The sequence below is a fragment of the Bartonella sp. AP40SXNS genome, from assembly GCF_042195825.1.
Lineage (GTDB): Bacteria > Pseudomonadota > Alphaproteobacteria > Rhizobiales > Rhizobiaceae > Bartonella.
In genome coordinates this window covers 1-115,343 of sequence record NZ_JBHIPB010000004.1, presented here as the reverse complement: position 1 = coordinate 115,343, position 115,343 = coordinate 1, and the positions used below count along the sequence as shown (strand labels likewise).

Below are 115,343 nucleotides of genomic sequence, written 5' to 3'. Positions count from 1 at the left end.
TGCAGAGATTAAATATTCTACAGTACAAAACTGGTATCCTGGCGATAAAGATGGAAAGGGCGGTATTTATAATTTTGTGACGAAGCGTGGAGATTGTCGAGGTGATAACTCTAAGATTTCATGGACACAAGTTGAGACCGGTTCTGCGATTACTTGGAAATATCCATCCTGCTTACTGCGCGGTGAGAACGCGCGTGGAGAATTTTATTCTATTGCTGTTGCAAACGGTCATCAACAAATTGATTCCGGTACAAAAATGATTCATTTAGGAAAAAATACATCCAGTCGTATTATTTCCAAAGGCATTTCTGCTGGTTTTTCAAATAACACGTATCGAGGACAAGTTACAGCGCATAGAAAAGCACAAAATGCGCGTAACTTTACGCAATGTGATAGTTTGTTAATCGGGAATGATTGTGGTGCGCATACAGTTCCTTATATTGAAGCAAAAAATGCAACAGCTCAGTTTGAACATGAAGCCACAACATCAAAAATTTCCGATGACCAACTTTTTTATGTTATGCAAAGAGGAATTCCTGAAGAAGAAGCTATCGCATTAATTGTAAATGGTTTTGTAAAAGAGGTCATTCAAAAACTTCCCATGGAATTTGCTGTCGAAGCGCAAAAGCTTATTGGTATTAGCCTTGAAGGTAGTGTTGGATAATTTTATTTAATGAGATAAATAGAAGACTTTATGTAACAAGGCTGTAACGGTAGCACATAATGCTAAAAATGACCTCTATGGTAATTACAAAAGTAGATGGATGCTAAGGTAAAATAATACGCATTGATATCTGAAAAACAGCCAAAACAGGATTAAATGATGTTAGAGATCAAAAATTTGCACGCCCGTATTGCTGAAACCGATACAGAAATTATTCGTGGTTTAAACTTGACAGTTCAAGACGGAGAAGTTGCCGCTATCATGGGACAAAATGGAGCCGGAAAATCAACTTTATCTTATTTGCTTGCTGGTCGTGATGATTATCAAATAACAGAAGGAGATATTCTCTATAATGGACAATCACTTTTAGAAATGGATCCAGCAGAACGTGCTGCATATGGTGTTTTTCTTGCATTTCAATATCCAATGGAAATACCAGGGGTAGCAACAATGGAATTTTTAAAAGTTGCGATGAATTCTCAACGCAAAGCGCGAGGTGACGAAGAACTTAAAATTCCTGAATTTATAAAATGTGTTAAAGAAGTTTCAGCCAAACTTGAAATAGATATGGATATGCTAAAGCGTCCATTAAATGTAGGTTTTTCAGGTGGAGAAAAAAAACGCGCTGAAATTTTACAAATGGCACTTCTTGAACCTACACTTTGCATTTTAGATGAAACGGATTCTGGTTTAGATATTGATGCACTAAAAATTGTTGCAGATGGTGTTAATAAACTTCGCGATTCAAAACGTTCATTTTTGGTGATTACCCATTATCAACGGCTGCTTAATTATATTATTCCTGATACGGTACATGTTCTTTATAAAGGACAAATTATCAAAAGCGGTGATAAATCCTTAGCACTTTATTTAGAGCAAAATGGGTATGCTGATCTTATTAGGGAAGCGGTTTGAGGTTATTAAATATGAATGCACAGCAAAACTTGTTAGCGGTTGAAGAAAATATACTCAGTAATTTTAATCAGTATGTAAACCACTTACCTGGTGATAAAGCTGTACAGGAAATCCGCAAGAAAACTATTGAGCAGTTTCAAACGACACGGCTTCCTTCCCGTAAAATCGAAAGTTGGCATTATACCAATCTGCGTACCTTACTGAAGTCTATTAGCAATTTTTCAAAAGTTCAAGACAATCAATTGGTTGATGCATTGCTTTCAGAAAGTGCTGTTTTCTCCATAAACAATGGAAAAACATCGATAGAGTCAAAGATAGACAATATTGCAGTAAAACGCCTTTCAGACGCATTAGAAGATAATTCTGTACAGATAAATCAAAACATTTCTGATGAAGATTTTATTGGACAGTTAAATACAGCTTTTGTTACAGATGGTTGGCTTTTTCACATCCCTGAAAATACAAAGTTAAATATCCCCATTGAGTTACAAAATATACAAATGGGGGGACAATCTCATATTTTTTCGGATATAAAAGTTGATAAAAATAGTCAAGTTATGTTTATTGAACATCAGGTTGGCAATGATAAAGATACCTTTGTCAGTTCAATATTTTCATTAAATGTTGCTGCTGATAGTGATGTTACGTGGATTCTCATTCGCAATCGTGATTTTAATTCTACACAATTTGGTCGATTTTGTGCTGTTCTTGATCAAAGAGCGAAGTTATCACTTTATGTCATTAATATAGGGAGTCAATTAAATCGCCAAGAAATCGATATTGAATTACAGGGAGAAGAATCTGACTTTCAATTACGCGTCATAAATTTATTATCAGGACAAACACATAGTGATCTTACAATGACTGTTCGTCACGTGGAAGAAAAATCAACATCAACCGAAATTATACGCAATGTGGTTACAGATAAGGCTGTTGGTGTTTTCCAAGGAATAATACGTGTTTCTCAAAAAGCGCAAAAAACAGATGCACGCATGGCTTGTAATAGCCTTATTCTTTCAGATGATGCAGAATTTAATGCAAAGCCTGAATTAGAGATTTTTGCTGATGATGTTGCATGCGGTCATGGTGCAACAGTTGCTAATATTAATCATGATTATCTTTTTTATCTCATGGCGCGCGGTATTCCATTTAAAACGGCTCGTGCACTTTTAATTAAAGGATTTATCTCTGAGCTTATTGATGACATCAAGCAAGATAATATTCAGATTATTTTGGAGAATATCATTGGTAAATGGCTTGAAAAAAATGTTTAAGGTGGAAAAAATGGAAAATAACGTACAAACATTTACTTATAATGTAGAAGAAATTCGGCGTGATTTTCCTCTTTTGCACCATCAAGTTTATGGAAAGCGATTAGCCTATCTTGATAGTGCTGCTTCTGCCCAAAAACCACAATCAGTACTCAGTGCAATGAATAATTATTATCACTATAGTTATGCTAATGTGCATAGGGGAATGTACTTTTTAGCCAATGCAGCAACGCAATCCTATGAAAATTCTCGTGAAACCGTTCGTGTTTTTCTAAATGCACAAAAAGCGGAGGAGATTGTTTTTACGAAAAATGCAACAGAAGCTATTAATACTGTTGCTTATGGTTGGGCTATGCCTAAACTCAAGGAAGGTGATGAGATTGTTCTAACGATTATGGAACATCATTCAAATATTATTCCTTGGCATTTTCTTCGGGAACAAAAAGGTGTTAAACTTATTTTTGTTCCTGTCGATGAAAATGGTGTTCTGCACATTGAAGATTTCCAAAAGTCTTTAAGCGAAAAAACGCGGCTTGTTGCTATAACGCATATGTCCAATATATTAGGAACTGTGCCTCCTGTTAAAGAGATTATTAAGCGAGCACATCAAAATTCTATTCCGGTTCTTGTTGATGGTTCTCAAGGGGCAGTACATTTAACCGTTGATGTGCAAGATCTCGATTGTGATTGGTATGTCTTTACAGGTCATAAGCTTTATGGACCTACTGGTATTGGTGTTCTGTATGGTAAAGAAGATAGATTAGAAGAAATGCGTCCTTTTCAAGGGGGAGGGGAAATGATCGAGGAGGTAACAACCGATAAGGTTTTTTATAATGCTCCTCCTTACCGTTTTGAAGCAGGCACTCCTCCTATCGTTGAATCTATTGGATTAGCAGCGGCTATTGATTATATACAAGAGAAAGGTTGTAGCACGATTCATGCCCATGAGAGGTCCCTTTTAGCTTATGCGCAGGAAAAACTTAAAATGGTTGAGTCATTGCGTATTTATGGTCATTCTCCCAATAAAGGAGCTATTATATCATTTACAATTGAAGGGATTCACGCCCATGATATCGCTATGTTTATTGATAGAAGAGGAGTTGCAATCCGCGCCGGAACTCATTGTGCTCAGCCTTTATTACAGCGCTTTGGTCTAGCATCTATTTGCCGCGTATCGTTAGCCATGTATAACACTCAAGAGGATATAGATCAATTAGTAGAAGCATTGCAAGAAACAAGGACATTTTTTAATGGCTGAATCAATTGAAGAGCGTCATTCTACAGAATCCGTTGAAACTGTAAGCGAAAATAAAAAATCTTACATATCAGCAATTCCAGCAGACGAAATTGATCGTATGACAAATGATATTATTGCTGCTCTCAAAACAGTTTATGACCCAGAGATTCCTGCTGATATTTATGAGCTAGGACTGATTTATCGTATTGATATTGAAGATGATCGTTCAGTAAAAATTGAAATGACTCTTACAGCACCGGGATGTCCTGTTGCAGGTGAAATGCCGGGGTGGGTAGAAAATGCAGTTAGTGCAGTTGAAGGGGTTTCATATGTTGAAGTCACTATGACTTTTGATCCACCATGGACACCTGATTGTATGTCAGAAGAAGCTCAAATTGCTGTCGGATGGTACTAAAAGTATTGTTAAGAGACTCTAATCTAGCCATTCATGAATAAGCTGTTTACTTTTCACAAGCGTTTAAATTTAAGGGCGATCGCATGAGTTATAATAAACAAAAATTAGAACTCACTTGGATTGGAAAAGAAAAACGCCCCAAACTGGAACCTCGTATTTTATTGGAAGATCTTGAAAAATCTTATCACGCTCCGCACCAAGTATCTACCCAAGATATTTTTGATAATAAACTCATTTTTGGTGATAATTTGTTCGCGCTCAAAGCGCTGGAACAAGAATATATGGGGAAGGTAAAGTGTATCTATATCGATCCGCCTTATAATACAGGCAATGTCTTTGAACATTATGAAGATGGTTTGGAGCATTCCCTATGGCTCAGTCTTATGAGAGACAGGCTAGAATTGTTACATCGTTTACTGGCGGAAGATGGAAGTATTTGGATTTCCATTGATGATGATGAACAAGCCTATCTAAAAGTGATGATGGATGAAATTTTTGGTCGCCAAAATTTCATCAACAATATTATTTGGCAAAAGAAATATGCCCCACAGAATGATACAAAGTGGCTTTCCGATAACCATGATTTTATAATGGTTTATGCCAAAGATAAAACGATTTGGCGCCCTCAATTGCTTCCTCGTTCAAACGATATGGATGCGCGCTATAAAAATCCTGATAATGATCCTCGTGGTCCTTGGAAATCGGGAGATTTATCCGTGAAAAGAGTAACACCTAAGGACATTTATGAAATCATCACACCTTCTGGACGCAAGGTGAATCCTCCTGCTGGAACGAGAGCTGGCGTTTTAGCAAGAAAAAATTCTCTGAATTATTGAAAGATAATCGTATTTGGTTTGGCCCCACAGGAAGCAATGTTCCTTCTTTGAAGCGTTTTTTATCAGAAGTAAAAAATGGTATGGTTTCAATGACCATTTGGCTTTATGAGGAAGTAGGGCATAACCAAGATGCCAAAAAAGAGGTTAAAGTTTTTAATTCTAAGAATGTCTTTACAACTCCCAAACCTGAGCGGTTAATGGAACGCATTATTCAACTTGCCACCAACTCTGGTGATCTTGTCTTGGATTCCTTTGCTGGTTCTGGTACGACCGGCGCTGTTGCTCATAAAATGGGCCGCAAGTGGATTATGATTGAACTCGGTGAACATTGTCATACGCACATTATTCCTCGTTTAAAACAAGTAATTGATGGAACTGATCAAGGGGGAATTTCTAAAAGTGTCAATTGGCAAGGTGGAGGTGGATTTCGTTATTATCGCCTTGCACCTTCTCTGTTGCAAAAAGACCCATGGGGACAATGGGTTATTAGTCGCGAATATAATGCTGCGATGCTTTCAGAAGCTATGTGCAAACATATGGGATTTACCTATGCGCCGGATGAAAATCATTATTGGATGCAGGGGTATTCAACGGAAACGGATTATATTTATGTCACAACGAGCGCTATGACCCATGAACAACTCCGTATCATGAGCGAAGAGGTGGGCTCTCATCGCACTCTGCTGATTTGTTGTACAGCCTTTGATATAAAAACAGCATCATTTGAGAATCTTACACTCACAAAAATCCCTCGTGCAGTATTGGAAAAATGCGAATGGGGAAGGGATGATTATAGTTTAAATGTAGCCAATCTTGAACCAACGCTTGTGGTAAAAGAAAGCGACAAAGATAAATATATTGCGCAACAAGAATTAGATCTATTTGGATAAATATCAACGAGGCAGGTTACGAATGAGCCGTAATAAACAAAAATTAGAACTTAACTGGATTGGAAAAGAAAAACGCCCCAAACTGGAACCTCGTATATTGTTAGAAGATCTTGAAAAATCTTATCATGCCGCGCATCAAATATCATCACAGGATATTTTTGATAATAAACTTATTTTTGGTGATAATTTACTCGCACTCAAGGCACTTGAGCAAGAATATACGGGGAAGGTAAAATGTGTCTACATAGATCCACCTTATAATACAGGCAATGCCTTTGAACATTATGAAGATGGTTTGGAGCATTCCCTATGGCTCAGCCTTATGAGAGACAGGCTAGAATTGTTACATCGTTTACTGGCGGAAGATGGAAGTATTTGGATTTCCATTGATGATGATGAACAAGCCTATCTAAAAGTGATGATGGATGAAATTTTTGGTCGCCAAAATTTCATCAACAATATTATTTGGCAAAAGAAATATGCCCCACAGAATGATACAAAGTGGCTTTCCGATAACCATGATTTTATAATGGTTTATGCCAAAGATAAAACGATTTGGCGCCCTCAATTGCTTCCTCGTTCAAACGATATGGATGCGCGCTATAAAAATCCTGATAATGATCCTCGTGGTCCTTGGAAATCGGGAGATTTATCCGTGAAAAGAGTAACACCTAAGGACATTTATGAAATCATCACACCTTCTGGACGCAAGGTGAATCCTCCTGCTGGAACGAGAGCTGGCGTTTTAGCAAGAAAAAATTCTCTGAATTATTGAAAGATAATCGTATTTGGTTTGGCCCCACAGGAAGCAATGTTCCTTCTTTGAAGCGTTTTTTATCAGAAGTAAAAAATGGTATGGTTTCAATGACCATTTGGCTTTATGAGGAAGTAGGGCATAACCAAGATGCCAAAAAAGAGGTTAAAGTTTTTAATTCTAAGAATGTCTTTACAACTCCCAAACCTGAGCGGTTAATGGAACGCATTATTCAACTTGCCACCAACTCTGGTGATCTTGTCTTGGATTCCTTTGCTGGTTCTGGTACGACCGGCGCTGTTGCTCATAAAATGGGCCGCAAGTGGATTATGATTGAACTCGGTGAACATTGTCATACGCACATTATTCCTCGTTTAAAACAAGTAATTGATGGAACTGATCAAGGGGGAATTTCTAAAAGTGTCAATTGGCAAGGTGGCGGTGGATTTCGCTATTATCGCCTTGCACCTTCTCTGTTGCAAAAAGACCCATGGGGACAATGGATTATTAGTCGCGAATATAATGCTGCGATGCTTTCAGAAGCCATGTGCAAACATATGGGATTTACCTATGCTCCGGATGAAAATCATTATTGGATGCAGGGATATTCAACGGAAACGGATTATATTTATGTCACAACGAGCGCCATGACCTATGAACAACTCCGTATCATGAGCGAAGAGGTTGGCTCTCATCGGACCCTGCTGATTTGTTGTACAGCCTTTGATACAAAATCATCATCCTTTGAGAATCTTACACTTACAAAAATCCCCCGTGCAGTATTGGAAAAATGCGAATGGGGAAGGGATGATTATAGTTTAAATGTAGCCAATCTTGAACCAATGATTGTGGTAAAAGAAAGCGACAAAGATAAAGATATTTCGCAACAAGAATTAGATCTATTTGAATAATATATAAAAAGCGGAGTTTTTTATGAACAGTGTTGAAAAAAGGATTTCAGCTCGCTTATCGTTGCGTGATCCTCAACGTGAATCATTAAATATTTTGGTGAAAATTTTAGAAAATATAGAGCTTTCTAAAAATGCTGATTTAGTTTCGAAATTAGAAATAATAAAAAGTCTCTATCCTTCTGTACAAGATTTTGAACGAAGCTTTCCCTCTTTTTGTTTTGCCTTAGCAACGGGAGTTGGAAAAACGCGACTTATGGGAGCTTTTATTAGCTATCTTTATTTAACAGGTCGTAGCCGACATTTTTTTGTTTTAGCGCCAAACTTGACTATTTATGAAAAATTAAAACAGGATTTTAGTCCTCAAAGTCCGAAGTATGTTTTCAGTGGAATAAGTGAATTCATTGCAAATAGACCCATTATTATTACAGGTGAAGATTATGAAAGTGGTAAAGGTATTCGCGCTGATGAACACCACTATTACGGACAAAAACGTTTGTTTGAAAATCGGGATACGGCCTTTATCAATATTTTTAATATTTCTAAAATTAATACAACGGATAATAAAAAAGGCGCACTAAAATCTAGTATTCCGCGAATTAAACGCTTACAAGAAACGATTGGTGAAAGTTATTTTGATTATCTCGTAAATCTTCCTGATTTAGTTTTGTTAATGGATGAAGCACATCGTTATCGAGCGTCTGCTGGTGCAGCAGCAATTAATGAGTTAAAACCTGTTTTAGGAATAGAACTTACAGCGACACCGAAAACAATAGGTGCAAAACCTGTAGATTTTAAAAATGTTGTTTACAGTTATTCACTTGCAGAGGCTATGAGAGATGGTTTTGTAAAAGAGCCTGCTGTTGCTACACGTAAAGACTTTCGTCCTCAAAATTATACATCTGAACAATTAGAACATATTAAATTACAAGATGCAATTCATGCCCATGAAAACGTGAAAGCAGATTTAATTGCCTATGCCAAAGATTATAACAAAAAGTTTGTTAAGCCTTTTATTTTAGTTGTCGCTCAAGATACAAATCATGCACAGAAATTGCGTGATTTATTGGAATCAGATGATTTTTTTGCAGGAGCTTATAAGGGAAAAGTTATAGAGATTCATACAAAACAGTCAAATGTAGAGGAAGATCAAAATATTCAAAAACTCATTGTGATTGAGAATCCTCATGAGCCAACAGAAATTGTTATTCACGTTAATAAATTAAAGGAGGGATGGGATGTTAGCAATCTTTATACTATCGTACCGTTGCGTGCATCGGCTTCAGAAATTTTAACAGAACAAACAATTGGGCGTGGATTGCGTTTGCCTTATGGGCATAGAACAGGCATAGAATCTATTGATCGTTTAACAATCATTGCGCATGATCGTTTTCAAGATATTATTGATCGTGCGAACGATCCGAATTCAATTATAAAAAAGCATATTGAGATTGGAACAGGGGGTGATATATCCTCTGAAAAATCGGATATAGTGACAGTTCCAAGTCAAGCAGAAGCTTTATTTATAAAAACGATAGTAACACGTCATTCCGATATAAATGGAACATCTGATTTACACGGTATCATGTTACGTAATACGGATTCACCCACATTAACCTCTGAAGAACAAGAAATTGCTGCTATCGCATGGGATATTATTAAAGAGAATGATAATTTACCAAGTTCTCAAATGCTTTGTTCTGCACCGATACAAGAAAAAATGAATAATAAAATTATGAGTATTATACCGCTAGCACAAAAGTCTCTTGTGTCAAAAGTGGTTACAATTCTGACAAAACAATTACCAGAACTGATCATAGATATTCCCAATATTGTACTCATACCTTCGCGTGAGGTTACTTATGGTTTTTCTGATTTTGATTTGGAAAATCTAGAAAGTTTAAATTTGCAACCTGTTAGTAAAGAACTTTTAATTCGAGAATTGCGTACCCATAAAAGCATTTTTCTCACTTCTAAGGATAAATATATTAAAGAACCTCATCTTGAAAATTACATCATTCGTGGTTTAATTGATAATGATTTTATCGATTATGATAGCCATACGCCATTATTACGAAAATTGGCTTGTCAGATGGTAGAGCATTTCCAATCTTATTTACCCAATGATATAGCCGTTGAGAACGTATTAATTCACTATCAGCATAAGATTAATACTTTTATTGTTGCGCAATTAAGAAAACATCAATGGGAAACACAAAAAGATTATGAGATTAAAGTTACACGAGGTTTTACAACTTTAACACCTATCCATTATGTTTTGCCGCAAGGAACATCTCCTATTGATTTTCGTAATATTCCTGCCATTAAAAGAGACATTAAGAAACTTATATTCAGCGGCTTTAGGAAATGTTGTTATCCTTTGCAAAAGTTTGACTCAGTAGAAGGGGAATTACGATTTGCTCAAATATTAGAAGACGATGCAAAAGTATTGAAATGGATGAAACCCGCTCGAGGTTTTTTCAAGATAGAATATGATAAAGGATCAGCCTATGAACCAGATTTTGTTGTAGAAACGAAGGATGCCAAATATCTTTGTGAACCTAAAAAAGCTTCTGAAATACAAAACGCTATTGTTTTAAAAAAGAAACAAGCTGCAGTTCAATGGTGTTGTCATGCAACGCATTATGCAGCTACTTACGGTGGTAAAAAATGGTATTATGTTCTTATTCCCCATGATGCTATTAAAGCAAATAGTAGTTTTGAAGGTTTGTGTGCAGAATTTACCATTTCAGAATCTATACTTGAGAGCACATAACTTTTTGCTTTAAAAAAACATAAGTTTTTTAACTGGTCGATGCGAGAAATAATCAAATGTTTGAATATTATTTTTAATTTTGTTCCCTGTTGCACCATTAATTTAAGAATATGAGCTAATTCTTAAATCATGAAATTATTATTTTTTTCTAACTAACTTAAAGTAAAAGGAAAAATTTATAGGGAAATTATACAATATTATGCTTTTTTATGGGGATTTTCAGCCCATTTATGATTTTTGATAAAATAGAAGCTTACTTTCTTTATATGAAACAAAACCTTGAATTTGTAGTCACAAATTCAGAAAAAATATTTTAATTTTATAGACAGCTTTTTTCAAAAAAAATAGACAGTTTGTTGTGTTCTCTTTTGAAATATCTGAATATAATGGAATATCCAGAAGATAAAAGTAGGCTACTTTACATATGACTTTGAATTTAACAAACACTGTTTTTAATTTTTTAAAGAAAAACCCGACAAAAAAATTTACAGCTCGAGAAATTGCTCAATGGATATTTGAGAATTATCCAGAAAAATGCCACCAAAAACAAAAGCGTTCAACCGCAATAATCACTCCCCTTAACAGTGATGCAGCTCTTATTCAGCAAATTGTCGCTGAAATAGGGTCTCTGCGCTCTCAATTACAAAAGCGTTATCCAGAAATTAAAACCACTGAAGGACGACCACGGCAGTATTATTTTACTAAACAAACAGATAGCGCTGAAATTGATGCAGTAGAGGACAATGAAGAAAGTAGAGATTCTTCTGTTAAAGAGCGTGATCTTTATCCATTAGTATCTAAATTTTTATGGTCAGAGCTTGCAGTTTACAGCAAGCGCATTAATGAGAAATGTTCTCGTAATAAACATGGTGCAGGCGGCAATAAATGGCTTTATCCGGATCTCGTAGGGATACAAGATTTAAGCAGGGAATGGAATCGTGAAATCAAAGACTGTGTTTTGCAATATTTTGATAAAAAGACGAAGCTTTGGTCTTTTGAAGTTAAAATTCTCATTAATCGTTCAAATTTACGGAAAGCATTTTTTCAAACAGTTAGCAATTCTTCATGGGCTAATTTGAGCTATTTAGTTGCGAGTGAAATTGAAGGTATTGATACATTAAAAGAACTTCGGATGCTTTCAAGCTTGCATGGAATTGGATTTATAAGACTCGACAAGGAAAACGCCTCTGAGAGTGAGATCATAATTCCAGCGAAAGAACGTAGTGATATTGATTGGGATACTGCTAATAGATTAGTGGAAGAAAACAAGGACTTTTTTGATTATATTAAACTCATTCGTCAATTTTATCAAACTGGTGAAATGCGTCCATTGGATTGGGATTATATGGATCCATGAGGAGTATTAAAAAAGCTCTATTGTTTAAAGGCTCTTTTTGTAGAGTGATAAAAAATTACTTTCATGGTTTTATTTGATGATTATATTTAGGTAATACATTGATTTATAATGATAATTGGTATTTTTGACTTAAATGAGAAGTCTGAATATCATAGCATTCAATCATTTTAAACTATCTTATATTGGTGTTAATCAATCAAGGTTGTTTTCGTGCATCTCACGAGAGAGGCGATAGGGAAGGGGCGTGTGGAAATTCTGTTTGGAGTGTTCTATTTTGTGCAAGAGATGTGATCCCATTAGATACTAGATTTAATGATTATAATTCATTACATATTTTGTATTGTAGAAAGTAAAATTAAACTTTGTTGTTTCTGTTTAACATAACATCAAGCATTGAAAAAATTTCCTCCTCATACTGAAGTTTCTTACAGAAAATTTATTCTGCTCTTTCCTTGTTTCCGATTTCTGTTCGTTCTGATTATTATTAAGTTCTTTATTCTCTGCATTAAATATTTAAAAAGAAATATCAATTTTATAAAATATTCACATAGTTTATTTCATTTCTTGAAATGGATTTAAAAAATAAATTTCTATCATATCTTATGCTCAAGAGAGTGTGTGTAACACAATATTCTATTTATTTTTCAATAATACCGCACGCTAAACGTGCTCCACCTCCGCCAAGCGGTAATGGTTTATCTGATTGATTATCAGCCCCTAAATGAATGACTAAAGAGCGCCCTTTAATTTCAGAGATTGTTTTTAATCGTGGAGCAAGAACGCTCATTACGGCATTTCCTTGCTTATCAACATAAAGTGCCGGTAAATCACCAAGATGACCATTTACATTATAGGGTCCTAAGTGTTTCCCAGTATGCTCTGGATCATAATGTCCACCCGCGCTTCCACCTATTATGCCATCTTTTGTATCACATGAAGGATTTACATGTACATGAAAACCATGAATCCCTTCTGATAAAGTAGATAAATTAGGGATAAAAATCAAACCGTGTATGTTTTCTTCAATTTTAATGCTACCAATAGCCTTTTTGGAATTGTTATTTTCTAATTTATAAATATTTATTTGTTTTGATAGTGCTAATGCAGAATTTTTATGAATTAAAAATGCCATAAAAAACAATAATGATAATAATATTTTTTTCATAAAATACCTTTATACTTACCTTTAAATAGATTATTATCTATAAATAATAATCTATACTAATTATATCTTATATAAGTGTCTTAAATTGAACTTTAAGAAAAATAATTTACATAGAAATATTAGTTCTTATAAAGAGCAAATAAATTAAAATATGTTTATATATTTCTGAACATAATTTTTATTTTTTGATCTATAAAAAATACAGCTTTATGGATGAATAATTATATCTCACTTACATTTCTTCAAGAGATGCTTTTAAAAAATCTACTTTTTAAGATATAATAAGGAATTCTAGTAAGTTAGCTATTATTTCATTTATAATATGATGATCGTTTCATCAAAAAAAATAACATATAATTTGTTGATGATTTAATTGTTTTTCATAGAAAAAATGACGAGGAGTTTCTATTTATTATGAAATTTATAAGAGAAAGAATTATTATGATTCGTATAAATTTCCCATAAAATACAGCATATACCGACACTCCCTCCCATTCCTGATCCTATCAGTGCTCCTATTATTATTCCGGAAGAAAGTGCTACTCTTATACCCATTGCAATAATTGGACCAAATCCTGGAAGAGCAATATAACCATAAGTTGCAAGAGTTGCCGCGATAGCTCCTGATAGGCTACCATTTAAACCGCCAATAAAAGCAAATTCTTTAATAGAATGGCGGCACTTTTTTAATTTTTTTTTCTTACGGCTGTAAAAAGAAACGTTGCTGTAAATTTTAAAATCAATCATATTCTTTTCTCTCATTTTGAATGCTAACTGTTCCTGAATAGTCAACGGATACGAAAAAATGGGACTTTTTAAATTTTACCAAAGCACGCCAGATACCATTGTCATCTAAGCGTAATCGTTTAATATTCTCAAAACCATTTTGCATAAGACAATTTTTAACTTGTGAAGCAGTAAATGAGTTCTGACCTATTTTAGTGACCTTTTGAGTAGAGCTATAGGTAAAGGCTTGACAATAAGGAAGGTGGAAAACTTCACTTATTGAAGTCGTGACTATCAACGAGACACATGCAATCATTATAAAAAAAGTACTTAATTTCAAAAAATTATTTAGTGTCATCTTATTACCATTTGTTGAAACAACACTTCATTAACCTCTGTGTTACTAACAGGTTCCAAAGATGATTTTATTTTTAATATTATAATTAACAATAAAAAGTTTTGAAAATATATTGATTAAATAAAACTGTTTTTCATTTTCTTTATAGTTCTAAATTTAACAGCTATGATTTAGCAAGATATATTTATTATTTAATTTGTAGTATATAATTCAGTTTTATCTTATTTCATATCAATATACTAATATATATAATAATTATTTAATAAAAAATAAATGTATAGTTATATTAATTATACATATTATTATTACAAATAAATTAAATAAATATAATTAATTATTTTAATATAATTTGTTACTTCTTAGAAAGAACAAAAATATATTTTTACATCAGTAATAGATATGATTAAAAATGCAATTTATTATTTTTTATTTTACGTTATTATCCATTATTGCTTAGTAGAGTTGTTTAGATGATTTTGTTGGAAATATTTGCATAATTTCCTTGAATCCATAACCGGGATACATTCCTTCGCGCATAAATAAATTACGTAATGGCGGGAAACTATGTAACAAACCAAGCCCAATGCTTCGTATGATATGAACAGGCAACATATGAGAAAGTAGAGCAGAGTTCAGTGTATGAACAGCTCCACTTCGGATTAATATATCTGGTTTGCGGCATTTGTTATAATGTGCAACAATCATTTCAGTGTTAGAGTTGGATATTTTATTGGGTAAAATATCAATTAAAGTTTGGACATCACGCAATCCTAAATTCAATCCCTGTGCTCCAATAGGGGGGAAAACATGAGCGGCTTCACCGACTAAAATTGTTCGGTTAGCAGCAAAATGATGAGAAAGAAGTCCGAAAAGCGGCCATGCTTGAATTGATGTTTCTAAGCTTAGCTTTCCAAGCATTGATTGCATTTTGTTTTCGATCATTTTTGCAATTGTTTTTGGTTCTATATTCAATAATTCTTCAGCAAGGGAAGGATGAACAACCCATACAAGACTAGATCTTCGTCCTGGTAGTGGAACCTGTGTAAATGGACCGTGTTCTGTATGAAATTCAGTTGATGTATTTTGATGAGAAAACTCATGAGAAAAGTTGAGAACAAGTGCTTTTTGTGGATAATTCCACTGTTTGACACTTATCCCTGCTGCGGCACGTGTAAGAGAGTGACGCCCATCGGCTGCAACAACAAGTGGTGTTTGAATGACTCTACAATCAGCAAGAGTAATACATACATGGTTTTTTGTATGATGAACAGATTTGGCTGCAGAAACAAATCTTGTAATATTAGGCGTATGTGTAACAGCATCGACTAAAGCACTGTTTAATTTTACATTAGGTATATTATAGCCAAAAGCTTTTTCACCAATTTCAGCAGAAGAAAAATGTACCGTAGGAGCATGCACAATTCTAGAAGTTATATCTATAATTCTCATGGACGATAAAGCAGCTGCATGTTTTTGAAGATTATCCCAAATATTGAGTTTTTGAAGCATGCGTATTGCAGGCATCATAAGAGCAGTTGTTCGTAACTCATCTGTATGAGCAGGGGGCCCAACAAGAAAAACAGAAAGCCCCTCATGTGCAAGACTCAGCGCAGCTAACATTCCGACAGGACCTGCACCAATAACAGCAATATCTTTATGCTCGTTTTTTTCAAAGATCACAACTGTTTGAACCTTTCTCCATTGAGAAAATATTTTAACATTTCCAAATGATCACTCTCTTTTTATTATATGAAGCTCTTCTATTATTATAGTATGTAATAAATTATGCGATATAAAAAAGTAACCTTTTTATGATTTTTTAAAATGTTGAGTTATATCATCGGTAAAAAATGGCGTATTGATAGATGATTGAAGACTTTAAAAACGAGGATAAGAAAACCTTGAAACGTAAACTAACAAAGAAAATCAAAACAAATGCTAAATTATTACGCCATAAAAAAGTAACAATGCCACAAGCAAAGGCCTTTTCCGTTCATTTACTAACAGCTTCGGGATCATTTTTAGCGTTTCTTTCTCTTATATCAGCCTCTCAAAAAGAATGGACAGCTATGTTCTGTTGGCTTGGGCTTGCCCTTCTCGTTGATGGTATAGATGGACCAATTGCACGCAAACTTGATGTTAAATACGTTCTTCCAACATGGTCTGGAGAGCTGTTAGATAATATTATTGATTACGTGACTTATGTCTTAATTCCTGCCTTTGCACTCTATCAAAGTGGTTTTATGGGGGTAGGGTTATCATTTTCATTGAGTGCAATCATTGTTATTTCATCTGCTATTTATTATGCAGATACTAGTATGAAAACCAAAGAAAACTTTTTTAAAGGATTTCCTGTTGTTTGGAATATGATGATTTTTACGCTTTTTGTCGTCAGGCCAGGAGAGTGGATTACTTTTATCATTATTGTTTTATCGGCGATTATATCTTTTTTACCAATTTATTTTATTCATCCAGTAAGAGTCCTTCGTTTACGTAGAGTTAATTTTCCCATTTTTCTCTTATGGTGTGTTTTTGGTGTTTCTGCCTTCTTTTATCAACTAGAGGCTCCGTATTGGGTTAAAATAGGAATTTCGGTGACAGGAATTTATATATATTGTATTGGTGCAATCATGCAAATATTTCCTCAACTTGGGGGGGGGGAATATAAAAAAACAATGAAATAGTTGTTTTTAAAAGGGTGTAAGATGCAAATTGACTTTGGAGCAGGTGATGATATTTCTTTTACGAAAGAAGGATGTGCTGGTATTATAAAGCTCACGCGTCCTTCAGCATTAAACGCTCTTAATCAACGAATGGTTTCAGCTTTAAGAAAAGCTCTCAGAACATGGGAAACAGATGACAATGTTTCTTGTGTCTTAATTGAAGGGGAGGGTCGTGCTTTTTGTGCTGGTGGAGATGTTGTGGAAATCCATCATATGGGGAAAAGTGCCTCTGCTTGTCAATACTTTAGGGATGAATATAGCTTAAATGCTTATATCAAACATTTTTCAAAACCCTACATTTCTTTCTTAAACGGTATTTGGATGGGGGGAGGGGTAGGTATTTCTCTCTATGGTTCGCATCGAATTGTTACAGAAAATACAGTTTTTGCTATGCCAGAAGGTGCGATTGGGTTTTTCCCAGATGTAGGTGCAAGTTTTTTCTTACCATCTCTTCCCAATCATTTTGGCATCTATCTTGCATTAACGGGCGCACGCATAAAGTGGGGAGATTGCTTAAATTTAGGATTAGCAACACATGCCGTTTCTGAAATTGAATTCGATAGGGTTAGAAAAGCTGTTATTGAGCAAGGAGATCCCACTTTAGCTTTAAACCAGCGAGCAATTACAAAAGATTATGAAACGAGTCATGAGATACGTTGTATTATTAACAGTTGTTTTAGTGCCCACAGCTTAGAAGAATGTCTTGAGTTGCTACATAAAAAAAGCAATGAAGATGTTTTATTTGCTAAAGAATGTTATGATATTTTGCAGTCACGTTCTCCGACAAGTTTAAAAGTTATTTGGAAACAAATGAAACAAAATTCATCTCAAACGTTGGAAGACTGTATGAAAATTGAAAACCGCATAGCGCATCATATGATTCATTCACATGATTTTTATGAAGGTATACGTGCTATGTTAATCGATAAGGATAAAAGACCTAAATGGCAGCCAGATAAACTTTCAAATGTGACAGATGAAATGGTAGATTCTTACTTCCAACCTGTTGAACAAGAGTTATTATTGTGAAAAATAATTCACACAAACAGATTTCAAAAATCAATTTAATCTATAACTGTTACTTACGGTTTTTGGCACTTATTTGCTTAGTTCTAGGTGTTTTTTATTGGATACGCCTTGTGGGGGTCTTTCCAGGTGTTTTATGGCGTTTTGACCTTATGCCTTGGCAGTGGCAATTTGCATCAGCTATATTGGCTATTCTCTATCCTATTGCTTTAATTGGTCTTTGGATGTATTCACTATGGGGCATTATTTTATGGTGTGTTGCCGCATTGATTGAAACAATAGCAATATATTATTCCGATTTTATTTATCAGCCTTTTGTACCATTGTTTCATGGAATATTATTTTTAGCTTTTATTATCTTACAAATTATGATGATTTTTTTAAAAAGAGTAAAAAATAAAAAACCATTATGATTAAAATTTTCGAAAAAGATTTTTCAATCTTAAAAAGTCATCAAAAAGTTTTTTAAGTAATAAGTAAAAGATATTCACCTCAATTATCAAACTTCTATTCTTATATATTAAAATACGCCCTTTCTAAAAAGTTCCATAATATATATTATGCGATAACATGATACAGAAGATAAATCCTTTATCCCAAAAGAAAACCCTACTTTAAAACATCATCATATTTATATCATACAATTTACTTTTAAAATAAAATTTGGTCTTTAAAGTATATTCCTTAAAGACCAAAAATAGTGATAATAAAATTACATATAATAAATAAGAAAAATTACTGTACTATTTTACAACGTTTCATACGTGCAAGATCACTTAAAACAGCATTACGATTATTTAAAGCCGAAATTTCATTGCTTTCACTGGATTTAGGATCCATAAAAAACAGAGCAGGTAAAAATACAACACCTGCCGCTGCTAAAGCTACATTTTTATTTCTTGCTGTAGAACGCTCTCTAATTGTATCATTAATCTGTCGTTTATTAGCAAAAAACTCCCGTTGAATATCGGTGCAACTCATTGATCCATCATGTAATGTTGTCGTTGCAATATTTTTTTCTAAACGCCCCCCACATGCTGTTAAGGAAACTGCTAAAACGGCAATACATACACCCCGCTTAAAATTCTTATACATAAAAACCTCATTTTAAACATAAAAAAGTGACATTTATGTCAAAAATAAAACAAAATAAAGGATAATCTTCAAAAAATTTTATTTAACGTAAAATATTGTATGAATAAACTTATGCAGTTGTTTCGAAAGTAAGGCCCTGATACGCAGGTTTTACATAGGATGGAACGTAATTTACGACTGCATTATAATCCAGCGATCTATCCATATGTGTGAGTATTGCTTGTTTTGGCTTTAAATATTTTATCCATTGTAATGCTTGATCAACAGAAAAATGACTTGGGTGAGATTTAAATTGAAGGGCTTCAATGATGAGAACATCCAAACCCATTAATTTTGATAATGTTTTTTCAGGAAACTCACTAACATCTGTACAATAGGCAACATTTCCGATACGGAAACCTAAAGAATGAATATTTCCATGGTGTTGTAAATGCGTATTAACGCTTATTGCTCCACCCTCCCCTTGAATAATAAATTGGCTATCTTCATTGATAAGATGCTCTTTTAAAATAGGAGAATAAGATGAATCTTTTGGTGTTTGAAAACAATATCCGAAAGCATTTTTGAGATGTTCTAGTGTAAATCTGTCAGCATAGATATCTATTAAACATTTTTGTGCAAGTGCATAGCTGCGTAAATCATCAATACCGTGGATATGATCTGCATGAGAATGCGTGTAAAGAGCAGCATCAAGATGGTTCACATGCGCTTCAATCATTTGTGAGCGAAAATCCGGCCCCGTATCAATAACGATTGTTGTTTTTTTTCCTGATGGTTTAATGCGTTCAACTAATAAAGAACTTCTGTAGCGTTTATTTTTAGGATTGTTCGGATCACATGTTCCCCAATCACCATTAGGTCTTGGCACTCCTGGAGAAGGCCCACACCCTAATATTGTAAATCGGTATTGATCACACATAACTTTTGCCTTATTTCATTTTGCTAAATAAACGAAAAGCATTACGGGTTGTTATTTGAGCTGTTTCTTCAATGCTTAAACCAATTGTTTCAGCCAAAACAGCTGCTGTATAGCATACAAAAGATGGTTCATTTGTTTTTCCCCGATGAGGGGTAGGTGCTAAAAATGGTGCATCTGTTTCCACCAACAAATGTTCATGGGGCACAATTTTTGCTATTTCACGGATTTCAAGAGCGTTTTTAAAAGTAAGAATACCTGAAAAAGAAATATAACCACCAAGCTCAATTCCAGCACGAGCAAGTTGCATTCCAGATGAATAACAGTGAAGGATAAAGGGAAAAGCTCCTTCTTTTATCTGTTTGCGCAATATTTTTTCCATATCGATATCGGCATTGCGTGAATGGATAACAAGAGGAATCTGTGTTTCTCTAGAAGCGATGATATGTTCTTGAAAAACTTTCTTTTGTTCTTCTGGTGTAGAGTAATCATAATGATAATCAAGCCCCCCTTCCCCAAACGCAACAATTTTAGGATGATTCGAGAGCTGTATAAGCTCTTCCGCTGTAATATTTTGTTCTTCATGCGCATGATTGGGGTGTGTTCCAACGGAACAAAAGACTTGATCATAGCTTTGCGCAATAGCTAACAGCTTATCTAACTTATGAACATGGGTTGAAATTGTTATCATACGTTTAACGTTAGCATCTAAAGCCCGTTGGATAACATTATCCAAATCTTGTGAAAAATCTTCAAAATCAAGATGACAATGTGTATCAATCAACATGATGAGTATCTTCTTTCTTCAAGATATAACGAGGAAAAATTGGTTCTGGTGGTGGAAGATCAAGTCCTTCTTGAATTTTCGCATGGCTTATATGATACAACAACCGATCATCTTCAGCAATCGCAAGGATATTAAGAAGTTTTGCTGCTGATTGAGGTATGAAAGGCAAAAGCATTATTCCTATTCGCCGCAAGATTTCTACAGTTATATAAAGAACTGTAGAAAATCGATCTCGATCATTTTTACGTAAACTCCAAGGTTGTTCGTTGGCAAAATAGCGATTGGCATCTGCTACAATTGAAAAAATAGCTGAAAGGGCTAAATGCATACTATGAGAAGACATTGCTTGATGTACAGTTTCCAGCACCTGAAGAGATTGTTCTAAAAGCTGTTTATCTTGAACTAAGAATGAAGTTGGTTTTGGGACTTGTGCATTACAATTTTTGGCAATCATAGATAAAGAGCGCTGTGCCAAATTACCAAGATCATTAGCAAGATCAGCATTAATACGGTTCACTAAACTCTCATGGCTATAACTACCATCTTGTCCAAATGGCACTTCACGGAGAAGAAAATAACGGACCTGATCAAGACCGTAATGATCAACCATTTCAAAAGGATCAACGACATTTCCAATAGATTTTGACATTTTTGCACCACGATTAAGTAAAAAACCATGTGCAAAAATATTCTTAGGCAAATCAATTCCAGCAGACATTAAAAATGCTGGCCAATAGACTGCATGGAAACGAATAATATCCTTACCAATAATATGCGTATTTGCAGGCCAAAAATCACGTTTTGTTGAATTTTCATTGAAAAAACCAATTGCTGATAGATAATTTGTAAGTGCATCAACCCAAACATACATTACGTGCTTTGGATTATCAGGAACAGCAACGCCCCAATTAAAACTTGTGCGTGAAATAGAGATATCTTTTAAACCCGATTTGATAAAACTTATAATTTCATTTCGCCGCTCAAGTGGAGCAATAAAATCAGGATGTTTTTCATAATATTCAAGAAGAGCCTTTTCATAACGAGAAAGCCTAAAAAAATAACTTTCTTCTTCATTCCATTCAACTGGAGAGCCTAATTCCTTCTCGCGACGGATATTGTCTTGTCCAACTTCCGTATCTTTCTCTTCATAATAGGCTTCTTGGCGAACCGAATACCACCCCGTATAACGGCCGAGATAAATATCACCATTTGCTTCCATCTTTTTCCAAATTTCTTGACACGCTTGATAATGGCGTTCTTCTGTCGTACGGATAAAATCATCATTAGAACAATTTAATACTGCAAGCATTTTTTGAAATACCGCACTATTACGATCTGCAAGTTGCTGAGGTGTCATGCCTAATGCAGCTGCGGTTTGTTGCATCTTGAGACCATGCTCATCTGTACCAGAAAGAAAAAATACATTTTTCCCGTTTAACCGTTGAAAGCGGGCTAAAACATCGCTTGCAATGGCACTATAAGCATGTCCAATATGTGGAGCACCATTCGGATAAAAAATGGGAGTTGTTATGTAATATGTGTCACGCATGTCATACTCGTTGTAAAACGCTATAAATAGAAGATATTATGACATAGCGTTTGTTCATCGCATTGTCACGGAAAAACTAATTCTCATGAATGATCTTATGAACTTTAAAAAGTAAGTTAATAACAAACTGCTTTTTATCGAGATTAAACAGTTGTATTTCCTCTATTTCTTGATGAATCTCTTGCCATTTTCCCGCATATTTTTTTGAGAGAAATAAGTCTCCCTTTTCAACGAGCATAATAGCTTTTTTTTGAATTTTATTAAGAATTTCATCACAAAATTGTTGAAATTGGAATGTAGAAGAAACAGATGAAAATGTTTGTGCAAGAGTATGTACAATCGTTGCGTTACAAACAGGTTTCTCTAGGAGAGCATCAATTGTTTTAATAATTTCAAGACCGCCATGGCAAATAAGTAAAGCGGCTTTTCGAGGGCTTCCTTTAGATTTTTTAATAATCATTTCAATTGTTTTTTCATCAGGTAAATCCTGATCGGCGAAAATATGTATAATAACTTTTTTCATTTCATCGTTATTCAACGGACGAAAAGAAATTTTTTGACACCGTGAATGGATTGTTGGAAGCAATTTTCCTGAAGAATGTGCGATAATAACAAATAACGTTTTTGTAGGTGGTTCTTCAAGTATTTTGAGAATTGCATTTGCTGCATTTCTATTCATATCATCTGCAGAATCAATAATAACAATACGCCATCCATTATCTTGCGATGTTCGACTTAAAAAATGCATAATATCACGGATATCATCAACGAGTATTCCTGTTTTAAACTTTTGCGTTTTCACATCAAATCGACGTGAAATATACAAAAGACCAGGGTGACTTCCTTGTGTAATTTGGCGCCATGGGGTAGAATAAGGATCGGGTTTCAGGAAAGAACTCTGTTGAAAACTTAAAATATTCCAAGCAAGATGAAAGGCTAATGTAGCCTTTCCAATCCCATATTCTCCTTCAAATAATAATGCATGATGCAAACGCTCTTCTTTAAGCATTTGTGTCAAAAAATGACGAACATCCTCATGACCAAAGAGAACATTGTTCTGGGATGGTGATAAAATTGTATCAATATCATCATATTGGCGTAAGGTATTTACATTACTCATGAAAGCTGTTCCAACAATAGCTGATGACAAATATTTTTTATTTGATGAGCAATGGCTTCCACTGAGCCAGTGGCATCAATGACTCGAAATCTATGGGGTTCTTGTTTGGCCAATTGAAGAAAAGCCTGACGTCTTTGTTCTTGAATTTCCAACTGATCTTTTTCAAAATAATCAATTTCTTCTGTTTTTTTTCTTCGTAAATTTGCACGCTTCATACCACACATTGCTGGCATATCTAATAAAAATGTTAAATGAGGCAAAATACCATTGAGCGCAATACACTCTAAAACAGAAAGAAGAGAAGAACTGACTCTATTATTGAGTCCTTGATAAACGCGTGTAGAATCAATAAAGCGGTCACATAAAACGATTTTACCTTTTTGCAAAGAAGGTGCAATAACTTCATGAAAATGGTCAGCGCGTGCAGCTGTAAACAAAACAGCTTCAATCAACGGTCCATACTGTCGCGCCTGCCCCGACAACAAAATATGCCGGATTGCTTCTGCTCCTGGCGTTCCTCCTGGTTCTCGTGTTGTAACAACATCATAACCTTGGTGAGAGAGAGACTCAGCAAGTAAAGAAATCTGCACCGTTTTTCCTACCCCCTCCCCTCCTTCGAATGTAATAAAATAACCTGACACGTATGACCTTAACCTTATTAGCGCGTAACTACAAATATTTCCGTAACCATCCAATTGTTATTTCATAGAATGCATTTTTTACTTTTGCAAAGAAACTTCCTTCCTGAATATTCATTCCGGCAAAAACTGGTTTTTCCAGAAGAACCTTTTTATCTTCTAAAATTTGAATAACACCAACTGATTGCCCAGAAACGATGGGGGCTTTCAATGGACCATGATATTTAATTTTTGCTTTAACATTTACTTTTTTTTCATTCGAAAGCATAAAACTTATTGGTGTTTTAACAATGAGTGGAACAAAATTTTTCTTACCACCGTAAACAGAAGCACGACCAACCGTTTCTTCTTTTGTGAAAATTGTTTTGAGATCAAATGCCGTCATCCCCCATTGAAGAATGCGTTCTATTTCTTTTGTATATTTTTTACCATCTTGCAAACCATTGATTGCTAAAAAAAGACGTCGATGATTTTTAGAAATGGTGGCAACCATTGAAAAACCTTCTTTTTCACTGTAGCCAAAACCAAATCCTTCTACACCAATTTCCTTAGAAATAAGAGGGTTTTTATTACGTTGAAAAATATTATTCCATGTAAAATGAGGCTCACAATAAAGTGCATAATAATCCGGATATTCCTGAACAATATGACGTGCTAATATAATCATATCACGCACAGTTACAAATTGTCCCTCTTCGGGTAGCCCTGTAGCATTAACAAAATGACTCTGAGATAATCCAATTATTTTTGCGCGCTGATTCATCAGTTTTACAAAATGATCTTCATGTCCTGATATTCCTTCAGCAAGAATAATAGCAGCATCATTTCCATTCACAATAATTAAACCACGTAAAAGATCAGAAACACTGATTTCTGTCTTTATCTTTGCAAACATAGTGGTTGTACCGGAAGGTGCTCCACCTTTGCGCCAAGCATTTTCACTGACCTTGAATTTCTGCGTACTTTTTAATAATCCTTTTTTTAATTGATGAAATACAACTTCTGCTGTCATCAATTTTACTAATGAAGCAGGAAAAAAAGGAGTGTCACTTTGTTTTTCATAAAGTATTGTCTCTGTATCATCATCGAGTAATAACAGTTGTGATGCGGGAGTTTGAAAATCTTGTGCTCTCCCCCACGTATCAAATGCCAATACTCCCCATAATATCAATAAGATCCTTAATGCTGTATACATAGCTGCTCCTCCCATCCCAAAGATCAACATAAAGAATCTTATATAGGAAAAAACTTTTTGATTTCTGAAAATTGAGGAATTATTTACAACTCATAAAAAGATTTTATTTTCATTTAGCTTTAGAAAAAATAATATGACACGTTTTTTATCTTCCATGTAGGTTCAATTTAACATTTTAAATGTATGAGAGACAAAAGATTTTTTCCTATTTTTATTGATAGTATTTTGATTTGTTATGATAAATTATCATTTTAAAATTGAAGCTAACTCAAAATACTGTAAGATTCTTTCATCCCCTCTTCTCATATTGAATTCATTAAAAATCGCTTACTTACGGGTCATAAGTAGGGTTCGTATATGGATAAAAATTATTAAAAAAGAGAGTAAAAATACTTCTTATAAACCTCTCAAGTGTTAAGAATTATCGCACAAAACATCGGAGACTTGCAAAGTGTATGATGGTGTCGATTTATATCTTCATAAGAGTAAAGATGCTGATGTCTAAAGGCGTTAACAGTTATACCATTCACAGGCGCTGTCGCAAAATAGGCTTGTAGCGTGTTAAAGTATGTCTCTTTTAAATAAGTCCATGAATTGGCAATGTAAGTGTATTTTGTTTGAGACGCTCTGTTTTTCGTGAGGGAACTTACTCCATTAAAGAACATGATAAACAAAAGCATGAGATAATGCATAATCTTTTCATAAGATATTACCGTAGATACTTTAGAAAGATGCAAGGCCGAATCAAAAGAAAATATTTTTTTACTTGTTAAGCTTTTTATTCCTCTCAAATCGATTGTACAAGTTGTTTTAGAGATTACACAAACAGACTGACACAATAATTTACCTTCGTCTAGCAAAAGCTATTACAGCAAGAAAAGTACACGCTTTATTAAGCAAGCAATATCATAAAACGACGAATAGACCAGCAATGGAGTGGAAAGGCCGTACTGAATTTATAATAATAGAACCCAACCACGCTTTTTGAAAAGGACAAAGCGCTTTAAGATAAAAATCCTACACTAAATCCGTAATTTCTTACCTTTTTTACTAGAAAATTATATAGATAAAAAATCAATGCATTTTTTCTTAAAACAGTTGTAGCCAATTAACCTTTGTTTTTTTGTTTAGCTTATTTATAGAAGCAACTTGATCGAATGGTATCGGCTTATCAACCATGATAGGACCAATTTCTGGCAATTTAACTGCAACAGTTTTATTACGTTGTTCTTGTTCAACAGCAGCTGCTTTAGCTAATTCTTTTTTGTTCCTTGTATTGCGCTGCTCTTTTAACAAAACAGTTTCTCTTTTTTTCGCAACATTTTCCGACGCTAATGAATATGGGGCAGCATTTCCAGGAGTATAAGAGGACATTAAATATGCAGCATCATAATAGCCAACAGGTGCTTCAGCAATATATTCTACTTTAACATCTGCGACCCCCCTATCTACATACCCCAATATTGCCGCAGCTTGCCTTGATAAATCAATGATTCTGTCTTTCATAAAAGGTCCGCGATCATTCACTCTAACAACGATTGAAGACCCATTTTTCAAATTAGTAACACGAGCATAGCTAGGTAAAGGCATTGTAGGATGAGCAGCAGTCAAAAGATTCATGTCATAAATTTCACCGTTGGCAGTTAAACGTCCATGAAAATCTGAACCATACCATGATGCTTCGCCAACACGTTTATAAGTTGGATCACTTTGAGGATAATACCACTTTCCTTTTATTTGATAAGGTTTACCAACAATCGCTCGTCCACGCTTTTTTTCTTCCGATTGATTCTTCTTATTGGATACTTGTTGAGGTAGTACAGAAGTGTTTACGTTAATTGGTTTATTATGATAGGAATCTTTTATTGAAAAATTCATAGTTTGGCTTGCGCAACAAGATACCAGTGACTGAGAAATGACAATCATAGAAAACAATTGAAGTGTTGGTTTAATCATAAAAGTAATTTTCTTTTTTCTATTTGAAGGCATCTATTCAGTCCACTTATTTCTGTTAAGTAATACTGTAAAAACCACATCACGCTTTTTGTACGCAACGGAAGAATTTACGTTTTTTAATGATTCCCCTCGCGTATATACCACTCTTAAATTGGCTTCTTTTACCAAGAAATTAACGTATTGTTAACTTTTTTATGGTTTTTATACGAAATAAATGTACTATAGTAGATGTTAAAAAGATTAAAAGTTAAATGAATCAACATCTTATAGAAAATTCATTTCATAATATTAAAGTGTGAATAAGTGGTGATTTTAGCAACTGTTTTGCGAATCATGTAATGTATTGAGTATTAAAAAACTACCTATGGATTGAGAAAATTAGAAACTACATGTGCTGCCAACGCAGGTACAACCCTATCCGTAAGCTTAAAGCTCTTTTTTGTTGGGAAGGAGACAGCATAGCATCGCTCTATTCCAAAACAGCTGATAGAAAATGACAGACTATAGAATCAAAAAACTTCAAAAAGAATCAAAACAAAAAAGATTCTTAAATTTTTTATAGCCTATTGATATTACTTAAATTTGGTGAGCGCGCAGGGATTCGAACCCTGGACCTACTGATTAAAAGTCAGTTGCTCTACCAGCTGAGCTACGCGCTCCCACACAAGCTATCTAGTTTGCATACTATGTAGTTTGCAGAAAGTGAAGGGAACATACGGTTGACTTTCCATTTGGTCAACACCTTTTGGAAAAAATATTATTATTTTCTGCAGTTATCAATAATTTTCCGTTTTCGCTCCTTTACTTCATCATTGTATAAGTACTTTTTAATCTTCTTTTTGAAGTTTCAATAAAGGAAAAATTTCACTGCAAAATATTGCATAGATTCGAAGCGTTAAAATTATGAGAAATCCCCCCTTCCCCTCACATGGGTTGTTGAGCATAATGGGTAGAGAAGAAAAATACCTTTTATTATAATATTATTTTTATATTTTAGTGTTCAATTTTCAAATATGAATACAGATTTATAATATAATATATTGATTTATAATAATTTATCATTTTTTACTTGAGTAAAAATTCTCAAATACTGTAAGTTTTTCTCATTTCAAATCTTTTTTATATTGAAACAATAAAAAGCATTTGCTCGACCAATAAAAGTGAGGGAATAAAACTATATAAAAAAAGAAATGAAAATGATACTTATGCCTTCTTTCAATAACTAAAAATTATCGAAACATTAAGGGGATAGCAAAATAGTATGATAGTGTTAGCACGTTTGATATAAAAATGCGGCAATCCAATAGATTTTATATTATTCATCACAAAATCTTGATGAAAGCAAGCACATTGAGAGATACTTTTTTAAACAAATGTACCAATGAGCGACAATAGCATTCTAGAGGGATGACTTTTATTCATGCACAATGGCTATATAATGAAAGCCAATTTATTCTATAAAATAAAGCAGACATAATAATGCAAAATGATTCTCGATACACCTTGAGTGATCAGTTCTATTATTGACAATAATGTTTTCTAATTCACTTTTTATATCAGAAATTACAAGATACGTATATATATTTTTAAAAGAGAAAGATACCACTGATCATAAACTTTAGTGTCGAATAATTCAGTTTATTTCAGAGCTATAAAATATTTTTATATATGATGTAATATTAATGTATTTATATAATATATAAATAATATTTTAATAATGTTATTAAATAAATAATTTTATATTTATAATACATTAAATATAAATAAACATATTAACTTATTAAATTCACTTATAAGATCAAAAATAAAGCAAATAATTTTGATTTAGCGAAAAAAACTTGCATAATTATTATGTATACACGTATTTTTACTTTATTCCTTTTTATTATTTTGATTGGAACATTGAATGCTGACATGTAAACAATATGAGTTACTCTTGTTTATTCACAATCATATAAAAGAAACAGGAGTTTCTCCTTCTTTTGAAGAAATGAAAAATGCATTAGAACTTTCTTCAAAGTCTGGTATTCATAAGCTTATTATAGCTTTAGAACAAAGAGGTTTTATACGTCGTTTGCCTAATCGTGCGCGTGCAATGGAGGTGATTCGACTCCCTGAGAAAATAACATTTAACCTTTCTTTAGCACGTAAGATTTCTCCCAGTATGATAGAAAAAAATAAAAGAGAAATATCAAAAAACTTGAGTAATTTTGAAGTAGAAGAAAAAAAAAATACCACCATTCCCATTATGGGACGCATTTCTGCGAGCGTTCCTGCTTCTGCTATACTGCAACAAACAAGCACACTTTCTCTTCCACACGATATGGTTAATACAGGTGAGCACTATGCACTAGAAGTTAAAGATAATTCTATGGTGGAGGCTGGTATCCTTGATAAAGATACGATCATTGTGAAACGCCAAAATACAGCAATATCAGGTGAAATTATTGTCGCGTTTATTGATAAAAAAGAGGCAACATTAAAACGTTATCGACGCAAAGGAGCCTCTATTGCATTAGAAGCTGCGAATCCTCACTATGAAGTACGTACATACAAATCCGAGCGTGTAGAGATACAAGGCAAGCTTACTGGACTTATTCGTAAATATTAAATAACAATCGCATTTTATATTACGCTATACATACGCCAATAAAATACAGTAAAAAAAACCGTTGGACATTTTTAATATTGTGCCACAAGAAATTGATTTTCTTCTCACTCCTCAAAAGACATCCTCCCCCAATCTGATCTGAGAATAATTCAGATTCTTGTTGAATGAATTCTTTTTTCCCTTCCCTTTTACGCGCTTCACTTACGCAAGGCTTGATAAGTAAGCTTAGAAATATTCATTACACGCTCTAAAGTACTGAATGTTTTAAGGAGTTTGCTTTATATCATCGCTCTCAACGATGGTATTTTACAGTATAATAAGATAAAATCATATGCATGCATAAAATCACGTAAAATATTGTAGAAAAAAATCAAATAAATTTGTAACAGATTGTATTGCATATGTATAAAAATAAAGAACATTTTTTCTTTTTAAGCCAATAAAAGAGTCATTCAATTGTTCATAGTCATTATAGGATTATTATGGTCGCACCTCGTATTAGTTTTGTCTCTCTCGGATGCCCAAAAGCACTCGTAGATTCTGAGCGAATTATTACACGCCTTCGCTCTGAAGGGTATGAGATTTCACGTCAACATCAAGGAGCTGATGTCGTTATTGTGAATACCTGTGGTTTTCTTGACTCGGCAAGGAAAGAATCATTAGCCAATATTGATGAAGCTCTTAAAAAAAATGGAAAAGTTATTGTAACAGGGTGTCTTGGTGCTGATCCTGATGCTATTCGCCAAACATATCCTAATGTATTGGCTATTACAAAACCGCAAGCTTATGAAAGCGTTATAGAAGCTGTTCATACAGCAATTCCTCCTGTTCATGATCCTTTTCTTGATTTAGTTCCTCCCCAAGGTATTCGTTTAACTCCTCGCCATTATGCCTACTTAAAGATTTCTGAAGGATGCTCTAATCGGTGTAGTTTTTGTATCATACCTACTTTGCGTGGTGATCTCACTTCACGTCCCATCAGCGATGTTCTTCGTGAAGCTGAAAAACTCGTGCAAGCGGGTGTAAAAGAACTTTTGGTTATTTCACAAGATACGAGTGCTTATGGTGTTGATCTTAAATATCTCGAAAATTCTTGGAAAGATCGTACAATCAAAACCAAATTCTTTGATCTTTGTCGCGAACTAGGCGATATGGGTATTTGGGTACGTATGCATTACGTTTATCCTTATCCCCATGTTGATGAAGTTATCGAACTTATGGCTGCAAAAAAAATTCTTCCTTATCTGGATATACCTTTTCAGCATGCATCACCGACTGTTTTGCGTCACATGAAGCGTCCCGCACTTATGGAAAAAACAAACCGTAGAATTGAAAAATGGCGAAAAATATGTCCAGATCTTACTTTGCGATCAACATTTATCGTTGGTTTTCCTGGTGAAACGAATGAAGATTTTAATATACTTCTAGAATGGCTAGAAGAAGCAAAAATTGAACGCGCGGGGTGCTTTAAATATGAAGAAGTAAAAGGAGCTGCCGCAAATGATTTGGGATTAAAAAATATTCCTGAAGAGGTGAAAGAAAACCGCTGGCATCGTTTTATGGCAAAACAACAACAAATTTCTACACATCTTTTAAAGAAAAAAATTGGAAAAAGACTCCGAGTGCTTATCGATGAAAGTCAAGGAAAAGTTGCCAAAGGACGTAGTCAATACGATGCTCCAGAAATAGATGGTGTTGTCCATATATCATCACGACGTCCACTGCGTGTTGGTGAATTTGTCACTGTTAAAATCGAACAATCGGATGCCTATGACCTTTATGGTATAGCAGTTTAAAAAATTAACTCCTTCCCTGTCCTCAATGATGAAGATTTCTATTAGCATCGGTTTATAAAAAGATCTGCTACTCACAGTCGAACTTGATCACTTATATAGCTTACTTCATGAGAATTTACGAGCAATCTTTGCTCTGAATGTTTGCTATATACTCCCAAAATACCAAGCAGTTATATATTCTCTTAATTTAATACCTTATAAATGAGCTTTAAATGACGGTGACGGCGGCGCAAAAGAATAAAATCCACAAGGTTTCCCATTTTTAATTAACAAAAGAGCAAATCGACAGCCGTACTATTTTTTCATTTTTCATATTACGACAGTCATTGGTTAGTGAAAGGAAACTTTTTTCAAGAGTGTTTTATGCACACAAGAATTTCCTTTGTGATATGCAAACGGATGTTTTTTATGGATGCAATATAAGAGAATTTGAAACAAAACAATCTGACGATATTTAAATGAAAAAAATAAATTATCATTATAAATAAGTCTCTTATCTTAAACTCTTTAAACTTATTTTTTTTAATATCTAATTTTTATTAACACGTTTTAAAATCAAAGAATTTCTTATCAAGCAAATGACTTGGGCGCACATTTGTTAAAGCGCGAATCATCGTATCTTTACGTCCTGGCATTTGTTTTTCAATGTTTTTCAGCATTTCTTTCATTGCATTACGTTGTAACCCATCTTGACTGCCGCAAAGATTACAAGGAATAATTGGGAATTGCATTGCTTGAGAAAATTTTTCCATATCTTCTTCAGCAGCATAGACAAGAGGACGTAATACAAAAAGATCACCTTCATCATTTTTAAGTTTTCCAGGCATAGCGGCTAATCGACCACCATGAAACAAATTCATGAAAAACGTTTCCAAAACATCATCACGATGATGACCTAAAACTAATGCAGAACAGCCCTCCTCACGTGCAATGCGATAGAGATTTCCTCGTCGTAAACGAGAACAAAGGGAACAATATGTCTGCGTCTTTGCCAATTTATCTGTAACAATGGAATAAGTATCCTGATATTCAATACGATAGGGAATTTTATAAGAACTTAAAAAGTCTGGAAGAATATGTTTCGGGAATCCTGGTTGTCCTTGATCAAGATTACAAGCAAGAATTTCAATGGGTAAAAGACCACGCCATTTTAAGTCTAAAAGAAGCGCTAATAAACCATAAGAGTCTTTTCCACCCGATAAAGCGACAAGCCATTTTTTTCCCGTAGAGAGCATAGAAAAATCATCCAAAGCCTGCCGCATATGACGCAAAAGCCGTTTGCGCAATTTATTAAATTCTACGCTGGAAGGAGCAACCCGAAATATTGGATGACATTCATCTGCTTCTCTTTCCAAAAGATCATCTCTCTCTTCGTTTTCTTTTATTGCCTGATATTCAACTGAAACATCATTCATAATACCATATCCTGCACAAGTAATAGCTCGTTTTGCAAAGACAGAAACAAATATAAAGTAAACTTACATTTATGTTTTTTGAATTTATAAAATTAGATACATAAAAAAGAAATGGAACTATATAAGTTTATCGCTCTAAAACATAGCAATAAACTTAATATAGAACCATTCACAAAAAACACTTGTTAACTTCAAAGATTATAAAAAACACACTATTTTGAAGTTATAATCACAGAAAGAGGAAAACATGTTTCCTCATAAAAAATTATCGAGAATAAAATTCAACAACCAAATTAGGTTCCATTTGCACAGCATAAGGAACATCTGCAAAAGCAGGAATACGTGTAAAGGTTGCTTTCATCTGTTTATGATCAGCTTCAATATAATCAGGGACATCACGTTCTGCCAATTGTACTGCTTCTAAAACTAAAACAAGTTGTTTTGATTTTTCCCGAACCTCAATAACATCACCAGGCTTACAACGATAAGATTGAATATTTGTACGCCGCCCATTTACGTTAACATGACCGTGGTTGATAAATTGACGAGAAGCAAAAATTGTAGGTACAAATTTTGCGCGATAGACGACAGCATCCAAACGTGACTCTAACAGACCGATAAGATTTTCACCAGTATCCCCCCGTCGACGAGCGGCTTCTTCATAAGTTTTATGAAATTGCTTTTCTGAAATATCTCCATAAAACCCTTTCAGCTTTTGTTTAGCGCGCAACTGCACCCCATAGTCAGAAAGTTTTCCTTTACGACGCTGTCCATGCTGACCTGGACCATAATCACGACGATTGACGGGAGATTTTGGACGACCCCAAATATTTTCTCCCATACGACGGTCAATTTTATACTTTGTTGTTTCGCGTTTACTCATCGCATTTCCTTTAAAATAAAACACGAGATCTTAAGACCCCAAGGAAACGCGCCCTCCTCTGCCTTTAAATACTAAAGACTGACAGAATACCTTAACATATCAATATGCAAAGTTATCCACGGGACACGTCAATTAATGCCATTTTCTTGAAAGAAAAAGCTGGAACAGTTTTATTGATCTCGTATCCCAAAGTCAACTCTTTTCATGAGTTTTAAGCCAAATCCTTTTAATAAACGCTCCGTTGAAGAAGTGACCTTTTTTGATGTTAGCAACACAAAATCTTGATATTTCTTTACAGGTTGCTGCTGTATTTTTTCCGACAATGGCAATAATGATCTGGTATGTTTAGCGATAGCCTTTGCTGGATCAATCCATTTAACGGACCATAAAGCTTGTTCACGAAAGAAGCTAATCAAAAAAGGATAATGTGTGCAGGCTAAAACAATAATATCAGTATATTTGCCATTTTTTTCCACAAAACATGGAAGGATTTCTTTCTTTATCTCTTTCGAATCGATAGATTTTCCCCGTAAATAATTTTCAGCAAATCCAGCAAGCTTTTCACTTCCCACAAGCTGAACATGACACTGTCCAGCAAAAGAGTTGATTAATTCATTTGTATAAGCACGTTTAACTGTTCCAGGGGTTGCTAATACGGAAATAAAACCAGATTTCGTCTGTTCAGCAGCTAATTTAATTGCAGGAACCGTTCCTACAAAAGGAACATGAGGAAAATTTTGTCGTAAATCTGCCATCATCAGTGTAGAAACAGTATTGCAAGCAATGACACATAAGGCGGGATTATAACGTGTTAAAAGGTTTGTAAAAATCTTTAAAATATGGTCTTTCAAAACATTTTCTTCCCAATTGCCATAAGGGAATCCCGCATCATCAGCCACATAAATAAATTGCCTTTCAGGGATAAGAACACGCACTTCCCTTAAGACAGTTAAACCACCAATACCACTATCAAAAAAAAGAACAGGCTGTTCATCCATCAGTTTTCACACTTGTTTGTAATTTTTTACGGTCGCGCTCTTTAGGTGCTCCACTTCCCCGTGGATATTGTGGTGAAAAATAATCCAGTGAAGATATAACGCCCCGCAATAAACGAACCTCAGGTTCACTAAAGTTAGCACGCGTAAAAACAGAGCGTAAATTTGCAAGCATCACTTCTTTGCGTTCTGGGGGTCTAAAATATCCACGAATATCCAAAGCCTCTTCTAACTGAGATAAAAAACCATGAAATATTGTTTTATTTGCAGGTTCCATCTCTGCGGCACGAAATGCCGTATCGCTGACATTCTCTAGACCTGTTTTCATCCATTCGTAAGACATTAAAAGAACCGCTTGCGCAATATTGAGAGATGCAAAAGCAGGATTAACTGGAAAAGTGATAATTTCATCAACAAGGCTGATTTCATCATTTTCTAGTCCCCATCTCTCTCTTCCAAAGACAATACCTGTCTTATGTCCGATACTTTCACGCTGACGTAATACGCTTGCTGCTTCGACAGCACTTTTTACAGTTTTAAATCCACATCTTTCACGCGCTGTTGTGGCAAAAACATAGTGTAAATCTGCAATTGAATCACGCAATGTGTCAAAAATCACAGCGTTGTTAATGACATGATCAGCTTTACTTGCAGCAGCTCTAGCTTTTTCATTTGGAAACATTTCTCGAGGATTGACTAATCGAAGCTTAGAAAGCCCAAAATTTGCCATTGCCCTTGCGACCATACCAATATTTTCAGGAAGCTGCGGTTCAACTAAAATAATAACGGGACCATTTGTTAAATTTTCACGATTCTTATTCGTTCCTGCCATCAATACTCCCTAATTTCACTTAATTTATGCTCCATTCGCTGTTTTTTTAAACGCAATCTTCTTCAAAGTACACCAATGCTTGTTAATAATAAATTTTAAAAGCCATTCAAAGTAGACTATGGAGTTTATACAATTTATATAGGATATCGTAACATTTTTTACATTAATTTTATCTTGTTTAGTAGGTGACAACTCCTACCAGTCATAATCTCAGTTGAATTATGAAATCATAAATCCTAAAAAAGGAATATGTATTTTATTCCCAAACTTTTTCCTGCAAAGCTTATCCGTCGTTATAAACGTTTTCTTGCGGATGTTAAACAAGATGATCAACATGTTTTCACCGTGTCGGTCCCTAATACAGGATCAATGCTTGGATTAACAGCTTCCAACTCCAATATTTGGCTTTCATATCATAACAACAGCAAGCGAAAATATGCCTATCAATTAGAAATTGTTGAAACCGATAATACTTTGGTTGGCATTAATACCACTTTACCCAATAAACTTGCACTAGAAGCAATTCAAAACGAATTACTACCAGAATTAAGTGGGTATAAAACAATCTTAAAAGAACAACGCTATGGGACACAATCACGAATTGACTTTCTTTTACGTGATGACATTCTTCCTGATTGTTACCTAGAAGTTAAAAATGTTCATTTTATTCGTCAAAAAGGATTAGCAGAATTTCCTGATACAGAAACAAAACGTGGTGCACGTCACCTTGAAGAACTTATAGGGGTTGTACAACAAGGAAAACGAGCAGCTATGCTTTATATTATTCAACGAGAAGATTGCTCAGCTTTTACAATTTGTCATGATCTTGATCCACTCTATGGACGTAAGTTTGATTTAGCATTAAAATCAGGAGTAGAATGTTATGCTGTAAAGTGTCATGTAAGTGTAGAAGGCATTTTTCCGATTCAGAGAGTAAAAATAGAAAACAGAAGAAACAATGACTGAGTATATTGAATATAATGAAATACCTTTAAAATTTAATGGAAAAATCCGCATTTTTGATGATTATGCTTTTGCGAAAATGCGTGAAGTTGGTCGTATTGCTGCAGAATGCCTTGATGCGCTTACGGATATTATTAAGCCAGGCGTTACTACGCAAGAAATTGATGATTTTGTATTCATTTTTGGTGCTAAGCGAGGAGCTCTTCCTGCTGATTTAAATTATCATGGATACAGCCATTCATGCTGTACATCCATCAATCACGTTGTTTGTCATGGTATTCCCAATAAAAGACCCTTGCAAGAAGGCGATATTGTGAATGTTGATGTAACCTTTATCCTTGATGGTTGGCATGGAGATTCAAGTCGAATGTATCCTGTTGGAAAAATCAGACGTGCTGCAGAACGCCTTTTACAAATAACCTATGAAAGTCTTATGAAAGGAATTGCTGTTGTTAAGCCTGGAGCAACCACAGGTGATATTGGTGCTGCTATTCAACAGTATGCAGAATCTGAACGGTGCTCAATTGTGAGAGATTTTTGCGGACATGGTATCGGTCAGCTTTTTCATGATGCACCCAATATCCTCCATTATGGAAACCCTGGAGAAGGAGTCGAATTAAAACAAGGTATGATGTTTACAATTGAGCCTATGATTAACCTTGGTAAGCCACAAGTTAAGATTTTATCTGATGGTTGGACTGCCGTTACCCGCGACCGCTCTTTGACAGCACAATATGAACATACAATTGGTGTCACAAATGAGGGGTGTGAAATATTTACACAATCTCCTAAAAATATTTTTTATATTCCCAATTCGTATACCTAATGCACTGTAGAGATGTTATGGCTAAAAAATTAAATCAAAAGGAAGATATTCAAAGTAATCACTTTGCATTAACATCAAGTTTTCCACTCATCCCAGTATCTGAAAGAAAAAGTAAAGAGCCTGAGAAAAACACACAGCTTCATAAACATTATCAAGGACATCGTGAACGTCTTCGGAAACGCTATTTAAAGTCAAAAGGAAATGCAATTGAAGATTATGAATATCTTGAATTATTGCTTTTTCGCACAATCCCCCGCGCAAATACAAAACCCATAGCTAAAAATTTGATAGCACGTTTTGGTTCATTAGCTGATGTATTGGGAGCTGATATTCACCGGCTTCAAGAAGTTCAAGGATGTGGTCCCGCAACTGCAATTGATTTAAAAATTATCTCAGATGTTGCTGGACGTCTTGCTCGTGCACAATTATTTAAACGCGATATTTTTTCATCATGGGATAAAGTGTTAGCTTATTGTAAAGCTGTTATGGCTCACGAAACCCGTGAACAATTTCGTATTTTATTTCTTGATAAGAAAAACGGCTTACTTGCTGATGAGGTGCAACAAACTGGAACTATTGATCATACTCCTGTTTATCCTCGTGAAGTTATTTCTCGAGCTTTAGAGTTATCCGCATCAGGACTGATTTTAGTCCACAATCACCCTTCTGGCGATTCCACACCATCTGACGCAGATATAACAATGACATACAGATTAAAAGACGCAGCAAATGCATTAGGCATTACTATCCACGATCACCTTATTATCGCACGAAATAACCACACGAGCTTTAAAGCATTAAAGCTTATATAAACCTTATAGGATGAAAAAAGGCTTCATTCAACAATGAATAACGAATCAATTTTCTAAATCAATATCTAATATAGCCATTGAAAAATTATAGGACAGCTCATCTTCATCTTCATCTCGATAAATAATACCTAAAAACTCATCCCCCATATAAACCTCACAAGAATCATCTTTCTTAGGCCGTGCTTTGACGTGCAATGCTGAGTTTTGGAATATATTTTTTAAATAATTATTAAGTTTTTTTATTTCATCAGCATTCACTATACTCTCCTATTTTTTGAGACAATTAAAACAATTGCGTGTCATGCAAATAAGACACACCTATGATTCTATAAAGTTAGTAAAAAAGCTTAATCTGAATATTCACTTAATATTACATATATTTACACTGCTTTTTATACATTCATAAAAAACTTCTACAAAAGGAATCCTCATTATTAAATATACCCGTATAAATTAAAAAACGGCAGAAAATTGTATATTTTTAATAATTTTACTTTATTTCTAATTTTAGCATCTGCATTTACAGATTCCTATTCGGGAGAAAAATTGATCAACCATTTATAGTTTTGTTCCTTCTATAAAAAATTCAAAGAACAAAACTTTTTTATTTAAAGCTACAGTTTTTAGCAAAAAACATTATTATATCATTAAAAAATAATTCTTTTTAACGACTTTTTAAAGTAGATATTGTCTAACCTTAGAAGAATTACATCTCTAAAAAATATACAAAATAAGCTAATAAGAGTTCATTTTTCTCTCCATTTTTATAAGAATTCATTTCATAATGGGAAATTTTTAAATAAGCTTTCAGTTTATATAGAAGAATATTAGGTATTTTTGTAAATACTAAAACCTATGAAGAATGCCTATTTTATAGGATAACGAGAAAGAAAATCGATAACTCCTTTTTTATAAACTTTATCGCCTACAGCAAGCATATGATCACGACCAGGAATTGATAAAGCTTCACCATAAGGCAACAAAGCTGCTAATGGTTCTGCAGCGCCACCAATTTCATCTAATGAACCAACGGCAACAAGTGCAGGTTGTTCGATTTTGTAAATTTCAGATGCCGTTAACTCCTGTTTTGATGTGATAATACAAGCAGCCAGAGCACGTCTATCGCTTTTCGTTTGATCAGCAAATTTACGGAACATTAAACCGCGCGTATTGGTAATGGTAGAAATATCTTCCGCTAAAAGAGCTTCAGCCACAGGCTCCCAATTTCCTGCTCCCGTTACCATACCAATACCTAAACCACCAAAAATAACGCTGTTCACATATGTTGGATGCAAAAGAGCCATAAAAGCACTAATACGAGCTCCCATAGAATATCCCATAACATGGGCTTTAGATAACTCTAAATGCTGTAGTAACTTTATCGCATCACCAGCCATAGCTTGAGGTGTATAAAAAGCAGGATCATAACTTTTAACTGAATCTCCGTGACCGCGATTATCAAGAGCAATAACACGATATCCTGCTTCCGTGAGAATACGAAACCAACCTGTCGCATACCAATTCACCCGTGCAGAAGATCCAAAACCATGAATCAACAAAACAGGAGCGCCTTGCCCTTCTTCTCGATAAGCAAATCGCAAACCATCATATTCAAAAAAACGAATATCTTCAGCGGTCATTTTTTATTGCACTTTCCACAAAGTACAGGATGAATAACACGTTGCCCTTTTTGTATCTGTTTTTCAGAAACTTCACCAGCATTAATTTCAAGTGCAAAAGCTGCAGGAACTCCTGAGGAAATAGTGTTTGTTGAAAATGGAGAAGTATTTTCAATAATCGATACAATAATTCCCTCAGAGTTTAAAAAAATCATATCTAAAGGTAAAGGTGTATTTGCCATCCACATAAAAAACTTCTGCTCATCTCCCGATAGATAACCTTTTTGCTGCTTAAAGAGCATTGCACGATCGCGTGGAAAATCAGTCCGATACATTAAACCAGCTGCTGCTTGAAATGGCGTAAAAGCAAGCTCTACCTTATAATAAATCGCACCTTGCTTTGTATGTATTTCTAAAGGAATTGGATGAACGGGAATCTCTATGGGATTCTTTGCTAAAACAATATGCACGTTTAACATAAAAAGTATCGCCAATAAAATGATATGCTCTTTTTTAAAAGGCTTTAACATTCTTGTCTCCACCACAGAAAAATTTCAAACTTTGTTTCTAAAATAAAAAGTGCTAAAAAATCAAAAAAGAGAGCTGTTTCCTTGTTTTTCTCTATTTTTTCTCAACACAATAGGCGCAATTTTTCCATTTGGTTTACCGATTCACGAGAGTCATATTTTCTTGAAATATATTTACCTCTCTAGCTTTTTATGCAATAATCACCTTTAAAAAACACAGAAAACATACTGATTTTACTAGTAAAATTCAATGCACAATAATTTAATGCGTAGAAAAAGGAATACCTATATCTGGATAAATTTCTGCTGTCATTAAACCTTTTTCCCCTTTTCCAAAACGCACAAGAACAACTTGGCCCGAACGAAGCTCTGCTAAACCAAAACGACGCAACGTCTCCATATGAATAAAAATATCTTCTGTTCCTTGTCCACGGCTAAGAAAACCGAAACCTTTATCACGATTAAACCATTTAACAATTGCACGTTCTAGGCCACTTTCTGGAGTCACAACAACATGGGTACGGGCTGGAACTTCTGATGGGTGAACAGCTGAAGAACAATCTATGGATTTCACCTGAACGCACTTTAATCCTCGTTCAGTTTTTTCCACAGCACAAATAACTTTAGCTCCTTCCATCGCTGTTTGAAAACCATCCCGTCGCATTACTGTAACATGCAATAATATATCGGGAAAATGAGGTAAATCAGGTACAATAAATCCATACCCCTTACTACCATCAAACCACTTAATGACACCACTTATTTCAATAATCTCTCCACAAGCACCTATACTCTCCTCAGATAGGGAACAATCCTTTAATGCATCCTTACTCGTCATAATAACGTGATCCTGTAGCTTTTATAAATTGTACGATATTGATTCTCTAATTTTAAGTAAACATTGCTCTTGTACCAACACGCAAGTCCCAAGATAAGATTTCCCCATATTGTCGTATCTTCTATGTTAACATCAGCGAATATCAACATGAATATTTATAAAACTATTTGATTGTACGCTTTATATATCTTACAAAGAATGCCCTACAAAAGAGATCATATAAAAGGTTTTTTTACATAATGATATTTTCATTAATGCGTAACTTGCATGATGAAGAAGTTCAATATAAGGTGCAAAAACGACAATTCAACTAAGGAAAATGCGCATGCAATTGAAAAAAATCCTTACAACAATCACAGCATTCATTGCATTTACAGCAAATGTATATGCAAGTGAACCTATCAAAATTGGTGTTTATCTTCCATTAAGTGGTCAAAATGCATTTGGAGGTCAGCTTGAAATTAGAGGTATAGAACTAGCCCATAAAAAAGTTCCAGAAATTTTAGGCCGTAAAGTGGAACTTGTTATTATTGATAATAAGTCTGATAAAGTAGAAGCAGCTAATGCTGTTATGCGTTTAACAGCAAGTGAAAAAGTGAGTGGAATCATTGGGAGCTATGGCTCTTCGCTTTCGTTGGCAGGTGGTGAAATATCTGAAAAAGCAAAGACTCCAACCATTGCAACGTCCTCAACGAGTCCCCTTGTTACACAGGGTAAAAAATATTACTTTCGCGCTTGCTTTATTGATTCCTATCAAGGAGTAGGAATCGCAACTTATGTAAGCCAAACTTTACACGCAAAAAAAGCTGCTATCCTCAAAGATATTTCAAACGATTATGCTATTGGTCTTGCAAGTTATTTTACACGTGCTTTCAAAAAATTAGGTGGTGAAGTTATCTCAAATTTAAACTATAATTCCGGAGATCAGGATTTTTCAGCTGTTCTTACGCAAATTATTGCACAAAAACCTGATATTTTATTCATTCCATCTTATTTTTCTGAAGGTGCTATCATCATGAAACAAGCACGAGAATTAGGAGCGAAGTTTCAAATTATGGGTGGAGATGCTATGGATAATCCAGAAACCATTACGATTGCAGGAAAAGCGGCAGAAGGCTTCTTACATACAACACTTCCCTATAGTGAGGATATGCCAAATATGTCAGTAGCTGCGCAAGAATTCACAAAAGAATGGAGAGAAGCTTACCCTGACAAAGAGCCAAATATCAATTCTGTTTTAGGGTACACGAGTTATATGATGTTTATGAAGGCTATTGAAAATGCAGGTAGCGCTGATCGTGAAAAAATTACTATCGCACTTAGCAAATTAAAAGATTTTCCAACTCCCTTTGGTGATATGTCCATGGATGAAAATCATAATCCTAAAATTCCTATTGGTATCATTAAAATACAGGATGGAAAACGTGTTTATTTAGAAGAAGTTAAACCTGCTTTTTAATTAAGAAGTTTTACTAATGAAAATACAAGAATTGGTTGAGGATCTTTTCTCAACCAAAAACTTAAAGGTTTCTTGTTGTCTTATGTAAATTAACAAATGTGGAAGGATGAGAGATGAGCACTGAAATGTTCATCCAGTATTTTTTTAATGCACTGGCATTGGGATCTCTTTATGGACTTATCGCTATTGGTTATACTATGGTCTACGGTATACTGAGACTCATTAATTTTGCTCACGGTGATATTTTTATGCTGGGAGCATATTTTGTTTTCTTTTCCACAATTGGCTTTATGCCTGCTTGGGCAGCCCTTCTTCTTTTGTTCCTCGCTGCTCTTGTTTATTATTCGGTCTTTGTAGGGTTTAAAAGGCGTCCTCCAATTTATTGGATTGCTGTTTTTTTAATTCTTGCTTTAGGGTTTGTTTATTACTTTAAAATTTCTCCACAGGATTTCACTCCGATTTGGGTTTTAGCGCTTTGTTTTTCCATTTTTATTACAAGTGCAGTGGGTGTTACTGTTGATCAATTTGCCTATAAACCTCTACGCCATGCTCCACGTATCTCGGCATTGATCGGTGCGATCGGTGTTTCTTTTTTTATTGAAAATCTTGCTACTGTACTCTTTAGTGGTATTCCGAAAGGTGTAAAACAACCAGATTTTCTTGTAACACCATTTTTATGGCATCTAGGATCAGACGCAGATGGTATCATTAGAATTGCTCCTATGTCTCTGATTGTTCCCGTTGTGTCATTAATTCTTATTGTATTACTGTTATGGATTATCCATAAAACGAAACCGGGTCTTGCTATGCGTGCAATCTCCCATGATATTGAAACGACGCGTTTGATGGGTGTATCTGTTAATAAAGTCATTGCATTTACATTTGGAATAGGCTCAGCACTTGCCGCTATATCAGGCATTATGTGGTCTTTGCGCTATCCTCAAATTCAGCCTTATATGGGTGTTCTTCCTGGTCTCAAAGCATTTATCGCTGCTGTTATCGGAGGGATTGGTTCGATACCAGGAGCAATGTTGGGAGGATTGTTATTAGGGTTTATTGAAATTATGATTATCGCATTTTTCCCCGCGCTATCTGGATATCGAGATGCCTTCGCTTTCATTTTATTGATTCTGATTTTATTGATATTGCCCACAGGATTAATGGGTAAAAAAAGTCAGGAGAAAATCTAATGGCAAAGTCAGTGACAACTATTTTATCGTGTATAAGTGTTTTAGTTCTCATAGGTTTTTTATTTTATGCTGATAGCCATTTTAATGACTATACGCTTCGTATCATAAATCTGATTGCTATTAATGCGATACTGGCAATTTCGCTTAATTTGATTTATGGTTTTACAGGTATGTTTTCTCTTGGACATGCTGGCTTTATGGCTATTGGTGCTTATGTCTGCGCAATTTTACTGCTTTCTCCTGAACAAAAAGAGATGATGTGGATTCTTGAGCCTATCGCTGAACCATTGTATCATCTGCAATTACCTTTTTTCATTGCTGTTGTTGTAAGTGGTTTGTGTGCCGCAGTTGTAGGTTTATTGATTGCTTTGCCAATATTGCGTCTTGGTGGTGATTATCTTGGAATTGCAACATTGGGTTTTGCAGAAATTATTCGCATTGTCATTACAAATGCAACATCGCTCACAAATGGCTCTTTAGGAATCAAAGGAATACCTCAAAATGCAACATTATGGTGGAACTATGGTTGGCTAGCATTCACAGTTCTCTTTATTGTTCTCTTACTGCGAAGCAATACTGGTAATGTATTACGTGCTATTCGTGATGATGAAATAGCTGCGAAAACTATGGGAATTAACGCTTTTTTCTACCGTAGTTTTTCTTTTACTGTTGGAGCGTTTTTTGCAGGTATAGGTGGAGCATTAATGGCTGCTCTTATTTCAACCATTGATCCCAAAATGTTTAATTTTCTTCTCACTTTTAATATTTTGATGATTGTTGTTGCTGGTGGTTTGGGTTCAATTACAGGGAGTATTATTGGTAGCATTGTTATTACAGTTATGCTTGAATGGCTTCGTATTATTGAAAGTCCATTTGACTTAGGTTTTATACATATTCCAGAAACACCAGGACTTCGTATGGTTGTTTTTTCTCTTTTATTGCTGGTAATTATCTTGTTTTGGAGAAAAGGCTTGATGGGACAACGTGAATTCTCATGGAATGGAATTTATAGCTTTCTGATACGCAAAAAACTTTCTAATACTGAGGGAAATCTATGAACGACACCATCCTTTCACTCAACGAGATCGTCATGCGTTTTGGCGGATTAGTTGCTGTAAATAATATTAATATGGCAATTAAACGAGGAAGTATTACTGGATTAATTGGTCCCAATGGTGCTGGAAAAACAACAGTTTTCAATATGATTTCGGGATTTTATGCCCCTACAAGCGGTATCATTCTTTTTGATGAGCAAAAAATTTCTGGAGCACCTCCTTATATTATCTGCAGACGCCATATCGCCCGAACATTTCAAAATATTCGTCTTTTTTCAGGGTTAACGGTTTTGCAAAATGTTATGGTGGGGGCGCATGTTCGACAAAAATATCCTTGGTTTTCTTCAGCTCTATTTTTTTCAAAAGCAATGAAAGAAAAAAAAGAAATTTATAAAAACTCCATGGAGCTTCTTGAACGGCTACAACTTGATCACCTTGCCAATCAATCGGCAACAGCTTTACCTTATGGTGTGCAGCGACGTCTAGAAATTGCACGTGCGTTAGCCACAAAGCCCAAATTGCTTCTTCTTGATGAACCTGTTGCTGGCATGAATCCACAAGAAAGCGAAGATCTTAAAGAATTTATAACAAAAGTGCAAAAAGACTTTGATCTTACAATTCTTCTTATCGAGCATGATATGAAAGTGGTTATGGGACTTTGCCAACATATTTTAGTCATGGAACATGGCTGTTGCATTGCCAATGGTACACCAGATGAAATTCGTAATAACCCTAAAGTTATTGAAGCTTATCTTGGCGGAGATGTGTATGGATATTCTTAAAATAAAAAATCTTCACGTTCATTATGGTGCCATTAAAGCTGTCCAAGATCTTTCTATGTCCATAAAAAAAGGAAGTATTGTCACTTTAATTGGCGCCAATGGTGCAGGAAAAAGCAGTATTGTACGTTCTATTACAGGACTTAATCGCTCTGTGTATGGAGAAATTACCTATAATGGCAAATCAATTATTAAAAAGTCACCAGAAGAGATTTTGCGTTTAGGGATTGCTCTCAGTCCTGAAGGGCGTCGTATTATGCCTCATCTCACTGTTTTAGAGAATCTCCATCTAGGTGCTTATATCCGTCATGATAAACAGGGAATTTCTCGTGATATTGAATGGATATTTGATCTTTTTCCACGCCTACGTGAAAGATCAAAACAGTTGGGAGGAACAATGTCAGGTGGGGAACAACAAATGGTTGCTGTAGGCCGCGCACTCATGAGCAATCCTGATATGGTCATATTAGATGAACCGTCGTTGGGATTAGCGCCCCTTCTCGTTCGGGAAATTTTTTCAATTATCCGAAAAATTAATGATATGGGAAAAACTGTTCTTCTTATTGAGCAAAATGCATTTGCTGCACTTTCCATAGCTGACTATGCTTATATTTTAGAGGTAGGGCATATTTTATTTCACGGTGAAGGTAAAGCTATGCTTTCTGATCCACGTGTTAAAGAAGCCTATCTTGGTGGATAAAGGCTACAAATTAAGGAAATAAAGTTCTCCCCTCCTCCTTTTAAAAAAGCATCTCTCTATTTAATGAGAAATGCTTTTTTGCGCTTAACTATGATATCCACCATTTTTCTGCACAGTATACTCCTGCTGCTTGTTCAATAATGTGCGCTATCTGAAAAATAACTTCCTCAGAAAAAGGTTTACCAATCAATTGCAGTCCTAACGGTAAACCATTTGATGACAGACCAGCAGGAACAGAAATTCCTGGTAAACCAGCCATATTAACTGGTACCGTAAAAATATCATTAAGATACATTGCGACAGCATCATTTTTTATTTTTTCATCAGCAATACCAAAAGCAGGTGTTGGTGTTGCTGGTGTCAAAATAGCATCAATGCCTGAAGCAAAACATTGGTCAAAATCACGCTTTACGAGTGTTCTTACTTTTTGAGCTCTTAAATAACAGGCATCATAATACCCAGATGAAAGAACATAAGTTCCAACTAGAATGCGCCGTTTGACTTCATCTCCAAAACCAACAGAACGCGTATTTTCATACATCTCAATGATGTCTTTTCCAGGCATGCGCAAACCAAAACGCACACCATCATAACGCGCTAAATTAGAAGAGGCTTCTGCAGGAGCGATAATGTAATAAGAAGGTAGAGCATATTTTGTATGGGGCAAAGAAATATCTTTAATCTCAGCACCTGCTTCTTTTAACCAATTTATTCCTTTTTGCCAAAGCTCAATAATTTCTGGAGACATTCCATCTACATGATATTCTTTTGGAATACCGATTTTCATTCCTTTGATTGATTGACCAAGATAACTTTCATAATCAGGAACTGGTAAATTGACGGAAGTAGAATCTTTTTCATCAAAAGAGGCCATTGATCTTAGTAAAATAGCACAATCACGAACATCTCTAGCAACAGGTCCAGCTTGATCAAGAGATGAAGCAAACGCAACAACGCCCCATCGCGAACAACGTCCATAAGTTGGCTTTATTCCTACAGTTCCAGTAAAAGCTGCGGGTTGACGTATTGAGCCACCTGTATCGGTTGCAGTTGCACCAGCACAAATTTGTGCCGCAACAGCGGCTGCGGATCCCCCCGAAGAACCACCGGGTACGAGTTTTTCATTTGAGCCTTTTTTTCTCCATGGACTAATAACGGGACCATAATATGATGTTTCGTTGGATGAGCCCATAGCAAACTCATCCATATTAAGTTTTCCTAACATCACAGCACCATCTTGCCATAAATTAGCCGTGACAGTTGATTCATAGTGCGGTTTAAAACCATCAAGGATATTTGAACAGGCTTGAGTATGAACACCATAGGTTGCAAAAAGATCTTTAATCCCCAAGGGAATTCCTTCCAAAAGCCCTTCCTGCCCTCTCGCTAAGCGACTGTCTGATTCAGCAGCCATTTTCATTGCCTGTTCTGCTGTTATTGTTACATAAGCATTCAAAATTGGATTAGCTGATTCTATTGCTTGTAAATAAGCTTCCGTTAATTCTGTTGCTTTGAGATTTTTCTTTATTAAAGCATCACGAGCTTGCGCAATTGTGAGAGTTGTTAAATCAGTCATATTGGTTCTCAAATTTCAAAAATATAAAAAGTTACTCAACAATTTTTGAGACAAGAAAAAAATTTTCTTCTGTAACAGGGGCATTGGCTACAATATCTGCTGCTTTATCGCCATCTGTAACACTATCTTCACGCATTCGTAGAGTCATCGGCATCACAGAAGTTAATGGCTCAACTCCACTGACATCAACTTCATTCAATTGCTCTACAAAACCTAAAATAGCATTGAATTTTTTTGTCACAGGTTCTATCTCATCATCGTGGAGAGCAATCCTTGCTAAATGTGCTATCCGCTTGACTGTCTCTTGATCAACAGACATACTCTTTACGCCTTTCTGCTTTTTTGTTTATTTATTGATCTTTATTCTGGCTATACAAGGCTGCACTTGTAAGTGCAAGAATATTAGATAACATGAATAAAGAATATAACTATAGATCTGAAACATTAAAAAACGTATTATACCTTTATGACTGTTATTAATATAGATGAAGTTATAACACATCTTTTGCCTAGACAAACGATAGCAGGCTTAGATTTAGGGACAAAAACGATCGGAATTGCGATTTCTGATAGGGGGTTGATTGTCTCAAATCCGCGTCCTGTATTACAGCGAAAAAAATTTACAGAAGATGCTTACACACTTATTAAAATTTTTGACCGTGAAAATGTAGGCGTTATTATCATTGGCTTACCTCTTAACATGAATGGAAGCAGTGGCTCTCGTGTTCAAGCAACCAGAGCTTTTGTGAGCAATATGAAAGCTTATACAAAAATTCCATTTGTTTTTTGGGACGAACGTTTATCAACAATTGCTGCGGAACGGTCTCTTTTAGAAATGAATGTATCGCGCGCTAAAAGAGCAAGCCGTATTGATTCGGCAGCCGCCGCTTTTATATTGCAAGGTGCTCTCAATAGAATTCAAAACTTTTATCATATGGAAGGATAGAGGACATTGAGCAAATGCCCTGCATTATATCGCGCAATGAGCATCCCGTAAGAAGATCTCCATTGTCCCCCAAGGCGGCTTTCCATATAGGCATTCGCAACATGTTCTATGTCTGTAGAACGTAATGCTGCTGCTGCTGCTGCATAAGCTACTTGTTCAACAAAAAATCTTCCTGCACCTTCATTTGCTGATGCCATATCACCTGCTGACTTAATAATTTCAATTGCTCGGGGTCCCGCTGGTCCAATATCAAGAGCAATTTTTTCCAACAATTTCTGAAACAATCCCGGTGCTTTTTCAGCAATAAGAATGGCATCCTTTACCAATTGATTAGCAGAACTATTTCTCACAATTCGCGCAGGCCCATTATGCAACATTTGTGATAATGGATTATTCTCTATAAAACTTTCAATACCAAGTTGTGCAATAATTTCACCAATAATAGGCACAACCAATTGACTTACATGATAAGCAATAATAGGTGTCATAATGCGGGCAAAAGCTGCTTCAGAACGGTCATTTGCTGCATTGTCAAATGCTCTCGCTAAACGCAAAACCAATGCTTGTGAGGCAGCTATATCTAATGCAATATCTGCAAAAATACGTTCTGTCAGTGGAGGTAAAGGCTGATTGGGTATTTTTTTCCGGAAAAAATCCATACCAAATTGAAGAGCCGCTCGTAAAACACCTGCCGATATGACAGATTGATCGAAACGCATCATCGTCTCGATATCTTTAATAACTTTAAGCCCTTCTCCAGCATTTCCCAAAAGCCAGCCATAACTGCCTTGGAAGTCGACAACCCCCTCTGGTGTTAAAAGTTCTCCAGATCGCTGAATTAAATGACGAATCGATATAGATCCATTTAATGCGCCATTTTCTTGTATGCGTGGAATAAAAAAACAACTTAAATGACCATCTAAATCTGCACTAACAAGATATCCGTCAGCGGTAGGATTAATAACGTTGGTTTTTACAACATTTAAACGATATAGATCACGTTCCATACTTTCATCGAAAGAAATTTTCTTAACACTTGGAAAATTGAAAGCGTATTTTTCAATATCGTCAAATGCACAAGTTAGAGAAGCAGCCTTTTTATGATGAATAGGCTTTGATGAGGAATCATATTGGCGTGATAAAAGGACATGTTGCCATTTTTTGAAGAGCTCAATATCACTAATTAAAACAGCAATAGCTGCACTCGTTATGATAACTTCATTCAAATGTCCTGTTTCTAAACCAGCAGATAAAGCTAAACGAATCGCACGCGCTTGATAGCGTACTCCATTTTCTGAGCTCGTATTTTCCCAAAGCGAGGTAACCAAACCTGCTTGTCTAGAATATTGTTGAAGAGCTTGATAGGAAGAATGGATCTCTAATCTTTCTGTTGGTTGCCCCCATTCATCATTATAGCATAGTAAAGGCTTATAATGATTCGCTAAGCAAGAAAGTTTCCATGCTTCTCGACTCGCGGCAAAATCCCCTATTTCTTCAAAACTTGCTAACAAAAACTTAGGCAAAGTAGAAGCAATACGAAACATAAGCGTATCGCTAAGAAATGTATTTTTTCGACGAGTATTTTGCGCAGATACAGCACTCATAGGTATATTCCTACATTCAAATCATTCATATCATAGACTATTTGTCTTTTTAGAGTTAAGAAACATTTATCATATTCAAACAAATGCTTGTTTAACCTGTTTAGAGAGAGATAAAGAAGAATGCTATGATGCAAGATAATTTTTTTCCACTTTTCCCTCATCAACATCTTTTAGCTATTAAAGATCTAAGTGTACAAGATCTTAATACATTGCTTGATCGTGCAGAAGCAAATGTTATCCTTTCTAACAAAATTGATAAAATAAAATCTACTTTGCATGGACGGACTCAAATTAATCTCTTTTTTGAAGCCTCTACGCGAACACAATCTTCTTTTGAATTAGCGGGTAAAAGGCTAGGTGCACACGTGATGAGTCTTGCGATCGGCAACTCATCTGTAAAAAAAGGAGAAACATTACTTGATACAGCTATAACTCTCAATGCGATGAAGCCAGATATACTGGTTTTTCGCCATAACAGTGCAGGAGCGGCAGCTTTATTAGCACAAAAAGTTGATTGTTGTGTTATTAATGCAGGTGATGGTGCTCATGAACATCCAACCCAAGCTTTATTAGATGCTCTAACCATTAAAAGGACAAAAGGTCGTATTGAAGGATTAACTGTTGCGATTTGCGGAGATATCTTACACTCACGTGTTGCCCGTTCCAATATCCTGTGTCTCAATGCTTTGGGTGCTCGTGTTCGTGCTGTTGCTCCTTCAACACTCTTACCCGCAGAAATCGCTCATATGAGTGTTGAGGTTTTTAACACGATGAAAGAAGGTCTTAAAAATGCTGACGTTATCATGATGTTGCGCTTACAGCATGAACGGATGACAGGATCTTTTATTCCTTCTACGCGTGAATATTTCCATTATTTTGGCTTACATAAAGAAAATTTAGCCTATGCCAAAAATGATTCTATTATTCTGCACCCTGGACCAATAAACCGTGGTGTGGAGATTGCATCCGATATAGCAGATGGACCACAAAGTATGATTCATACACAAGTAGAAATGGGAATTGCAGTGCGTATGGCTGTCATGGAGGCTCTATTAGATTCACGCGCAAAGATCAGTGGAGAAAAAAAATGATAAAACCAGTTGTTTTTCAAAATGCTCGTATTATTGATCCTTCGCGCGCAATCGATGAAATTGGTACAGTTATTATTGAAAATGGACGAATTATAGCCGCTGGAAAAGAAGCTCTGAATCAAGGATTTCCTGAAGAAGCAGAAGTTATTAACGCACAAAACAAAGCAATTCTCCCTGGACTTGTTGATGCGCGCGTTTTTGTTGGAGAATTAGGGAATGAACATTGTGAAACAATTGCATCAGCAAGTCAAGCGGCCGCAGCAGGTGGTATTACTTCCTTTTTGATGATGCCAGACACGCACCCAGTCATTGATAATGTAGCACTCGTTAAATTTATTACGCATACAGCACAGGAAATGTCATCGGTCAATATTTATCCTGTTGCTGCCATCACACAAGGTTTCAACGGACAAGAAATAACTGAATTTGGTTTGCTCAAGGATGCAGGGGCTGTTGCTTTTAGTGAAGGAAAAAAAACACTTCAAAATTCATCTGTTATGCGACGGGCAATGAGTTATGCACGCGATTTTGATGTTCCATTGATGCATGAAACGCAAGATAAAGATCTTACAGGGCAAGGTGTAATGAATGAAGGACTGCTTGCCAGTTGGCTTGGTCTTTCTGGCATCCCACGCGAAGCAGAAGTTATCCCACTTGAAAGAGATCTGCGATTAGCAGTATTAACGCAAACACGCTATCATGCTGCTCAAATATCGACAGCACTCTCTGCTGATGCACTTCGTTTAGGTAAAAAACGCAGTGAGAAAATTTCAGCGGGTGTATCTATTAATCATTTATCTTTCAATGAAAATGACATTGGTGAATATCGCACCTCTTTTCGCTTAATGCCCCCATTGCGTACAGAAGAAGACCGTATAGCAATGATTGAAGCAATAAAGGATGGGACTATAGATGTTGTTGTCTCTTCTCATGATCCTCAGAGTATTGACAAAAAACATTTACCATTTAATGACGCGGCAGTTGGCGCTATTGGTATGGAGACCTTATTGAGCGCAGCTTTACGCCTCTATCATGATGAGAGCTTATCTCTTCTACGGATAACGGAACTTTTGTCAACGGCGCCTGCAAAGCTCTTTGGACTCAATGCAGGAACACTCAAAAAAGGTACTCATGCAGACCTTATTGTGGTTGATCTTGAAGAACCATGGGTTGTTTCAAAAGAGAAGCTCTATTCACATTCAAAAAATACCCCTTTTGAGAATGCACGTTTTCAAGGACGCGTGCTCCAGACTTTTGTGAAAGGGAAAAACGTTTTTAAACTTGATCAACAAACTTAATGAGATTCTTAATGAATGAAGCAGAAATATTTTTTCAGTTCACTCCATGGTTTATTTTCCTCATATCTTATCTCATTGGCTCGATTCCATTTGGGCTTCTTTTTACGAAATTGTTCAAAATTGGTGATATAAGAACAATCGGTTCCGGCAATATTGGAGCAACAAATGTTTTACGAACAGGAAATAAAAAGCTTGCTGCTCTAACACTTCTTTGTGATATGTTAAAAGGAACTATCGTTGTTTTCGTTACAAAATTTTTTAGTGATCCGCTAGACAATAGTATTCTTATTTCTCTAGCAGGCTTTTTTGTTTTCTTAGGACATCTTTTCCCCGTATGGCTTAAATTTAAAGGCGGCAAAGGTGTTGCTACCTATCTAGGGGTGTGCTTAGGAATCTATTGGCCTGCAGCAATTATTTTTATTATTGTATGGAGTGCGATTTTTCTTCTCATGCGTTATTCTTCACTATCTGCGCTTATTGCTGTTACGATCACACCGGTATTTGTTTTTTATTTTTCCGCTTCTTATTTCTGTTGTATGCTGATTATGATGAGCATATTTGTTTTCATAAAACATTATGCAAATATCGGTAGATTATTAATTGGGGAAGAAAATAAGATTGGTACGAAAAACGGAGATAAATAAAGGAATCCTGCTTACTGATCGTCAACGTCTAAGCTGGTTACGGTTATTGCGCAGTGAAAATATTGGAGCTGTTAGTTTTCGCAATCTCATTGATCATTATAAAACAGCAGAAAATGCTCTGGCAGCGCTGTCAGAGCTTAGTAGAAAAGGTGGTGGTTCTGTATCTATTAAAATAGCAAGCTTAGAAGATGCAGAAAAAGAAATGCAAGAAGCTGAAAGATTAGATGTCCGGTTTATCGGTATAGGAGAACCAGATTATCCAGCTTTTCTTAAGGTTACAGAAGCCCCTCCGCCGCTTATTGCTATCAAAGGTAATGTTGCAATTTTTCAAAAAACTTCTATTGGAATTATAGGTTCTCGAAATGCTTCAGCTGCGGGAAAAAAGCTTACGGCTCAATTTGCGCGTTTTCTCGGAGAAGCAGACTTTGTAACAATTTCTGGGCTTGCTCGTGGAATTGATAGTGTTGCGCATCAAGCAAGTTTAAAAACAGGAACTGTTGCAGTCATGGCTGGAGGAATTGATCATATCTATCCTCCTGAAAATAAAAAGTTGCATGAAGATATTATTGCCAACGGTGGAGCCATCATCAGCGAAATGCCCATTTCTTGGCAGCCGCGTGCTATCGATTTTCCAAGAAGAAACCGTATTATTGCAGCTTTGTCACTTGGTCTCTTGGTTGTAGAGGCAGCTCTGCGCTCAGGATCCTTAATTACCGCACGTCAAGCAGCTGAAATGGGACGGTTAATTTTTGCCATTCCCGGTTCTCCACTTGATCCAAGATCTGTTGGTACCAACAATCTTATCAAAGACGGAGCTCTACTCACCACACATCCTTCTGACATCATAGAAACACTTACGCCATTAATTTCACCGCTTCCAAATTCCCAACTCAATTTTTTTGAGGAACCATCCTCTTTACAACTTGAAAAGGAGAATTTTAATTTAGCAGATAAAAAAAACAACAGCCTCTCTTTAGCAGATGATGATGCAGCACGCGCAGCAGTTCTCTCCGCTCTTTCAACAACGCCAATCGATTTAGACACACTCAGTATCCACTCAGGTGTTTCACTCCCAGTTCTCTACCTCTTGTTGGTAGAACTCGACCTTGCTGGAAAGCTTATTCGACACTCTGGTGGTTGTGTGTCATTGTCGAATCTTGATCTTCCCCAAGAGCCTCAGCACTATTAATAATGCTTTGCCCTTCTTTGGCAACCATATCCAAAAGCAATGCTAAAAGCGGACTGTGCGCCTGACGCGCCATCTGATTCATTTGCTTTGACATGTCTGTAATATATTGGATAACTTTTAAATGATTTATAAACATAATCCTCTATCCTTGAGCATTTCCCCTCCTACCTCTCAATAGACGTTATTTTAGTATTTCGCCGTATGTTTTTGTAATAACAGTGGAAAATAAATCGTGTAATTCTATATAGGGTGTACTCTAATAATGACAATCATAAGTTGTACAATATTCATGTTTTTTATATGGCTAATATTTTTTTATGTGCTCTTAAGCAATTGGCATTAGCTATTCGCGTGAAAGGCGTTTATAAAAAAATTTTTATTTCAATATTTGGGTAAAATTATGAATATCGTTATCGTTGAATCTCCAGCAAAAGCAAAAACAATTAATAAATATCTTGGGTCTCAATACAAAGTTGTCGCATCATTTGGACATGTTCGTGATTTGCCTGCAAAAGATGGTTCTGTTTTACCGGATCAAGATTTTTCTATGAAATGGGATATAGATTCTGCTGCCGCTAAACGTTTAAATGAAATAGCAAAAGCCGTTAAAGAAGCCGATAGCCTTATATTAGCAACAGACCCTGATCGTGAAGGGGAAGCTATTTCATGGCATATTCTGGATGTTCTCCGTCAAAAAAAAGTTTTAAAAGATAAACCTATTAAAAGAGTTGTCTTCAATGCCATCACCAAAAAGTCTGTGCTTGATGCTATGAACAATCCACGTGATATTGATACATCGCTTGTAGATGCTTATCTTGCGCGTCGTGCTCTTGATTATCTCGTTGGTTTTACACTTTCACCTGTTTTATGGCGTAAACTTCCTGGTGCGCGTTCAGCAGGACGCGTTCAATCGGTTGCTTTGCGTATTATTTGTGATCGTGAATCAGAAATAGAACATTTTATCAAAGAAGATTATTGGTCCATTACAACACAGTTAAAAACCATCCGAAATGATGGTTTCCAAGCAAGATTGACAATGTTTAATCAAAGAAAAATAGGCAAGCTTGATATTCAATCTCAAGAACAAGCAGACCAAATTCGCTTTATGTTGGAGCAAGCCCAATACCATACACTCAGTGTTGAAGCAAAACCTACAAAGAGAAATCCTTTTCCTCCATTTACAACCTCCACACTACAACAAGCAGCTTCTTCAAAATTAGGATTTTCAGCTTCTCGCACTATGCAAATTGCCCAAAAGCTTTATGAAGGTATTGAAATTAACGGTGAAACGGCAGGGCTTATTACTTATATGCGTACCGATGGTGTGCAAATAGCACCTGAGGCTATTGATTCAGCAAGAAAAGTTATTCATGAAACTTTCGGAAAAGACTATATTCCTGAAAAGCCACGTTTTTATTCAACAAAGGCAAAAAATGCACAGGAAGCACACGAAGCGATCCGTCCAACAGATTTTCAACGCAATCCTAGTCAAGTCCGTAATTTTCTCGATAGCGATCAAGCAAAGCTCTATGAGCTAATATGGAAGCGTGCTATTGCCAGCCAAATGCGCTCTGCTGAAATTGAACGTACAACTGTTGAAATTGAAGCACAACAAGGAGAAAACCATGCAAATCTACGAGCAACAGGATCTGTTATTCGCTTTGATGGCTTTATTTCCGTCTACACGGATCAACGAGACGAAGAAAATAATGAAGAAAATGAATCAACACGTTTACCACAAATAAACACTGGTGAAGCACTGACAAAAGAAAAAGTTGAATCTATACAACATACCACAGAGCCCCCTTCTCGTTATTCTGAAGCTTCATTAATTAAAAAGCTTGAGGAGTTAGGAATTGGTCGTCCTTCAACTTATGCATCCACATTGGCGACATTGTGTGACCGTGGATATATTGTCATTGATAAACGAAAGCTTATTCCCGATGCTAAGGGACGTATTGTTACAGCCTTTCTTGAAAATTTCTTTAATCGCTATGTAGAATATGGTTTCACAGCAGATCTTGAAGAAAAGCTGGATCTTATCTCTGATGGCAAACTTTCTTGGAAAGACGTATTGCGAGATTTTTGGGATGGATTTAATGCATCTATTATCAATATCCAAGAACTCCGTATAACTAATGTTCTTGATGCTTTAAATGTAACATTAGCACCTCTCGCTTTTCCTGAACGCGAAGATGGAAGTGATGTACGTTCCTGTCCTCTTTGTAAAAATGGTCAATTATCATTAAAACTTGGTCGTTATGGTGCTTTTGTTGGCTGTTCCAATTATCCCGAATGTAAATACACACGCCAACTTGGTACAGACACTGGAGAAGAGAATGAAGCTATACGCAATGATGAACCTGTTATACTTGGTATTGACCCTGAAACAGGAAAAGAGATCTCTCTTCGTAATGGCCGCTTTGGTCCCTATATTCAACTTGGTGAAAGCAAAGAAGTTAAGCGTGCAGGACTACCAAAAGAATGGCAGGCAGAAAATGTAACCCTTGATAAAGCCTTGGCTTTACTATCCCTTCCCCGTGAAATTGGCATTCATCCTGAAACCGGAAAAACAATCACGGCTACGATTGGACGATATGGTCCCTATCTTAGCCATAACGGAAAATCTGCGCGCCTTCTTCATGCAGATGAAGTTTTTGATATTGGTATCAATCGCGCTGTTACAGTATTAGCAGAACAACAAGAAAACAAAACCAGGCAAAGCAGAACAACACCTGAAGCATTGGCAACATTAGGAGAGCATCCCGAAGGAGGAACCATTACCGTGCGCAACGGGCGTTATGGTCCTTATGTCAATTGGGGTAAAATTAATGCAACATTGCCAAAAGATAAAGATCCCATTAGTGTAACACTTCCAGAGGCACTAGAACTTATATCGGCTAAAGCATCGAGTAAAAAAACAACTTCAAAAAGAGCTTCTTCTAAAACAAAAGCAAAAATAAAAGAGATATAAATTTTGGCTAAAGGTGAAAAAAACATAAAATATCTCTCTTCATTCAAGGGGAAAACTTTTCCCAATAAGGAAGCAATCCTTTCCTTTATAATTAAGAATCCTAACCACTCAAGTAAACGAGAAATCGCCAAAGCTTTTAACTTAAAAGGTGATTCTCGTATTTTGCTTAGAGATATGTTACGTGAGTTGAAGGATCAAAATCTTATATCTAAACACCGCAAAAGAGCAATAAACAAAGGAAAATTACCTCCTGTTACTTTAGTAAAAATTAGCGGACGTGATAAAGATGGAAGTTTTATTGCACAACCTCTTGAATGGGAAGATTCTCCAAAGCCCAATATTGAAATACACTCTTTTCATCACATAAAAGGAAGTAATATTGGTGTTGGAGATCATATTCTTGTAAAAGTTTTTCGAAATAAAAATTCTGAAAGCTCAAGCCATCCTTATACGGGACGAATTATTCGTAAAATTGATGTATCTCCCAAAAGCGCATTTGCTATTGTACGAAAATTGGAAAATAATCAATTGCGCCTTGATCCTATAGACCGCAAAACCAATGAACTTATTGTTGAAATGTCTCCAGAAATGAAGATTGAAACGGGTGATCTCGTTGAAGTCGAAATAAAAAAAAATACTGGTTACGGATTAAAGAGCGCAAAAATAAAGAATGTTTTAGGGCACATTAAGAGTGAGAAAACACTCTCAATGATAGCGCTTCTTTCGAAAGGAATTCCTTATATTTTTCCTGAAAGTGTTCTTGAGCAAGCCAAACATATCAAAGCTGCCAATATGGATAATCGTGAAGATTGGCGACAATTACCCTTTATTACAATTGATCCACCAGATGCAAAAGACCATGATGATGCAGTTTATGCAACCAAGGATAAGGATCCAGCAAACAATGATGGTTGGATTATTATTGTAGCCATCGCAGATGTTTCTTACTATATCAAAACAGGAAGTGCTTTAGATAAAGAAGCATTGAAACGCGGAAATTCTGTTTATTTTCCCGATACTGTTGTGCCAATGCTGCCTGAACGCCTTTCTCATGATTTATGTTCTCTACGTGAAGGAAAAGAACGGCCAGCTTTAGCAGTTCGTATGATTTTTGATGCAAACGGTAATAAACGAAAACATAGTTTTCATCGTATTATGATGCGGGTAAGAGCCAAACTTTCTTATCAAGAAGTACAATTGGCAATTGAAGGTAATATAAATGAAAAAATAGCCCCTCTTTTTGAGAGCATTTTGCACCCCTTATGGGAAGCCTATGCATGCCTTAAAGCTGCGCGAAATCTTCGACAACCACTAGAATTAGAAATTGCAGAAAAAAAGATTATTCTTGATCAAAATGGATGCATAAAAGATGTTGTGAGTGAAACACAATTAGAAGCACATCGTTTGATTGAAGAGTTTATGATACAAGCAAATATTGCAGCTTCTGAAACCTTAAAAGAACATCATCAGCCCCTCATCTACCGTATTCATGAGAAACCCTCTCTTGCCAAGCAAGAAATACTTCGGAGCTTTCTTCAAAGTTTGGGGATACCACTTTCCCGCGGAAGCGAACTTACCTCAGCGCGCCTTAATAGAATTTTAGAAAAGGTCGCTCATACTCAACAACAAGAACTAGTCAATCAAGTTATTTTGCGTTCACAATCACAAGCAGAGTACAACCCTAAAAATAGTGGCCATTTTGGTTTGAACTTGCAGAACTATACACATTTTACATCACCAATCCGTCGTTATGCTGATCTCATTATTCATCGAGCACTCATTAAAGCTCTCAAATTAGGAAATGATCAATTAACAGAGACACAAGAACAAAATCTTGCAGAAATTGCTACGCAAATTTCTTTATATGAGCGCCGTGCGATGGTAGCTGAAAGAGAAACGATTGATCGGCTTGTTGCTCACTATTTAACGAATAAAATCGGTCGTATTTTTACAGGTCGCATTTCCGGAGTTATAAAAGCAGGTCTTTTTATCTCACTTGATAAACTCAATACAGATGGTTTTGTCCATATTTCTACACTTAAAAATGATTATTATCATTTTGATGAAACACAACATGTTCTTGTAGGACAGCGTAGCCATAAAGGCTATCAACTCAGTGATGTTGTAGAAGTAAAACTTATAACGGTACAACCTTTTGCTGGCGCTTTATGCTTTGAACTCTTAACAAAACCTCGTCCAATAAAATTTTCACCAACATCCTACCATAAAAACAAATTAAAAAAACAAAAATATACTTTTTATGGGAAAAGAAAAAATTAATTAAAAATAAAAAGTAAAAAACATTTTTATAATTTTCGTTGTATTATTTTTTATTTTAAAGTCTAAAAATCTTTATTAAAAATAATTAAACCTCTTGTTTCTCTCTTTAAAAGCATATAAATAATAATGACTTAAAGCTAAGAAAAGACCTATAATATGTAGTATTTATATTATTTTTATGTTTTATTTAGTATATAAAGGTATGTGATTTATTTTATAAATATAGTAATTTTATAAAAATCTTGCAGGTTTTTTATACTTAATAGGTGAGAAAATCTGCAAAAGAGAGCTTGAGCTTTTTTCATTTCAGCACACCTTTTTATTATTCGAATAAACAAAAGTATCTTAAGTCATTCTTATGAAAAAAAAAGCTTTTGACTCTCAAAATAATTCTTTGCGTGCCATTATTGCAGCTATTGCAACCATTGGTACCGTTGGAACAGCATTGGGAATGGGAACACAACTTGTCTCTTTTCTTATGGCAGAAAAAGGACTTTCCAACAGTACAATCGGCTATAGTGGAACTGTTGGTGGAATCGCCACAATTATTGCAGCTATTTTTACGTCTCGAATCGCCTTATGCTTAGGAATTTCTCAAACAATATTGCTTATGATGGCTATAGGATCTTTAAGTTTTTTAGGATTCTATTTTTTCGACCCCTTATGGGTTTGGTTCATTTTAAGGTTTATATTACATTTCACTATGACAGTTATGTTTATCCTGTCAGAGTTTTGGATCAACAGTTGTGCTCCCCCTAAAAAACGTAGCTTGGTTCTTTCCATTTATGCTATTGTTTTAGGATTAGGGTTTGCGGTAGGTCCAACGTTGCTAGCAAAAGTGGGAACACAAGGCTTTATTCCTTTTGCTGTTGGCTATAGCCTTATTATACTTGCTGTTATCCCAATTCTTGCGGCTTGGAAATTAAGTCCAGAATTTCAAAAAAGCCAATATACGCCATTTTTTCGTTATCTTTTTTATGTTCCAAGTGCCATGATGGCAGTGTTTGTTTACGGTGCTATTCAAATGGGCGCATTAACTCTTATAACACCCTTTACTTTATCCATTGGCTATAATGAGCATGAAGCAGCACACTTTATGGCAACGCTTGCACTTGGGAATGTTTTGCTCTTAATTCCTATCAGCATTATAAGCGACTATGCCAAAGATCGACGTTATCCACTAATAAGTTGTGCTATCCTAGGTCTTGTGGGAACTTTTATGGTACCATGGATCACTCAATATCCATGGGTTCTAATGCTTGATCTGTTCCTTCTTGGTGGTGTATCAGCTAGCCTTTATACAATTGCTCTGGCACATCTAGGAGCACGTCTTAAGGGCCAAGAACTTGCTGCTGCTAATTCTGCCTTTATTTTTTGCTATGGAATTGGTATGCTCATCGGGCCAACCTTTATTGGAAAATCCATGGATATTTTTAATCCTTTTGGTTTTTCAATAGCTATGGCTGTTTTTTTCGGTTTATATGTCATTTTGGTATTTATCCAACTGATGAGAAAATTAATCAGCTCTTGACTTTTTTGAGAACATCCGTACTGTTGCCGGAAAATCTGATGATGTCGGAAATAAGTTTTGAAAGCAATAATATTTTTTCAGTATAAATAGGGTATTTACATTATGGCTAAAGCAGCAACCATTAAGATCAAGCTTTTATCAACTGCAGATACTGGTTTTTTCTATGTAACAAAGAAAAATAGCCGCACAATGACAGATAAAATGAGCAAGCGTAAATATGATCCAGTTGTAAAAAAGCACGTTGAATTTAAAGAAACAAAAATTAAATAAATAAAATTATTATTGAATTGATAGATTTTATACTCCAAAAGAAATGTGGGAGTATTGCTCTTCAAAGTTATTTTTTGAGGGGTGTTTTTTTATTTCCTTAAGTTTAAAAAGTTTACTTTAAACTTTGTACGTTTTGTACGGATTTGGATTAAGTTGATTTATTATTTAAGTTGCTTACATATATTCTGCATGAGTATTTGATTATTGTGATATCTAACGAAAATTTTGTCATTAAAACGAGACATTGTTTCGTCATATGAATAAAGCTTCTCGGATGAATTATAAACAATACTAAAATAGAGTTATAGTAATGTTAGCAGTTTCTTTATTTCATGAAAAAATCTTTTTCTCATTTTAATCTAAGAATCTTTAATCTAAAAGTTATCGGTTTCAGTATTTTTGTCGCTGCCAGCATTCTTATCATTATGTCAACTTACTTTAAGAAAACTCAGCAGTTGCCTCAAAAAGAAAAATTTTCTTCTCAAAACTCTGTTAAAGGAAATGCTTTAATCATTGATGGCGATACCATTATGATTTCTTCAATTAAGATTCGACTAGCTGGAATTGATGCTCCTGAACTCCACCAATTTTGTGGAAAAAAGGAAGCACGCTACCCTTGTGGGCTTGAGGCAAAGAAATATTTAGAACAATTATTAAAAAATCAAACTGTTATATGTCACTGGCAAAAAACAGATAAATATCGCCGTATTCTTGCAACATGTAAAACAAAACAAGTTAGCAATATCAACGCAACACTTGTACATAATGGTTGGGCTGTAAATTATTATGAATACCCCAAAGAAGAGCAAGAAGCGAGAAGGAAAAAGAAAGGAATATGGGCATCAAGTTTTCAACGACCAAAAGAATGGCGCAAAGCAAATCCTCGCACAGAATAAGAAAAATATTTTTTAATTTTATTTACTAATGAAACAATGTAGCCCAATTATCAAACTTGAAAAAGAGATCTATTCCTGTCGTGTTTGCGTCCAACAACCCCATTATTTTCCCCCTCTTCCTCATGAACCAAACCCTGTCGTTTATTTATCCGATACTGCTTCGATTGCAATTGCAGGCCAAGCACCAGGATTGCGTGTTCATGAAACTTCTATCCCTTTTAATGATCGTTCGGGCGAAAGATTGCGTAATTGGCTGGGTGTTACAAAAGAAGAATTTTATAATAAATCTCTCTTTGCTATTGTTCCTATGGGATTTTGTTTTCCAGGTTATGACAAAAATAAAGCTGATTTACCACCAAGATGTGAATGTCGAGAAATATGGCATGAAAAGATATTTCAGGCAATGCCTCAAATAAAGCTTGTTCTTGCCATTGGTCGTTATGCGCAAAAGTGGCACATTACAGAATTAAAACATAAAACCGTTTCTGCAACTGTTGGTGATTGGAGAAATATTCTTTCCATTCCTCAACCTCGAGGCTATAATGTTATGCCTTTGCCTCATCCGTCATGGCGAAATACTTCTTGGTTACAGAAAAATCCATGGTTTAACGATGAGCTTATTGTATATCTGCGTCGTTTAGTGCGTAAATTTTTATAAATTAAGATATTGAGAAGAAATATGGATCGTCTTGACCGAAAAATTTTACATCTTTTGCAAGAAAATGCGACACTTTCTGTTGCTGATATTGCTAAAAAAGTGGGACTTTCGACCACTCCTTGCTGGCGTAGGATTCAAAAACTTGAAGAAGATGGCGTCATTCAACGTCGTGTTGCTGTTCTTTCTCCAGAAAAAGTAAACGCACACGTCACTGTTTTTGTGTCTATTCGCACAAATACACATAGTCATGAATGGTTTAAGCGTTTTTCACAAATTGTGCAGGAGTTCCGTGAAGTTATTGAATTTTACCGAATGAGTGGAGATATTGACTATTTATTGCGTGTTGTTGTTCCCAATATTGAAGCTTATGATCTTTTTTATAAAAAATTAATTTCTAAAATTGATATCCGTGATGTCTCATCTTCTTTCGCAATGGAACAGATTAAATATACAACGGAGCTTCCGCTGAATTATATTAAATTACATGAAAAGGTAAATGAACATAACTCTTAAGCGTTTTTTATATCCGTCTCATCATCTTTTAAGTGTTCAAACTTTCTTGTTCCAAAACCGCCATTTGTGCATGAGTTAAAACAGCAGCTTTGACAATTCCAGCTGCTATAGCTGCTCCTGTTCCTTCACCAAGACGCATTCCAAAATCTAGAAGTGGTTCTTTGCCAATTTTTTGTAAAAGTTTACGATGGACTTTTTCAGAAGAAACATGTCCAACGAGAGTATGATCAAGAGCTTTTGGATGCATTTTATAAAGGACCGCTGCCGCTGCTGTTGCCACAAAACCATCTAAAATAACGGGTATCTTTTCCATTCTTGCCGCCAAAATAGCACCAACCATAGCAGCAATTTCACGTCCTCCTAAGCGACGCATTATCTCAAAAGGATCATTTAAATGCTCCTTATGCAAGGAAACTGCTGCCTTAACCGCTGCTATTTTACGCTGATAAAAATCACCCTCCGATTCCATATCATGTCCTGTCCACTCTTCAACGTCTCCACCAAACAATGCTAAACATAAAGCTGAAGCTATTGTTGTGTTTCCAATTCCCATTTCACCAATACATAAAAGATCTGTTCCACCAGCAATGGATTCCATTCCAAATGCCATTGTAGCAGCTGCACTTCTCTCGTCCATTGCAGCATCCTTGGTAATATTCATTGTTGGATATTCCAATGCTAAATCAAAAATTTTTAATCCCAGATCATAAGCGATACAAATTTGGTTGATAGCAGCACCGCCAGATGCAAAATTTTGTACCATTTTTTGTGTCATAGATTGTGGAAATGGTGTAATATTCTCCTCTACAATACCATGGTTTCCAGAAAAAACAGCAACCAAAGGTCGCGTTACTATAGGTTTTTCTGTACCTCTCCACCCCGCATACCAAACAGCAATATCTCCTAGTTTTCCCAATGTTCCTTGCTCTTTTGTTAAGTTTTTTTGCCGTTTTTTTGCCAAAATTATAGAAAACTCATCAGCAACAGGTAAATTTGTAAGTAAAGCACGAAAATCATCAAATGGACTAGCGATCATAAGGATACCTTTTAAAATCTACAATGTTTATGAAAATCACGTCATATATACAGGATATGAATAATTTATTGTTTTTTTAACAGTGCTTTAAAAATGTTAAATACTATGAAAGCAATAATTTCTACATTCTATTTTCTACCCCAATAACAAACGTGCAAGATTCAAAATGTTATTAATATCTTATGACTACCTTTACAGTGATACCCTTAAGTTATTTTTTATTTAATAGGTATAATCAGCATGCCGTTTAATATATAAATTCTAACATTCTTATTCATAATAAAAGTTATAAACTTTCAAAAACTTATAAAATTAAAAGGATCAAAATTATCGCAAAGAAATCAAAACGCAAAGGATCTCAACTTTAATATATGTTAATTGTCTGACTGTTATTAAATGAGAGCATAAAAAGCTTCTTTTAAAGTACATATATCTGCGTTTGGTTTTGTCGCATCATTTGATAGTATTTGCCGCCATCGACGTGCCCCACCCCGCCCATGAAATAAACCAATCATGTGACGTGTCACATGAGAAAGCCGCCCCCCCGATGCAATATGTCGAGCTGCATAATCACACATAACCTCAATAAGATCATTCTCACTTAGACTATTCTGCGACTCACCATAGAGTTCAAAATCAATATGTTTTAACAAAGTTGGATCATGATAAACTTGGCGACCAACCATGACAGCATCACAGAAAGTTAAGTGTTCTTTGATCTCATCAATCGATTTAATTCCACCATTTATCCCAATGAATTTATGAGGATATTGACGTTTTAATTTGTAAACCCTTTCATAATTAAGGGGCGGAATATTACGATTTTCTTTCGGACTCAATCCTTGTAGCCATGCCTTGCGAGCATGAATCCAGAGTGCATCACATCCGGCATTCCAAACCTGATTAGCCAAAAGATCTAATGCTAATTCTTCATCTTGTTCGTCCACTCCAATCCGACATTTGACAGTTACAGGTATAGTAACCTCTTGTTTCATTGCTTCTACGGCATTTGCCACAATGTCTGGATGTAGCATCAAACAAGCTCCAAAGACACCTGCTTGAACACGATTTGATGGACAACCAACATTGAGATTTATTTCGTTATAGCCAAAATCCTCAGCAATTCGTGCAGCTTCTGCTAACTTTTTCGGATCTGCCCCCCCTAATTGTAATGCAACTGGACGTTCTTTGTCGCTAAAAGCCAACAATTGTTCACGAACACCATGAATGACAGCATCTGCTACCATCATTTCCGTATAAAGGAGAGCTTTTTTCGTTAAAAGACGATAAAAAAACCTGCAATGTCGGTCTGTCCAGTCCAACATTGGTGCTACTGCAAATTTTATAGGCGATGGAAGGTTGTAAAATATCATGAGGGTATTACTCTCATGTCCCTATAGCTCTCTCTTTATACATAGAAAAATACTTACTTTTAGTTTACGGAAAATTTTATTCTCTTATACTATCATGAGTATAATAACGGCTCATTATTTTCAATTGATATCAAGGTTTACTACAATCAATCATGCCAAAACACAATATCGCATTTCTCATAGATTAGTGTTCAGGTATATAAACATGAAAAAAGAAGATTTTTACTATAATATAAAAAACTCATTTATAAGTTCTTCTTACGCTCTTCAAGTCTCTCCCCTTACATGATTTAGTACAGCGTTTAAGATAATAAATGCTAAACTAACACATTATACAATTTTTCATGATCGATTTAATTTTCTTTAGATTTTTTTAACTCATTGTGCAAATAAACGATACAGAAAGTAGCTTTATCTTCTCCTAAAGAAGAAAAAAACCTTATTTCACACGAATCTAATTATAAATTATTTTTTATCAATGAGTTCTTTTTGGTGATATTCTTAGATTTCACTTTATAAGATAGACAAATTTCATCTTAAATATTCTATCTAATTTTGCCATTTTGTGATTCTTGCAAAAAAAAACTAAAATCAGGGTATAGACAACCATTGCCTTTTTAATATCTATAACTAATATCAGTATCTCTCGAAGGAAAATATTTTACAATATTGCAGATACAATCTGTAAAATGAAATGATCATAAACGTTGTTCAATCTCTTGTTGGCTTTGCATATAAGAAGAAAGAGTATCAACCTCTTGTTCATTAAATAGGAGCCCCAGTTTTGAACGACGCCATAACACATCTTCACATACTTTAGCCCATTCTTTTTCCATCAACCATTTTACTTCTACTTCATAAAGCCCATGTCCGAAATTTTTTCCTTTATTTGCCTTACCATGTGCAAAGATCACCAATGCTTCCGTACCGTAGGAGCGTGCAAGCCTGCGATGTGTAAAAGCATCTAAATCTGGCATTAAAAGAGCAATCCTATTTTCGATTGTATCTAATTTGTTATAGGGAAAATCACCCCCTGGAAGTACTGCCTTAGCCGTCCATGATGCTCCCTTTTTACCAAGCTCTTTTTCAACAAATTTCATCGCATCTTCAGCCAACTTACGATAAGTTGTAATCTTTCCACCATAAAGATTAAGTATCTTTGGTGTCGTTCCTGTTCCCATTTCTTTAAAAACATAATCGCGCGTAATTTCTTGTGCTTTTGAAGCTCCATCATCATAGAGTGGACGAACTCCAGAGTAAGACCAGACAATCGTTTCAGGTAATACTGGTTGTATGAAATATTCACTGGCTGCTGCACAAATATAATCAATTTCTTTATCAGTAATATGAACGTCAGCCGGATCTCCTTGATAATTACAATCTGTTGTTCCAAGCAAGGTAAACTCTTCTTGATATGGAATAGCAAATATAATACGCCCATCACCATTTTGAAAAATATAAGCACGATCATGAGTATAAAGTTTGGGAACCAAAATATGAGAACCTCTAACAAGCCGTATTGGCGTATGTTCTTTACAGTCTAATACGCTTGCCAAAACATGATCAATCCAAGGTCCTGTCATATTCGCAACATAAGAAGCAGTGACATTATATTCTTTACCGCTTAACTTGTCTTGAAGAAAGATACGCCATTTTTTGTCTTCTCTTTTTAAAGATAGAACTTTTGTGCGTACTTTTATATCAGCTCCCCACTTTTCTGCATCACGAGCATTGGCAATGACTAAACGCGCATCATCTACTCTTGCATCAGAATATTCAAAACCTCTCTGATATTCTTTTTTCAGTGTAGAGCAAAACTTTTTTGAAAAATTAATCGTTTTACTGCGCCACAATTTCTGATTCCAGTTCCCTAAATAATCATAAATAAAAAGTCCAAAACGCAATATCCAAGCAGGACGCAATTCTTTATGATAAGGAAGAAGAAAACGTAAAGGACGTACAATATGTGGAGCTATGCGTAAAATGATCTCGCGTTCTTTGAGTGCTTCACGAACAAGTTTGAACTCATAATGTTCAAGATAACGAAGACCACCGTGAATAAGTTTTGTTGATGCACTTGAAGTCCCTGATGCAAGATCTTTCATTTCAGCTAATCCTACTTTAAAACCGCGTCCAGCTGCATCTCTTGCCAATCCACACCCGTTTATCCCTCCCCCAATGATAAACAGCTCATAATGTGTTGTGGTTTTCATAATTTCACTTTTCATTATTTAATTTTGTTTCTCAGTCCTCAATAAAGCAACAGGAAAAAATAATACAAGTGTTCTTCATTGTATTATCAACGTACTTTTTCCTAAAATAAACACGCACAAAAAGCTTTTGATACCCTTATACATCAAAACAACATTTGACAAATTAAAGAGAGGATTTTTTATCCTGTAGGCAATATAATCTTTGCAAATGTACATCATATGAAAGCTTTTTAGAGAAAAATTAATGTTTTTTATTATTTGAGAATACATACTATAGCTAAATGCTTTATTGCACATAGAGAACGCTTTTCATATAGTTTACTCAATGACACAATAGAAAATGTAAAGGTATACAGATGACTCATCAACCTGAAAACTCGAAAATAACACTTGTTTCAAAAATTTTAGTCCCAGTTATGTTGAGTATTTTAACCTTTTTACCTTCTTTATCAAACGCAACATCACAGCAGACAGTAACCAATCATTTAAGCTTAGAAAAACTTAAAGCACAACTTTTAGAAGATTCTAGCTTTTTATCTAAGCTTAAAGAAAAAATGACACCGCATACTGATTCTCAGCATATTCAACAAATTGTTAGAGAGTATCTTCTTACTCATCCAGAAGTTTTGATTGAAATGCAGCTTATCCTTCAAGATAAGCTGGAAAAACAAAATGAAGACGAAAGTCAAAGCTCAATTATTCATTTATTAGAAAAGGAAATTTTTCACTCTCCTCATGACGCTGTTTTGGGGAATCCAAATGGTAAAAAAATACTTGTTGATTTTTTTGATTACAATTGCAGATTTTGTAAAAGTGCCTATTCAGATATAGAAGACTTGATAAAAGAATATCCAGATCTACGGGTTATTATCAAGGATTTACCGATTTTGGGATCTGATTCTATGGCGGCTCATACCGTTGCTTACGCATTTCGAAAACAATTTCCAGAAAAATATCCTCAGTTTCATAAAAAGCTTTTAATGCATCAAGGGCGCGCAAATGAAGCTAAAGCTATAAAAATAGCTGTTTCATTAGGAGCAGATGAAAAAAAACTCCGTAATGCAATAAAAGACCCTAATCTGCAAAAAGCTTTTAAAGAAAATATTCACATTGCCTCTACACTTCATATTACGGGAACACCTTCTTATATCATTGGTAATAAAATATTCATCGGCGCAGCCAGACAAGATATTCTAAAACAAGCGATAGATAATACACAGTAAATACCCTATTCTATACCTGATTAGTTTTAGGAAGAATACTGTAAATGAGGTAATTTTATGCTTTCTCTTTTTTGACAACAGGCTTATAAATGCAATTTTGCGTAAAGCAGATACGAGTTTAAAATTGCAAAATATAATGAATTTAAAGGAAATAAATATCTTTAAAGCTTCAAAAGATATCATCCCTAATCTAGAGATATTCTGTCATAAAACGAAATAATGACGATCTTCATTGATCAAGGAGTTAGAAATAAAATGGCAACAAAAAAAATGGATTTGGCAAAATACACCGCAATTGATACGAACATTATTCGTGATCTTGCTGAAATTTTGAATGATACAAATTTAACGAACATTGAAGTTGAACAAGGGGAGCTTCGTATTTGTGTCTCACGCCAAAATACCTCAACTTCTTCCGAGCAAGCGATCTATGCTCCTGTTTCTACTCCTACTTTTTCTGTAACATCTTCTCCAGTTCCAACAGCTGAATCTCCTATACACTCTATCCAAGAAGATAAATCAAAAAACACAATAACCTCTCCAATGGTTGGAACAGCCTATCTTGCACCTTCACCAGGCGCACAACCTTTTGTAGAAGTAGGACAAAATGTTTCTGAAGGGGAGACATTACTTATTATTGAAGCCATGAAAACAATGAATCAAATTTCATCACCGCGCTCCGGTACGGTAACCACTGTTCTTGTCAAAGATGGTCAACCTGTTGAATTTGGTGAACCACTTATTATTGTTGAATAAAGCGAGGGGCAACCATGATTCGAAAAATCCTCATTGCTAATCGAGGAGAAATTGCTCTTCGCGTTTTACGTGCATGTAAAGAACTTGGCATAAAAACCGTGGCTGTTCACTCTACCGCTGATGCAGATGCAATGCATGTTCGTCTTGCTGACGAAAGTGTTTGTATTGGCCCTCCTCCTGCTCGCGATTCTTATTTGAGTATTCAGCAAATTATTGCTGCTTGTGAAATTACAGGAGCGGATGCTGTTCATCCAGGTTATGGCTTTCTTTCTGAAAATGCAAAATTTGCAGATGTTCTAGAAGCCCATGATATTACATTCATCGGTCCAACAGCTACTCATATCCGAATCATGGGCGATAAAATCGAAGCAAAGAAAACCGCCAAAAAACTTGGTATTCCTGTAGTTCCAGGTTCAGATGGAGCAGTCACTGAAGAATCAGATGCTTTACGCACTGCTCGTGAAATTGGTTATCCGGTTATTATAAAAGCTTCTGCCGGTGGTGGCGGACGTGGTATGAAAGTCGTTCATTCTGAACAAGAATTTTCTATAGCTCTCAAGACAACGCGTTCAGAAGCGAAAGCTGCTTTTGGTGATGACGCTGTTTACATAGAAAAATATTTAGAAAAACCCCGTCATATTGAAATTCAAGTCATAGGTGATGGTGCGGGAAATGCTATTCATTTAGGAGAACGCGATTGTTCACTTCAACGACGGCATCAAAAAGTATGGGAAGAAGCTACGTCACCTGCACTTAATGAAACTGAACGGAAAAAAATTGGAAGTATTGTTGCAAATGCTTGTGCCCAACTTGGATATCGTGGAGCTGGTACTATTGAATTTCTTTATGAAAATGGTGAATTTTATTTTATTGAAATGAATACACGTTTACAAGTCGAGCATCCTGTAACTGAAGCAATTACAGGTATAGATTTAGTCCACGAACAAATCCATATTGCATCAGGCTGTAAACTTTCAGTGACACAAGATGAAGTCTGTTTTTCTGGTCATGCCATTGAATGCCGTATTAACGCAGAAGATCCCATTAATTTTACGCCATCACCTGGAACCATTACACATTTTCATACACCTGGAGGTTTAGGGATTCGTGTTGATTCAGGCGCTTATTCAGGTTATCGTATTCCTCCTTACTATGATAGCATGATTGGAAAGCTGATTGTTCATGGACGTACCCGTTTAGAATGTATGATGCGTTTACGGCGTGCTTTAGATGAATTTGTCGTCGATGGAATAAAAACTACACTACCTCTTTTTCGCGATCTTATTAATAATCAAGATGTTGCTGATGGTAATTATAATATTCACTGGCTAGAAAATTACCTTGCTCATCAATCAAAGTCTTCAGATTCGTAATTCGATAGCAAAACGGTGCATTCTTATAAAAGATTCTATAAGATATCAACATAAGGATAGTTCCAACCTTGCTGTAAAAAGTGGAAAAAAGGAAATAAATTGGTTATTTTTTATATAGTTTTCTTTTAATATGCATAAAATTTAATAATTTTCTGTTTTCCTTTTTGTTAGTTTGTGCTAACTCCTACATGGTTACGCCCTTATAGCTCAGTTGGTAGAGCACCTGATTTGTAATCAGGGGGTCGGGAGTTCGAGTCTCTCTGGGGGCACCATATGTTTTTTAATTACGTGTAGCTTTTCATTTTCCGAGTGTTTTTAAATTCAAGAGAAGGTAGAGGTGAGCGTGAATTTACAAAATATGTTATTTTTATCAAACTTCTTTTTAATACTTTAAATTCAGCTAATTTCTACCAAGGAAAATATTAAAGTTTAAGTTTCTAATGAATATACTCACAACTTCATAACATTGGTAAAATTATCCGGCGGGCTATTATTAAAAGAATCAGAAAGTTTTTTGTAAAATTCTTTCCACAAACATTTTTTTCAATAAAGCCACCTAATTCATAAGCCTTAACTTTAGCAAAGACATAAGGCATGTGTTTCATTTATTAAAGCAAATTCTTTTCTTTAAAAAGGTCGTAGCCTTCTATCTAACAGCGTTTTTGCTGTAAAATTCAAATTATCTATCTGCTCAACTAAAGAACTTTTATTGTTTAGCTTTTGTGCTTTTTTCAAAGAGATGTGGACTTTCAAGAATAAGCTTTTCTCGTGCTTTTTGTAACTGTTTAATGACTTCATCAATCTTTGACGGAGAACAAAAAGATTCTTGGCTATTCAACAAATGCAGCCTCTCCTTTCCCTCATATAAACATTGCATCTGAGATTGAAGTATTCTAACTTCTTGAAAAAAAAGACGTCCTGTTTCCTTAAAACCATTATTAAGTGCAAAAAGTTGATCAGAAATAGATAGCAGAATTTGTTTTAAAAAACGCTCATTTTCTTGGCGTTTACGATATTCTAAAATAAGAGCATGGCTTATTTCATCTAACTGTTTTTTTGTAGAATCAATTTGACGCAATAAATTTGGTTTTTCCCCCATATCACCTTTTCTCACCTTCACAAGCATAGCATGAATGTCTAATAACTTAATTGCGGAATGAGATAAATAATCAACAACTGTAGGCGTATTAACATAGCGTTCCCGTGCAATCATCACAAACTCACCTAATGACTGTTTTTTACATTCATCCCGCTATTTATTTTTCATTTTACAAGACCATTCTAAAGAAAGTGCTAAAAAATATTACCTCCAACACATTATTCGATGGAGCCCTTTCTCTCTTTTCACGATCAACGTGGAATCCGTGGAGAGAGAAAACGTACAGGTGTATAAAGGATAAGATGTGTTGTTTTTTCCAACACACTACTACCATCAGCAAGAAGGGCTTGACTAGGTGACAATTCTGTACCTTGCATAATTGTGGAAGCCAAAGAACCTTCTCGAGAAAGAGCCATCAACGTTGGCGAAGATGCAAAGACATTGTGTGCTCCCCCATCCACATGAGAAAAATCAAGAACAGCTATTCCATTTTTACGCAACATTTCGATATCTGAGCCATCGCCCACACGATGATGTCCACCCGTAAGACGTCCTGAAACGGCAAGAGCTTTATCCGCTCTGGATACTAAAATAGCGGTTGGCTGCGGGAGTTTTTTTATATCATTAAGTTGGCGCTCAAATACATCAACATCAATATCTGGTGCAGCCATTAATAAACTAGTAATATGACGAATAGGCCTATATTTTCCCTGTAACGCTAACGTTCTAAATGCTTCCATTATAACAAAATTGCCCATAGAATGTGCAATAACCGAAATTTGATCAGCATTGGTTTCACTAATAAGTGTTAAAAGCTCTATCAATCCGTCACGGGCAAAATTAGCACTGTCACGATCATAAATATAAAGAGGAACTGATCCGGCCGAAGGCCAAGAATAATGCACAGCGACAACATTTAAAGAATAATCGTGTGTAAACTGTGCTGTACGAAATGTACCATCTGCAAAATTATTATTATACCCATGGATAAAAAGAAAAATTTCTCTTTTTCCTTTTGGCTTTTTTGCTAAAGCAGCATTTAATTGCTGTTTAAACTGTTCTTTATTATCGTATTTTTGCAATGCTACTGCTGCAAAATACTTATCATGCGTAGGTTTATAGGCATTTATTTCAACAACTCCCTTTACATGTTGCTGAGGAATTCCTACGTCAACGCGATTATAATGAACTTTATTTGATCGCTCTGCACCATAAGGTTGAGCGTAATTATTTTGCATCATACGACTTGTTGCAACATACACTGGAACGATGGCTTTTGGAGAAACTGGTTTCCCTTCAACTTCCCTTTCTACGGCAGTCATAGAAGGTGTTGCATGTACCCCATGCCAAAGTACAGCACGTGAATCACTACAGGCTGATAATAAAGAAATACAAATAAGAAGTGTTAAATATCTCAGAATCATTATACTTCTCACTGCAACTTAACCCCACCTTATAAAAATATAACATTTCAAATGCATAGATAAAGTAATAAAAAACGAAGCATTATTGGCAACACACCAACAAATAACATACAAAAAAGATTTTTCTATAATGCCTATAAATCCCCTCTCTCTAACATAACTTCATCTCATTATGGAGAAACTCACTGCTAACTGGTGCGGTCGAGAAGACTCGAACTTCCACGGGTTGCCCCACAGCGACCTCAACGCTGCGCGTCTACCAATTCCGCCACGACCGCACGTGGAAAGAAAAAACCTTGGTTTTTAGCCTTTAACAAATCATAAAGAAAGGTACAAGCCAATTTTCTTTTTCTCATAATTTATTTTATCCGGATGTTTTATAACTTAATAGAGATTACGAGAAATATGGGCTTTACTATGACCTTTGAACCATCATCATAAAATGTTCTTGTGCCGCTTGATCTTTTTCATAATAACCATGAAAGTTTTTTGTAATTGTTGTAGAGCCCTGTTTTTGGATTCCTCTCATAGCCATACACATGTGCTCAGCCTCAATCAATACTGCTATACCATGAGGCTTCAGATACGTTTTTAACGCGTGAGCCACTTGCGCTGTCATAGCTTCTTGAGTTTGTAAACGACGAGAAAAAATATCTACAACACGTACAATTTTTGAAAGACCAACAATTTTTGTATTAGGAAGATATGCTATATGTGCTTTCCCAATAATTGGGATCATGTGATGCTCACAGTGTGAATAAAAAGATATATTCTTTACGATTACGGCTTCATTGTATCCTGAAACCTCTTCAAAAACTGTACTTAAGGTTTCTTTAACCGATTGACTATAACCATTAAAAAGCTCGCGATATGCCTTGGCTATACGTTTTGGAGTATCTAAAAGCCCTTCTCTATTTGGATTTTCCCCTATCCATAAGAGTAATGTACGAATCGCCTCTTCCACCTCTTCAATACTCGGACGCTTTTCTTCAGATAAATTTGTGTCCTCTTTAACAACATTACGCATTCAAAAACTCCAAGCTTATTCTATACAAAGCATTTGCTCCATACCTATCTCATTTTGTATAATCTCTATATAAGCGAATTAAAAGTTTAAACAATCACGACTCTCAAAATTTCAGGCAATAGCGCATGATTGATACTATCTATAATGATAAAATACTTAAATATGCTGCACATATAGGCAAAATTGGGCGTCTTAATAATCCTGATGCAACATCAAGAAAACATGCACACCTTTGTGGTTCGACAATCACTGTAGATTTAAAAGTGGAAAATGGTATTATTACCGATTTTGCTCACGAAATACATGCATGTGTGCTAGGGCAAGCTTCAGCTTCACTTTTAGCATCTCATATCATCGGACAAACAACTCAAGATCTTAAAATATTGCGTGAAGTTATCTACCAAATGCTAACGCAAAATGGTCCTTCTCCTCAAGCTCCATTTGAGGATTTTTCTTGCTTACAGCCCATTAAAGACTATAAAGTGCGCCATGCAGCAACACTACTACCCTTTGATGCAACGATAGACTGCATTCAAAAAATTGAAGAAAAATAAATGTTCAAATCACAATCTAGACAAAAAAAGTTGACTCGGAATTACACAGGAACTTGGCAAAAGACACCCGGACGATTATTGGGTATTTTCTTAATACGTTTCTATCAAATAACACTTTCGAGTCTTATAGGCAATCAATGTCGCCATGCCCCGACTTGTTCAGAATATACATATGAAGCGATTGCACGCCATGGGCTTTGGGCTGGTGCATGGATGGGACTTTTTCGTATCATGCGTTGTGGGCCCTTTGGAACAGATGGCTTTGATCCAGTCCCTCCATCACTTGGAAATTCTTGCTGTTTTTATAAACCTTGGCGTTACTGGAAAATTTCTGACAAACACAATAAATAATCCTTTTCTTTTTTTATATGTACTGATAGAAAAATTAGTCTATAAGTTTTTTACTTAGTCACGAAACCATCCGCAATCGTTGGCGGAATTGGACTTAAAGGGTGTTTTTATGTCTTGCTCTATTTCTCTTTCTTTTCCTGACGGCTCAAAACATAATTACCCCGCCGAAATGACAGGTTTGGAATTAGCGGAATCTATTTCTAAATCACTTGCAAAAAAAGCAGTCGCCTATAGTCTTGATGGCATCACGCGAGACTTATCGGATCCATTGGGACAATCTGGTCAAGTAGAGATTATTACCCGAGAAGACTCACGCGCTCTTGAGCTCATAAGGCATGATTGCGCCCATGTCCTTGCTGAAGCAGTGCAAGAGCTCTTTCCTGAAACGCAAGTAACAATAGGTCCTGTCATTGAAAATGGATTCTATTATGATTTTGCACGCCAACAACCTTTCACATTAGATGATCTCACTGTCATTGAAAAAAAAATGCGTGAAATTATCCAACGCAATAAACCTTTTAGAAAAGAAATTTGGTCCCGTGAAAAAGCGAGAAGAGTTTTTTCTGAGAAAAAGGAATTTTATAAAGTTGAACTTATTGATAGCATTCCTGAAAATCAAGATTTAAAAGTTTATTATCAAGGAGAGTGGTTTGATCTTTGTCGCGGACCGCACATGCAATCTACAGGGCAAATTGGGAATGCTTTCAAATTAATGAAAGTTGCAGGCGCTTATTGGCGTGGCGATGCCAATAATCCAATGCTCACGAGAATTTATGGAACAGCATTTGCAAATGAAAATGACTTAAAAGCCTACCTCCATATGCTAGAAGAAGCTGAAAAACGTGATCATCGCCGTTTGGGACGTGAAATGGACTTATTTCACTTTCAAGAAGAAGGGCCGGGAATGATTTTTTGGCACAAAAAAGGCTGGAAAATGTTCCAAAATTTGATCAACTATATGCGTAGACGCCTTGATGATCATCAATATGCTGAAGTTAATGCGCCACAAGTTCTCGATAGGTCACTTTGGGAAATATCTGGCCATTGGGGCTGGTATAAGGAGAACATGTTCAAAGCAATTCCAGCAGTAGAAAATTCAGATCATAGGAATGTTTATGCTCTTAAACCAATGAATTGCCCTGGTCATGTGCAAATTTTTAAACATGGTTTAAAATCTTATCGTGATTTGCCTATTAGACTTGCTGAATTTGGACTTGTTCATCGTTATGAGCCCTCAGGCTCTTTACATGGTCTTATGCGTGTGCGTGGTTTTACACAAGATGATGCGCATATTTTTTGTACTGATGAACAATTAGCCGATGAATGTCTCAGTATTAATGATCTTATTTTATCAACTTATGCTGATTTTGGTTTTAAAGAAATCAGTCTTAAGCTTTCAACACGTCCAGAAAAACGAGTTGGATCTGATGCATTATGGGATCACGCAGAAAGTATCATGGAATCTGTCCTTAAAACGATTGAAACAAAATTTGCAGGACAAATCAAAACAAGCATCCTTCCAGGTGAAGGAGCATTTTATGGTCCAAAATTTGAATATACATTAAAGGATGCTATCGGTCGTGAATGGCAATGTGGAACAACACAAATAGACTTTAATCTCCCTGAACGTTTTGGTGCATTCTATATTGATAAAGATTCAGAAAAACGTCAACCTGTTATGATCCACCGTGCTATTTTTGGATCAATGGAGCGTTTCCTTGGTATATTAATCGAAAACTTTGCTGGACATATGCCACTTTGGCTTGCTCCTGAACAAATTGTTGTTGCAACAATTACATCCGAAGCAAATGAATATGCCCAAAAAATAACAGCAAAACTTAAAGCTACTGGGCTTTCCGCAACAATAGATCTCCGCAATGAAAAAATTAACTATAAAATACGAGAACATTCTTTACAAAAAGTCCCCGTAATTTTGGTATGTGGCAAACGTGAAGCTGAAACAAATAGCGTAAATATGCGCCGCTTAGGAAGTACAAATCAAACCCTTTTATCTGTAGAAGATGTAATTAAACAACTCTCAAATGAGGCAACACCTCCAGATTTGCAACGCGTAATAAATGCGTAATATCACAGAAAATTGTAATACGTTAATTTTTTACTATAAATCTTCAGTTTTTGTACAAAATGAAATAATTTGATATTGTAGTGTGTTTTTGTTTCATGCACAATGACCTATCATCAGAAAGAATAACGTGCTCTTTCTCTACAAGGTAGATTGGTGAAAAAATTGAATGTAAGCTATGAGCTGTTTAAATGAAAAAATCATAGCCAATTGAATATTAATAATAACATTAATCTTTTACCTTTATAATGAAAAGATTCTGCTATTATCATGGATAGATCATTACAATAATGATAGTAATATCAAGCAAGAAAACTGGAAACAAGATTATATTTATTAATAAAAAATATGTAAAATTACCTGAACAATGATATGTCTTATTCATAAGATAAGCCCTTATAAAAAAGACAAGATATTGATTTATAATCATAATATATTGTTATTCATATTAAATAAGGCTTTGAATATCATAGGATTCTCTTATTTTAAATATGTTTATGTTGAATCTATCAAAATCATTTGCTTGCACCAAACAAGCGGAATAAATGTGTGGATAAAAATTATTGAGAAAGGACTTTTAAAATGCCTACAATGAACCGCCTAAAGTGCTAAGGATCGTTGCAATCATTGAGGACAGACTATAACTATAATGATGACGCCGACTTGCTCCTTCATAAATGTAAAAATAGCGACATTCAGCAGAGTTTACCATTATATCATTCACGAGGAATCATGACAAAATAAACTTAAGAAACATCTCTTTAAAACAAGCACATGAATCGGTAAGCCAACGGCATTCTACATCCCGCAATCTACACTGATGAGATATTGCCTTAATTTTTATAAAGCTAAATAAAAGAAAAATGGCAAAACTCAGCGTTTATTCTTTTTCCTCTTCATATTTTACCAAATTAAAAACTCTTATAAAAAACTCGTTAAATATACGCATACGATACATGACCTCTCGTTGAACGTATTAAATTCTGAGCACATCCATAAAACGTCTAAATATCTACGAAACACATATAAAATAAAAAATATTATTATTATCGCGCTCTATCAAGAACACGCTTACATTCAATGAGTTCAAACAAAATTTCTTGTAACAATGCTTTATCAGTTTTGTCTTTGTAAAGATTCACAGAACCGACAGATGTTTCTCCCTCATTCCTCATGAAGCTCAAAAGCCCAAAAGAAGATTTTTTAGGCTTATTGCTTGCATTTTCAGAAGTTTGTCCTGCATGTTTCTTCTCTATGACCACATTCATAGCATCAAGATCACCATTACCCAATGCAGTCACAAAAGCAACACCATTTTCTTTCAAAAGGCGTTGCACACCTTTTATCGTATAACCCTGATCATATAGTAACTGCTTAATACCATTGAGCAAATCAACATCGACCGGACGATAATAGCGCCTTCCTCCCCCACGTTTCATTGGTTTAATCTGCCTAAAACGTGTTTCCCAAAATCTTAAGACATGCTGCGGAAGCTCCAATAACTCCGCTACTTCGCTAATTGTGCGAAAAGCATCAGAGCTTTTATCCATTTTGTAACACCTTATTTAAAACAAAATAAATTACTTTACAATGACTCATTCTGTTTCAATTTCTCAACAAAATTAGTCAAAAACAAGACCATCATTGACACCTTACTCACCAGTCTTTTTCTAAAAAACAAAGACTTTTATTTTATACATTTCTTTAACAAATACCAAACATACCATGGCATTTATTTATGAGATATCATTTTTTCTGTTTTGCACGATGCGAATCTAAAATTCTCTGTTTAAGAACATTGGCAGCCTTAAACGTCACAACACGTCGCGGCGGAATAGGTGCTTCAACACCTGTTTTTGGATTGCGTCCAACACGTTCATTTTTACTGCGAACCTGAAAAGTTGCAAAAGAAGATAATTTAACCGCTTCACCTCTTACAAGTGAGTTGCAAATCTCATCCAAAACCAATTCGACTAAAGCTGCTGATTCAGTATGTGACAAGCCCACTCTTTTACAAACTACGCTCGCTAAATCTGCACGCGTTACTGTCTTACTTGTCATTATAACCACCTATTAAAATATTAAAAATTACAAAATGACTTATACGTTTTCTTAAAATATGGTCAAGTAGCCATAATTTACCAACGAATAAGAATTGCTCCCCATGTAAATCCACCTCCCATGGCTTCTAACATGATAAGATCTCCTTCTTTTATTTTTCCATCGCAAATAGCTGTTGTTAAAGCCAACGGAACTGATGCAGAAGACGTATTACCATGTTGATCAACGGTAATCACAACTTTATCTAGTGAAATTCCCAGCTTTTTAGCAGATGCTTCAATAATGCGCTTATTAGCCTGATGAGGTACAAACCAATCTAGTTGTGAAGAATCCATACCTGCAGCTGCAAAACAATCATCAACCACATCCGTTATCATACCAACAGCATATTTAAAGACTTCTCGTCCTTCCATACGCAAATAGCCTGTCGTTTGTGTTGTTGAAGGTCCACCATCAACATATAGCTTATCTATATAAGCACCATTAGAGCGCAATTTCGCAGACAATATACCACGCTCAAAAGCAATATCCCCCTCAGTTTCTTGTGCTTCCAAAATAACAGCACCAGCACCATCACCAAACAAAACACATGTCGTACGATCTTCCCAATCTAAAATTCGAGAAAATGTATCGGATCCAATAACTAAAATTCTTTTAGCTCCCCCACACCGTAAATAAGAATCTCCTGTTGTTAAAGCAAAAATAAAACCAGAGCAAACAGCTTGAATATCAAAAGCAAATCCATGACTCATTCCCAAAGCATGCTGAATTTCAACAGCAGAAGCAGGAAAAGTACGATTCGGGGTGGACGTTGCTAAAATAATACAATCGATGTCTTTTATTGTTAAACCAGCATTTGTAAGTGCTGCTTGCGCAGCCTCAACTCCTAAAGAAACAGTTGTTTCATTTTCACTGGCAATATAACGTTGGCGTATTCCTGTACGCTGAACAATCCATGAATCTGACGTTTCAACAAACTTTGCAATCTCATCATTTGATAAACTTCTTTTCGGCAAAGCACTTCCTACACCCCGTATAATTGACCGAATCATTCAGCTCTTACCTTTTCTTCAAATTTTTTATTTCTATTATAAGAGCTTATCATAAGGACTCTCCATTCATCACTGCTTCATCTTCTTGGTCAAAAAGTGTTTCTTTATTTTCATGAAATCGCCGTAAATCAGCCGTTATTTTTTTTAAAAGTCCGTTATTAACCATCTCATAACCAACGCGGATAGCAGAAGCAAAGCCATTAGCATTAGCACTGCCATGACTTTTTATAACAACACCATTCAAACCTAAAAGCACTCCTCCATTCACCCTATCAGGATCCATTTTATGTTTCAGTATACGAAAAGCACCCCGCGATAAAAAATAACCAAGAGATGTTAAAAAAGAACTGCGCATTGCAGAGTTTAAAATCTCTCCTATCTGTCGCGCGGTTCCTTCTGCGGTTTTTAAAGCAATATTACCAGAAAACCCCTCTGTTACAACAACATCGACTGTTCCTTTTCCAATGTCATTGCCCTCAACAAATCCTTTATATTCCAATCCTTCTAATTGCACTTCACGCAATATCATTCCTGCTTTTTTTATTTCATAAAGTCCTTTAACCTCTTCCACCCCCACATTTAAAAGCCCAACACTTGGTCTTTCAGTGTGATATAAAGCGCGAAACATACCTGCTCCCATAACCGCCAAATCAACCAACTGACTAGCAGAGGCACCAATTGTTGCTCCAATATCTAAAACAATACTCTCACTGCGCAGTGTTGGCCAGATACCCGCAATACCAGGACGTTCAGCCTCTGCAAGCATTTTCAAACAAAAATAAGACATGGCCATGAGTGCACCCGTATTACCAGCAGAAATGCAAGCATCAGCTTCACCACTTTTTACCGCTTCAATGGCGTACCACATTGATGATTTACCACGTCCGTTACGAAGTGCTTGGCTTGGCTTTTCATCCATGCGTGTATAACTTTCTGTCGGGCAAAAGCGCGATACAGAATCCAAACAGGGATATTTTTTTAAAACCGGACGAACAGTCTCCTCTACCCCATAAAATAGAAAATAAATATTTGATAAATATTTTTGTACAATTGCTGCTCCTGCAATAGCTGCTTCTGGACCGTAATCACCGCCCATGACATCCACAGAAATTCTAATCACGCTTGCATATCCCACATCTTTTCATTTACATCTTTAAATACATATTATGATTTTTGGCTCCTGAATACTCACACAGAATATCTTGCGAAAATCGCTCCGCAGAAAATACCGTTTAGCATACAATAGATATTTTTTATATTTTTTTACAATCACTTCCAATTTTTCAAAACAGAAAATGGAGAGAATTTTCGCTCTGCTTCTTCTAAATTTTCAACCATATTCATCTTTATCCCTTCTTTACGTGGATAATGATTAATAGACAACTCAAAAAACTCTTCCATGATTGCGCCAATATCAATTTTATCATCATAAAACACTTCAGGAGTATCAAGCCCCTCTACATCTAAAAACAATTCCCCTGTATCCTCTGATATTTTGGGCTTCATCAAATTTGAATCTTCAGGAACAAAAACAACCTCAATATTTTCACAAAGGATATTTTCTAATGGTTCTAATGTAACAACACATAACTGTAGTATACGCGCTTGCAACAGACCTTTTATACGCACTCCGCGTTTTTTCCACGGGAAAATATGAAATTTTCCCTCACAAGATTTTACTTCAATTAAATCATGGTTCTGGGCTAAATGTGTACATTCTTTTTTGTTTGCACAAAAATGAACCCTTATACCTTTAGCAGGGAGAGAACGTACAGATATTGGATAAGCCAAAGCAAATGTCATTTGAGGAACATTTTGAACATTCATAGACAACTCCCAAACATAAAAACGCGTAAAGCACCATGTTTTTATTTATCTCAAGTATTTATGCATTTTTTTCTTTTCTAAAGAAATTCTATATGGCATAATTTGCTTTATAACAGGGAAACTCAGTGTAAGCTACGGTAGATTAAGTTAAAATTAGAAAAAACTTGAGGTTGCCTTCTTGTCCTACATCTCAGTATAAAAAGGAGATATCATTGTTTCAAATGCCTCACATAATAGCCTTAATCAAACGTAAATTATTGATTGGTCTATCAATAGCAAGCATAGGAATGCTTGCTGGGTGTAGTCTTCTTGATTCTTCAGGTTCAAGCCAAATTTATAGAGAAGGCTATGTTCTTGATAAAAATGCTCTAAGTTCTATCTCTATTGGCTCAAGTCAAGAGCAAGTTCTTTTAACTTTAGGGACCCCTTCATTAAAAACAAAATATGATAATGAAGTTTTTTATTACATCTCACAGACACGTTATCGTGGGATGCAGTTTATGAAAACAAAGATTATTGATCGCAAAGTTTTAGCTATTTACTTCAATAAAAATAATCAGGTTGCAAAAGTTGCAAATTACGGGTTACAAGACGGTCAAGTGTTTGACTTTATTACACAAACAACGCCAACTGTAACGAAAGAACATCCTTTCTTAATTCAAATTATAAAAGGCCCTGCGAATTTGCCACCCCATAACTAAATCATATAGTCTGCGTACCGTTTCAATATTATAGGTCTGATAATATCAGATCTATAATGGAGGGGATTTGTAACTCTTAGAGTCGGACTTTTTTTGCCATACTGTCGAGAACTGCATTAACAAGTTTTGGCTCTTCACCTTCAAAAAACGCCTTTGCTATATCAACATATTCATTCATAACAACTGCAATAGGGACATCTTTACGGTTGATCAACTCCCATAAACCTGCTCGTAAAATTGCGCGTAAGATAGAATCAAGACGTGAAAGAGACCACTCTGCAGAAAGCTGTTGATGAAGCAGCGGATCAAGCTTCTTTTGATCTTTTACAACACCCGTTATAATAGCCAAAAACCATTGAAAATCAGCTTCAAGATATTGGTCTCCATCAATATCTTTTCCCAAACGATAAGCCTCATACTCAGCTGCAGTTTCCATCACCCCCGAACCCACGATATCCATTTGATAGAGTGCTTGAACTGCAGCAAGTCTTGCTGCTCCACGTTTATTGGCTGAACGCGGAAAATGTCTGCTTTTTATATCAGCCATATTTAACGATTATCTCCAAATCTCTTTTTTAGAGCGATCATACATAAAGCAGCTTCAGCCGCAAAACCACCTTTATTTTTGTCATCTAGTTTTGCACGCACCCATGCTTGTTCTTCGTTTTCAACAGTCAAAATACCATTTCCAATAGCCAAGTGTTGATGAACAGTTAAATCCATCAATGCACGACAAGAACCATTAGCAACAATTTCAAAGTGATATGTTTCACCCCGAATAACACAACCAAGAGCAACATAACCATCATACGATATCTTGTTTTGTTTAGAAAAAGCTATTGCACTTGGTATTTCTAATGCTCCAGGAACCGTTACAACATCATAACTTGCTTCAGCTTTTTGCAAAGTATTCACTGCACCTCTCAAAAGCGCATCAGAAATCCCCTCATAAAAACGTGCCTCAACAATCAATACGTGAGGCTTTTTACCTATCTCTTTCATCATAATGAAATTCCACAAAAAACGAATCAAAAAAATCAAAGTTATAAAGCATAAAATTCTGAAAACGATCAATAGAGTGTTGGCTTATTCATCTTCTCTTTTTAAAGTAAAAAGTTTTGCAGCATAACGAGCAAGTTGATCAATTTCCAAATTTACCCGATCTCCAGTTTTAGCTTGTCCCCACGTTGTCATTTCGAGTGTATGGCGAATAATAAGAACATCAAAAACACAATCCTCAACACCATTAACAGTCAAAGATGTCCCATTAAGTGCAATAGATCCCTTATTAACAATAAAAGGCATAAATTGTCTTGAAACTTTTAAATAAAAGCGAATTGCATCCCCTTCCTTTTTTTGATCAATGATTTCAGCCAAACCATCAATATGACCAGAAACCAAATGTCCCCCCATTTCATCACCCAATCGAAGCGAACGTTCCAAATTAACAAAAGTTCCTTTTATCCATTGTGCAAGATTCGTTAAACGTAATGTTTCTTCCCACGCTTCAACAACAAACCAATTGGAATCTTCTTGCTTTAATCCTCGCTCTACAATTGTCAGACAAATTCCCGAACAAGCAATTGATGCGCCAATTGCTAAACTTTTTATAGCATAGCGTGTGGAAATCTTTAAACGCATCCCCTGCTTTAAAGGTTGAACATCTTCAACACAACCAATATCCGTTATAATTCCTGTGAACATAATGTCTTACGTCTCCACTTATAAAAACGGTCATTTCCAAACATTCTTGTCTCAATCTCATGAAACTGCGAAAGATAATTTCCAAAATGAGGGGCTTCAATACGATTTTTGCCTAAAACAATGGGGGTATGAAAACATATCAAATAATCAACACAACCAGCATTCAAAAATTTTTCCCCCGTCTTGACGCCCCCTTCCAATAAAACACTATTAATCCCATGTTTATAAAGCATCTGTAAAAGAGCAAAGGGTTCTACACAACCATTGTTCATCTCGACCGAATAAACAGACACACCATATTGCTCCAATGCATTTTTTTTGCTTTTCTTTGAAAGATCTACATCACAAATAACCCATGTAGGGATTTTTATTGCTGTTTGGACAACTTTTGCATCAAGGGGGATAGATAAATCTGCATCCAAAATAATACGAATTGGTGAGCGCATTTCCATCCCTGGCAAGCGGCAATTGAGTTGTGGATCATCTGCGAGTATAGTTCCAATACCAACGAGGATAGCATTATTTTGAGCACGTAAAATATGCGTATGGGCATGAGAAAGTGTTCCACTAATTTTTACGCTGCCCTTCTCTTTTTTTCCAACACCATTATCTGCAGAAATTGCCATTTTAAAAGTGACCGCACAGCGTTGTATTTTTCTTATGCACCAATGCATCCATAAGGATTCAAAAGCCTCTTCAGCTAAAATGCCCTCAACCACTTCAATACCCGCCGCTCGCAAAAGAGCAATACCATGACCATCAACACGCTTGTCACAATCAGTCAGCGCAACAACAACTCGAGAAACACCTGAATCAATAAGTGCATTCACACACGGCGAAGTTTTTCCATAATGCGCACAAGGTTCTAATGTAACATAAGCAGTAGCTCCTTGAGCCAAAGAACCTGCCATGTGTAAAGCTTGCACTTCCGCATGAGGACTCCCATGAATAGCTGTTACGCCATAGCCAACAATAAAAGCCCCTCCACCATTATCGTTTCGCACAATTAATGTACCAACCGAAGGATTCTCACCTGTAAGACCGACATGACGTTCTGCTAAACGAATAGCTGCAGCCATAAACCGTTCATCTTGCACTTTTTTATTCATCAAAACGAGATTCTGTATCCGCGATACCCTTTGACAATTCATCTATAACATCGTGAAAATCGCTTGCATTACGGAAATCTCGATACACAGAAGCAAAACGAATATAAGCAATATCATCAATTCTTTTCAATGCTTCCATCACAAGATGCCCAATTTTTTCTGAAGAAATCTCTGGTTCTCCCAAACTTTCAAGCTGGCGTACAATGCCAGAAATTGCTCGTTCAATATGATCAGGATCAATATTGCGCTTACGTACAGCCACATCAACTGATCGCATTAACTTATCACGATCGAAAGGTTCACATCGTCCACTTTTTTTAGCGACTAAAAGCTCACGCAACTGAACACGTTCAAAAGTTGTAAAGCGACCAGCACAAACAGAACAAACACGGCGGCGTCGAATCACTGCCCCCTCTTCTGCAGGACGCGAGTCTCTAACCTGTGTATCCTCATATTGACAATAAGGACAGCGCATCTCTTTTATATCCTTAACAAGCGCTGAGATAAGAGTAAAGAGGAAATTGATTCGTTATATCTTCCACCTTTTTCTTAACAGCCATTTCAACAGCATGATTATCTTCATCACTTTTTGCGTTCCGAAGACCATCAAGAACTTCTGAAATCAAATGACCAACTTGAATAAATTCTTTTTCTAAAAAACCACGTGTTGTAGCAGCAGGTGAGCCCAAACGAATTCCCGATGTTATAGATGGCGTTTCAGGGTCAAAAGGAATACCATTTTTATTGCAGGTAATATGAGCGCGTCCTAAAGCCAATTCAGCACGTTTACCTGTTAGATTTTTGGAACGTAAATCAACCAACAATAAATGATTATCTGTACCGCCAGAAACAATATTAAAACCATTATTCTGTAATGTTTTTGCTAAAGTTTTCGCATGTGTGACCACCTTGGCACTATAATTCTTGAAAGAAGGATGCAAAGCCTCCCCAAATGCAACAGCCTTTGCCGCAATCACATGCATTAAAGGCCCCCCTTGAAGACCAGGAAAAATAGCAGAATTAATTTTTTTGGATAAAGCCTCATCATTTGTCAATATCAAACCACCTCGGGGACCTCGAAGCGATTTATGTGTTGTTGTCGTTACAATATGCGCATGTGGAACAGGTGAAGGATGTACGCCACTAGCAACAAGACCAGCAATATGAGACATATCAACGAGTAAATGAGCACCGATTTCATCTGCAATTTCACGGAATCTTTCCCAATTCCAGAATCGAGAATAAGATGAGCCCCCTGCTATAATAAGTTTTGGCTTATGTTCTTTTGCAAGTCGCTCAACCTCATCCATATCAATAATCTGATCTTCTTGACGTACACCATAGGAAACAACATTAAACCATTTTCCTGACATATTAACAGGTGAACCATGCGTAAGGTGACCACCAGCATTTAAATCCAACCCCATAAATGTGTCACCAGGCTGAAGTAAAGCTAAAAAGACAGCTTGATTCATTTGGCTACCAGAATTAGGCTGTACATTTGCAAACGCAGCACCAAAAAGCTGTTTTGCCCTTTCAATGGCTAAATCTTCAACGACATCAACAAATTGACATCCACCATAGTAGCGCTTTCTTGGATAACCTTCTGCATATTTATTGGTTAAAACAGACCCCTGTGCTTCAAGAACCGCTCTTGAAACAATATTCTCAGAAGCAATCAACTCAATTTCATGTTGTTGACGCTCAAATTCTTCCATAATTGCATCAAAGATTGCATCATCAACAGTTTGTAAATTATCATTAAAAAAGCGCTCTTGTGCGTCATTTTTTTGCTGAGTCATAAAATACGTTCCTAACATTAAAAAATAAAGTCATTAAACGATAACACAGCAAACCATGCAAACCAAACATTTTAAACTACTTACACTCAAAAATAATGATACAAATAATTATCCTGTTCCTTGTCATAGAGACAGCAAAAAACGTCTCTCATAAAAATGGTGAAAAATGAGGTTAAATTTCTTCTTTTACGCTCTTATTTGTTTACACCTTTTACAAAAAAATATTTATAATCTAAATAAATTCAATAATTTAATAATTATTATTTAAGTTAGTAATGATTTAAAATAATTTATAATATGAAAAGCTGAATATAGTAGAGAAAAGAATGGCAACCAAAGTTTTTATTGATGGTGAACATGGCACAACCGGACTACAAATACAAAAACGCTTAGAAAGGCGTACAGATTTAAAACTACTCTCTCTTTCTCATAAAGATCGCCATAATGTTCATCTACGACAAGACTATCTTAATCAAGCTGATATTGCTATTTTGTGTCTTCCAGATGATGCTGCACGCGAAACCGTTCATTGGCTTAAAAAAAATAAAAACATTAGGATTATTGATAGCTCGACAGCACACCGTGTTACACCAGACTGGGTTTACGGTTTTCCTGAAATGACAGCAGGACAAAGAAAGCGCATTCAAGCAGCACATTATGTAACCAATCCCGGATGCTATCCTACTGGTGCCATTAGTTTGATTCGCCCACTCCGTGAAGCAGGACTGCTAGACGCCGATTATCCCATCTCGATTAATGCAATCTCCGGCTATACCGGTGGTGGAAAACAGTTGATTTTACAAATGGAAAATCAATCTCAACAGAATATTAAGGAAAATTATTTTATTTATGGTCTTAATCTTGCACACAAACATGTGCCAGAAATTAAAATCTATGGACAAATCAATCAAACCCCAGTTTTTATACCAAGTGTTGGTCGTTTTCCCCAAGGAATGATTGTGAATCTTCCTCTGCATCGCCATTTATTCACAAAATCAGCAAACTGTTCTGATTTGCGCGAAATTCTCGCAAACCATTACGATGGACAAAATACCATTTTAGTTGCATCACAAGAAGAAACTGTTTCACTTGAAAGACTTAATCCAGAGTGTTTAGCCAATAAAGATGGTATGAAACTGTTCGTATTTGGCAATGATCGCGAAGGCATTTTTAATCTCAGCGCCATATTCGATAATTTAGGAAAAGGCGCATCAGCTGCAGCTATCCAGAACCTCGATTTAATGCTTTCAAGCGACTAAACCTCCCTACCCACAAACTTTTATTCAACAACGCGATATGCCCCTTTCGTTGCTCGCCAGTGCGCAACCGCAAAACATAACACAGCTAGTGCCATACTTTGATGAATGAGCCCTAAACTTATCGGAACCTCATGTAACAGTGTTAAGATACCCAAGACTGCTTGGATAATAATCATAACACAGATAAGAAATGCACGACGAGAATGGGTTGAATGTGGAGCATTTTTTTGTACATAGAAAGCATGAACAACTGAGACAATAAATAAAAAATAAGCAAAAAACCGATGAATAAATTGAACCATTAAGGAATTTTCGAATAAATTGAGCCAAACAGGACGATGCTGCAACAATCCATCAGGAATAATCTGCCCATCCATAAGCGGCCATGTATTATAGACTTTTCCTGCATGAAGCCCTGCAACCAAAGCTCCGAAATAAATCTCTATCAAAACGAGAATAACAAGCCAAGACGCAAAATATTGCACCTTTTGATTTGCTGGCTTTTCTGAGTATTCTGCAAGTCCTCGAGATAAATAAGTAACAAAAACAATAACAAAACATGCCGTTATAAGATGAAATGCCAAACGATATTGGCTCACACTTGTTAAATTACTCTGCCCAATCCCTGAAGCGACCATCCACCAACCAATAAAACCCTGAAAGGCAATAAGGACTGGTACAATGATAAGCTGGAGTAAAATATTTTTTTCAATACGTTTAGTTGCCCAAAACCAAATGAGCCCTAATAAAGCAACAAGACCAACAAGACGCCCAAGAACACGATGCGCCCATTCCCACCAAAATATGACCTTAAAAGCACTTAAGGTCATATCACGATTAAGAAGCTTATATTGTGCTATTTGTTGATATTTTAAAAATTCCTCTTGCCATTGATCCTCACCAATCGGTGGAATAACACCGTGTATTGGCTTCCATTCCGTTATAGATAATCCTGATCCCGTCAAACGAGTAGCGCCACCCACTAAGACAATTGCCAAACAAAGCAGTAAAATAGAGTAAAGCCACACCTGTATATGTTTTCTATTTTCCTTTTGCACAGGTGTTAAAAAGTTATCGTTTAATCTCTTTACTGCCATCTCTGATTGCCCCACGCTTCTCTCCAACTAAAATGCATTTTAAAATTAACATTAAATCTTTAATTTTAGTATGTACTATAACTTCAGCAAAAAACAAGCGTACCACTATAGCATATGATACATATTTCTTTTCTCTTTTGCGAAGTTTATGATGCAACAACACGATAAACAGTCTTTGGAAAGCTGCTTACCATCCACATCATCCAATCTTGTTCATTAAGAACAGTATTACAAATATAATAGTCTGTTAGCTCTGCAAATTGTTCAAAACCATATTTTGGTTTGCTTGCCATCTCTAAAATGATAAAATCATATTCTTTTTTAAATTCTTGTAATATATGAGAAATATTATTTGAAAAATCTTGTGCAGAAACAGCACTTGTTAATCCCTGAGGAAGAATATCAACGCCCGTATCGTAATCGCGGTAAATAACATCATGCATCTGAGCATGGCCGGTTAAAACATCACTCAGTCCGCGATGTGGGCCAATGACTTTCTCTATTTGTTGACCAGAGATATCGACCAATAAAATTGTTTTGTTCTCTTTTGTGAGATGAAGTGAAAGCTTTGCCGCTGTCCGTGCAGCCTCTGGTCCAATAATTGAAATAACTGTTGAAGCATGCCATTTCAAAACATCAGATAATCCCTCTATCGTAATAAAAGCTTCAAGATTTTTTATTTCTTGAGAGACTAAAAGACTCTCATTCTTCTTGAGAGCATTTTCTTTTAATCTCACATCCTCTTCTGAAAGTTGGTCTTTTTTGCTTTTAAAGAACGGATAAAATAACATTATTCCTAGCAAAAGAGTAAGGAAGCTGGCCAATGCACCCACAAAAACATTTTTTCCATAAAGAGCCATAAAAGAAATGGGGGCTAATGTTGTTGGCATTACCACATTGATCTTTGTATTTTGTAAGAGAAGAGGGTTATCACTCAATCCCCAATATGAACCAATAACTTTTTCTCTTTGAGCAGATTTGCTCATCACTTTATTTTGTGCATCGACCGCTGCTTTTATTTTATTTTCAAACTCGTTAAATATTTCATTCAAAGATTGGGATTGATCTTTTACAAAAAAACTCACCCTTTTTTGGAGCTTTTTTTCCAACTCCGTTGCAATAATTATATCTGAATGAACTTGATAAACGATCTGTAAAATTTTATTGTTTAATTGATGAGAAACCGCTTCTAACTCCGCAGTCATTGCCTTAATTTGAGGATGTGTCCACCCCAATTGCGCCGCCATATGTGCTCTTTGCGTTTCCAAGAGATCACGTTTAGATTCCAGAGAAACAATTGCTGAATTATCTGCAATAAACGATAAAGACAGTAAAGACTGTCCATTTTCACGTATCATGTTAATCGTTGAATTCAAACTTGTTAAATGAATACGCTTTAAAGTTGCTTGCATTAATTGCATCGAAAGATCATGAAGCTCTGTTTGTTTGACACTATGCTGAATAAAAGAATCAACAGAGGACCGAAATTCCTGCACGATATTAATAATCGCAGTGTTACCATATTGTTTGTCTTCAGATTTATCATTTAACAAGAATTGTTTTTGTTTTATGATTGCTTGTGAAAATACGGAAAACCAAGTTTCCAACCCACGTTGTGCTGCTTCCTGTGTCTCAGCTTCAAAAGTAAGGTTGATAAGTTCACCATGACGCGATAAACGGATATTTTCCTGATTTTTTTTCTTATAAGAAACCCTTAAAGAAAAAGGAGAATCATTTGAAATTATAGGCTGTGAAAACAAAAAGGCGATAACATTGTCTTGCTTTTTAATTGGTAATGGCTTTCCAACAGAATCAGATAATGAAAATATTAAAGTTGCTTGGTAACCACGGGGCTGGACAAAATAATACAACCAAATCAAAGATACACATAGCATTTGTAATAGCAAAACAATCAAAATGCTTCGCCATACGGTACGTACGAATAGTCTTTTATTACATGTAAGACTCATCTTTATTTTAACCAGCAAAATACTTCTTCATATTGTTTTATTAAGAGAAAGTAGTAACTATCCTCTTAACTTGCTGTCATATTATTTTGAGATAATAAAAATATAAAATTTAAGCAAAAATGTTCAACAATAGCTTTAAAGAACTTAATTCATATTTTTTTTGAGGCTCTCTAGTTGTTTTTTTGCTTCAGAAGTAACAACCGCTCTAATGGTAATAGACCCATCATCATGCCCTTCTTGCACTATTTCCGCAGAGTTTTCATAAAACCAATCAATAAGCGACATTTCATGAGGTTGTAAAAGATATTCAATGCTTTGCACGTCTCCAAAAATTCGCTCTTCAATGGCTCTTAATAATTGATCGAGTCCATCCCCCTTAAGTGCTGATACCATGAGAGCAGGATTTAATCGCGTCTTTGCGCTTGTTTGTAAAACATTCAATGCTTGCTCATCTAACATATCAATCTTATTCCAAACTTCTATGATGTGCTCCATATCATCAATATCGATATCAAGACTTGAAAGCACTTCTAAAACATCTTGGGCATGTGCTCGATGATCAAGATCTGACATATCTCTTACATGAAGAATGAGATCTGCTTCAACCACTTCTTCAAGGGTTGCTCTAAAAGCTGCAATCAAATTCGTTGGCAAGTTAGAAATAAACCCTACAGTATCAGACAAAAGAACAGTTTTTCCATGGGGAAGAACAACTTTGCGCAAAGTCGGATCAAGCGTTGCAAATAACATATTCTTTGCTAAAACATCTGCACCGCTTAAACGGTTAAAGAGAGTTGACTTTCCTGTATTCGTATATCCTACCATTGCTACAACAGGATAAGATGTTTTTTTCCTTTTTGCTCTATGAAGTGCACGTGTTTTAATAACCGTTTGCAATTCGCGGCGAATACGAATAATTTTTTCTTGTAAAAGACGCCTATCTGCTTCAATTTGCGTCTCACCAGGTCCCCCTAGGAAGCCACGCCCCCCCCGTTGCCTTTCCAAGTGCGTCCAACTCCGCACAAGCCTCCCTTTTTGATAGGACAAACGTGCTAACTCTACTTGCAAAACTCCTTCTTTTGTTCGTGCACGATCCCCAAAAATTTCAAGAATCAAAGCTGTTCTATCGATAACTTTGCAATTCCATAATTTTTCTAAATTACGCTGCTGTACTGGCGTTAAAAAGTGATCTACAATCGCAAGCTCAATAGAATATTCATCTATATAACAGGTTAACGCATCTACTTTACCTTTTCCAAAGAGTGTCGCAGAGCGAGGCGTTGCAATATTAATCGTTTCATAATTAACAACTTCTAACCTTATAGCACGCGCTAACCCCAATGATTCTTTAACACGAGAAGATATAGAACACTCTCTCAAAGAGCTTTCACTTCTATTTTCTTGAAAAATCGGTATCAAAACAAGTGCACGCACCTGTTCTGTATTCTGCGAAAACACCCCTCCTAATCTCTCATTTTCATTTATCATAGCAATCTAAGTACTTTTAAAATGGGATAAGAGGTCTATCTTAAAATGACGTGCTTACTCAGGACTTTCACCCTCAAACATCTGTACAGGCTGTCCAGGCATAATCGTAGAAATAGCATGCTTATAAACCAATTGCGCGTGTCCATCTCGGCGCAAAAGAACACAAAAATTATCAAATGAAGTTACAATACCCGTGAGTTTAACGCCATTGACAAGAAAAATTGTAAGGGAAATTTTTTGCTTACGCACCGTATTTAAAAACACATCTTGCAGGTGTTGTGATCGCTCTGCCATTATTCTTACACCTTTATCTAGATTGCATAAAATATTCGTGCATGCATATCGACTGAAAAATATCCAATTGTCAACGTAGAAGCTTCAAAATTCAGAAACAAACAACTGAAATCAGAGAAAAAACAGCTCTTTAAGGCAATAATAAAGTACAACTTACGAAAATCTATATTAAATTAAAAATTTTTCCACGTTTACTTTTTTATGAGCTTACAATTCAAAGGCATACTTTATACATCCTAATATACATCCTAAGCTATTACAGACTATATGTGATGATGAATCTGCTTCGTTTAGAATCAATAAAAGCAAGCGGACAACAACATTTATTAACGATTATCGATATTAAAGAGAGGCATTCGCACCTTAATGTATATATAACCGCTATTAAATTGTCCTTATTTCAAAGATTGCCGGCTTATAAAGCTTTTTATAAACACAAGTTGTAAACAGTATTTTTGTTTTAGTTAGATTTAAATAATAAATTGTTTTTACTATATTTTATAATATTTTAAAACAGGATACAAGAAACTGCGTTAACTTTATCTTGATAAGTTTTTAAAATTTTTCCCTAAGCATATTCCTTTCTAAATAATTAACAGCTAGTATATAGAAATTATGTGGAAGAGGACGTATCCCTTTTCCGGCTGTAAGAGTACGAGGCGAGTATGGCACGCAGAACAAAATTGCAAACATTTGAAGTTGAAGTTGAAGAAGCCCTCACAAAAGCTATGAACTTTGATTTCGATAACACAGGATTTGAAACGATATCATCCAATAATTCTGAAAATGTTGTTAATGTCGATGATCTGATTCAAAAAATTGCAATGGCAGAAGAAGAATTTTTTGCTGAAAACGGTACATCAACTTTTGTTTCTAATATTCATGATGAAGCTGTTATTGATAAATCCGTTGTTGAACAGCTTTTTGCTCCAAAACCTTCACCTGATATTTCAGGTGGAACTGTTCATAATACATTGTTGTCTACAAAACTTCTTCCTGCAAATGATGATATAACAACCCCTGTAAATTTTGGACCATTAAAGCAGCGTTCTTCCTCTCGAGTCTACTGGTATACAACAGCGCTTAGTGCTTTATGGGCAACGGGAGGAGCTTTTATTGCGCATAAACTCGCACCTACCGGACTCAGCTCCTTATCCAATATCAGCACTTTTGTTACATCCCCAACAGGCCTCGCTGTAGCAGCCGGAACAGCAATTCCTATCCTTATATCTTGGGGCGTTGCTCAATTAACAAAACGCTCAAACGACTTGCATAATATTGCTCTTCTTATGACCAATGCTGCACAGCGCCTTAGTGAACCACAACATCTATCCGAAAAACAAGCTATTGCTATAGGGCAAACCATTCGTGAAGAAGTAGCGGCAATGAACGAAGGTATTGAGCGTACCCTCGGACGTGCTGTTGAACTTGAAGCAATCATACAAGGTGAAGTTCACAATCTAGAACAAGCCTATGCTGAGAATGAATCACGCATTCACACATTAATCAAAGAATTGAGTAATGAACGCATAGCCATTTTGAATCATGCAGATCGCGTACAATCAACAATTAAAGGAACCCAAGAACAACTGAGTGATGAATTTGGGTTGGTTACCTCTAACATTGTCACCAATGTTGAAAAGCTTGCACAAACCCTTTCTCAAACTTTACAAAAACAAGGTGAAGACCTTGTTGAAAAACTTTCCTGTGCCGGTGATGGCGTAACAAATCAACTTGTTGAAAAATTTAACAAAACAACAACACAAATTCAGCAAAAAAACACGGAATTTTTTCATGAATTAGGAAAAAACTTTGATGGCTTTGCAAAACAATTTGATCATAATGAAAAACAAATAGAAAAAACTTTTAATGAAACAGCTGAAAAAGCGGAAGCACATGTTGCTAAAATTGCAACACATATACAAACAGTAACAGATCAAACTTTGCACGCTGTCGATGAAAAGTTTAAAGCCTTAGATAAAGCTCTTATTGATCGTAATAATCAATCTATACAGAATTTTGATGAGAAGATCTTAAAGCTCGACGACCAAGCACATAAACTCTCTTCTAAATTTGATAACGTAACCTCGCAAGCGATTGGAGCCTTTGAACAACGTTTAGCAACTGTTGATCATTCTCTTAAAAAACATAGTGATTCCATTATTGATTCCTTTATAGAACAAAGTCAGGCTTTAGAGGATAATGCTGAAAAACTTGGTAACTTCTTGGAAGCTCATGTCTTGAAAATAAATGAGAACCTCCAAGAAAAAACAGCAGACATTACCCATGTATTTACAAATGGACGTGAAGCTATTCTTTCTGCAATTGATAAAAGTAAAGAAAGTCTGAGAGAAGAAATTCAATATGTCGACAATGCCATTGTTGATATCATACAAGAACGTTCACAAGATTTTAAAGTACAACTTTCTGATCAACGAGCTCTTATGGCAGATATGCTCGATAACGAGAAAAATAAAATTGCGGATACATTAAGAAATCAAATTGATGTTTTATCCCAAAATACTTCTCATATTGAAAAAGTTTTGGCTGATAATGTTCAAGTCGTTGATAAACAAGCTGAAAATCATATTACGAACATCATTCAATGCACTGAAAAGTTACAAGATGTCATTGTACAAAGTTGTAATACAACCCAAGATGCTTTAGAAGCACAAGCGAGAAATATTGATATCCGTGCTGATGCTCTACGTGACTCTTTAGCGATTAATAGTTTTTCTCTCAATGAAGTTCTTGCCGATCAAGCACGCACACTCGAGCAACGCATGGAAACCATCCATAATCTCATTGCAAAAAGTGATATACGTGTTGATGTTGCATTGAAACAACAGATAGATTTAGTTGAGAGCGCAATTGTTGCCAACAATAAAAATATTACTGAAACGGTTCAAGATCATATCAAAAATCTTGAAAGTCAGGCCGAAACTTTAAAGAATACTCTCTCTCAATCGAGTGGTGTTTTCTTTGAAACTCTTGAGACGCGTATGGAATCATTTGATACAAATCTAGAAGTTCGTGCACACAAAATTTTTGAACGTACAACAACGCTAGAAGAAACATTATCTGAAAAAATTAGCCAAGTATGTGAAGCTATTGATGCACAAACATCTGTTATTGAGGAACGTTCTGACACTTTAAAAACATCTCTCATGCTTAATAATGAACAAAGTCAGATAATTCAACAAGCGCTGGAAAGCAGTGTTGACAATATGCGTGTCACCTTAGAAGATTCTGTTAATACAGTGACAGATAACCTGCACAATCAGATTATAAAGGCCTCTGACATTCTTTCTTCTACAAGTGAACAAATTCTTTCTTCTGTTACAAATGTTACTGCACAAGCAGAAAATATTCTTTCAGAATCAGGAAATCGCATTGTATCAAACGTTAAAAAAACAGTTTATGATACCAGTGAAAAAGTTCTGTCCGTTTTGTCTGAACAAACAGCACATACTGTCGAAGCTTTCACAACAGCCAGTCATAATGCACAAGCATTATTGAATGAAACTATTCACACATCAACAACAGCAATAGAACAAGTCCTTAATGAACGCTGTGATGTTCTTCATCACTCTATGCAAAATCTTAAAAATAATTTAGGACATCAGCTCTCTGATGTAACGAGCCGTCTGGAAGATGCAAGAAATCAAACAGCCACACAAATTTCAGAACATGTTGGAAAAATAACAGAGCTAACAAATCACTTAAATCAAGCAGCGCAAAGTACGACAGAATCAATTGATTCTTTAACACAGCATATCGGTGAACAACTCTCTCTCTCCACACAAGATGCTGAACAAAGAATTTATGCACATAATGAATCTCTAGTGAATAGCTTAACCAAAGCTAACTCTGAAACACTTCAAACAATAACGATTATGAAGGAAGAGCTTGTTAATAATGTCTCATCCATCTTAACACAGTTGAATCAATCAATTTACAATTTTCACGAAAATAGTAATGTTTTATTATCGGCTGTTCAAAATATTGATGGGCAGTTTAATGAGAGTACGAATAATTTTTTCCGCAACACGGACCAAGTAGCAGAGCGTTTGTCAGCCTCAAATCAAGCGCTCAATACTAATGTTGAAATTCTGCAAGGACTTTCAAAGAATACCTTTGAACAAATTAATCATATAACGAGCAGTTTTGGTGAACATGCAAAGACACTTTCCCAAACTATTCATGTTCTTGAACAGTCTGAAAATTCACTTAGTGCAACACTTGAAGAAAAACATAATACGCTTTCTGTATTAAGCGATGCTCTTGTTTCAAAGTCTCATGAAATTAATCAAATGATTGGGCATTATGAAAAAATCTTCAACTTAGCACTTGAACGCTCTGATAAGAATGCGCGTAACTCCACAAATTCATTCCAACAATCACTTAATAAGCTTGTTAGTGAAGCATCAACGCGTTTTTCAGAAGCAGCAGAAGATATACGTCGCTCCGCTGATGAAGTTCGTTTAGAGCTTTCAAAGATTAATAATGATATCAATGAAAATGTAAAAAAACTTCCAGAAAAAACAAAAGAAACAACGCAAACAATTCGCACAGCTTTGAATGAACAGATTACAGCGTTACAAGATTTAGTCAGTGTTATACAAAATGATCAAAAGAGCGCACAAAAACAGCTAATATCAGCATTTCCTACATCATCAATGTTTAATCAAAAAAGTGACAGTTCCACTGAGTCTGTTAAAAAGATTGTGCCACCTAAGCCTATTTTGCAACAAGATCAAAGCAAAAAAAGACCAAATAAATGGGTATCAAATCTCTTAGAAAGAGCTTCACGTGAAGAAACATTTTATGATGCTCCCCCTAGTGAGGCTGTTTTAACATCAGTGCAAACAAAACCATCTCCTGCAAACTGCTCTCTTAATTCATTAGCTGCTGGTATAGTGCAAGCGATTAATCACAATGCCATTGTTGAGCTATGGGATCATTATCAACGTGGACAAAAAAACATCGTAACAGAACGCCTTTATACCTTAAATGGACAAAAAATATTTGAAATGATTAAGAAAAAATATATGAGCGATTTTGGGTTTAAACGTTCAGTGAATCAATATGTTACAGATTTCGAAAAGCTCTTACGTGATATATCGCGCAGTTCTGGCTCTTCCAACTCAGTTCGCAAGTACTTGATATCAGATACCGGAAAAGTTTATACTATGCTTGCTCATGCAAGTGGTCGAATCCAATAAAAAATAAGAAAGTGGAAAAAGATATTTTTTCCACTTTCTCTCTCTAGTCGTTTTAATGGCTCATCATAGAATGCTTTTCTTTTAACTGTAGCTTTGTACTTCAAAGGTTGGGATAATTGGCATGCGGTTTTCTTTGATATCCTAAGCAATAATCCTAAAGAAGCGTAATGGCTTATCAAAAAACATATCATTCTAAGAATGATAAAGCATGTTTTCTATTTCCTTATTTTTTTCTTAACTCCTTTATTTTTCATATTTTCATAAAAACACAAAGATTTAATAAAATTATTTTATTTGCTAGCCTTTAATATTTTTTCATGCGTTATTATTAAAATGGCTCATAAGAGAGATTTCTATTCCTTTCTTACATGTTTTTATCCACATATTAAGCGCACTTGAAATATCTAAGTAAATATTTTTATTACATTAGGTGAATTTGAAATGAATGTATCTTATTGTACTCAACTTTCCCATTCAATATACGAGATGATTCATTATAAATTATAAAGCAAAGCGTTAATGGAATGGACTTTATGTATAGAGTGCACAATTACAGCTGTTTTAGTGACATATTCATTGCTTAAAACAACATATTTGTCATTCTCAATGTTCCAAACTCCTTTAAAATAGCTGAATAAACAATTTATAACTGTCAAATTGTTGTTTAATTTTTTTCTACCTCCGTATAAAACTTTAAATAAAATATATATTTTATAAAAAACGAATGAAATGAATAAGAAAATTTCTTCTGTTCTTTCCTTATTTTCTAAGCATTGCAAAAAAAATAATGACTTGGTAATATAGTCGTTAGAAAATATTTTATTCTTTTGTAAACTAATCAATTTTTATGCATTTTATTAAGGAAAGAAAAACAAACGTGCGACTAACCATGAAATTATTCATGCGCACAAACAAAAAGAATTACCAAACTGGTTTTATGATCCAGAAGAATTTGCTCATGCTCACGCATTTTGATATTCAGAGAAATGAGGATCTATTAGTGGACAAAACCTTATCGTAGATAGAACACTCATATAAATACACACTAACTTGGATATCATAAAAATGTATAGAGAACGAAATAGTGATTTAAGGTCACCAAAAGCTGAACTTGACAGTGCCGCGCTTTTTTATCACCAATACCCTAAACCTGGAAAATTGGAAATACAAGCAACAAAACCTCTTGATAATCAACGTGATTTAGCTCTTGCTTATTCTCCAGGTGTTGCAGCACCATGTCTTGCAATTCATGAAGATCCTAATCTTGCTGCTCTATATACCTCCCGTTCTAATTTAGTTGCCGTTATATCAAATGGAACTGCTGTTCTTGGTTTAGGAAATATTGGCCCACTTGCTTCAAAACCAGTTATGGAAGGCAAAGCTGTTTTATTCAAAAAATTTGCGAATATTGATGTTTTTGATATTGAAATTGATGCATCCAATGTAGAACAAATGGTACAAACGGTATCGACCTTAGAACCTACATTTGGTGGTATTAACCTTGAAGACATTAAGGCTCCTGAATGTTTTGAAATCGAAGAAAAGCTGCGTGCTAAGATGAATATTCCAGTTTTTCATGATGACCAACATGGAACTGCCATTATTGTTTCTGCTGCTGTATTAAATGCTTTAAATCTTTCAGGAAAAAAAATTGAAAATGCAAAAATAGTTACCTCAGGTGCAGGTGCTGCTGCCCTCGCTTGCCTTAATCTTTTGGTTCGTCTTGGGGCAAAAGTTGAAAATATTTGGCTTAGTGATTTGGAAGGCGTTGTTTATGAAGGTCGCAAGACCCTTATGGATCGTTGGAAAGTTAATTACGCACAAAAAACTGACGCACGAACTCTATCTGATATTATTGATAATGCAGATATTTTTCTAGGTTTATCTGCGGGTGGTGTTTTAAAACCTGAACATCTTAAAAGAATGGCTCCAAACCCATTAATTTTAGCGCTGGCTAATCCAGTACCAGAAATTATGCCTGAAGAAGCACAGTCTATACGACCAGATGCAATGATCTGCACAGGACGCTCTGATTATCCCAATCAAGTTAATAATGTACTTTGTTTTCCCTATATCTTCCGTGGTGCATTAGACGTAGGTGCTACGGCAATTAATGAAGAAATGAAAATGGCCGCTGTTCATGCGATTGCTGCTCTTGCACGTGAAGAAACTTCAGATGTTGTAGCACGTGCATACTCAAAAGAACCTCCCAGTTTTGGTCCAGACTATTTGATTCCCTCTCCTTTTGATCCACGTTTAATACTGCGTATTGCTCCCGCTGTTGCTAAAGCAGCAATGGCAACAGGTGTCGCTATTCGTCCCATTGAAGATATGGAAGCCTACTATGATATCCTCAATCGATTTGTCTTTCTTTCTGGTTTAACGATGAAACCTGTTTTTGCAGCAGCAAAAACAGCAAAACGTAAACGCGTCATTTATGCGAATGGTGAAGATGAACGCGTCCTTCGAGCAGCACAAGTTGTCATTGAAGAACAAACAGCAACACCGCTCCTTATCGGCCGTCCACATGTCGTAGAAGCTAGATTAAAACGCTTTGGTTTAAGAATTCGTCCTGGTATAGATTTTGAATTAACAAACCCTGAAGATGACCCACGTTTTCGTGATTATGTTAATTTATTTTTTCATTATACAGGAAGACGTGGCGTTACGCCTGAAATGGCAAAAACAATAGTAAGAACATCAACAACGGCTATTGCTGCCCTCGCCGTTATGCGAGAAGAAGCAGATGCAATGATTTGTGGCTTAGAGGGACGTTTTGAACGTCAACTTGAATTGATTGAACAAATTATAGGACTTGATCCTAATGTTCACCGTTTTTCTGCTATGAGTTTACTTATCTCTCAACAGCGTACTCTTTTTCTCACAGATACTTACGTCAATGAAAATCCTTCTGCAGAAGAAATCGCTGAAATGACTGTATTGGCCGCTAAAGAAGTTGAAGCATTTGGAATAACACCAAAAGCAGCCTTATTATCACACTCAAACTTTGGTTCTAAAAACACAGAAAGTGCGCGTAAAATGCGACGTGCAACAGAAATTCTTGCCCAATTACACCCTGATTTAGAAGCAGATGGTGAAATGCACGGTGATGCTGCCCTTTCTAAAGTTTTTCGTGATCGTGTTTTTCCTGATTCTCGTCTTAAAAGTGAAGCCAATCTGCTTATTTTTCCAACACTTGATTCAGCCAATATCACGCTCAACACTGTTAGAAGCCTTACAAATGCACTTCATGTTGGTCCTATCTTGATCGGGGCGGCACGTCCCGCGCATATCTTAACACCTTCGGTAACTTCACGGGGAGTTGTTAATATAACAGCCCTTGCCGTCCTTGCGGCAAATAGAAAAAATAGTCTCGTAAAATAAATGTGCAATAAAATTTCAAAGTTTTTTAAATATTGAGGTATAGTACTTCATATACTGTAAACCTCTTTTCTCTATAGAAAAGACAGCTATATTCTGGATTAATTCTTTTTTTTAAAGAGAAAAAAAGCTAGAAGAATAGTATTAAATATATTTTGAATTTACTAACTCTATAATAAGGAATCCGTACATTGCCTTCCACGTTTGATAAAGTTGCTGATATTATTGCAGAAATCAGTGAAATTGATCGCAATACGATTACGCCTGAAAGTCATACAATTGACGATTTGGGAATCGATAGTCTTGATTTTCTTGATATTGTTTTCGCTATTGATAAAGCTTTCGGAATAAAGGTTCCACTAGAACAATGGACGCAAGAAGTCAATGAAGGCACAGTTGCAACGGAAGAGTACTTTGTTCTTAAAAATCTTTGTGCAAAAATTGATGATCTCGTTGCCTTAAAACAGGCGGAGTAATTTTTTCACCATGCACGATCAATCTGTATTCATCACTGGTATAGGCCTCATAAGCTCTCTGGGAGAAGGAACTGATCAACATTGGAATCTCTTAAATGATCAAGCCCGTACACCAAATCTAGATTGTACAACTTTTTCGCCCTACACGGTTCATAAAGCACCCGAAATTGATTGGAGTTCACAGATTCCTAAAAAAAGCGATCAACGACAAATGGGAACATGGCAGCGTCTTGGTACCTATGCGGCTGGTCTTGCTCTTGATGATGCCGGCATGAAAAATAATGAACAACTCACTTCAACAATGGATATGATCGTAGCGGCAAGTGGAGGAGAGCGTGATATTACTGTTGATACACAAATTCTTTCTAAAGCGCGCGCAATCGCCGATCATGCTTCTATGTTAAATGTTGCTCTTTCAACCGAACTTCGTCCAACATTATTTTTGGCACAACTTTCAAACCTTCTGGCAGGAAACATTTCAATCGTTCATAAAGTCACTGGATCTTCTCGTACATTTATGGGAGAAGAAGGCAGTGGGCTTTCTGCACTTCAAATTGCTGTAGCCCGTATTAAATCAGGACAAAGCACCCATGCTCTTGTAGGAAGTTCTTATAATGCACAAAGTTATGATATGTTGTTGGCGCATGAGCTTGGTGGTCTTTTAACCCATAATGGATGGAGCCCAGTGTGGAATCGTGAAATTCACCCCGGCGGCGGTATTATAACCGGTTCTGGTGGTATCTTTCTAGTTCTTGAAAGTGGAGAGCATGCGAAAAAACGTAACGCGCGTGCTTATGCTGAAATTAGTCAAATTGTTACAGACCAAACAGATAGAACCAAAACTTCACTGAGAGAGTCAATTGCAACAATGTTGAAAACTGTGGGCGCTAAATCTGCCTTAGTCATTTCAGCAGCCTCAGGTGCTCACGAAGCAACAAAAGCAGAACAATATGCTCTTGACGATGCTGATCTATCTTATCGCGGTATTACAACATTATTTGGTTATATGCGGGAAGCACAATTTCCTCTAGCGCTTGCTCTGGCAGCACTTGCAATTGAAAAAAAACACTGTTTTCCAGCATTAAGTCCTCATGAAAAACCTTTTCCTAAAGAAGTGCGTGAAATATTTATTACAACTATTGGTGTAAAAAGAGCTGAAGGTATCGTGCGTCTTACAGCTGTTTGAAGGGGAATTTCTATCGTGAAATATCATGATCATTTTGGACGTCCACTTGTAGCAATAACTGGTGTAGGCGTTGTCACATCACTAGGACGAGGAAAACATGAAAATTGGCAAAAATTAACAAGCGGTGTAAGCGGAATCCACAAAATAACACGTTTTCCCATTGAGGGATTAAACACATATATTGCTGGAACGATTGATTTCCTCAAAGAAAGTACGTTTGGTGCTTCAGCTCTTTCTGAAAAGCTTGCACATCTTGCTGCTGAAGAAGCGTTAGAACAAGCAGCTGTTGATAAAACAAATTTTAATGGACCACTTTTTCTAGCTGCTCCTCCTGTTGAACTTGAATGGAAAGCACGTTTTAGTCTTGATCAAGAGGAAAAATTCAATAATGAGCCTTCTTATGCAGATCTTCTTAAAGTCTGTAAGCATAAACTCCATGAGGCACTTTTTGAAACCACACAATTTGGTGCAATTGCAGAAAAACTTCAAAAAACATTTGGCACAAAAGGACTTCCTGTTACACTTTCCACTGCCTGTGCATCTGGTGCAACAGCAATTCAATTAGGTGTTGAGTCTATTAGACGGAGAGAGACAAATAGAGCGCTCATAATTGCGACAGATGGATCAGTTTCAGCAGAATCTCTTATTCGTTTTTCGTTACTATCTGCTCTTTCAACTCAAAATGAGCCTCCAGAAAAAGCAGCAAAACCCTTTAGCCGTGATAGAGATGGTTTTGTTATGGCAGAAGGATCAGGCGCTCTTGTTCTTGAATCTCTTCAAAGCGCATTAAACCGTAATGCTACAGTTTTAGGAATTTTAGCTGGCTGTGGAGAAACCGCCGATGACTTTCACCGTACACGTTCAAAACCCGATGCATCACCAGCAATTGAATCCGTTCGTAAAGCCTTAGACGATGCACAAATAACCATCAATGAAATTGACTATATTAATGCCCACGGAACTTCAACACCTGAAAATGAAAAAATGGAATATCTTGCATTATCAACTGTCTTTAGTGATCTGTTAGAGCATATTCCAGTCTCTTCTAATAAATCAATGATTGGGCATACATTAACTGCTGCTGGTGCAATAGAAGCCGTTTTTTCTCTTTTAACCATTCAATCAGGGGTACTTCCACCGACAATAAATTACGATAATCCTGACCCTTCCATCCCTTTAGATGTTGTTCCTCATCATAGCCGTAAAGCCTGTGTTAATGCGGTTTTGTCAAACTCTTTTGGATTTGGTGGTCAAAATATGAGTCTTGTTATCACAGCCTATAAAGGATAATCCTTTATATAATAAAAATTTTGTAACGCTAACCTAATAACGTCTTTTAAGGGGGCTGATAATGCGTGCACTGCAACTCTTTAATGAACGTCGACTTGAAATCACCAATATTCCCTCGCCATCTTCACCTAGTCTAGGTGAAGTAACTGTGCGGATAAAAGCTGTTGCCCTTAATCATATTGATGTATGGGGATGGCGTGGCATGGCCTTTGCGAAAAGAAAAATACCCCTCATCATTGGTGCAGAAGCCTCTGGTGAGGTTGTACAAGTAGGAGATGGCGTTGAACATCTCCAACTTGGACAGATTGTCTCAATTTATGGTGCACAAACCTGCGGAGTATGCAAAGCTTGTCATGAAGGAAGAGATAATCTTTGCAGTAATGTAAAAGGAGTCTACGGTTTTCATCTTGATGGATTTGCGTGTGAGTTTGTTAATCTGCCAGCACGTTTATTGGTTCCAGCACCACCCCAATGTAATGAATTGCAAGCAGCCGTTGCTCCAATTACTTTTGGTACTGTAGAACATATGCTTTTCGATAACGCAAAACTACAAGAAGGAGAAACAATCCTGATACAAGCAGGTGGTTCCGGTATTGGCTCTGCAGCTATTCAACTTGCAAAACATAGGGGATGTACAGTTATCACCACTGTAGGTTCAGATGAAAAAATTGCAAAAGCACAAGCTCTTGGAGCAGATCATGTGATTAATTATCGTAAAGATCGTTTTGAAGGTGTGGTACGTAAATTAACTCAAAAAAAAGGTGTTGACGTTGTTTTTGAGCATGTTGGTGTCGATACATGGAATGGTTCTCTGTTGTGTATGAAAAAAGGAGCACGTTTAGTGACTTGCGGTTCTACCTCTGGTGTTTCAGCACCAATAAATCTCATGCAATTATTCCAGCAACAGCTTAAGATATTCGGTTCATTTGGCTGCCGTATGGAAAATATGAAAAATGCCATGCAAAAAATGGCACAAAAAGCCGTACATCCTGTCATTGATACAATTGTTGGACTGGATGAAATTGATACAGCTTTAAAACGAATGGAAAGTCGTGATGTTTTTGGTAAAATTATCCTTAAAATCGATTAAATCATGATGAAGCTTTCTCTTAAAAATCTCATATATCGTATTAAAATTATAGCTAAAAAAATATCCTATTTGTTATGGGCATATCTACTCTTTGGTTCTTTATTTATTCTAAAGTGTTTTCCAGCCAAAATGGGAATTTCTTTTTTTGCTTGGTTAGCAAAAAAAATTGGTCCCCTTATCCATCGTCATCAAATCACACTTGCAAACCTTAGGAGTGCATATCCAGAAAAAACAGAGCAAGAACTCCGTGCGATTGCAATAGAAATGTGGGAAAATATAGGACGTTTCCTCGCTGAATATATTTTTCTTGATAAAATTTTTGATTTTGATCCTCATGCAGACAAGCCAGGTTTCATTGAGGTTAAAGGCATTGAAATATTTGAGCGATTAAAAAATGAAAAAAAACCACATATTTTTTTCACCGCACATACTGGCAATTTTGAACTTCTGCCTATTTGTGCACAAAGTTTTGATCTTAATGTTACGGTATTATTTAGACCACCCAATAATCCCTATGTTGCCAAACGAATCCTTAAAGCACGACAAACTTCTATGGGACATCTTGTTCCCTCCAAGGCCGGTGCCGCATGGGCATTAGCAGCCAAATTAGAAGAAGGTGAAAATGTTGGTATGCTCGTTGATCAAAAATTTCGCCGCGGTATCATGGGAACATTTTTTAACAGACCTCTTAAAACAAACCCCTTAATTATAAAACTTGCTCGACAATATGACTGTGATATTTATCCAGCACGTTGTATTCGTCTACCTGGAGGACGTCATCGTTTAGAATTATATGAACATGTAGAACTTCCACGTGATGAAAAAAATGATATCGATATAGCGGCTTCTACGCAAAAATTAAATGATATTGTTGAAACTTGGGTCCGTGAATATCCTGGACAATGGATGTGGTTACATAGACGTTGGGACATCTAACATAAGCTCTATTGCTTACAAAGGAAGTGCAAAATGTTAGCCTCAAAAGATATCAAAGATCTCACCGCAATTATCACTGCATTACGCAATCCTGATAGTGGTTGTATCTGGCATAAAAAACAAACTTATGAATCTCTCATACCCTATATGCTTGAAGAAGTTTACGAAGTCATCAATGCCATTGAACAAAAAAACCGAAGGAATCTCTGTGAAGAACTTGGTGATCTTCTTTTACAAGTTGTCTATCATGCTACTATTGCACAGGAAGAAGGCAGTTTTACTTTTGAAGATGTTGTTTATGCAATTACGGAAAAAATGATTCGGCGCCATCCTCATGTTTTTGGAAATGCCGAGCAAAAAAAACGGGGGATTATAAAAGAGGAGTGGGAATATATAAAAAAAAGAGAACAGGTTGAACAAAAAAGAATGTGCGAAGAAAAAAACAACAATTCCTCCACAAGCATACTCGCAACAGTAAAACAAATCCAGCCAGCAAACCAAGAGGCACTTGCTTTACAAGAAGCAGCAGCTAAAGTAGGTTTTGATTGGCAAAAAAGTGATAAAGTTTTTGAAAAAATAGAAGAAGAACTGGAAGAGCTCAAAGAAGCCATCAAAAGTAAACAAAACTCAGAAATAGAAGCAGAGTTTGGAGATCTCTACTTTATACTCCTTAATCTCGCGCGCCACTTAGCGATTGATTCACAAAAAGCATTAAAAAAAACGAATATAAAATTTCGAAATCGTTTCGCCTATATTGAAGAAAAGCTATCCACTCAATCTAAAACACTTACTGACGCATCCTTGAATGAAATGGAAGCACTTTGGAAGCAAGCTAAAAATGAACGATAAAAAATAGTAGATTTCTTCTACCTAAAAGAACAAGCGCCTCTAAAATTACTAAATTATAATTTAGCTTAGTTCAATTTGTTTTATATTGATCCTGCGTAGCAGGACGAAGTTCCACCGATTCTCCACACCCGCATGCTGAAACTTGATTAGGATTTTTAAAGACAAAACCAGACCGCAGCGTTGTCACTTCATAATCCATCTGCGTCCCTAATAAAAATAATACCGCATCATGTGCTACAAAAACACGGGCACCATTCACTTCAACAACATCCGCATCTATCCCCTTTTCTTTGACAAGAGTAATTGTATACTCCATCCCTGCACAACCACCTTTTTTGATACCAACAAGAATACCCTGTGCATCTTTTTCATCCATAATCGCTTTAACACGATCCACTGCTGCTTGCGTCAAATTTATTACCGAAAAACGGCTCATCCTTTACTCTTTTCTTAGTCCAATAGACACTTTGAAAGTTTTTCCTCTATAATATTTTATCTGATATTTTAGAAAAAAAACGAAACATAAATTAAAGCATTCTGATCTTGTTTATTTGGATAAAAATACATACCCGTAAAATGAGATTTGTGATTATACAATCCAGAACTTACAATTTTTTATCCACATAAAATGAAAATACCTCGTCTATAAAACTCTAAAAAAACGAAAACTTTTCAAAACCATACATTCACTCCTCTTCTTTTGAAAATCTTTATCTTTTTAGAAAAGTAACGATTAGGTAAGAAAAAATATACCTTCCGCACTCATTTGCTCCAATTCATACCCCTAAAGTCACCAATCTTACCCCCTCCTCACAATCTCAAAAGTAATTAAATGCATACATCTATTAACTATAGAGCTAAAAATTTAATGATCACAAAGAATTTTACAAATTCGTTATTTATCTTGAATTAACAACAAAATATTGATGTCCAAAATTTTTACTTTCAAAAGCTCTAAGTGCAAGAGCATTTTAGATTTTATTCTGTTTATTTTTTCTCTTGCCTTTAAAGAAACAGTCATTTAATCGTTTTACACGAACTCGGAGCGTAGCGCAGCTTGGTAGCGCACTTGACTGGGGGTCAAGGGGTCGTGGGTTCAAATCCCGCCGCTCCGACCATTTTTAAAATGCTATAAAATAAGCTTACTTAAAAAGTGGATTATTACGCATTTTAATTGCACACACATGAACTTTTTCTTCAACGTAAAATAATGTGCAGTGATATTTTATCATAAATTTGAGATAAGCTGTTTTATTAAAATGCGCTTCGTTCTTAGGAAAACACATACGAAACGCGAGACCTTTTGCCTCGCGTTTTTTATTCTTCAGAAAAATTTATAATTATCCGATCTCATATTTTCTAAATTTTCTTTACACAATAACGTCGCTGTTATCATTTTTTGTAATGGATGGTGACATCTGTACGGTTATCTTTTTTGGTTTTAATTCAGCTGGCATTTCCCTTTTAAGCTGAATATGAAGAAGCCCATCTCCAAGTTCTGCCCCAATAACCTTAACATGATCAGCCAAATGAAAACGCCGTTCAAAAGCACGCGAAGCAATACCTCGATAAAGAAACTCTCGTTCTTCAGCATCATTTTCAGGCTTTCTGTCTCCTTTAACGATCAGCTGGTTACAATGTGTTTCAATATCAATTTCATCTTGAGAAAAACCAGCAACAGCCATAGAAATTCTATAAGAATCTTCAGTTAAACGTTCAATATTATAAGGGGGATAAGAAGAAACTTCATCTGGTTGGGTTCTAGAATCAAACCAATTAAAAAGATGATCAAAACCTACTGTGGAACGATAAAATGGTGAAAAGTCTACTTGACGCATAATATTGCCCTCCTCTAGAGCGACTATAATTTATAACTGATTCACAAAGTTCCCACATGGCAAACTTACTTGTGAACCTGCGGCCCCATCATGGCAACCACACTATATTATCTAGTAATCGTTTTTCTTTATTTCAACTCTTTGGGACCTAAATTGATAAAAACTATCTAAAAAGCAATATACCCCTTTTTAAATCCTCTTTCTTCATTACATAAATGTCAAAGCACTAAGCGACAAATACACTGTAAAGGATTTCAATTGGAAACACCTCTTTATCCCATAGACTGGGGTTCCACTTCTCTTAATATCCATCATGATACTCTTAAAATAGCAATAGATCATGAAATTCGTTTTGCTATAACATATCCTGAGGTGGAAAAATCTAAGGGAACAATTGTTATTCTCAAAAGCTACGCAAATACTTTAGAAAAATATTTTTTATTAATAAATGAAATTTCTAAACGCGGTTTTCATACAGCAATATTTGACTGCTTTGATCAAGAAAAAACATCCTTCAAGATAAGAAAACAAAGCCGACATCATTGTTTTGATATAAATAATGATATTAATGACTTATATAAATTTTTTAAAAATATTGTTTATCCTAATTGTCCGCCGCCTTACTCTATGCTCGCCTATGGCATAGGTGGATTGATAGCACTTAGCGGATTAGATCTCATTAATCATCAGTTTAATAGATTACTCTGTGTTTCTCCCCTTTTTGCTCCATTCGGAAATAAAACGAATAGTTTTCAACATAAATTAACACAATTTCTTTCTGATATAGGTCTTGGCTTTATACCAGTGAAAAATGGGAAAAAATTAAACAAGACAAAACAAAAAAATATACAATTGGGACACATACATAAAGTGCCGCTCCCTTCCATTAAGCCCCCAACATCCCAATGGATGGCTTCAGTATTTAATACGATTGATTCTATGAAGAGAAATGTACTTCATGGAAATTTACGAATCCCAACACTCTTTATTCTTGCCAATCAAAACAATATTGCAAACAACATTGAAGTGCGGCAATTATGCCAACACACACGTCTAACAGAAAGTATTACTATTACAGGCGCTGAACTGGATACAATTATGGTTAACGAAGATTATAAAAAACAATTTTTGGCTGCATTTGATGCCTTTATTCCCGATAATGTATCTGTAAAATAACTAAACCTTAATTTCCACTCCGCCCCATCAAAAAAGAAAATTTCTACGAGCATTGGATCTACAAACACTTTTAAATATAATAGATTTTTCTTTCCAACCACTCATATGATTTGTTTTCTAGCCTTTACAGGCAAACCATGACCTAAATATTCACCACGCATTCTAATAAAAAACTAATATACAAAGTATATCATTACATTAAAAAATATTATTTTACATCATAAAAAATAACTTAATAAAAAAACTATTTATATAAATAATAAATATATCTTAATATAACATGATACATATTTACAAATAAAGCATCAAAATACTATTTTTTATTTGTTATAAAATACTCATTTAATATTATATCTAGAAAAATAATACTTTTCATCTATTTAAGGAAAAAACTGGAAATAAAGCGCATTTATAATATTTATTACAAATCTCTATAAAAACAAATAACTATAAAATTTCTATTTCTTAGGAGAACTTTTTAAAAACAATAAATTAACATAATATTCTTTTAATTTCTCGATATAGGAAGTCCCTACAATAATGGTTTTCATAATTTTTTTAATGGAATTCTGATAATAATCAGCAAATTTAAAAGAAAAGATAGCAATGAATCATCCTAGAAGTTTTAGAGCCCCCCTTCTTTTTTCAAAATCACATATATTTCGAATTTAACCAACTCACAACGAATATGCTGTATTGTAAATCAGAATGTAAGAATTAACCATTTTGCCATTCATTTCAATTATGAGCATTTTACCATCTTTTTTCTAAATACTCTATATTGTATAATTGATGCGGCAAAACTCTGACAAATGGAGCCATTGGAACATAATCATGAAACGAATCCTGCTCGCAGAAGATGATAACGATATGCGTCGCTTTCTCGTAAAAGCCTTAGAACGTGCAGGCTACGAAGTCGCCGATTTCGATAATGGTATTAGCGCATATGAACGTTTACAAGAAGAGCCATTTTCCCTTCTCCTGACTGATATTGTGATGCCAGAGATGGACGGAATCGAACTTGCACGACGTGCTACTGAAATTGACCCTGATTTACGAGTAATGTTCATTACAGGTTTTGCAGCGGTAGCACTCAATTCAAATAGTGATGCCCCTCCTGATGCAAAGGTTCTCTCTAAGCCATTTCACTTACGTGAACTCGTCAATGAAGTTGAAAAGATCCTTATCGCTGCTTAAAAAGTATTTTTTAAAGTTATTTGCATCTGTTGAAAGAGAAAATAAAATTAGGCATTGACGTTTGGCATTCTATATGGTGTATGCAACATCAATGAATGGGCGTGTAGCTCAGCGGGAGAGCACTACGTTGACATCGTAGGGGTCACAGGTTCAATCCCTGTCACGCCCACCATTGCATTTTATATCAACAATAATTTATTGATTTTACATATGTTTTTTTAAGTGAGGGATACCTTAATAAAGTTAAGGGAATAGGATTTTCTAACATTTCTCTATAAAGCACGCTTCGCACAATGTTTCTAATGTTTCTTTGAAGTCTGCTAACGCTTCTTGATGTAAGCCATCTAAAAGTCTCATAAACGCAACAACAGCTTCACGTTGCAACGGAGTAGAAGGCTTTATGATGATGCTTTTTCGACAAGAATAGGCTTCTTTTTTTAAGAGTAAAGCCTTCTCTTTATCTAAACCATAAAGCTCTATGATCTTTTCCTCCAGTCCTACAGGAACAGATTTTTTGCCAATCTCGACAGAAGATAAAAATGCTACAGATATGTCTAATTTCTTAGCCATATCTAAAAGGCGTTCGGAGTGATCAATGCGAAGTTTCCGTAAAATTTTACCAAAAGATGTAACCATATAAAAAGTCCTATTAGAGAAGAAATATTTTCTTCTGATTCTAACAAATCTTTTTATGATTTTCTTCAATTATTACGAATCAAGAGTTCTTTTCGGGGTGGTTTTTTAGCAAAACCAGAGGTCCAAAGAGTCTCTAATTCTAAAAAGTCAAAATCCTTAAAAATCTCTCGAACCGCATCACAATCATTGAGACTCAAGACAAATTTGCCTTGTATGCTTTTGAGAACTTTTGCCATACTCACAAAATCATCTTCAACAAAATTCCCAGAGCTGTAACACTTCTTCTTTACAAGATAAGGCGGGTCTAGGTAAAATAAACTGTCGGGTGCATCAAATAGCTCGATAACCCGTTCCCACGACAAATTTAAGATCGTCGTATCAAGAAGCTTCTGTCTAACACGTCTCATCCTTGATAACAGCTTTTCGGGATTAAATGCTATAGGCTTTTTCCTTCCAAAACTAAAAGAGACATAATCTTTTTTCCCATACATCACACAACGTTGGAGAAACAAAAAACGGGCAGCTCTTTCAACTTTGGAAAGGCTTTCTGGTTCAATCGCCGCAAGTTCAAAAAACAACTGTCTTGAACAAACCAACCATTCTAGTCGTTTGGCTAAATCATCAAAGTCATTTTGAACGCATTGAAACAGATTCGTGATCTCTCCATTCAAATCATTAATAACGGAATATTTTGCTGGTTCTTTATTTAGGAAAATAACACCAGAGCCTAAAAACGGTTCAACATAGGTTTCGTGGTCAATATTATTTAAAATCGGTATAATTTTCTTACGCAGATAGTGTTTACCACCCATCCACGCAAACAATGTTTGTGTAAATTCTTGTTTCATCATATTTTTAAAGGAGAGATTTGATATCTAACTTTTTGTTATCCATCTTTTAAGATGTGAGAAGCTATTCTCTATGGCGTCCACGCAACGGGAAAAATCTATTACAAACATAAAGAGAATGAAGGCAATCAATTTCATGATGCGTGACATCATCTTTAAGCCTTGATAGGTCTCTATCATCTCGTGAAGGAGCTGTTGTTCTGTTTCTGTAAGACCTTTATCTTTGCTGCTTCGTTTCTTGACCATCTTTCCAACCACATAAATGGGCTCCCTGCTTGTTATGCTTCAAAAT

106 protein-coding genes, 5 tRNA genes and 1 pseudogene (1 of these 112 running past the window's edge) are annotated in these 115,343 nt (G+C 35.7%); 58 read left to right on the top strand and 54 right to left on the bottom strand.

Features of this window, described 5'->3' with window-relative positions; all coding sequences use genetic code 11:
- The 11 genes from sufB to ACFILZ_RS04515 form a co-directional block, all read left to right on the top strand.
- Window positions 1-664, top strand: the 3' end of a protein-coding gene (sufB, locus tag ACFILZ_RS04565; RefSeq protein ID WP_375606857.1) for a Fe-S cluster assembly protein SufB. It extends 848 nt beyond the left edge of the window; only the last 664 of its 1,512 coding nucleotides appear in the window; its start codon lies off the left edge, out of view; the stop codon is at window positions 662-664.
- A 159-nt stretch (window positions 665-823) separates the two neighbouring features.
- Window positions 824-1,579: a Fe-S cluster assembly ATPase SufC gene (gene sufC / locus ACFILZ_RS04560; protein ID WP_375606924.1), complete on the top strand. Its 756-nt coding sequence runs from the start codon at window positions 824-826 to the stop codon at window positions 1,577-1,579.
- Window positions 1,580-1,590: 11 nt separating this feature from the next.
- Window positions 1,591-2,853 carry a Fe-S cluster assembly protein SufD gene (gene sufD / locus ACFILZ_RS04555; RefSeq protein ID WP_375608371.1) on the top strand — a complete coding sequence of 421 codons (1,263 nt, stop codon included), beginning with the start codon at window positions 1,591-1,593 and terminating at the stop codon, window positions 2,851-2,853.
- Between the two features lie 10 nt (window positions 2,854-2,863).
- On the top strand, window positions 2,864-4,108 hold the full coding sequence (locus tag ACFILZ_RS04550) for a cysteine desulfurase (protein ID WP_375606859.1): 1,245 nt from the start codon (window positions 2,864-2,866) through the stop codon (window positions 4,106-4,108).
- Window positions 4,101-4,502 (top strand): SUF system Fe-S cluster assembly protein, encoded by a 402-nt coding sequence (locus ACFILZ_RS04545; protein WP_273787976.1) that lies wholly within the window; start codon window positions 4,101-4,103, stop codon window positions 4,500-4,502. The genes ACFILZ_RS04550 and ACFILZ_RS04545 overlap by 8 nt, the downstream gene beginning before the upstream one ends.
- Window positions 4,503-4,585: 83 nt before the next feature.
- Window positions 4,586-5,338: a site-specific DNA-methyltransferase gene (locus tag ACFILZ_RS04540; protein ID WP_375682348.1), complete on the top strand. Its 753-nt coding sequence runs from the start codon at window positions 4,586-4,588 to the stop codon at window positions 5,336-5,338.
- Entirely contained in the window at window positions 5,335-6,228 is an 894-nt protein-coding gene (locus ACFILZ_RS04535) for a DNA methyltransferase (RefSeq protein WP_375682347.1), read from the top strand. The genes ACFILZ_RS04540 and ACFILZ_RS04535 overlap by 4 nt, the downstream gene beginning before the upstream one ends.
- A 22-nt stretch (window positions 6,229-6,250) precedes the next feature.
- A complete protein-coding gene (locus tag ACFILZ_RS04530) occupies window positions 6,251-7,003 on the top strand; it encodes a site-specific DNA-methyltransferase (RefSeq protein WP_375682346.1) in 753 nt (250 codons plus the stop codon).
- Complete coding sequence (locus ACFILZ_RS04525; RefSeq protein ID WP_375682345.1) at window positions 7,000-7,893, top strand: DNA methyltransferase; 894 nt, start codon at window positions 7,000-7,002, stop codon at window positions 7,891-7,893. Before ACFILZ_RS04530 ends, ACFILZ_RS04525 begins: the two co-directional genes overlap by 4 nt.
- Window positions 7,894-7,915: 22 nt before the next feature.
- Window positions 7,916-10,666, top strand: a complete 2,751-nt coding sequence (locus ACFILZ_RS04520; RefSeq protein WP_375610360.1) for a DEAD/DEAH box helicase — start codon at window positions 7,916-7,918, stop codon at window positions 10,664-10,666.
- A gap of 424 nt (window positions 10,667-11,090) precedes the next feature.
- Window positions 11,091-12,023: a COG2958 family protein gene (locus ACFILZ_RS04515; protein ID WP_375610361.1), complete on the top strand. Its 933-nt coding sequence runs from the start codon at window positions 11,091-11,093 to the stop codon at window positions 12,021-12,023.
- 637 nt (window positions 12,024-12,660) lie between these two features.
- Here ACFILZ_RS04515 and sodC read toward each other — a convergent pair.
- The 4 genes from sodC to ACFILZ_RS04495 form a co-directional block, all read right to left on the bottom strand.
- Window positions 12,661-13,188, bottom strand: a complete 528-nt coding sequence (gene sodC, locus ACFILZ_RS04510; RefSeq protein ID WP_375606864.1) for a superoxide dismutase [Cu-Zn] SodC — start codon at window positions 13,186-13,188, stop codon at window positions 12,661-12,663.
- 405 nt (window positions 13,189-13,593) lie between these two features.
- Complete coding sequence (locus tag ACFILZ_RS04505) at window positions 13,594-13,950, bottom strand: hypothetical protein (protein ID WP_375606865.1); 357 nt, start codon at window positions 13,948-13,950, stop codon at window positions 13,594-13,596.
- On the bottom strand, window positions 13,928-14,272 hold the full coding sequence (locus ACFILZ_RS04500) for a hypothetical protein (protein WP_375606866.1): 345 nt from the start codon (window positions 14,270-14,272) through the stop codon (window positions 13,928-13,930). The genes ACFILZ_RS04505 and ACFILZ_RS04500 overlap by 23 nt, the downstream gene beginning before the upstream one ends.
- Before the next feature lie 453 nt (window positions 14,273-14,725).
- The gene (locus ACFILZ_RS04495; protein WP_375610362.1) at window positions 14,726-15,952 is read right to left on the bottom strand and encodes a UbiH/UbiF family hydroxylase; all 1,227 of its coding nucleotides are present in this window, start codon (window positions 15,950-15,952) and stop codon (window positions 14,726-14,728) included.
- Window positions 15,953-16,137: 185 nt separating this feature from the next.
- Between ACFILZ_RS04495 and pcsA the strand changes: the two genes are divergently transcribed.
- Genes pcsA through ACFILZ_RS04480 form a run of 3 tightly spaced genes read left to right on the top strand, consistent with a single transcriptional unit; the run spans window position 16,138 to window position 18,434 of the window.
- Window positions 16,138-16,956, top strand: a complete 819-nt coding sequence (gene pcsA, locus ACFILZ_RS04490; protein ID WP_375610363.1) for a phosphatidylcholine synthase — start codon at window positions 16,138-16,140, stop codon at window positions 16,954-16,956.
- Window positions 16,957-16,977: 21 nt separating this feature from the next.
- Window positions 16,978-18,024 carry an enoyl-CoA hydratase/isomerase family protein gene (locus ACFILZ_RS04485; RefSeq protein WP_375610364.1) on the top strand — a complete coding sequence of 349 codons (1,047 nt, stop codon included), beginning with the start codon at window positions 16,978-16,980 and terminating at the stop codon, window positions 18,022-18,024.
- Complete coding sequence (locus tag ACFILZ_RS04480) at window positions 18,021-18,434, top strand: DUF6163 family protein (protein WP_375610365.1); 414 nt, start codon at window positions 18,021-18,023, stop codon at window positions 18,432-18,434. The genes ACFILZ_RS04485 and ACFILZ_RS04480 overlap by 4 nt, the downstream gene beginning before the upstream one ends.
- Before the next feature lie 322 nt (window positions 18,435-18,756).
- Here the strand turns inward: ACFILZ_RS04480 and ACFILZ_RS04475 are convergent, their stop codons facing one another.
- From ACFILZ_RS04475 to ACFILZ_RS04440, 8 genes are all read right to left on the bottom strand, one after another.
- Window positions 18,757-19,116 carry a hypothetical protein gene (locus ACFILZ_RS04475; protein WP_375606871.1) on the bottom strand — a complete coding sequence of 120 codons (360 nt, stop codon included), beginning with the start codon at window positions 19,114-19,116 and terminating at the stop codon, window positions 18,757-18,759.
- A gap of 109 nt (window positions 19,117-19,225) precedes the next feature.
- A complete protein-coding gene (locus ACFILZ_RS04470) occupies window positions 19,226-20,035 on the bottom strand; it encodes an MBL fold metallo-hydrolase (protein WP_375610366.1) in 810 nt (269 codons plus the stop codon).
- A 10-nt stretch (window positions 20,036-20,045) separates the two neighbouring features.
- A complete protein-coding gene (locus ACFILZ_RS04465) occupies window positions 20,046-20,819 on the bottom strand; it encodes a TatD family hydrolase (protein ID WP_375606873.1) in 774 nt (257 codons plus the stop codon).
- A complete protein-coding gene (gene metG, locus ACFILZ_RS04460; RefSeq protein ID WP_375610367.1) occupies window positions 20,809-22,368 on the bottom strand; it encodes a methionine--tRNA ligase in 1,560 nt (519 codons plus the stop codon). The genes ACFILZ_RS04465 and metG overlap by 11 nt, the downstream gene beginning before the upstream one ends.
- Window positions 22,369-22,444: 76 nt before the next feature.
- Window positions 22,445-23,488, bottom strand: coding sequence for a DNA polymerase III subunit delta' (locus tag ACFILZ_RS04455; RefSeq protein WP_375609482.1), 1,044 nt, complete (start codon window positions 23,486-23,488; stop codon window positions 22,445-22,447).
- Complete coding sequence (gene tmk / locus ACFILZ_RS04450) at window positions 23,485-24,129, bottom strand: dTMP kinase (RefSeq protein WP_375610368.1); 645 nt, start codon at window positions 24,127-24,129, stop codon at window positions 23,485-23,487. Before tmk ends, ACFILZ_RS04455 begins: the two co-directional genes overlap by 4 nt.
- Window positions 24,130-24,157: 28 nt before the next feature.
- Window positions 24,158-25,321 (bottom strand): D-alanyl-D-alanine carboxypeptidase family protein, encoded by a 1,164-nt coding sequence (locus ACFILZ_RS04445; RefSeq protein ID WP_375610369.1) that lies wholly within the window; start codon window positions 25,319-25,321, stop codon window positions 24,158-24,160.
- A 1,089-nt stretch (window positions 25,322-26,410) separates the two neighbouring features.
- Window positions 26,411-27,310, bottom strand: coding sequence for a septal ring lytic transglycosylase RlpA family protein (locus ACFILZ_RS04440; protein ID WP_375610370.1), 900 nt, complete (start codon window positions 27,308-27,310; stop codon window positions 26,411-26,413).
- Between the two features lie 286 nt (window positions 27,311-27,596).
- Here ACFILZ_RS04440 and ACFILZ_RS04435 point away from each other — a divergent pair.
- Window positions 27,597-27,774, top strand: a pseudogene (locus tag ACFILZ_RS04435) (integrase); the annotation flags it as partial.
- 86 nt (window positions 27,775-27,860) lie between these two features.
- On the opposite strand, the gene ACFILZ_RS04430 reads toward ACFILZ_RS04435, so the two are convergent.
- Window positions 27,861-27,936: transfer RNA gene (locus ACFILZ_RS04430), tRNA-Lys, on the bottom strand.
- A gap of 1,247 nt (window positions 27,937-29,183) precedes the next feature.
- Here ACFILZ_RS04430 and lexA point away from each other — a divergent pair.
- Entirely contained in the window at window positions 29,184-29,888 is a 705-nt protein-coding gene (lexA, locus tag ACFILZ_RS04425; RefSeq protein WP_375606879.1) for a transcriptional repressor LexA, read from the top strand.
- Between the two features lie 482 nt (window positions 29,889-30,370).
- A complete protein-coding gene (gene rimO / locus ACFILZ_RS04420) occupies window positions 30,371-31,684 on the top strand; it encodes a 30S ribosomal protein S12 methylthiotransferase RimO (RefSeq protein WP_375610371.1) in 1,314 nt (437 codons plus the stop codon).
- Between the two features lie 539 nt (window positions 31,685-32,223).
- Here the strand turns inward: rimO and ttcA are convergent.
- The 4 genes from ttcA to ACFILZ_RS04400 all read right to left on the bottom strand — a co-directional run bounded on the left by ttcA (window position 32,224) and on the right by ACFILZ_RS04400 (window position 35,809).
- Window positions 32,224-33,099, bottom strand: coding sequence for a tRNA 2-thiocytidine(32) synthetase TtcA (ttcA, locus tag ACFILZ_RS04415; RefSeq protein ID WP_375610372.1), 876 nt, complete (start codon window positions 33,097-33,099; stop codon window positions 32,224-32,226).
- Between the two features lie 265 nt (window positions 33,100-33,364).
- Window positions 33,365-33,982: a 30S ribosomal protein S4 gene (gene rpsD, locus ACFILZ_RS04410; RefSeq protein WP_375606882.1), complete on the bottom strand. Its 618-nt coding sequence runs from the start codon at window positions 33,980-33,982 to the stop codon at window positions 33,365-33,367.
- Between the two features lie 170 nt (window positions 33,983-34,152).
- Window positions 34,153-34,980: a glutamate racemase gene (murI, locus tag ACFILZ_RS04405; protein ID WP_375606883.1), complete on the bottom strand. Its 828-nt coding sequence runs from the start codon at window positions 34,978-34,980 to the stop codon at window positions 34,153-34,155.
- A complete protein-coding gene (locus tag ACFILZ_RS04400) occupies window positions 34,973-35,809 on the bottom strand; it encodes an RNA methyltransferase (RefSeq protein ID WP_375606884.1) in 837 nt (278 codons plus the stop codon). Before ACFILZ_RS04400 ends, murI begins: the two co-directional genes overlap by 8 nt.
- Before the next feature lie 249 nt (window positions 35,810-36,058).
- On the opposite strand from ACFILZ_RS04400, the gene sfsA reads away from it, so the two are divergent.
- Genes sfsA through radC form a run of 3 tightly spaced genes read left to right on the top strand, consistent with a single transcriptional unit; the run spans window position 36,059 to window position 38,410 of the window.
- Window positions 36,059-36,775, top strand: coding sequence for a DNA/RNA nuclease SfsA (sfsA, locus tag ACFILZ_RS04395; RefSeq protein ID WP_375610373.1), 717 nt, complete (start codon window positions 36,059-36,061; stop codon window positions 36,773-36,775).
- Window positions 36,768-37,598 carry a type I methionyl aminopeptidase gene (gene map / locus ACFILZ_RS04390; protein ID WP_375606886.1) on the top strand — a complete coding sequence of 277 codons (831 nt, stop codon included), beginning with the start codon at window positions 36,768-36,770 and terminating at the stop codon, window positions 37,596-37,598. The genes sfsA and map overlap by 8 nt, the downstream gene beginning before the upstream one ends.
- Before the next feature lie 17 nt (window positions 37,599-37,615).
- Window positions 37,616-38,410: a DNA repair protein RadC gene (radC, locus tag ACFILZ_RS04385; RefSeq protein ID WP_375606887.1), complete on the top strand. Its 795-nt coding sequence runs from the start codon at window positions 37,616-37,618 to the stop codon at window positions 38,408-38,410.
- Between the two features lie 45 nt (window positions 38,411-38,455).
- Here radC and ACFILZ_RS04380 read toward each other — a convergent pair whose 3' ends face one another.
- The 4 genes from ACFILZ_RS04380 to ACFILZ_RS04365 form a co-directional block, all read right to left on the bottom strand.
- A complete protein-coding gene (locus ACFILZ_RS04380) occupies window positions 38,456-38,668 on the bottom strand; it encodes a DUF3126 family protein (RefSeq protein ID WP_375606888.1) in 213 nt (70 codons plus the stop codon).
- Between the two features lie 608 nt (window positions 38,669-39,276).
- Window positions 39,277-40,050: an alpha/beta fold hydrolase gene (locus tag ACFILZ_RS04375; protein WP_375608351.1), complete on the bottom strand. Its 774-nt coding sequence runs from the start codon at window positions 40,048-40,050 to the stop codon at window positions 39,277-39,279.
- Window positions 40,047-40,559, bottom strand: coding sequence for a DUF192 domain-containing protein (locus tag ACFILZ_RS04370; RefSeq protein ID WP_375610374.1), 513 nt, complete (start codon window positions 40,557-40,559; stop codon window positions 40,047-40,049). Before ACFILZ_RS04370 ends, ACFILZ_RS04375 begins: the two co-directional genes overlap by 4 nt.
- A 259-nt stretch (window positions 40,560-40,818) precedes the next feature.
- Window positions 40,819-41,394, bottom strand: a complete 576-nt coding sequence (locus ACFILZ_RS04365; protein ID WP_375606891.1) for a cold-shock protein — start codon at window positions 41,392-41,394, stop codon at window positions 40,819-40,821.
- Between the two features lie 325 nt (window positions 41,395-41,719).
- Between ACFILZ_RS04365 and ACFILZ_RS04360 the strand changes: the two genes are divergently transcribed.
- The 5 genes from ACFILZ_RS04360 (at window position 41,720) to ACFILZ_RS04340 (ending at window position 46,577) form a co-directional block, all read left to right on the top strand.
- A complete protein-coding gene (locus ACFILZ_RS04360) occupies window positions 41,720-42,853 on the top strand; it encodes an ABC transporter substrate-binding protein (protein WP_375610375.1) in 1,134 nt (377 codons plus the stop codon).
- 113 nt (window positions 42,854-42,966) lie between these two features.
- Window positions 42,967-44,043 carry a branched-chain amino acid ABC transporter permease gene (locus tag ACFILZ_RS04355; protein ID WP_375610376.1) on the top strand — a complete coding sequence of 359 codons (1,077 nt, stop codon included), beginning with the start codon at window positions 42,967-42,969 and terminating at the stop codon, window positions 44,041-44,043.
- Window positions 44,043-45,101: a branched-chain amino acid ABC transporter permease gene (locus ACFILZ_RS04350; protein ID WP_375606894.1), complete on the top strand. Its 1,059-nt coding sequence runs from the start codon at window positions 44,043-44,045 to the stop codon at window positions 45,099-45,101. The genes ACFILZ_RS04355 and ACFILZ_RS04350 overlap by 1 nt, the downstream gene beginning before the upstream one ends.
- Window positions 45,098-45,880 carry an ABC transporter ATP-binding protein gene (locus tag ACFILZ_RS04345; protein ID WP_375606895.1) on the top strand — a complete coding sequence of 261 codons (783 nt, stop codon included), beginning with the start codon at window positions 45,098-45,100 and terminating at the stop codon, window positions 45,878-45,880. The genes ACFILZ_RS04350 and ACFILZ_RS04345 overlap by 4 nt, the downstream gene beginning before the upstream one ends.
- Window positions 45,867-46,577: an ABC transporter ATP-binding protein gene (locus ACFILZ_RS04340; protein ID WP_375606896.1), complete on the top strand. Its 711-nt coding sequence runs from the start codon at window positions 45,867-45,869 to the stop codon at window positions 46,575-46,577. Before ACFILZ_RS04345 ends, ACFILZ_RS04340 begins: the two co-directional genes overlap by 14 nt.
- Before the next feature lie 88 nt (window positions 46,578-46,665).
- Here the strand turns inward: ACFILZ_RS04340 and gatA are convergent, their stop codons facing one another.
- The gene (gene gatA / locus ACFILZ_RS04335; protein WP_375610377.1) at window positions 46,666-48,153 is read right to left on the bottom strand and encodes an Asp-tRNA(Asn)/Glu-tRNA(Gln) amidotransferase subunit GatA; all 1,488 of its coding nucleotides are present in this window, start codon (window positions 48,151-48,153) and stop codon (window positions 46,666-46,668) included.
- A 31-nt stretch (window positions 48,154-48,184) separates the two neighbouring features.
- A complete protein-coding gene (gene gatC, locus ACFILZ_RS04330) occupies window positions 48,185-48,472 on the bottom strand; it encodes an Asp-tRNA(Asn)/Glu-tRNA(Gln) amidotransferase subunit GatC (RefSeq protein WP_375606898.1) in 288 nt (95 codons plus the stop codon).
- 147 nt (window positions 48,473-48,619) lie between these two features.
- Here gatC and ruvX point away from each other — a divergent pair, with 147 nt between their 5' ends.
- Window positions 48,620-49,099 (top strand): Holliday junction resolvase RuvX, encoded by a 480-nt coding sequence (ruvX, locus tag ACFILZ_RS04325; protein ID WP_375610378.1) that lies wholly within the window; start codon window positions 48,620-48,622, stop codon window positions 49,097-49,099.
- Here the strand turns inward: ruvX and ACFILZ_RS04320 are convergent.
- Window positions 49,084-50,703 carry an acyl-CoA dehydrogenase family protein gene (locus ACFILZ_RS04320; RefSeq protein WP_375610379.1) on the bottom strand — a complete coding sequence of 540 codons (1,620 nt, stop codon included), beginning with the start codon at window positions 50,701-50,703 and terminating at the stop codon, window positions 49,084-49,086. The two genes, ruvX and ACFILZ_RS04320, sit on opposite strands and share 16 nt — an antisense overlap.
- 125 nt (window positions 50,704-50,828) lie before the next feature.
- Between ACFILZ_RS04320 and ACFILZ_RS04315 the strand changes: the two genes are divergently transcribed.
- The 4 genes from ACFILZ_RS04315 to dprA are packed head-to-tail and all read left to right on the top strand — an operon-like array spanning window position 50,829 to window position 54,925.
- Window positions 50,829-51,794, top strand: coding sequence for an aspartate carbamoyltransferase catalytic subunit (locus ACFILZ_RS04315; RefSeq protein ID WP_375608348.1), 966 nt, complete (start codon window positions 50,829-50,831; stop codon window positions 51,792-51,794).
- Window positions 51,791-53,092 (top strand): dihydroorotase, encoded by a 1,302-nt coding sequence (locus ACFILZ_RS04310; protein WP_375610380.1) that lies wholly within the window; start codon window positions 51,791-51,793, stop codon window positions 53,090-53,092. The genes ACFILZ_RS04315 and ACFILZ_RS04310 overlap by 4 nt, the downstream gene beginning before the upstream one ends.
- Before the next feature lie 11 nt (window positions 53,093-53,103).
- Window positions 53,104-53,736 (top strand): glycerol-3-phosphate 1-O-acyltransferase PlsY, encoded by a 633-nt coding sequence (gene plsY / locus ACFILZ_RS04305; protein WP_375610381.1) that lies wholly within the window; start codon window positions 53,104-53,106, stop codon window positions 53,734-53,736.
- Window positions 53,693-54,925, top strand: coding sequence for a DNA-processing protein DprA (gene dprA / locus ACFILZ_RS04300; RefSeq protein WP_375610382.1), 1,233 nt, complete (start codon window positions 53,693-53,695; stop codon window positions 54,923-54,925). Before plsY ends, dprA begins: the two co-directional genes overlap by 44 nt.
- On the opposite strand, the gene ACFILZ_RS04295 is transcribed toward dprA, so the two are convergent.
- Window positions 54,855-55,061 (bottom strand): hypothetical protein, encoded by a 207-nt coding sequence (locus ACFILZ_RS04295; RefSeq protein WP_005773510.1) that lies wholly within the window; start codon window positions 55,059-55,061, stop codon window positions 54,855-54,857. The two genes, dprA and ACFILZ_RS04295, sit on opposite strands and share 71 nt — an antisense overlap.
- 264 nt (window positions 55,062-55,325) lie before the next feature.
- Between ACFILZ_RS04295 and topA the strand changes: the two genes are divergently transcribed.
- The 7 genes from topA (at window position 55,326) to ACFILZ_RS04260 (ending at window position 64,047) form a co-directional block, all read left to right on the top strand.
- Window positions 55,326-57,899, top strand: a complete 2,574-nt coding sequence (gene topA / locus ACFILZ_RS04290) for a type I DNA topoisomerase (RefSeq protein ID WP_375610383.1) — start codon at window positions 55,326-55,328, stop codon at window positions 57,897-57,899.
- Window positions 57,900-57,902: 3 nt separating this feature from the next.
- On the top strand, window positions 57,903-60,179 hold the full coding sequence (gene rnr / locus ACFILZ_RS04285; protein ID WP_375610384.1) for a ribonuclease R: 2,277 nt from the start codon (window positions 57,903-57,905) through the stop codon (window positions 60,177-60,179).
- Between the two features lie 358 nt (window positions 60,180-60,537).
- Window positions 60,538-61,710, top strand: a complete 1,173-nt coding sequence (locus ACFILZ_RS04280; RefSeq protein ID WP_375606907.1) for an MFS transporter — start codon at window positions 60,538-60,540, stop codon at window positions 61,708-61,710.
- Window positions 61,711-61,812: 102 nt separating this feature from the next.
- Window positions 61,813-61,980 carry a 50S ribosomal protein L33 gene (gene rpmG / locus ACFILZ_RS04275; RefSeq protein ID WP_004864083.1) on the top strand — a complete coding sequence of 56 codons (168 nt, stop codon included), beginning with the start codon at window positions 61,813-61,815 and terminating at the stop codon, window positions 61,978-61,980.
- A 332-nt stretch (window positions 61,981-62,312) separates the two neighbouring features.
- A complete protein-coding gene (locus tag ACFILZ_RS04270; protein ID WP_375610385.1) occupies window positions 62,313-62,876 on the top strand; it encodes a thermonuclease family protein in 564 nt (187 codons plus the stop codon).
- A gap of 28 nt (window positions 62,877-62,904) precedes the next feature.
- Window positions 62,905-63,534 carry a uracil-DNA glycosylase family protein gene (locus ACFILZ_RS04265; protein WP_375610386.1) on the top strand — a complete coding sequence of 210 codons (630 nt, stop codon included), beginning with the start codon at window positions 62,905-62,907 and terminating at the stop codon, window positions 63,532-63,534.
- A gap of 21 nt (window positions 63,535-63,555) precedes the next feature.
- Window positions 63,556-64,047 (top strand): Lrp/AsnC family transcriptional regulator, encoded by a 492-nt coding sequence (locus ACFILZ_RS04260; protein WP_375606910.1) that lies wholly within the window; start codon window positions 63,556-63,558, stop codon window positions 64,045-64,047.
- 28 nt (window positions 64,048-64,075) lie between these two features.
- On the opposite strand, the gene cobT is transcribed toward ACFILZ_RS04260, so the two are convergent.
- From cobT to glpD, 3 genes are all read right to left on the bottom strand, one after another.
- Window positions 64,076-65,083 carry a nicotinate-nucleotide--dimethylbenzimidazole phosphoribosyltransferase gene (gene cobT / locus ACFILZ_RS04255; protein WP_375610387.1) on the bottom strand — a complete coding sequence of 336 codons (1,008 nt, stop codon included), beginning with the start codon at window positions 65,081-65,083 and terminating at the stop codon, window positions 64,076-64,078.
- A 392-nt stretch (window positions 65,084-65,475) separates the two neighbouring features.
- A complete protein-coding gene (gene dusA, locus ACFILZ_RS04250; protein WP_375610388.1) occupies window positions 65,476-66,456 on the bottom strand; it encodes a tRNA dihydrouridine(20/20a) synthase DusA in 981 nt (326 codons plus the stop codon).
- A gap of 698 nt (window positions 66,457-67,154) precedes the next feature.
- Window positions 67,155-68,684, bottom strand: coding sequence for a glycerol-3-phosphate dehydrogenase (glpD, locus tag ACFILZ_RS04245; protein ID WP_375610389.1), 1,530 nt, complete (start codon window positions 68,682-68,684; stop codon window positions 67,155-67,157).
- 341 nt (window positions 68,685-69,025) lie between these two features.
- Here glpD and ACFILZ_RS04240 point away from each other — a divergent pair, with 341 nt between their 5' ends.
- From ACFILZ_RS04240 to ACFILZ_RS04225, 4 genes are all read left to right on the top strand, one after another.
- On the top strand, window positions 69,026-69,892 hold the full coding sequence (locus ACFILZ_RS04240; RefSeq protein ID WP_375608341.1) for a DsbA family protein: 867 nt from the start codon (window positions 69,026-69,028) through the stop codon (window positions 69,890-69,892).
- 255 nt (window positions 69,893-70,147) lie between these two features.
- Window positions 70,148-70,648: an acetyl-CoA carboxylase biotin carboxyl carrier protein gene (gene accB / locus ACFILZ_RS04235; protein ID WP_375606915.1), complete on the top strand. Its 501-nt coding sequence runs from the start codon at window positions 70,148-70,150 to the stop codon at window positions 70,646-70,648.
- 14 nt (window positions 70,649-70,662) lie between these two features.
- On the top strand, window positions 70,663-72,021 hold the full coding sequence (accC, locus tag ACFILZ_RS04230; RefSeq protein ID WP_375606916.1) for an acetyl-CoA carboxylase biotin carboxylase subunit: 1,359 nt from the start codon (window positions 70,663-70,665) through the stop codon (window positions 72,019-72,021).
- Between the two features lie 196 nt (window positions 72,022-72,217).
- Window positions 72,218-72,293 (top strand) — tRNA-Thr (locus ACFILZ_RS04225).
- Window positions 72,294-72,479: 186 nt separating this feature from the next.
- On the opposite strand, the gene ACFILZ_RS04220 is transcribed toward ACFILZ_RS04225, so the two are convergent.
- The 5 genes from ACFILZ_RS04220 to folE all read right to left on the bottom strand — a co-directional run bounded on the left by ACFILZ_RS04220 (window position 72,480) and on the right by folE (window position 75,571).
- Complete coding sequence (locus ACFILZ_RS04220; protein WP_375682344.1) at window positions 72,480-72,626, bottom strand: hypothetical protein; 147 nt, start codon at window positions 72,624-72,626, stop codon at window positions 72,480-72,482.
- 101 nt (window positions 72,627-72,727) lie between these two features.
- Entirely contained in the window at window positions 72,728-73,234 is a 507-nt protein-coding gene (locus ACFILZ_RS04215) for a hypothetical protein (protein WP_375607173.1), read from the bottom strand.
- 137 nt (window positions 73,235-73,371) lie between these two features.
- Window positions 73,372-74,544, bottom strand: a complete 1,173-nt coding sequence (locus tag ACFILZ_RS04210) for an alpha/beta hydrolase (protein ID WP_375610390.1) — start codon at window positions 74,542-74,544, stop codon at window positions 73,372-73,374.
- A 193-nt stretch (window positions 74,545-74,737) separates the two neighbouring features.
- Window positions 74,738-74,822, bottom strand: a tRNA-Leu gene (locus ACFILZ_RS04205).
- Window positions 74,823-74,959: 137 nt separating this feature from the next.
- On the bottom strand, window positions 74,960-75,571 hold the full coding sequence (folE, locus tag ACFILZ_RS04200; protein ID WP_375610391.1) for a GTP cyclohydrolase I FolE: 612 nt from the start codon (window positions 75,569-75,571) through the stop codon (window positions 74,960-74,962).
- 125 nt (window positions 75,572-75,696) lie between these two features.
- Here folE and ACFILZ_RS04195 point away from each other — a divergent pair, with 125 nt between their 5' ends.
- From ACFILZ_RS04195 to thrS, 3 genes are all read left to right on the top strand, one after another.
- On the top strand, window positions 75,697-76,125 hold the full coding sequence (locus ACFILZ_RS04195) for an iron-sulfur cluster assembly scaffold protein (RefSeq protein ID WP_375607119.1): 429 nt from the start codon (window positions 75,697-75,699) through the stop codon (window positions 76,123-76,125).
- Window positions 76,126-76,476, top strand: coding sequence for a membrane protein insertion efficiency factor YidD (yidD, locus tag ACFILZ_RS04190; protein ID WP_375607118.1), 351 nt, complete (start codon window positions 76,126-76,128; stop codon window positions 76,474-76,476).
- Window positions 76,477-76,585: 109 nt separating this feature from the next.
- Window positions 76,586-78,562, top strand: a complete 1,977-nt coding sequence (gene thrS / locus ACFILZ_RS04185) for a threonine--tRNA ligase (RefSeq protein WP_375610392.1) — start codon at window positions 76,586-76,588, stop codon at window positions 78,560-78,562.
- A gap of 583 nt (window positions 78,563-79,145) precedes the next feature.
- Here thrS and ACFILZ_RS04180 read toward each other — a convergent pair.
- From ACFILZ_RS04180 to ACFILZ_RS04155, 6 genes are all read right to left on the bottom strand, one after another.
- Entirely contained in the window at window positions 79,146-79,283 is a 138-nt protein-coding gene (locus tag ACFILZ_RS04180; protein ID WP_375682343.1) for a hypothetical protein, read from the bottom strand.
- A gap of 322 nt (window positions 79,284-79,605) precedes the next feature.
- Window positions 79,606-80,109, bottom strand: a complete 504-nt coding sequence (locus tag ACFILZ_RS04175; RefSeq protein ID WP_375607116.1) for a MerR family transcriptional regulator — start codon at window positions 80,107-80,109, stop codon at window positions 79,606-79,608.
- Between the two features lie 196 nt (window positions 80,110-80,305).
- On the bottom strand, window positions 80,306-80,620 hold the full coding sequence (locus ACFILZ_RS04170) for an integration host factor subunit alpha (protein ID WP_273791377.1): 315 nt from the start codon (window positions 80,618-80,620) through the stop codon (window positions 80,306-80,308).
- 77 nt (window positions 80,621-80,697) lie between these two features.
- Window positions 80,698-81,672: a beta-ketoacyl-ACP synthase III gene (locus ACFILZ_RS04165; RefSeq protein ID WP_375610394.1), complete on the bottom strand. Its 975-nt coding sequence runs from the start codon at window positions 81,670-81,672 to the stop codon at window positions 80,698-80,700.
- A gap of 49 nt (window positions 81,673-81,721) precedes the next feature.
- A complete protein-coding gene (gene plsX / locus ACFILZ_RS04160; RefSeq protein ID WP_375610395.1) occupies window positions 81,722-82,792 on the bottom strand; it encodes a phosphate acyltransferase PlsX in 1,071 nt (356 codons plus the stop codon).
- A 149-nt stretch (window positions 82,793-82,941) separates the two neighbouring features.
- The gene (locus ACFILZ_RS04155; RefSeq protein ID WP_375607113.1) at window positions 82,942-83,499 is read right to left on the bottom strand and encodes a DUF177 domain-containing protein; all 558 of its coding nucleotides are present in this window, start codon (window positions 83,497-83,499) and stop codon (window positions 82,942-82,944) included.
- A 221-nt stretch (window positions 83,500-83,720) separates the two neighbouring features.
- Between ACFILZ_RS04155 and ACFILZ_RS04150 the strand changes: the two genes are divergently transcribed.
- Window positions 83,721-84,200, top strand: a complete 480-nt coding sequence (locus ACFILZ_RS04150; RefSeq protein WP_375607172.1) for an outer membrane protein assembly factor BamE — start codon at window positions 83,721-83,723, stop codon at window positions 84,198-84,200.
- A gap of 76 nt (window positions 84,201-84,276) precedes the next feature.
- Here ACFILZ_RS04150 and nusB read toward each other — a convergent pair whose 3' ends face one another.
- The 6 genes from nusB to glyA all read right to left on the bottom strand — a co-directional run bounded on the left by nusB (window position 84,277) and on the right by glyA (window position 88,815).
- On the bottom strand, window positions 84,277-84,747 hold the full coding sequence (gene nusB, locus ACFILZ_RS04145; protein ID WP_375610396.1) for a transcription antitermination factor NusB: 471 nt from the start codon (window positions 84,745-84,747) through the stop codon (window positions 84,277-84,279).
- A 2-nt stretch (window positions 84,748-84,749) separates the two neighbouring features.
- Window positions 84,750-85,205, bottom strand: coding sequence for a 6,7-dimethyl-8-ribityllumazine synthase (locus tag ACFILZ_RS04140; protein ID WP_375610397.1), 456 nt, complete (start codon window positions 85,203-85,205; stop codon window positions 84,750-84,752).
- Window positions 85,206-85,286: 81 nt separating this feature from the next.
- Window positions 85,287-85,904 carry a riboflavin synthase gene (locus ACFILZ_RS04135; protein WP_375610398.1) on the bottom strand — a complete coding sequence of 206 codons (618 nt, stop codon included), beginning with the start codon at window positions 85,902-85,904 and terminating at the stop codon, window positions 85,287-85,289.
- Window positions 85,886-87,013 (bottom strand): bifunctional diaminohydroxyphosphoribosylaminopyrimidine deaminase/5-amino-6-(5-phosphoribosylamino)uracil reductase RibD, encoded by a 1,128-nt coding sequence (gene ribD / locus ACFILZ_RS04130; RefSeq protein WP_375610399.1) that lies wholly within the window; start codon window positions 87,011-87,013, stop codon window positions 85,886-85,888. The genes ACFILZ_RS04135 and ribD overlap by 19 nt, the downstream gene beginning before the upstream one ends.
- Window positions 87,006-87,488, bottom strand: a complete 483-nt coding sequence (gene nrdR / locus ACFILZ_RS04125; protein WP_375607108.1) for a transcriptional regulator NrdR — start codon at window positions 87,486-87,488, stop codon at window positions 87,006-87,008. Before nrdR ends, ribD begins: the two co-directional genes overlap by 8 nt.
- 13 nt (window positions 87,489-87,501) lie before the next feature.
- Window positions 87,502-88,815 carry a serine hydroxymethyltransferase gene (glyA, locus tag ACFILZ_RS04120; protein ID WP_375610400.1) on the bottom strand — a complete coding sequence of 438 codons (1,314 nt, stop codon included), beginning with the start codon at window positions 88,813-88,815 and terminating at the stop codon, window positions 87,502-87,504.
- Window positions 88,816-89,141: 326 nt separating this feature from the next.
- Here glyA and argC point away from each other — a divergent pair, with 326 nt between their 5' ends.
- A complete protein-coding gene (gene argC / locus ACFILZ_RS04115; RefSeq protein ID WP_375608301.1) occupies window positions 89,142-90,074 on the top strand; it encodes an N-acetyl-gamma-glutamyl-phosphate reductase in 933 nt (310 codons plus the stop codon).
- A gap of 20 nt (window positions 90,075-90,094) precedes the next feature.
- Here argC and ACFILZ_RS04110 read toward each other — a convergent pair whose 3' ends face one another.
- The 4 genes from ACFILZ_RS04110 to hfq all read right to left on the bottom strand — a co-directional run bounded on the left by ACFILZ_RS04110 (window position 90,095) and on the right by hfq (window position 94,923).
- Window positions 90,095-91,171, bottom strand: coding sequence for a COX15/CtaA family protein (locus ACFILZ_RS04110; RefSeq protein ID WP_375682342.1), 1,077 nt, complete (start codon window positions 91,169-91,171; stop codon window positions 90,095-90,097).
- Between the two features lie 146 nt (window positions 91,172-91,317).
- Window positions 91,318-93,141 carry a hypothetical protein gene (locus tag ACFILZ_RS04105; RefSeq protein WP_375610402.1) on the bottom strand — a complete coding sequence of 608 codons (1,824 nt, stop codon included), beginning with the start codon at window positions 93,139-93,141 and terminating at the stop codon, window positions 91,318-91,320.
- A 144-nt stretch (window positions 93,142-93,285) separates the two neighbouring features.
- Window positions 93,286-94,629: a GTPase HflX gene (gene hflX / locus ACFILZ_RS04100; RefSeq protein WP_375610403.1), complete on the bottom strand. Its 1,344-nt coding sequence runs from the start codon at window positions 94,627-94,629 to the stop codon at window positions 93,286-93,288.
- 54 nt (window positions 94,630-94,683) lie between these two features.
- Window positions 94,684-94,923, bottom strand: coding sequence for an RNA chaperone Hfq (gene hfq / locus ACFILZ_RS04095; protein ID WP_005773461.1), 240 nt, complete (start codon window positions 94,921-94,923; stop codon window positions 94,684-94,686).
- A gap of 665 nt (window positions 94,924-95,588) precedes the next feature.
- Between hfq and ACFILZ_RS04090 the strand changes: the two genes are divergently transcribed.
- From ACFILZ_RS04090 to mazG, 8 genes are all read left to right on the top strand, one after another.
- Window positions 95,589-100,148 (top strand): hypothetical protein, encoded by a 4,560-nt coding sequence (locus ACFILZ_RS04090; RefSeq protein WP_375610404.1) that lies wholly within the window; start codon window positions 95,589-95,591, stop codon window positions 100,146-100,148.
- Between the two features lie 1,065 nt (window positions 100,149-101,213).
- Window positions 101,214-103,532 (top strand): NADP-dependent malic enzyme, encoded by a 2,319-nt coding sequence (locus ACFILZ_RS04085; protein WP_375610405.1) that lies wholly within the window; start codon window positions 101,214-101,216, stop codon window positions 103,530-103,532.
- A gap of 188 nt (window positions 103,533-103,720) precedes the next feature.
- Window positions 103,721-104,005: an acyl carrier protein gene (locus tag ACFILZ_RS04080; RefSeq protein WP_005773457.1), complete on the top strand. Its 285-nt coding sequence runs from the start codon at window positions 103,721-103,723 to the stop codon at window positions 104,003-104,005.
- Between the two features lie 10 nt (window positions 104,006-104,015).
- Window positions 104,016-105,191 (top strand): beta-ketoacyl-ACP synthase, encoded by a 1,176-nt coding sequence (locus tag ACFILZ_RS04075; protein ID WP_375610406.1) that lies wholly within the window; start codon window positions 104,016-104,018, stop codon window positions 105,189-105,191.
- A 15-nt stretch (window positions 105,192-105,206) separates the two neighbouring features.
- Window positions 105,207-106,481 carry a beta-ketoacyl-ACP synthase gene (locus ACFILZ_RS04070; protein ID WP_375607099.1) on the top strand — a complete coding sequence of 425 codons (1,275 nt, stop codon included), beginning with the start codon at window positions 105,207-105,209 and terminating at the stop codon, window positions 106,479-106,481.
- A 61-nt stretch (window positions 106,482-106,542) separates the two neighbouring features.
- The gene (locus ACFILZ_RS04065; protein WP_375610407.1) at window positions 106,543-107,571 is read left to right on the top strand and encodes a zinc-binding dehydrogenase; all 1,029 of its coding nucleotides are present in this window, start codon (window positions 106,543-106,545) and stop codon (window positions 107,569-107,571) included.
- Between the two features lie 6 nt (window positions 107,572-107,577).
- A complete protein-coding gene (locus tag ACFILZ_RS04060; protein WP_375607171.1) occupies window positions 107,578-108,507 on the top strand; it encodes a lipid A biosynthesis lauroyl acyltransferase in 930 nt (309 codons plus the stop codon).
- A gap of 33 nt (window positions 108,508-108,540) precedes the next feature.
- Complete coding sequence (gene mazG, locus ACFILZ_RS04055; RefSeq protein ID WP_375610408.1) at window positions 108,541-109,356, top strand: nucleoside triphosphate pyrophosphohydrolase; 816 nt, start codon at window positions 108,541-108,543, stop codon at window positions 109,354-109,356.
- A gap of 70 nt (window positions 109,357-109,426) precedes the next feature.
- Here mazG and ACFILZ_RS04050 read toward each other — a convergent pair whose 3' ends face one another.
- Entirely contained in the window at window positions 109,427-109,792 is a 366-nt protein-coding gene (locus ACFILZ_RS04050) for an iron-sulfur cluster assembly accessory protein (protein ID WP_375607096.1), read from the bottom strand.
- Between the two features lie 605 nt (window positions 109,793-110,397).
- On the opposite strand from ACFILZ_RS04050, the gene ACFILZ_RS04045 reads away from it, so the two are divergent.
- Window positions 110,398-110,474 (top strand) — tRNA-Pro (locus ACFILZ_RS04045).
- A gap of 252 nt (window positions 110,475-110,726) precedes the next feature.
- On the opposite strand, the gene ACFILZ_RS04040 is transcribed toward ACFILZ_RS04045, so the two are convergent.
- Complete coding sequence (locus tag ACFILZ_RS04040; RefSeq protein ID WP_375607095.1) at window positions 110,727-111,194, bottom strand: Hsp20 family protein; 468 nt, start codon at window positions 111,192-111,194, stop codon at window positions 110,727-110,729.
- A 258-nt stretch (window positions 111,195-111,452) separates the two neighbouring features.
- Between ACFILZ_RS04040 and ACFILZ_RS04035 the strand changes: the two genes are divergently transcribed.
- The 3 genes from ACFILZ_RS04035 to ACFILZ_RS04025 all read left to right on the top strand — a co-directional run bounded on the left by ACFILZ_RS04035 (window position 111,453) and on the right by ACFILZ_RS04025 (window position 113,739).
- Complete coding sequence (locus ACFILZ_RS04035) at window positions 111,453-112,370, top strand: serine aminopeptidase domain-containing protein (RefSeq protein ID WP_375609380.1); 918 nt, start codon at window positions 111,453-111,455, stop codon at window positions 112,368-112,370.
- 834 nt (window positions 112,371-113,204) lie between these two features.
- Complete coding sequence (cpdR, locus tag ACFILZ_RS04030) at window positions 113,205-113,567, top strand: cell cycle two-component system response regulator CpdR (RefSeq protein WP_005773448.1); 363 nt, start codon at window positions 113,205-113,207, stop codon at window positions 113,565-113,567.
- A 97-nt stretch (window positions 113,568-113,664) separates the two neighbouring features.
- Window positions 113,665-113,739 (top strand) — tRNA-Val (locus tag ACFILZ_RS04025).
- Window positions 113,740-113,828: 89 nt separating this feature from the next.
- Here the strand turns inward: ACFILZ_RS04025 and ACFILZ_RS04020 are convergent.
- The 3 genes from ACFILZ_RS04020 to ACFILZ_RS04010 all read right to left on the bottom strand — a co-directional run bounded on the left by ACFILZ_RS04020 (window position 113,829) and on the right by ACFILZ_RS04010 (window position 115,309).
- Window positions 113,829-114,203 carry a helix-turn-helix domain-containing protein gene (locus ACFILZ_RS04020; protein WP_375610409.1) on the bottom strand — a complete coding sequence of 125 codons (375 nt, stop codon included), beginning with the start codon at window positions 114,201-114,203 and terminating at the stop codon, window positions 113,829-113,831.
- A gap of 65 nt (window positions 114,204-114,268) precedes the next feature.
- Window positions 114,269-115,054, bottom strand: a complete 786-nt coding sequence (locus ACFILZ_RS04015; RefSeq protein WP_375610410.1) for a DNA adenine methylase — start codon at window positions 115,052-115,054, stop codon at window positions 114,269-114,271.
- Window positions 115,055-115,078: 24 nt separating this feature from the next.
- A complete protein-coding gene (locus tag ACFILZ_RS04010; RefSeq protein WP_375610411.1) occupies window positions 115,079-115,309 on the bottom strand; it encodes a hypothetical protein in 231 nt (76 codons plus the stop codon).
- Window positions 115,310-115,343 lie beyond the last annotated feature (34 nt).

What these genes read in the sequence shown, in the direction of transcription:
- sufC (WP_375606924.1), top strand. Translation starts at nt 824, where the DNA reads ATGTTAGAGATCAAAAATTTGCACGCCCGTATTGCTGAAACCGATACA.
- sufD (WP_375608371.1), top strand. Translation starts at nt 1,591, where the DNA reads ATGAATGCACAGCAAAACTTGTTAGCGGTTGAAGAAAATATACTCAGT.
- ACFILZ_RS04550 (WP_375606859.1), top strand. Translation starts at nt 2,864, where the DNA reads ATGGAAAATAACGTACAAACATTTACTTATAATGTAGAAGAAATTCGG.
- ACFILZ_RS04545 (WP_273787976.1), top strand. Translation starts at nt 4,101, where the DNA reads ATGGCTGAATCAATTGAAGAGCGTCATTCTACAGAATCCGTTGAAACT.
- ACFILZ_RS04540 (WP_375682348.1), top strand. Translation starts at nt 4,586, where the DNA reads ATGAGTTATAATAAACAAAAATTAGAACTCACTTGGATTGGAAAAGAA.
- ACFILZ_RS04530 (WP_375682346.1), top strand. Translation starts at nt 6,251, where the DNA reads ATGAGCCGTAATAAACAAAAATTAGAACTTAACTGGATTGGAAAAGAA.
- ACFILZ_RS04520 (WP_375610360.1), top strand. Translation starts at nt 7,916, where the DNA reads ATGAACAGTGTTGAAAAAAGGATTTCAGCTCGCTTATCGTTGCGTGAT.
- ACFILZ_RS04515 (WP_375610361.1), top strand. Translation starts at nt 11,091, where the DNA reads ATGACTTTGAATTTAACAAACACTGTTTTTAATTTTTTAAAGAAAAAC.
- sodC (WP_375606864.1), bottom strand. Translation starts at nt 13,188, where the DNA reads ATGAAAAAAATATTATTATCATTATTGTTTTTTATGGCATTTTTAATT.
- ACFILZ_RS04505 (WP_375606865.1), bottom strand. Translation starts at nt 13,950, where the DNA reads ATGAGAGAAAAGAATATGATTGATTTTAAAATTTACAGCAACGTTTCT.
- ACFILZ_RS04500 (WP_375606866.1), bottom strand. Translation starts at nt 14,272, where the DNA reads ATGACACTAAATAATTTTTTGAAATTAAGTACTTTTTTTATAATGATT.
- pcsA (WP_375610363.1), top strand. Translation starts at nt 16,138, where the DNA reads ATGATTGAAGACTTTAAAAACGAGGATAAGAAAACCTTGAAACGTAAA.
- ACFILZ_RS04485 (WP_375610364.1), top strand. Translation starts at nt 16,978, where the DNA reads ATGCAAATTGACTTTGGAGCAGGTGATGATATTTCTTTTACGAAAGAA.
- ACFILZ_RS04475 (WP_375606871.1), bottom strand. Translation starts at nt 19,116, where the DNA reads ATGTATAAGAATTTTAAGCGGGGTGTATGTATTGCCGTTTTAGCAGTT.
- ACFILZ_RS04470 (WP_375610366.1), bottom strand. Translation starts at nt 20,035, where the DNA reads ATGTGTGATCAATACCGATTTACAATATTAGGGTGTGGGCCTTCTCCA.
- ACFILZ_RS04465 (WP_375606873.1), bottom strand. Translation starts at nt 20,819, where the DNA reads ATGTTGATTGATACACATTGTCATCTTGATTTTGAAGATTTTTCACAA.
- metG (WP_375610367.1), bottom strand. Translation starts at nt 22,368, where the DNA reads ATGCGTGACACATATTACATAACAACTCCCATTTTTTATCCGAATGGT.
- ACFILZ_RS04455 (WP_375609482.1), bottom strand. Translation starts at nt 23,488, where the DNA reads ATGAGTAATGTAAATACCTTACGCCAATATGATGATATTGATACAATT.
- ACFILZ_RS04445 (WP_375610369.1), bottom strand. Translation starts at nt 25,321, where the DNA reads ATGTATACAGCATTAAGGATCTTATTGATATTATGGGGAGTATTGGCA.
- ACFILZ_RS04440 (WP_375610370.1), bottom strand. Translation starts at nt 27,310, where the DNA reads ATGCCTTCAAATAGAAAAAAGAAAATTACTTTTATGATTAAACCAACA.
- lexA (WP_375606879.1), top strand. Translation starts at nt 29,184, where the DNA reads ATGCTGACATGTAAACAATATGAGTTACTCTTGTTTATTCACAATCAT.
- rimO (WP_375610371.1), top strand. Translation starts at nt 30,371, where the DNA reads ATGGTCGCACCTCGTATTAGTTTTGTCTCTCTCGGATGCCCAAAAGCA.
- ttcA (WP_375610372.1), bottom strand. Translation starts at nt 33,099, where the DNA reads ATGAATGATGTTTCAGTTGAATATCAGGCAATAAAAGAAAACGAAGAG.
- rpsD (WP_375606882.1), bottom strand. Translation starts at nt 33,982, where the DNA reads ATGAGTAAACGCGAAACAACAAAGTATAAAATTGACCGTCGTATGGGA.
- murI (WP_375606883.1), bottom strand. Translation starts at nt 34,980, where the DNA reads ATGGATGAACAGCCTGTTCTTTTTTTTGATAGTGGTATTGGTGGTTTA.
- ACFILZ_RS04400 (WP_375606884.1), bottom strand. Translation starts at nt 35,809, where the DNA reads ATGGCAGGAACGAATAAGAATCGTGAAAATTTAACAAATGGTCCCGTT.
- sfsA (WP_375610373.1), top strand. Translation starts at nt 36,059, where the DNA reads ATGTATTTTATTCCCAAACTTTTTCCTGCAAAGCTTATCCGTCGTTAT.
- map (WP_375606886.1), top strand. Translation starts at nt 36,768, where the DNA reads ATGACTGAGTATATTGAATATAATGAAATACCTTTAAAATTTAATGGA.
- radC (WP_375606887.1), top strand. Translation starts at nt 37,616, where the DNA reads ATGGCTAAAAAATTAAATCAAAAGGAAGATATTCAAAGTAATCACTTT.
- ACFILZ_RS04375 (WP_375608351.1), bottom strand. Translation starts at nt 40,050, where the DNA reads ATGACCGCTGAAGATATTCGTTTTTTTGAATATGATGGTTTGCGATTT.
- ACFILZ_RS04370 (WP_375610374.1), bottom strand. Translation starts at nt 40,559, where the DNA reads ATGTTAAAGCCTTTTAAAAAAGAGCATATCATTTTATTGGCGATACTT.
- ACFILZ_RS04365 (WP_375606891.1), bottom strand. Translation starts at nt 41,394, where the DNA reads ATGACGAGTAAGGATGCATTAAAGGATTGTTCCCTATCTGAGGAGAGT.
- ACFILZ_RS04360 (WP_375610375.1), top strand. Translation starts at nt 41,720, where the DNA reads ATGCAATTGAAAAAAATCCTTACAACAATCACAGCATTCATTGCATTT.
- ACFILZ_RS04355 (WP_375610376.1), top strand. Translation starts at nt 42,967, where the DNA reads ATGAGCACTGAAATGTTCATCCAGTATTTTTTTAATGCACTGGCATTG.
- ACFILZ_RS04350 (WP_375606894.1), top strand. Translation starts at nt 44,043, where the DNA reads ATGGCAAAGTCAGTGACAACTATTTTATCGTGTATAAGTGTTTTAGTT.
- ACFILZ_RS04345 (WP_375606895.1), top strand. Translation starts at nt 45,098, where the DNA reads ATGAACGACACCATCCTTTCACTCAACGAGATCGTCATGCGTTTTGGC.
- ACFILZ_RS04340 (WP_375606896.1), top strand. Translation starts at nt 45,867, where the DNA reads ATGGATATTCTTAAAATAAAAAATCTTCACGTTCATTATGGTGCCATT.
- gatA (WP_375610377.1), bottom strand. Translation starts at nt 48,153, where the DNA reads ATGACTGATTTAACAACTCTCACAATTGCGCAAGCTCGTGATGCTTTA.
- gatC (WP_375606898.1), bottom strand. Translation starts at nt 48,472, where the DNA reads ATGTCTGTTGATCAAGAGACAGTCAAGCGGATAGCACATTTAGCAAGG.
- ruvX (WP_375610378.1), top strand. Translation starts at nt 48,620, where the DNA reads ATGACTGTTATTAATATAGATGAAGTTATAACACATCTTTTGCCTAGA.
- ACFILZ_RS04320 (WP_375610379.1), bottom strand. Translation starts at nt 50,703, where the DNA reads ATGAGTGCTGTATCTGCGCAAAATACTCGTCGAAAAAATACATTTCTT.
- ACFILZ_RS04315 (WP_375608348.1), top strand. Translation starts at nt 50,829, where the DNA reads ATGATGCAAGATAATTTTTTTCCACTTTTCCCTCATCAACATCTTTTA.
- ACFILZ_RS04310 (WP_375610380.1), top strand. Translation starts at nt 51,791, where the DNA reads ATGATAAAACCAGTTGTTTTTCAAAATGCTCGTATTATTGATCCTTCG.
- plsY (WP_375610381.1), top strand. Translation starts at nt 53,104, where the DNA reads ATGAATGAAGCAGAAATATTTTTTCAGTTCACTCCATGGTTTATTTTC.
- ACFILZ_RS04295 (WP_005773510.1), bottom strand. Translation starts at nt 55,061, where the DNA reads ATGTTTATAAATCATTTAAAAGTTATCCAATATATTACAGACATGTCA.
- topA (WP_375610383.1), top strand. Translation starts at nt 55,326, where the DNA reads ATGAATATCGTTATCGTTGAATCTCCAGCAAAAGCAAAAACAATTAAT.
- ACFILZ_RS04280 (WP_375606907.1), top strand. Translation starts at nt 60,538, where the DNA reads ATGAAAAAAAAAGCTTTTGACTCTCAAAATAATTCTTTGCGTGCCATT.
- rpmG (WP_004864083.1), top strand. Translation starts at nt 61,813, where the DNA reads ATGGCTAAAGCAGCAACCATTAAGATCAAGCTTTTATCAACTGCAGAT.
- ACFILZ_RS04270 (WP_375610385.1), top strand. Translation starts at nt 62,313, where the DNA reads ATGAAAAAATCTTTTTCTCATTTTAATCTAAGAATCTTTAATCTAAAA.
- ACFILZ_RS04265 (WP_375610386.1), top strand. Translation starts at nt 62,905, where the DNA reads ATGAAACAATGTAGCCCAATTATCAAACTTGAAAAAGAGATCTATTCC.
- ACFILZ_RS04260 (WP_375606910.1), top strand. Translation starts at nt 63,556, where the DNA reads ATGGATCGTCTTGACCGAAAAATTTTACATCTTTTGCAAGAAAATGCG.
- cobT (WP_375610387.1), bottom strand. Translation starts at nt 65,083, where the DNA reads ATGATCGCTAGTCCATTTGATGATTTTCGTGCTTTACTTACAAATTTA.
- dusA (WP_375610388.1), bottom strand. Translation starts at nt 66,456, where the DNA reads ATGATATTTTACAACCTTCCATCGCCTATAAAATTTGCAGTAGCACCA.
- glpD (WP_375610389.1), bottom strand. Translation starts at nt 68,684, where the DNA reads ATGAAAAGTGAAATTATGAAAACCACAACACATTATGAGCTGTTTATC.
- ACFILZ_RS04240 (WP_375608341.1), top strand. Translation starts at nt 69,026, where the DNA reads ATGACTCATCAACCTGAAAACTCGAAAATAACACTTGTTTCAAAAATT.
- accB (WP_375606915.1), top strand. Translation starts at nt 70,148, where the DNA reads ATGGCAACAAAAAAAATGGATTTGGCAAAATACACCGCAATTGATACG.
- accC (WP_375606916.1), top strand. Translation starts at nt 70,663, where the DNA reads ATGATTCGAAAAATCCTCATTGCTAATCGAGGAGAAATTGCTCTTCGC.
- ACFILZ_RS04220 (WP_375682344.1), bottom strand. Translation starts at nt 72,626, where the DNA reads ATGAAACACATGCCTTATGTCTTTGCTAAAGTTAAGGCTTATGAATTA.
- ACFILZ_RS04215 (WP_375607173.1), bottom strand. Translation starts at nt 73,234, where the DNA reads ATGATTGCACGGGAACGCTATGTTAATACGCCTACAGTTGTTGATTAT.
- ACFILZ_RS04210 (WP_375610390.1), bottom strand. Translation starts at nt 74,544, where the DNA reads ATGATTCTGAGATATTTAACACTTCTTATTTGTATTTCTTTATTATCA.
- folE (WP_375610391.1), bottom strand. Translation starts at nt 75,571, where the DNA reads ATGCGTAATGTTGTTAAAGAGGACACAAATTTATCTGAAGAAAAGCGT.
- ACFILZ_RS04195 (WP_375607119.1), top strand. Translation starts at nt 75,697, where the DNA reads ATGATTGATACTATCTATAATGATAAAATACTTAAATATGCTGCACAT.
- yidD (WP_375607118.1), top strand. Translation starts at nt 76,126, where the DNA reads ATGTTCAAATCACAATCTAGACAAAAAAAGTTGACTCGGAATTACACA.
- thrS (WP_375610392.1), top strand. Translation starts at nt 76,586, where the DNA reads ATGTCTTGCTCTATTTCTCTTTCTTTTCCTGACGGCTCAAAACATAAT.
- ACFILZ_RS04175 (WP_375607116.1), bottom strand. Translation starts at nt 80,109, where the DNA reads ATGGATAAAAGCTCTGATGCTTTTCGCACAATTAGCGAAGTAGCGGAG.
- ACFILZ_RS04170 (WP_273791377.1), bottom strand. Translation starts at nt 80,620, where the DNA reads ATGACAAGTAAGACAGTAACGCGTGCAGATTTAGCGAGCGTAGTTTGT.
- ACFILZ_RS04165 (WP_375610394.1), bottom strand. Translation starts at nt 81,672, where the DNA reads ATGATTCGGTCAATTATACGGGGTGTAGGAAGTGCTTTGCCGAAAAGA.
- ACFILZ_RS04155 (WP_375607113.1), bottom strand. Translation starts at nt 83,499, where the DNA reads ATGAATGTTCAAAATGTTCCTCAAATGACATTTGCTTTGGCTTATCCA.
- ACFILZ_RS04150 (WP_375607172.1), top strand. Translation starts at nt 83,721, where the DNA reads ATGCCTCACATAATAGCCTTAATCAAACGTAAATTATTGATTGGTCTA.
- nusB (WP_375610396.1), bottom strand. Translation starts at nt 84,747, where the DNA reads ATGGCTGATATAAAAAGCAGACATTTTCCGCGTTCAGCCAATAAACGT.
- ACFILZ_RS04140 (WP_375610397.1), bottom strand. Translation starts at nt 85,205, where the DNA reads ATGATGAAAGAGATAGGTAAAAAGCCTCACGTATTGATTGTTGAGGCA.
- ACFILZ_RS04135 (WP_375610398.1), bottom strand. Translation starts at nt 85,904, where the DNA reads ATGTTCACAGGAATTATAACGGATATTGGTTGTGTTGAAGATGTTCAA.
- ribD (WP_375610399.1), bottom strand. Translation starts at nt 87,013, where the DNA reads ATGAATAAAAAAGTGCAAGATGAACGGTTTATGGCTGCAGCTATTCGT.
- nrdR (WP_375607108.1), bottom strand. Translation starts at nt 87,488, where the DNA reads ATGCGCTGTCCTTATTGTCAATATGAGGATACACAGGTTAGAGACTCG.
- glyA (WP_375610400.1), bottom strand. Translation starts at nt 88,815, where the DNA reads ATGACTCAGCAAAAAAATGACGCACAAGAGCGCTTTTTTAATGATAAT.
- argC (WP_375608301.1), top strand. Translation starts at nt 89,142, where the DNA reads ATGGCAACCAAAGTTTTTATTGATGGTGAACATGGCACAACCGGACTA.
- ACFILZ_RS04110 (WP_375682342.1), bottom strand. Translation starts at nt 91,171, where the DNA reads ATGGCAGTAAAGAGATTAAACGATAACTTTTTAACACCTGTGCAAAAG.
- ACFILZ_RS04105 (WP_375610402.1), bottom strand. Translation starts at nt 93,141, where the DNA reads ATGAGTCTTACATGTAATAAAAGACTATTCGTACGTACCGTATGGCGA.
- hflX (WP_375610403.1), bottom strand. Translation starts at nt 94,629, where the DNA reads ATGATAAATGAAAATGAGAGATTAGGAGGGGTGTTTTCGCAGAATACA.
- hfq (WP_005773461.1), bottom strand. Translation starts at nt 94,923, where the DNA reads ATGGCAGAGCGATCACAACACCTGCAAGATGTGTTTTTAAATACGGTG.
- ACFILZ_RS04090 (WP_375610404.1), top strand. Translation starts at nt 95,589, where the DNA reads ATGGCACGCAGAACAAAATTGCAAACATTTGAAGTTGAAGTTGAAGAA.
- ACFILZ_RS04085 (WP_375610405.1), top strand. Translation starts at nt 101,214, where the DNA reads ATGTATAGAGAACGAAATAGTGATTTAAGGTCACCAAAAGCTGAACTT.
- ACFILZ_RS04075 (WP_375610406.1), top strand. Translation starts at nt 104,016, where the DNA reads ATGCACGATCAATCTGTATTCATCACTGGTATAGGCCTCATAAGCTCT.
- ACFILZ_RS04065 (WP_375610407.1), top strand. Translation starts at nt 106,543, where the DNA reads ATGCGTGCACTGCAACTCTTTAATGAACGTCGACTTGAAATCACCAAT.
- ACFILZ_RS04060 (WP_375607171.1), top strand. Translation starts at nt 107,578, where the DNA reads ATGAAGCTTTCTCTTAAAAATCTCATATATCGTATTAAAATTATAGCT.
- mazG (WP_375610408.1), top strand. Translation starts at nt 108,541, where the DNA reads ATGTTAGCCTCAAAAGATATCAAAGATCTCACCGCAATTATCACTGCA.
- ACFILZ_RS04050 (WP_375607096.1), bottom strand. Translation starts at nt 109,792, where the DNA reads ATGAGCCGTTTTTCGGTAATAAATTTGACGCAAGCAGCAGTGGATCGT.
- ACFILZ_RS04040 (WP_375607095.1), bottom strand. Translation starts at nt 111,194, where the DNA reads ATGCGTCAAGTAGACTTTTCACCATTTTATCGTTCCACAGTAGGTTTT.
- cpdR (WP_005773448.1), top strand. Translation starts at nt 113,205, where the DNA reads ATGAAACGAATCCTGCTCGCAGAAGATGATAACGATATGCGTCGCTTT.
- ACFILZ_RS04020 (WP_375610409.1), bottom strand. Translation starts at nt 114,203, where the DNA reads ATGGTTACATCTTTTGGTAAAATTTTACGGAAACTTCGCATTGATCAC.
- ACFILZ_RS04015 (WP_375610410.1), bottom strand. Translation starts at nt 115,054, where the DNA reads ATGATGAAACAAGAATTTACACAAACATTGTTTGCGTGGATGGGTGGT.